Origin of the sequence: Bacillus sp. CHD6a (genome assembly GCF_001293645.1) — a bacterium.
Lineage (GTDB): Bacteria > Bacillota > Bacilli > Bacillales > Bacillaceae_I > Sutcliffiella_A.
In genome coordinates this window covers 1-115,343 of the sequence record NZ_LBMD01000003.1, presented here as the reverse complement: position 1 = coordinate 115,343, position 115,343 = coordinate 1, and the positions used below count along the sequence as shown (strand labels likewise).

Genomic DNA, 115,343 nt, shown 5'->3' with positions numbered 1-115,343 from the left:
ATTGTTTTCCGTCAGGATAAAAGCTTCGATCATGGCATCTAACTTTATCACTTCATTTGGAAAATGGGTCCTCACCTTTAATTCAATAGCTTGTGTTGGCATGTCCGCTTCAATCGCCAACATTTCATCGCTCTGATTATAATAATACCTTGGTTCCATGCCCCTGGGTTGCACGTCACAATTACACGGCACCCTGCAGCCGCAACTTTTTCTCCATTCAAAATATAAGGACATTGAATAATGCCTCCTTTAGACATACTATCCATTCCATAACATATGCTTGTCATCGCTGTTTGGCGAGGGTAGGAGCCTTGAAGAATAAAAATAAAAAGCCCATAAACCTCTTCATTCAGGTTCATGGACTCTACTTGGTCATTCATACAATTCCCTATAAACAATCGCCTTCAATGCCAACTGTTCTTCCTCTGTCAATTTCTCCTCAAATGTTTCCACTAACTCCAGCACTTCCTGTTCCGTCATGCCGTTCGCTGCTTTTGACTGTATCTGCTGCATTTCTTGAAAACTTAGTTTTTGCATGACCATTCTTGTTGCTTCTTCACGGGTTTGGACTGGCAGCTCTTCCAGGTTAGCTTCTGCTCCCTCTGCAATATAGTTCTTCAAGGCAGGCGATCTGTCTACATACTCCCGAGCCATAGCGACATCGTTATTTTTCACCAAGTCTTTTTCCACATAATCGACTGCCTGATCTTCCAAGTATTTATTGATAAAATAATAGCCTGCATATCCAAGGATTCCTAGGATAAGGGCTGTAATAAATATTCCTTTGATAAATTTCACTTTGGACACCTTCTTTCAACTTAACTATATATAACTATAGATGACGAAAGCAAATTTCAAAGAAAGAAGTTTGATTTTAGCATGAAAGGGTATATGATAAAAAACAAAAACCGACGAATATCTAGCAAATTAATAAGATTCTTCTTGTGTTTTTGGTAGAAAGTAGTAGAATTGTAGTATATTTTGTAATTAATTAGGCGGTGAAATTTGGTTGATGAACGACTATAAAAGTATTGAAAGCAAAGAAGAGATTATTAAAGTGCTTCAATATGCCTATCAACAAGGCACAGAGAGAGAGAATATATCCATGATGGAACTTATAGATGAAATGAAAGAAAAGCTGCAGTTGCTTGTAAAATAAATAAGATAGATTACTAGATAACACCTTTCCGTAAATGTTCGGAGGTGTTTTTTGTTTTGGAGAAAGATGACTGGTTAAGTTATCCAGTCATTGATCGGCTACATGAGAGGCATTAAATGTGTTAGAATTAAACTCGTTGTCTGTAAATCTCAAATGAGAACAACTTAGAAAAAACAAAAGGTTTAAGGTGATAGAATGATTGGAAGAAACGAACCGTGTCCTTGTGGCAGTGGAAAGAAATATAAAAAGTGTTGTGAAAAAAAGCAAAACGGCCTGGATAAAGTGTTAGAAACAGAAGTGATGGCTTTACAAATTGACTTGATGCGCTATGCATATCAAAAGTTCTCAAGTGAACTTGAAACGGTAAGCTCCAAGTATCTACATAAATTTTCAATGAATGAGATGAAGAGTGAGGCATATAACGAGCTCCTCCATCTATGGTATATGTTCACGGTAAAGCGTGATAATGGTTTGACGATTGTGGAAGAGTTTGCATCCGTTCAAGCAGGCAAGTTCTCGCGTCCACAGGTAAAAGAATGGGCAGAAAACTGGCAAAATGCATACCCTTCTGTCTATAAAGTGGCAAATGTGCGTGGGGAGACTTACACCATGGAGGACTTTTTCACAAAAGAGAAAGAAAAAGTCACTTACATTGGCAGAGAAGATACTTTAAGTAAAAATGAGCTGGTTATTGGCATGTTTGTCCCTTTCAAGCAGGCAAAAGTTGTGTTCATGTCCACCTTTGAACGTGGGGTACTAGAGACAATTCGTCTGGAAGAGAAGTTTATGGAGGAATTTTCAGAGGTTGCCATTGATTCAGCCTATATACGAGCAGAATTCCCGGACCTTGCCGGTAAAATGGTAGAATTTGAATTAAGTGAAGAGGATGTGCAACAGTTACCTGTCCAAGATAAGGCGCAGGAGCGTGTACTAGGATTGTTTGCAGATGGAGCTAAAAAGCGCGGATATCCGGAAAGATTTTTGGAGTTTGCTTCCATGCTCTGGTCCATCTATTGCATGAAAGAGAGTCCGATGATCCGCAATGAGCAGAATTACGCTGCCGCATTGATTTACTTTTTAGACACACATTTTATGAAAGAACAGCAGGAAACACAGAAAGCGTTAGCAGAAGAGTTTGGAATATCAGCGGGAAGTGTTTCGTCGACTTTCCGTAAGCTGGATGAAGTATTACAGCCAGTTATCCAAACTTTTGAAGAAGATATTGAGGCGGCATTGCAGGGCGCTTCTTAATAGTATGAGCATCTGATTTTCCCCACTAATTTCGGGAGATTTGGGTGCTTTTTTCATTTAATCAAAGGACTATTTTTCTGCATAAATTTTCCGTGCATGCGCATGCTACTAAAAAAGTGTAACGATAAATAGGAGGCATGAAAGATGCAGCGGTTTATGTTGGTTGTTTGTGCGTTTGTAATAGGCTCGACACTATTCTTTTCCCCATTTAATGCGACGGCGGCACCAAAAGAGGAAGAAGTGGATTCCTACTTAGAGGAAATCGGTTGGACGAGGAAGGACCTTGATAAGTATTTGACGTTTTATGAGGTCGGTTTGGAAGATTTCAAGGACATTAAACATCTTCGTGATGAGCTTGGGACTCCAATCAATGAGGAGAACCTTCTTGTTATGCTTGAAACCTATGATTTGACGAAAGAAGAACTAGAGGTCCTTTTGTCTCGTTTTGGGGAAAAGGTGCAGGATTATACGTTCATTGAGGACTTGGAGATTGCAGTTGACTTCTATATGACCCACGAAGAAGAAGTGGCTCGCGCGGAAGACTTTCTAGTGTCCATGGGATTCGAAGCGGAAGAAGCACGGCAAATCTTCCAGCATATTTTAAGCTTACCAAAAGATGTGTTAGCGGAAGAGCTTGAAAGATTGCAAGGCATGTTGAAGGAAGAACCCAATTCCGTTGAAAAAGTGTTTTCCCTTTGGACAGAGTTCATGGAAGTATTTAGAGTGGAGGCGGATCTTCATGTAGAGGATGGTAGCCGGGTAAAGGTGTCACAAGAAGCGCTAATGCAGCCTGGATGGTTGGAAGGGAAGGAAGTTCATTTAGACATTTTTGATGGAGAGGGTGCGCTTCTTGCTTCAGCAGTGATGGATGAGCAAATTGTATCGCCTTCCTATGTGCAGGCTACAGGAAAGGAGCTCATTCATTTAGGTCAGGTTGGAGTAAAAATGAGTGATGAGCTTTATACCAATAGAATGCCTGATACTGCTTCTGTTTATGGACTAGGGATGCTGATAGGATTGTGCTTGGTAGGATTGGCTGGTATGACGCTTGGTGTGAGAAAGTTCCGCAGGGCGTAGGCCATGCGGGAACGTTATTTGGTAGTTGTACTTTGGATGGTGATGGTGACGGGGGCTGCTTTGTTTGTTGGAAGCGGCCTTTTGTATTGGCAGGGAGTTTCGGCGGTGGAAGATCGGGCGAAGTTGGAACGTGGACCGGTTGAAAAATTACCTTTACGTGAGGATTTGACAGAGTTTCAGACAGTTGCTATTGCCGTTGGAGAGCAAATTGGCGAAGTGTATTTTCCTGTTTTAGAGATAAGTATTCCAGTATTTCATGGCGTGTCAGAAAAAGAGCTTGTAAGGGGTGTAGGACATATTCCCGGGACGCTTTTACCTGGGGATGGGGGAAACATCGTGTTTTCAGGTCATAGGGATACGGTTTTTAGGAGGCTTGGGGAACTTAAGATAGGCGATAAGGTTCTGGTTAGATTTGAAGGTAGTTTGTACACTTATAAGATTGGAAGAATTAGGGTGGTAGACAAAGAAGATACATCGGTAGTGGTCCCGAGGCCTCGGGAGGTATTGACGATAACAACTTGCTATCCTTTTACGTTTATAGGTAGTGCGCCTGAGCGATATGTGGTAGAGGCGGAGTTTATTGGTAGGGTAGATGAGGAAGCCGTGGGAGAGCATGCGCCAAGTAGATGAGTCGAGAGGTTGAGCAGCGTTTTCTGTGTGAAATTATGTCTAGATGAGTGACTTTTGGATGACTTTCCGTGCTTTGTATAGTGTTCGGACAATCTTAGGAGGGCTTTGGACAATTTAACACTCTTTTTCCACGAGGTTCGGTCAATCATTTAGCTAGTTCAGTCAAATTCCAGGTGGGGTTCGGCCATTTGAAAAATTCGTTCGGTCAACTATATGAAAACTTCGGTCAACTTCGCAAAATATTCGGTCAACTTTCGGAGAACTTCGGTCAAAATCAGCAAAACTTCGGACATTTGCCTCACAACCACCTAACATGACTCCGGAAACAAAGGCTAAACGCGAAAAGGGTCAGACCCCTCTTTAGTGCATTAACGCACAGCGGGTCAGACCCCTCTTTATCGCTTTATCAAACTAAACCATTAACCATTATCATTTACTCTTCTCAAGCACCGGTTTTTCTTTTACTTTGTTTTTGAACGCATCTACAAGATCGTCACCGGTGTAGCCTTCTCGCACTAGTCGCTCCAGCAGCTTTTCGTGGTAGTTGGAGTTTTTTCGAAAGAGCTCGCCTTCAAACAGGATGCTCATTTTGTCTTCCATCACGGCTACTTGGCGGACGACGACCTCAAAGGAAGCTGGGTCATTTGTGGATTTTGAGATGGTCGCTTGAACATGAAGCATTTCTTCATTATCGCGGAATCCTTCATATTTTTCCGGCTCGCTTTTTGGCAGCAATGCTTCAATCAGCCAATTTTCTTTTCCGTACTCTCTATTGATAATTAATCCGTCTTGTAAATCCAGCTGTTCAACTTCTTCGCCATTTACGAGGGATAGTGCAACAAGTTTGAACGTTTTCATGATTTTCCTCCAACGGGTAAATTTTTGGGGTACCTTGCAACCGCCATGACCTGTACCAATATTTTGTCTTATTATAACATAAGCACAAGGAAAGATACCTTCTCCTAAGACAAGACGAGAAAAAAATCTCTCATAAGCCTAATTTCATTTTTCGACAACTAGCCCACTCACTAAAACAAGATTATTCCCTTAGAGGAAAATCTAATTTTCCTTTAATTTATCGCCTCAAAAACGGAAAACCTTCATTTTACCTACTTTAACTAAGCAGTTATGATAACGGAGCAACACGAAATTTGTAGAAAAAGGAGGGAGAATAGTGATTAACGAAGTGGTGCTGATTGGTCGGATGGTGAAGGACCCTGATCTGCGTTATACGAGTGATGGAACTCCTGTGGCAAGTTTCAGACTTGCTGTAAATCGCAACTTTAAAAATCAGGAAGGTGTTTATGAGGCTGACTTTGTCTCTTGCACGGCGTGGAGAGGTATTGCTGAGACGACTGCAAATTATTGTCGAAAAGGTGCACTTGTGGCAGTCACAGGTAGGATACAGACTAGTCGATATGAATCAAAGGATGGAACGACAGTTTTTGTTACCGATGTGGTGGTGGATAATGTGCGTTTCCTTGAAAAAAAGAAGGAGGAAAAGCCTTCTGTACCACCGATTCCACCGTATCCAGAAAAACAGGATTCGACAACAAATCAAGACCGTATAGAGGTGCAGCGTTGGGAACAGTCCCAGCCTCCACAGGAAAACAGACAAATTGAACATCACCAAAATCAACCGCATGCTAACCACTCGTCTCAGAGAACATCAGAATTCCCAGATTTCGCGACACAACCTTTAACGCCTGAAAAGGTGGGAGTGTAGCTAAAGTCATGTAAGGTCATCCCAATGAACATTCAATTGTATCAAGCAATCTATATTTTACCTATAAAGCAAAGGGCTCCCCTCCCATATTTGCTTTAGCCTTTCTGAAAAAGGCAACTTGCGGAAACAAGCTGCCTTTCTTTTTTTGCTTATCAGCAATTTGCAGAGGATAAGCCCTCTTGGTTCCTCTAGAGAGAAGATTTGCCTCTTTGTTCTCCATTCCTTGGTGCCAGCCTTTACGAGGGTTGGCTTTTTTTGCCCAAATTCACTTATGGACATAGATACCCAAGATGTCTTCCATCACTTTTCTATCTGTAATGCTCATGTGGGTGTACTTATGTAGGATGTCTTTAAAATTGGGGTGTTGCTTCAAATAGTCCACAATGTGCATCAGTTCTTCATCATGTTGATTAATTTGATAGAGTTGGTTAAATTCTTTTACATAATGTTCTTGTTCGTAGTGGTTACCTACCAGGTAATCAATAGAAATCTCAAAAAATTTACTTAGTTCTATGAGTGTTTCTATAGGTGGGACTTCCTTTTCAGTCTCCCATTTACTGATGGTACCGTGCACCCTGTTCAGGCGATCGGCAAGATCTTGTTGCGACCAGTTCTTCTGATTACGAAGGTGTTTAATGTTTCTCGCTAAAAAGGACGTGTTCATCATATCTCCTGCCTCTTTTCCGCATTTCTTTTAACGTAATGGAAAAGAGAGGGAGTGGTTGTTCTCGTCCGGAACAAGGTTACTTAATGTTCTTAAACGGAACAATGTCGAATATTGCAAAATAAAGAGAATGATTGAGAATAGGAAAGAATACCCAGAGAAACACAAAGAATCATCTATTTTCCTATATTTTCTATAAAAAGTAAAATTATCTATAATTAGGAGGAGTGAAAGATGAAAGAGGGAGTGATGGATGTGGCTGATTTTAAGTTAACTACGATAAGTTTCCTTCCTGGTACGGAAGGTCAGAATCAAGATGGGCAAGATTATTTTATTTATATAAAAGAGCCAATGGATGACTATTCATCAGCACCCAGGTCCTCTTTCTTTGATGCATTGGAAATTTCTAAAGAGGAATCGATTAAGAATGGTAATTGGCGCTGCATTTCAACAAGTTCCAACCAATCTGTTGAACTGCACTTTCGCTCTTATGCAGATAAAAGGATTATTTCTGTAACCATCAACCTCCCAAGCTATCAACTTGATATTTCTTCTTACGCCTGGTACAGACAACGTAAAGCCTTCTTAAAGTTAGAATGTCCGGAACAAGTCTGTCAAGATTTAGTAGAAGGGTTATTACAAAGGATTTTTGTGAAATACAAAGGGAAAACCGCCTATCTAAGTTTAAAGCAATCTAGACGAGGAGTGACCAGTAAGAATTTTAGTTGATGGGTATAAGGCATGCCTAGTTAGGACACACCGTAATTAAGTGGAATTTTTTTTGCTTCTAACTCAATTACGGTGGTGGCTCATATGAGAAATAAGAGGATTCTATATTATCTGTTTCTTGCCTTTGGTTGGACTGTCATATTGTTCTATTTGTCTTCCATGTCCTATGCAGAACAGGATATCAGGCCATATTTGCGAATGCTTGTGGCAGAGGAGCATATTGTTGCTGTACTCTCGGGAGTGGAGATTCCTTATGTGAATAACCAATTGAGTGTAGACAATATGGGAGGCTATCAGTTTGTGGAATTCCTTTTTCGAAAAGGAGCGCACCTGTTTTTTTATAGTGTTCTTGGTTATTTGCTTGTCCGGTATTTTGCCAGTTCTTTAGGGAGAAAGTATTGGAGAGTGTTTCTGTTCAGTCTATCTATTCTGCTTGTTATTGCGATGCTGGATGAGTTTTTGCAATTTCACCATCCAAACCGCAGTGGCCAGTGGGCAGATGTTTGGTTGGATGGAATGGGAGGATTAAAAGGTATTATAACGGGTTTCCTGTCCACCTACGTTAAAAAAAATCGTAAAGAGTCAAAACAAAAAAGCGCAGACTCATCTTTGTAGATGGGTGCTGCGCTTCTTCCAATCCCATTACCTCAACGTCAACAAATCCCTCAATTCCTCATTATCAAGCTCCGTAATCCAGCCTTCGCTCGTGATGATTTGATTGTTCAGCGCTTGCTTGGATTCAATCATGGCATCAATTTTTTCCTCCAGCGTACCGGTTGCAATAAACTTATGGACGTGGACAAAACGGCTCTGGCCAATTCGGTATGCTCTGTCGGTTGCCTGATTCTCCACGGCTGGATTCCACCAGCGGTCATAATGGATTACATGATTGGCGGCTGTCAGGTTCAGTCCGGTACCGCCGGCCTTCAATGAAAGGACCAACACATTAAATTCCCCGTTCTGAAAATCTTCAATCAGTTGATCACGTTCCTTTTTGACAACACTACCATTTAGAAATCTTCCTTTTTCTCCGAGTGAAGATTCCAATGCTTCGATAATCATATTCCCCATGGAAATGTACTGGGTGAAAATAAGGCAGCTTTCTCCGCGTAAACGAATCTGCTCGACGAGTTCCACCAGCTTTTCCATTTTACTGGAGCGCATCAAAAGATTATCGGGAGTTTCCTCTTTTAGATAAAGGGCAGGATGATCGCAGACTTGCTTTAACTGCCCAAGCATTTTCAACACAAGGCCACGGCGTTGGATACCGCCTAACTCTTCCACCTTATCCAAAGTTTCTTTTACTAACTGTTCATAGATGGAAGCTTGCTCGATGGTCAGTGGACAGTATTCTTTTTGCTCCTGCTTGGCAGGGAGGTTCAATGCTACCTGTTCATCCTGCTTCGTGCGACGGAGTAAGAACGGTTGAATAAGCATTTGCAATTGCTGAATCTTCTTTTTGTCCTGATCCTTTTCAATCGCCAACACAAATTGCTTATGGAAGGAACCTAAAGACCCTAAGTATCCTGGATTAATAAAATCAAAAATTGCCCATAGTTCTGACAGACGGTTTTCCATAGGGGTACCAGTCAAGGCGATATGATGGCCACCGCTTAAATTCCGAACAGCCTGAGATTGCTTCGTGTCAGCGTTCTTAATGTTTTGTGCTTCATCCAAGCAGATGGTACGCCAGCCGACACTTGCCAATTCCTCTTCATCAAGGTGAGAAATAGCATAGGATGTCAACACCACATCAGAATTCAACACAGCCTCTCGGAATATAGACCCTTTGCCACGATTAGGTCCGTAATGCAACATAACATTCAAACTTGGAGCGAATTTTTCCAGTTCTTTTTGCCAGTTTCCAAGGACAGAAGTAGGGCAAATAATGAGGACAGGCGGACCTTCCGGATCCTTTTCCTTGCATGAAAGGAAATAGGCGATAAGCTGGATGGTTTTTCCGAGTCCCATGTCATCTGCAAGACAAGCCCCGAAGCCATGCTCCCTTAAAAAGGTCAGCCATGCTGCACCTTGCTCTTGGTATGGTCTGAGCTCCCCTTTGAATGTCTCAGGCACCTCAAAAGGCGGGATGTCCTTGCCTTGATAGAGTTGTTCAATCAAGCGCTCGGCAGATCCGGTCAGTTCATAGGAAATATCCTGGATCGAATAGCTTCCCCCCGCATCAACTTCATCGGGAAACTCACCGCCCATTCCAGCTGCATTGCTTTTCAACAGATCCTCCATTCGGATACCGTTCTCTTCTGCATGCTTCATCATCCGTTTAATCTCTTCAATAAACCCTGGATCCAACACGACCCATTCGCCCTTAATCTGTACAAGGCGGCGGTTCTCTTCTACTAATGCAAGGAACTCTTCTTCGGAAAGCTCCGTATTGCGAGTCGAAAAACGCCATTCAAAATTAACTAAGGACTGCAAACCAACAAAAGATTGGGAATGGCCGCCGCCTTTCTTTGAACTGTTCACTCTTGCTTTCACTTTTATCTTAGAATCCTTGATGGCTTGCCACCATGGCGGAAGAAAAATGAAGCTCCCAATCGCCAACAATCTCTCGCTGCCATCTACAAGAAACCGCCATGCGTCTTCTTCTGTCAGATAACTTCTAATCTGTCCATTTGAAAAAAGTGATGGAGTCAGCTGCTGCCACTTCTTAAATCCACGATTCACTTCTTTTTTGTATTTTTTATAAGAAGGAGGGAGGCTGTCTTGTTCCCACACAAATAATTCTTCTGTTTTTTTATCCTTCAGCAGGGTTTCCAACTTCCAGTCTTGTTCCCCTTTTTCAGGCTCTAAAAGGCGGAGGCCAAGCTTGAATGGGGTGGTATCTTTCGTCCATCCAATGTCTCGAAGCCAGTCTTCTTCATCCACATACTCCACCAGTGAACCTTCCGCTGCTAATTGCCTCGGGTCTTTTGTGTAATCCATCCAGTAGGTCTGGAGATACCCATCCTCCTTGCGATCCATCCAATCCTTCATTATCGCGTCCAGCCATTCTTCCATTTTGCCTGCATAGGAAGGGAGGAGGGGATTTTGTGCGATCATCTCCTGTCCTTCTTTTGTTAAAGCAAAGGAAAGTTTGCCTTCCTGCCATGCTGCAAAACTCGGTTGAAAGGCTCTTTCGTTTAACAGGTCAGCAACTGTTGGCGCAATAAGTCGATATTGTTCCGATTGATCGCACCACTCCAACTCAATAAAGGAGTTCTCGGTATTGTTGGCAAACAGTTCAAGCGCGTCACTCGGATTCAAGAAAATTCCTGTAACACCATCATAGGTCGATTCATTTAGGATGGAACCGAAATAGGATCCCTCATGCCATGTAAAGAGAAGGGGGATAAAACGCGACGGTGGCAAAACGGAGGAACGGATTTTTACATGTAAAAAAAATTGATTCCGTTCTTCCATATAAGTTGATTTGGCTAATAACGCCTCATTAATCATAACTGAATCTTCCCTTTTTTAATTCTTCTTGGAAGGAGCGGAGTCGCTTCGTTCCTTCTTTTAGCTGCAATAAATACTGAAGCCAGATGTCTTCAAGTTTCTCTTTTTTATAGAGACTATGTAATGTTTTCAATAACGATGTCGCTTCTTTATAAGCGGTTTTATTTCGCTGCTCCAATGCCTTGTTTATCGCCACATGATAGAGGGGGAAAAGTGCATAGGCATCGGTTTTTTTGATTTCTTTCAGCTTATAAGCTTCCAAACCGCTTAGCTCAAAGCCCATCCAAAGCTGTAACTCCACCCACTGGCGGAAGTTCTTCGTTTCAAACAGGTACCATTCATATTCACCGTAACTATAAGGCATCAATTTTCGCATTGCTTCTTTATAGAGTTTATCTTGCCTAGTTTCCATTGCAAACTCCGTCAATAACTTGAGCAGATGCTTGGTCAGCTGCCTTTTCCGGTCATAGGTAGGTTCTGAATGAATATAGGAGGTCACTATCGGCAACGAGACAGCTAGCCAGCTCTCTAACCTGTCCTTAGCTTTGTTGGAAACCAAGGATTGTAACCAATGGAAAAGATAGGGGGCATACTGACTGCTGTTTTTCTTGACCAACTTCAATGCCTCTTCATCTTTTTTCTGTAAAAATAATAAATGTGTCTTTGCCAACTCGGCCTGAATGGAAGTGTCACCCTCTAGCTCTTTCAGTTCTGAGGACATCCAGTTGCGACGTTGGAAAACATCATTCCAGGTGAATTGATAGACATAAAACATTTCCCTAATAAAAGGCTCCTCTTGTTGCAACAACGTTTCTCGTATCAGTTGTCTGCTTTCTTTCAGCAAAGAGTCTAGTTGAAAGGCGATAGCGCTATGAAACAAGCCTTTTGATTCCTCTTCCACCATATCAACAAAACGATGTAGAATATCTGCGATGTATTGATAAGGCTGTGAGCTATCATAGTTGCTGATCACCTGCTTCATACAATAGAGAGAAGCGTGTAATAAAAATAATGGACGTATTTCCGCTTTCTTAGGAGCCTGTGTGCGCAGTTTAGGAAAGAACGCGTGTGTCAGGCCGGTAAGATAGGTTCGTTTACTAGGAATGGAACTTTTATATTGCTGATGCTGATAGTCTACAAAATCAAGCCAGCTAGAAAGAGAACTGTCTTCATAGCTAGTTGCTTCCTTTTTTATAGTTGCTGATGTTAGGCTTGGAAGGATGTTTTCCGTGCTTTGCTCCTTCCAGCCGTCGATCAGAGAGGCAATGGTTTTGGATTGTGACCAGACGGAAAGAAAGGTGGCTAGCTGATGGGGGCAGAGGGTCGTTGCACCGCATGAGCATCTGCTGAGGTCACCGATTTCTTCGTCAAGCAGGACGTGTTTTTGGCCGTTGTCTTGGACTTTTCCGGTCATGGTGGAGCCTTCTTGGTAGGCGTGTATGACGTTACCTTGGCGGAACAGTTTTAAGCCTTCTTTTAGGATGTTTCTGTTGTTGTCGTTAGTAAGTGGGTATGAATCTATTAGCCATGCTGCGAACTGCTCCATTTTTGTCACCATCCATTATTGTTTGAAAAAGTGTGTCTCTATAACTCCCTACTGCCTTCCGTTCCAGGTGTTCGCTTTCCGCGGGACGGTGCTTGAGCCTCCTCGGCTTCGCCTGTGGGGTCTCAAGCTACCGTTATCCCCCGCAGGAGTCTCACACCTTGCCCTGCAGGCAGCAGGGGGGACCGGTTGTGAAGAAGTGTGTCATTAACTCTTCTGCAACTCTTAGTTTCAAACGTTCTTAGGCGGTCAGGGAGCCTATCTATAACAAAAAACGAAAAGGTCTACTTCATTTCGTAGACCTTTGCCGGGAAAATCTTCTAGTTCTATTATAGGTTTTTTGGAAGGGAGTTACAACCTCATGACAAATGTACACCTTATTCGACTGTGAAGGTTTCTTTTGCTGTCGCATGATGGTTCGAACCAGTGAAGATGAATTGAATACTATATTCTCCTGGTGGGAGGTCTGCAGCTACGTCCTTGTAAGTTGTAGGGTATTCAAGGCTTTCACCAGGTGCCAAGACGAGTTCTTTTATTGCTTGGGTGTACATCATGCCGGTAGAGAGCCTTTTGATTGTTTTTCCTGATGCATCTTGTACGACATAGTCATATTCTTTGCCGGAAGAAAAGTGAATGTCAGCATCTTTCTCGTGATTGTTTGTTACGGTAAAAACAAAGTCTTTATTTTGGCGTTCAATTTGCCCTGCGAGTTCTCCTTCTTTAGATCTTTCGAGGTCCTTTTTCAATTCTTCCTTTGATTCTTCCGTATCATCCGACTCATCATCAGTACCGTCGGAATTATCTTCTCCTCCATCTGTTACCTCACTTCCTGATGAGTTATCATTTGTCTCTGGGCTTCCTTCATTAGAGTTCCCGCCTGTCCCACATGCAGCCAGCATCGTGAAAACTATTAGTAATAGCATCATTTTATACATAGTTCCGCCTCCGTTTTTGTAGAATCGATTAACCATATGAGTTATTTCTCCCTTTTCCACCACTATATATAACCCATACCCACCTTTGTATAGTTAGACGTTAAATAATATAAAAGGTTACAAGGAGGTGGACAGGTTATATGCCTGTTTTTGTAAATCTTTTACAAATCGGACATATGATGATAGTACAAGTGGTCTAAAATTGTAGAAAGAGGTGTAATGTATGAAGATAGTATTAGACGCAGGCCATGGATACAATACTCCAGGAAAGCGTACACCCGATGGAATGAGAGAGTATGAATTTAATAGGGTAGTTGCTCAATATACAAGACAGGAATTGTTGCGTTACCAAGATGTGGAAGTACTCTTCACCCACTCCGATGATAGAGATGTCCCTTTACAAGAACGCACAGACAGAGCAAATGCCTGGGAAGCACGTGCATTTGTCTCCATTCATGCAAATGCTTTTGGTAATGGAGGATGGAATACCGCTCAAGGAATAGAAACATACACTCCAATTGTTCAGTCCCCAAACTCTGATCGCCTCGTCAATATGGTTCACCGCAGACTCATCCAAGCAACAGGTAGAAGAGATAGAGGAATAAAATCAGCAAATTTCCATGTTCTCCGGGAAACAACAATGGCATCCATCTTGTGTGAATGCGGATTTATGACTTACTATCCAGAAGCACAGTTATTGAAAACGGATAGCTACCGTAGAACATGTGCCCTGGCTATTGCAGAAGGGTTAGTAGAATATTTTAATCTAAAACTTAAACCAACACCACCCCCGTCAACAAAAATATATAAAGTGCAAGTAGGGGCATTCCGTGCAAAGAAAAATGCGGATAGTCTTGCAGCAGAACTCAACAAAAAAGGCTTTAACACCTTTGTATTCAGAGAAGATAATCTATACAAAGTACAGACAGGAGCCTTCTCTCAAAAAGAAAATGCAGACCGTTTGGCTGCGACATTAAGGTCCCAAGGCTATACGACCTTTATTGGTATTTAAAGAGACCCTTTCTTAGGGTCTTTTTAAATTCGACAACCTTTTTTTCAGAATTAGGAAAAAAACAGGAAAAATGTACTTTTATATCGAACTAAATAAATAGACAAAAGAATGATGTTTTATAGGGGGACATAGAACGATGAAAAACATAGATTGGAAATCAATATTTAAGCGTACTGCTAATTTTATCTGCTTCACACTTTCACTAATATTCTTAATATACAACATTAGTATCTTGGGATTCTTTTATTTACTTGTAACCTTTGGAGAAACTCAAGGGACTATGATCTATTCTCTAATAAGCGTGGCGGGGATTCTTCTTGTGATTATTCCGCTTGTATTTAAGTTGGCTAGGTTTAAGTTTTATTATTTTGCTTTAATAGGGCTACATTTTATGACTGCTTTTATGCCTATTTTTATGAAAAAAATGGGTGGTGTGTTTGATAAGTTATTGTAAATAGTTAACCATGTAGTTGATGTTTTTCTAAAATTAGGTAAAATGAGTGTGAAAGCAAAATTGTATAAGAGGTGAAAATAAACTTTGAAAAAGGGTATTATAGTGGCTATTCTGTTTATCTTTACAGGTCTTTCCTTTATTGGCTATGGCCTCTTTGAAAAAATTACAATGGATAGAAAAACAGAGGCGGCACTTAAAGATGCTGTCTCTATAACGAAGGAAATGGTAAGCGAAAAGAATACACTAGAAAAAAAAGATCGTCCTAAGAAACCGGATGATTATGCACCTGAGACAGGAGAAGTTGTAGGTTTACTTAAAATCCCTAAACTTGAAGCTGAACTGCCAATAGTAGAAGGAACAGACCCTGCAGAGCTGGAAAAGGGAGTAGGTCATTTTAAGGGCGCATCTTTTCCAGGTGAAGAGGGCCAAATCGTGTTTTCAGGCCATCGAGACACTGTTTTTCTTCGCTTAGGTGAACTGGAAATTGGTGATAAATTCTATGTGAATATGCCATATGGGGAATATATGTATGAAATCTATGATTCCAAGATAGTAGATGAGGATGACAGAACAGTGATTACCCTTCAAAAGGAAAAGGAAGATCTCCTTCTTACCACATGTTATCCCTTTACCCTTACTGGTGCGGCACCTGAAAGATATATTTTATATGCTAAACCTGTTAATTCAAGATAATGACACCTTTAGGGGTGTTTTTCTTTTTTTTCTTATCGACACAACATAAAAATTTTTAATAGTTAAAAAGTAGTTATTTATAAAAAACTTTTATTCCACAAAAAATGCGTAATATAGAATGAATAAAGGATATTTTGTTTTACCGATATAATTAATTTTTGGTTTAGTTGTTTGTTGGAAGTTGAAAGAAGCACTGTATTTACCTAATTCGACAAAATATACCCGTTCTCAAGGATTTTCTTCTATGATAATATAGTACTAATCGATATAAAGAACGATTGATAGTGCAAAAGTACTATTTTTGGAGGGGAAATAATGATCGATGTTCATTGCCATATACTTCCTGGTACGGATGATGGAGCAAGACATATGACGGAGAGCTTAGAGATGGCCAGGGTTGCTGTGAAAGAGGGAATTACTACAATAGTTGCAACACCCCATCATAATAATGGGCAGTACATGAATTCCAAAGATGACATATTAGAGAAGGTCAAGGAGCTTAATAACCGCTTGGAAAAGGAAGGCATTGACATAACAATTCTGCCTGGACAAGAGTGCCGTATTTCAGGTGAACTATTGGAACAGTACGAGAGAAATGAACTACTTACTATAAACAATACAGATAGATATGTATTTATTGAACTCCCTTCTAGCCAAGTTCCCCTCTATGCGGAAAAGATCATCTATGATATTCAGCTGAAAGGTTTGACCCCTGTTATTGTCCATCCTGAACGGAATGCAGAATTGATTGAAAACCCGGAAAAACTATACCAACTAGTTAAAAAAGGTGCATGTACACAAGTAACAGCATCTAGTGTAGCAGGAAAGTTTGGAAAGAAAATCAAAAAGTTTTCCTTAGACCTGATTGATGCCAACCTTACCCATCTTGTTGCATCTGACGCACATAATCTTAAGAATAGAAGCTTTCAAATGGCTGAAGCTTATAAAGTTATTGAAAAAGAATGTGGTACGGAAGCGAAATACCTTCTGATGGAAAATGCAGAGTTGCTTGTGGAAGGTTCTATGATGATGAAGGAAATTCCGGAGAGAATCAAAAAGAGGAAATTGTTTGGGCTATTAGGATAATAAATGGAGGGGCTACCAACTTTGGTAGCCCCTTATTGTTATTAATTTTTACTCGCGACCTCTTCATCCAGCTCTAAATGTTCTCTAAGCTGATTGGATAAGTTGATACGATCTTCCTCTGCAACAATTAAATAGTAGATATTATCGATTTTGGTACCTGAACCTGTTAATTGATGTTGAGACAAATGATGACGGGCAGCTTTATAATTGCTTTGTATATCCACCATTTCATCAAAAGTCAAATTTGTTCGAACATTATCACCTAGAATACCCAATATATCATCAATTTTCGTAACAGAAGAAATGCTGGCTCCTTTATTTATGACACCTTGTATAACATCTCTTTGTCTTTGTTGACGGCCAAAATCACTATCTAAAGAACGCATACGTGAAAAGCTTAATGCTTCTTCCCCATTCAATTCTATGTCACCTAAAGGAAAATAATGGCCGTTTTGACTAAATTCCAATTTATTATCAACCGTCACGCCGCCGACAGCATCCACAATATCTTTAAAGCTCTCCATGTTCACTTGCACAAAGTAATCTATAGGTATATCTAAAAAATTCTCCACTGTTTTAATAGACATTTCTGGTCCCCCAAAGGCATAAGCGTGATTGATTTTATCTTCAAAACCTTTTCCAATAATTTCTGTTCTAGTATCACGTGGGATACTTACCATTTGCATCGTTTTTTCATTTGGGTTTACAGTCAATACAATCATTGAATCTGAACGCCCTTTATCACCAGGTCGCTCATCCACACCCAAAATCAAGAAGGACAAAGGATCCTGTTGTTTAAAATCTACCTGATTTGGTCTTTTGTCAGAATTAGTCCGATCTAATGGAGTGTGCATGGAACTTGCAGCGTTTTCCAGAGATTTATAGACACTAAATGCGAAAATTCCTACACCTATTGTAGATAGGGCAAGTATACTGATTAACACTTTGAACCATTTCTTTTTAAACATGCAATCCTCTTCTTCCTATTGTAGTTATCCACTAAATTATATGTCCTTTGAACTAACAATACAATATAGTAACAGGCAAATCACCTTAGAAAATGTAAAAAAATGTTTCGAGAGTCGCCACTTGTTCATGAATTACATAACTATTGAAAAATATTAAAAAAATAGTATATTTGGTATGAGGTGGTAATTTTGAAAGCGTTTATGACACTAGTTATACTAGTATGTATAGGAACAATTGTATATGGAAACTATCATTGGAATAATAAACTAGGAATAACGGTGGAAGGAGAGGTAAGCTTAATTAATCATTCAACAGCAACCGCTCCAAAAGTAGTAAAAAACAATATTGAGGCAACGGGTAAAAGTTTATCTAATCTTCCTGATGCATTGGTAGAAACTCTTCTGGGAAAATCCAAAAGTGGAGACGTTGTCAATGTAGCGATTATCGGATCGGAAGTGAATGCCTTACACGATACTAGTTGGACCACTATTTTTATAAAGGAAATGGAACGTGTATATGATGGTTTATTTAATATCAGTGTAACTGCAGTACAGGGAGAGGTAACAACAAGTGAGGTTGCGCAAAGGGATCTACATTTAGAAAATTTTAATTCTAAATCAGATATCGTAATTATAGAGCCGTTTTTATTGAATAGCAACGGGCTAATCTTAATCGATCATTCACTGCAGAATATCTCAGAAATAATAGAAGAACTTAAAGTTGAAAATCCAAACATGTTCATATTTCTACAACCTGGACAACCTATTCACAAAGCTATCTATTATCCAATTGATGTTAAAGCACTGGAAAATTGGACAAAGGAAAATGGCTATACTTATATCAACCATTGGACAAGTTGGCCGGACTACCAATCCGATGAGTTGCAAGACTATGTGTATGCTGATAGCCTCAGCCCAAATGAAAAGGGTCATGAAGTATGGGCTAAACATCTGGTCAATTATTTCACAGGAAAAGAATAATATAAAAAGCGCACATTTACTTTTGTGCGCTTTCTGTAATTAAAACTTAATTAAGGTTACCCAAAGTATGCAAGAAACAAAAAGTATGCCTGCGTAGACATAAGAAAAAATTTTACCAAAGCGGGAGTGAGATGTGATGTGCTGGATGAATAGTGTCGGGACAACGAGCCATGGAATAAGTAACAAGCTGGAAAGTAAATATCCAGTTACAGAGAATGTATCATGTGCAAGTTGAAAAGCAAGAGCTGGGAGTATAGTAAGAAAAGGACTTATACAAGAAAGGAAGATCAATCTTATCCCATAGGCATTCATTACTATAGACATTTCGGTCCATTGTACATCTAGCGAGATCTTTTTTGTGTTAAATTTTTTTATTAAAGGGATTATTCTATATGTACTAGTAGCCACCTCATATCGCCCTCACTTTATTTGTTATATTACTTAAAATTATGTCCTCGATTTGCAATATATTCTTAATGTTATTTTATTTATAAACTTACCCTGAAAAGTTGTAATATAAACCTATTATCTTACATGTACAACTAGTGACTCTTGTAAGTTGTGGAAAGTTCACTCTAAATTCCAATTAAAATCTAGTTAGTGGATACAATAAAAATAAGGTTAAAATTATTACGTTTGTGCATGTATACTCACTGTGATAATCTTGGATGTATATTTTAGAAGTAATGCATTAGTTGTAACTATGATTTGAAAGGTGAAGAACTATGACCCCAAAAATAAAAGTAATGACCATTTTCGGTACAAGACCTGAGGCTATAAAAATGGCGCCACTAGTTTTAGAATTAAGAAAACAAGAAGAGCATATTGAATCAATAGTAACTGTTACAGCACAACACAGGGAAATGCTGGATCAAGTGCTTGAACTGTTTTCGATAGAACCCGATTATGACTTGAATATTATGAAGGATCGACAAACATTAACTGGAGTTACGATACGTGCGTTGGAAGGTTTAGAAAGAATAATGCAAGAGGTGAAACCAGACCTCGTACTGGTACATGGAGATACTACTACTACTTTTGTATCTAGTTTAGCTGCATTTTATAATCAAATACCTGTAGGACATGTCGAAGCGGGATTGCGGACATGGAATAAATATTCCCCATACCCTGAGGAAGTAAATCGTCAAATTACAGGAGTAATAGCAGATCTTCACTTTTCACCTACCGACAAGTCACGTAACAACCTAATAAGTGAAAATAAAGATGAAAATTCTATTTTTGTTACTGGGAATACCGCAATAGACGCGTTGAAAACAACAGTGAGAGAAACATATGAACATGAAGTACTAGATAAGATTGGTAAAGATAGACTAATTTTACTTACAGCTCACCGTAGAGAGAACGTCGGTACTCCTATGCGAAATATGTTTAGAGCTATAAAAAGAATAGTAAGTGAACATTCAGATGTGCAAGTAGTATATCCGGTACATTTAAATCCGGCAGTAAGAGAAATCGCAAACGAGATAATTGGTGATGATCCTAGAATACACTTAATTGAGCCATTAGGAGTGTTTGACTTTCATAACTTTGCTGCTAGATCTGCGTTTATTTTAACTGATTCTGGAGGAGTGCAGGAAGAAGCCCCATCACTTGGAGTGCCAGTTCTAGTGTTAAGGGATACTACAGAACGTCCAGAGGGAATAGAAGCAGGAACTTTGAAACTTGCTGGTACAGATGAGAATAAAATCTATGAACTATCTTATCAACTCTTAAATAACAAAGAATTTTATGAACGGATGTCTAAATCCTCAAACCCTTATGGAGATGGAATGGCTTCTAATCGTATAGTTAAATCAATTTTATATCACTTTGGCAGGGGCCCTAAACCAGATACTTTTAAGCCTTGATTCCATTTATACACCAGCTCTATTTTATAGAGGTGGTGTTTTGGGTTATTCAATTGTATTTATTGAAACAAAGAATTATTGAATTGTTTTATATTCCCAATATTGTCACACGTAAAGAGTAAGAGAAATCTTAACTTTCTTTTATTTAGAGATGATTGAGTATATAATGATACAGAATCTAAAAAATTGAGGTAAAGTTAAACATGAAAAAAATTATTGTTTATTATCCCTACGAACTTAAAGAGCAAAAAAGCGGATCTTCAGTAAGACCAATTAAGATGCTTGAGGCTTTCCGTAAGTTTGGTGAAATTATTAATAGAGAAATCATAGAAATACACGGCGATTCTAATAGTCGAAAATTACAATTAGAAAAAGTCTATCAACAAATTAATCCCAAAGAAATTGAATGTTGTTATACAGAAAATGCTACAATACCACTTTGGTTAACGGATAAAGATCATATACCTCGTAATGCATTTGTAGATATAAAATTTTATAAATATCTACAAAAAAACAAGATACCTTTAGGTCTTTTTTATCGAGATATATATTGGAAATTCGATGAACTATATAAGGTAAATGGATTTGTTAAACCTATTATGCAATCGTTGTTCAAATACGAACTTGCAATATATAAGAAATATGTAACATGTTTCTATCTGCCTAGTATCTATATGAATGAGTATCTAGAATTTAAGGGCTTGGAGATACTCCCTCCTGGTGGTGTAGATTTAACTGACTATAGAAATCCACCTCAAGAAAAAGAAGTGGTACAAGCTATATATGTTGGGGGAATACATCCTAGGTACGGTGTTTATGAAATGTTAGAAGCTATCAAAAGTATTAATGATACTAAGATGAATATTTCTTTGACTCTTGTTTGTAGAGAAAATGAACTTAATCAATATAAAGAGCTATTTGAGCCTTATAGAAATGCTGAGTGGTTAAAAATGATCCACGCTCATGGTGATCAATTAGTCCCTTTATATAGGGAAGCAGATTTTGGTATAGTTCCAATTAAAAAAGATTTCTATAATGACTTTGCTGTTGCTGTTAAGCTTTTTGAATATATTTCTTATGGGTTACCGATAGTTGCTACAGACTGTAACGCTCAGAAAGATTTGATTGAGGATGGAAACTTTGGTGTTGTCGTTAAGGATAATGCAGTAGACCTAGAACTAGGTATAAGAGAAATGCTTGACTTCAATAAGAGAGTTCTATATGAAAAAAATGCAGTTGAAAGTTTAAAACAAAAACATTTATGGCTAAATAGGGCAGAGACAGCTTATTCTAGCTTAATGCAATCTAAATAAATTTAGGAGGTGTCAAGTTAGTTCTAATGAAAATTTTAGTACTTGCTCAAGATTACCCTAGTGAAGCAAATAAATATGCGATGAATTTTGTTCATACTAGAAATTTAGAGTATAAAAATAAAAATATAGAAGTTAATGTACTATCATTTAACGCAAAAGTTTGTTATGACTATGATGGAATTACTGTAGTGACTGAAGAAGAGGTAGTTAAGAAAAAGTTATATTCTACCTCTGAGATAGTAATTAGTCACGCGCCTAATATTAGAAATCATATTCGATTCTTAAATAAATATAACGATGAGATAGAACAACTAGTTATGTTTTTTCATGGACATGAAGTAATGAAGATGAATAATTATTATCCTAAACCATTTGCATTCATGCCAACAAAGAAAAAGAATAAATATGTTCAAAACATATATGATCACTATAAACTTTTTGCAATGAAGAAGTTTATTGTAAAGCAAGTTAGAGACCAAAAACTTCACATGGTTTTTGTAAGTAATTGGATGAGGGATGTATTTATTGAGAATACAAATATAGACAAGCAGATAGTAGATAAGAGTTCTGTTATTATTCCTAACTCCATGAATAATGTGTTTTTAGATAAATCGTATATCACAAATGATAGAAAAAAGGGTGATTTTATAACAATAAGACCCTTAGACAACCCTAAATATGGTGTTGATATAGTAGTGGAAATTGCCAAAAAATATCCTCATTTATCATTTGATATATATGGTAAAGGGAGTTTATTCAAATATATAGAGAAGCCAGACAATGTGACCGTATTTGATGATTTCTTAAAGCCGGAGCAATTAGCGGAAAAATTAAATGGCTATAGATGTGCGTTAATGCCCACTAGATTGGATGCACAAGGGGTAATGATGTGTGAAATTGCGTCTTATGGAATGCCTATTATCACCTCTGATCTTCCGATATGTAAAGAAATGCTTCAAGATTTCCATAATGTATGGTTCTTTAACAATGACTCAGCAGAAATATCGTTAGATAAAGTATTGCAAGAAATAGATTTGAAAAAGGTACCTGATCCAATAACAAAAGAGATATTTTCATTAGAGAAAACAACGCTTAAAGAAATCGAATTGTTTAAAACACTAATTTAAACTAACTTAAAATTGTGAGTGATTTATAATGAAACTATGGATATTTAACCATTATGCCATTGCCCCGGGGAAAAGTGGGATAACGAGGGATTATGATTTAAGTAAAAGATTAATTGATGCCGGTCATGAGGTAACTATTTTTGCCTCATCATTTGATCACCGAACACGCAAAGAGAACCATTTTTCTAAAGACTCTAAGGAATATTACAAGGTAGAGGAACTGGAAAGTATTAGGTATGTATGGATAAAAACAACACCATACAGAAAAAACAATCTAAATAGGGTATTTAATATCCTTAGTTATGCATATAGAGGTTGGAAAGCATCAAAAAGAATAGATAGAAAACCCGATACTGTAATGGGAACTATCGTTCATCCATTAGCTGCATTTTTAGGTTATATTGTGTCTGTAAACAAAAAAGCGCTATTTTATTTTGAAGAAAGAGACTTATGGCCTGAAACATTAGTGCACCTTGGAAAATTCTCAGAGAGAAACCCCATAATTAAAGTGTTGGGTCAGTTAGAATTATTTCTATATAAAAAAGCAAAAAGAATTATTGTATTGTTTGATAAAGCACCTGATTATGTTAGGAGCAAAGGAATAGAAGATAGGAAAATCATTTATCTTCCTAATGGGGTCGATATTGATCGTTATAAAAGTATTTACTCCCTTCCTGATACCGTAGAAAAACAATTGAAGCAACTGCATGGTAAATACTTAGCGGTATATACCGGTGCTCATGGTTTAGCAAATAACTTGGATGTGCTTTTAAACACAGCAAAGTTAATAGGAGAGACTAATAATAACGTTCATTTTCTTTTAGTTGGTGATGGGGTAGAAAAAGAAAGATTGATTTCTAGGACTAAAAATGAAAATATTCATAATGTCTCCTTTGTTGACCCAATTCCAAAGGAGCTTATTCCTAGTTTATTGTCACGATGTAATGTAGGGTTAATATCTATGTTAGATGCTGATCTGTATAAGTGGGGAATGAGTTTGAACAAAGTTTATGATTATATGGCTGCTAGTATACCAACAATTATCAGATGTAATATGCCTGAAACAATTGTTAAACGGTCACATGGTGGATTTGAGGTTAAGAGTGAAAAAGAAATGGCAGAAAAGCTTCAATATGCCTTTGAGAACCCTGAAAAAATGAAAGAAATGGGCTGGAATGCCAGGAAATATGTTGAAGAATACCATTCTTGGGAAGAGAACGCAAAAACTTTGATTCATGCTATGAATGAAGATCTAAAAAATGATGTTGTGAGTGGAAAAAGAGGAGGAAATCAATAATGAATGAACCTGTTATCGGTCAAAATGTAGTCATTAAGGATGATGTTAAATTTGGTACAAATGTAACTATTGGAAATAATGTTGTAATCTATGAAGGTACAACAATTGGAGATAATGTAATTATTCAAGACAATGTAGTAATAGGTAAACAACCAACACGGGCTAAAAACTCTATTTTACCAGAGGTGAAAAAATTACCCCCAACAATTATTGGAGCAGGATGTACAATTGGTACCTCTGCAATTATCTATGCAAATGCCGAAATTGCAGAGGAAGTATTTGTAGCGGACTTAGTAACAATTAGAGAAAGAGTTAAAGTGGGCTTTAGAACAATTGTGGGAAGAGGAGTAGCTATTGAAAACGACTGTGTCGTTGGAGAGAAGTGTAAACTTGAGACAAATTGCTATATTACTGCTTACTCTACTATTGAAAACTATGTCTTTATCGCACCAAGCGTTGTTACTACAAATGATAACTATATGGCACGCTCAAAAGAACGTTATGACAAGTTCAAAGGAGTGACCATAAAAGAGGGTGGAAGAATAGGTGCGAATGTAACAGTCCTCCCAGGAAAAGTAATACATGAAGATGGTGCAGTAGCTGCAGGAAGCGTTGTAACTAAAGATGTTCAAAAAGAGGAGCTAGTGTTAGGAAGCCCTGCAAAAGTGGTTCGAAAAGTATCAGAAGAGCAATTGTTAAAAAATCAATAAATAAAAAAGGGTTCGGTGTGATTATTCACACCGAACCTTTTATTTACTTATTAAAATAATTCAACAGACCTTGAACCATGGCATTTGTGACATTTTCTTGATACGAGTTCATTACCACTGTTGCTTCTTCAATTGGATTTGACAAGAATCCTAGTTCAACTAGAGCTGAAGGGCGCTGGTTGTTTCGTAATACACTTACATCTTGATACTTAACGCCACGATCCCTTAAACCGGTATAAGTGATTAGTTGACTTTGTAAGTTCTTAGCAAGAAGCTCATCTCTGCTTTTATTGTAGTAGAGAGTTTCTATACCGTTAGCAGTAGGTACAGGTCCCAGGGCGTTATAGTGTATGCTTATGAATGCGTCCGCATTGTTAGAATTACTTATTCTAGCTCTTTCAAAAAGTTCTATATAAGTATCTACTGTTCTTGTTTGAACAACGATCGCACCATATTCAGTTAACTTCTCTTCAAGAAGTTGTGCAGTCCTTAAATTTAGCGCTTTTTCCTGCATCTTAAGCAAAACCCCAATTGCACCTGGATCTACACCACCGTGTCCCGCGTCCAGTACAATTACTTTACCTAATAGAGAAGTGTTTGGCTTAGAAATAACTTTTACGGACTCTATATTAATCCAGCCTTCTATATTCTCAAAGGAAACAAGGTACCAATTCCCTACCTGCCTTTTAATATAGACAGGTTTCTTAACTAATGAGTGAATAATAGTAGAATACTCAGAACCAGGACCACTTTTTAAAGGAGACGCTGAAATAGCCACTCCAGGTATCATAGTTGGAGGTGGGCTTCCCTCAGTTATGTGTTTAGAGTAAACCCATCCATTAATACTTGAGGATTTGATATAATACCAACCATTGATTTCTTTTTCTATTTCTATTGATGTACCCTTGTTTAAAGTGCCAATTGGACTGATTCTAGTAGTTGGAGAAGAATACACATCAACATAATTACCAACAACAGTAGAGTCAGTTTTTAATAGTTTCTGATATATCCATCCATTTGAATTGTTGTTGAAGACTACCTGATACCAACCATTAATTTCTTGGATGATTTTAACAGGATCATCTTTTGTAAGAGTATTAATGATTGAAGTTCTTAAACTAGCCCCGCTGTGAACGTTGACATTATTTGATAAAACAATTGCTTTCTCTCCAGAAAGGTTGATAGGATAAGGACTTCCCTCATTAAGATATGTAGAATATACCCAGCCGCTTTTTGATGAACTTGTGAAATAGTACCAACCATTAATCTCTTTTGTTACAGAAATTACCTCGTTCTGAAGGTTATAAATTACTTCTGCACGGGTACTAGGTACACCATAAACGTTTACAATCTTATTGGAAGATGTGATGCTAGATTTTAACAAACCGCCATATACCCAAACAATTTTCTGATTAACATTAATTTCAAACCATCCGTTTATTTCCCTGATGATAGAAACAGGTTGATCTTTGTCCAAGTATCCTAAAAGAGTAGTTCTTAGACTCGCACCTGAATAATAGGGTAGTTTATCTGACAATACAATTGCTTTTGAACTATTTCCATTGATAGGGTTCGGGCTACCGTTTTTGACATGTTCATAATAAACCCAACCTTCATATTCACTATTATAAAATTTATACCAGCCATTTATCTCACTGAGTAGTATTAAATTATCACCTTTTGTTAAATTCCCTATCGTATCTACCCTTGTACTTGGAGCACCATAAACGTTAACAAACTCACCTAAAACATCAATATTTGTGTTAAGTAGTCCGCTGTACACCCATCCATTAATTGAAGCGGAATTTATTTCATACCACCCGTTAATTTCTGAAAGGATAATAACTTTTGTATCCTTTGATAAGGTACCAATTTTACTTGTCCTTAAACTGGCGCCACTATATACATCTAGGTTTGTTGGTAATACCATTGCTTCTTCCCTTTCAGATGAGTCACTAATCGGGCTCCCGACTTCTAATTGGGAATGATAAATCCACCCATCTAAACTAGGGGATGATATATAATACCAACCATTAATTTCTTTTAAAATAGTAATGTTTGTTCCATTTATTAAAGAACCCGAAGTTGGAACTCTAGTACTAGGAGAACCGTATACTTCTACTATTCCATTAGTAACTTTAGTGTCAGAGTATAGCAGATTCTGATAAACCCAACCGGTTACGTTTGGGGACACTATCTCATACCATCCACTAACTTCACGTTTAACCATTATTTTTTCATCTTTAACTAAGGTTGCAATTACAGCGGACCTGGGGCTTGCTCCTGATCGCACTTCTAAACCGTTGATAAGGGAAATTGCACCTGGATAAGTTGATTCAGTAGTTATAAGCCAGCCAGCTATCCAGCCAGATTGGGTTGAATTAAGCTTGATATGGTACCAATCATTTTTAAATTCTAGAACTTCGAATTTCTGGCCCTTTGAGACTTTGGTAATACGGGTGAAGCTTGTACTAGGGCCTTCTCTAATATTGACATTATCTTCCGCTACTACTATATGTGAAACAGTATTAGCGTGAGAGTTGGTTTGTGGGTACATTAGGCCAATAAACAATAGTGATAAAAACAATGTTAATCTAAGCTTAAACATCATGTCCTCCTCTTAATTTTTGTCACAAAATACATTATACTTTAGAAAAATGTCTAAATGTGTAATATATTTGAAACTATCTATAAAATATATCGTCTAATTAATATATTAATTGAGTAATAATTTTTCCCATTTACAAGTTATATAGTTAAGATGTAAACTAGTCAGGTAGATTGAATGTAAAATTAGTTGATTATGGAAAAATACCTTTAGAAAGTAAAGGGGACAAAAATAATGTATGTAAATATCATCCTTGCTTTTCTTGCAGCGTTTGCTTCAGCTTTATTGGTTACACCACTAGTTATTAAATTTGCTTTCTTTATAGGGGCAACAGATAAACCTAACGTTAGAAAAGTACATCAAAAAATAATGCCTAGACTAGGTGGATTGGCAATTTTTTTAAGTGTTGCAGTAGGCTATGTTGTAGCTGGATTGTACGATCAAAAGGTTACGGCAATTACGGTGGCGGGTATAATTATTGTTATCACAGGGATACTTGATGATAAATTTGAGTTGTCACCAAAGTCTAAACTAACGGGGCAATTTATAGCTTCTTTATTAATTGTAATGAGTGGGTTGACCATTCAAAATATCTATATACCTTTTATTGGGGATGTGTTACTAGGATATCTATCCATACCAATTACGATTTTATGGATTATCGCTATAACAAATGCAATTAATCTAATTGATGGTTTAGATGGTTTGGCGGCTGGCGTCTCTGCAATTGCAATAGCAACAATTGCTGTTATGGCATTTATGAACGGCAAAATGTTAATCCTGACTTTATCCCTAATTGTTTTAGGTAGTATATTAGGCTTCTTGTTCTACAATTTTAATCCAGCGAAAATTTTTATGGGAGACACGGGTGCATTGTTCTTAGGTTATTGTATTTCCGTTCTTTCCTTATTAGGATTATATAAAAGTGTTACTCTATTCAGCTTCATAGTGCCGATCTTGATTTTGGGATTACCAATTTTTGATACCATATTTGCTATTCTTAGACGCGTTGCAAACAAAAAACCGATTTCTTCTCCGGATAAAGGTCACTTGCATCATCGACTGATTTCACTAGGGATGTCACATAGAAGAGCCGTGTTGTCAATGTATTGCTTAAGTATTTTCTTCAGCTTTGTTGCTCTGATGGTTTCTTCTTCAACAATATGGGGAGCAATTGTGATTACTCTGATATTATTAGTCCTTCTTCAGTTACTTGCTGAGTTAGTAGGTCTAGTAAATCAAAACTATAAGCCGATGATTAATATGTATAAGGTGTTAAGAAAGAAATATCGTTAAAACAAAAAACGTTGACAATGTCAACGTTTTTTGTTTTTGATTCAAGTTTTAATTTTTCTCCAAATCATTGCACATAATATAGATGATTACTGACTCAAGGAGAAAAAAGATGAATATTAGTGAATTAGTTAGTGTTTTTTTAATATGCTTTATGACGGTATTACTTGTAACTCCTTTAGTAATAAAGATAGCTCTGAAATTAGGTGTAACAGATAAACCGGACCAAAGAAAAGTTCATCAAAAATTAATGCCCAGGCTTGGCGGTTTAGCTATTTTTGCTGGATTGACTATTGGCTATCTTATTAGTGACTTGGATGAATATCACATCAGTTCTATAAGCTTCGCTCTTATAATAATTGTTATTACTGGTATATTGGATGATGCTTTTCAAATATCAGCTCTGAAAAAACTGTTTGGGCAAATATTAGCATCTTTAATTATCATTCAAAGTGGGCTATTAATAGAATTTTTATATGTTCCTTTTTTTGGAACGCTACAATTGTTGGACATTTCAAGCTACATAATTACTTTTATTTGGATAATTGTAATTACCAATGCTTTAAATTTAATTGATGGCTTAGATGGGCTGGCTGCAGGTGTCTCTTGTGTAATACTTATTACCATATTAGGATCTGCAATTAGTAATGAAAAAGTATTAATTAGTACATTAGCTGTTATTATACTTGGTAGTACACTAGGTTTTTTACCTTATAATTTTAACCCTGCTAAAATTTTCATGGGAGATACGGGTTCTTTACTCCTGGGTTTTAGTATAGCTGTTATATCTTTGTTAGGAATGTATAAAAGTGTCGCTCTGTTTAATATTACGGTTACCACTTTGATTTTAGGCGTCCCTGTTTTTGACACAGTACTAGCTATTATCAGGCGTCTAATTACAAAAAAACCGATTACTCAGCCCGATAAAAAACACCTACACCACCAAATTCTATCTTTAGGTTTCTCCCATAGGAATACCGTCTTGCTTATTTATTGTATAAGTTCAATTTTCAGTATTTTAGCGTTATTTTTGAATAGAGATTATTTTAGTGTAGTGTTTTTTATTACCATAATTATTGGAATAACCGGAAGTATCTTTACGTTTTATAGTTTAAAGAATTAAGAAAAAGGAATATTATAAATAAAATAAGTGATAATCACTTAATAATATTGTAAAATAAGAGTTGTTTTTGTTAGAATTTGTCGTTAGTATATGTGTTATTATATACAAGTGATAATATTTTTTATTTTAAGGAGACGAATTTACATGAAGGTTTCTATGTTAGATTTATCCGAACAATACTCATCCATTAAAGATGAGGTTATGGTTAAATTAGATGAGGTCATGAGTTCCTCGCAATTCATTTTAGGAAAAAACGTAAAGCAGTTAGAAGAAAGTGTTGCTGCTTATTCAAACGTAAAATATGGAGTAGGTGTAGGAAATGGTAGTGATGCCATACATATCTCTTTACAAGCTTGTGGAGTAAAAGAAGGAGATGAAGTCATTACAACTCCTTTTACTTTTTTTGCTACAGCAGGGGCAATTGCTAGAGTAGGGGCAAAACCAGTTTTTGTTGATATTGATCCAGTTACTTTTAATATTGATCCTGCAAATATAGAAAGTGCTATTACTGATAAAACAAAAGCAATCATCCCGGTGCATCTGTATGGACAAATGGCAGACATGCAACCAATTAGAGAAATTGCAGATAAACACAATTTGTTTGTCATTGAAGATGCCGCTCAAGCAATAGGTTCTAAGTATCAAGGTAAATCTGTCGGAGAATTAGGTGATACGGCAACTTATAGTTTTTTCCCAACTAAGAACTTGGGAGCTTATGGAGATGCAGGAATGATTGTGACAAATAATGAAGATATTGCTGATAAAATGAAGGTAATACGTGTTCACGGAAGTAAGCCTAAATATTACCATCATGTTTTAGGTTACAATAGCCGTTTAGATGAAATGCAAGCGGCCATCTTGAATGTTAAATTTCCTCATCTTGATGATTGGAGCAATAAGCGAAGAGAGCTAGCTGAGAATTACACATCACTAATCAAGGAGTCTGTAGAGTCCATTACCACTCCAATTGAAAAAGAAGGAAATCATCACGTTTTCCACCAGTACACACTTAGAGTAGAAAGACGAGACGAGTTGCAAGCATTTCTAAAAGAAAATGGAGTGGCATCTATGGTTTATTATCCACTTCCACTTCATATCCAACCAGTATTCAGTGAATTAGGTTACAAAAAAGGTGATTTCCCACATTCCGAAAAAGCAGCGGAAGAAGCGTTATCTTTACCTATGTTCCCTGAACTTAAGTTGGAACAACAACAGTATGTTGTTAAAATGATCCGTGAATTCTATAACAAATAACTAATCGTATTTCTCCCTTCTTATAGGGAGAAATTCTTTTGTACATAATGTAGGAGGTACATTCATGGAAGAAACAAAGGAACGCTATGTTCTATTCGAATTTCTAGAATACTTTTGGAAAAAGAAGTGGATTTTCGTCGTGTTGCCATTAACCCTTGCAATCATTGCATTTGGGGTAACGAAGCTGACAGAGGAAAGGCCTTATACTGCTCAGAAGACGGTTTATTTGGGTAGTGATAGTAAACAATATTTCTCTAATAAAGAATTAGTTTTGAATGACTATAAAAAGTTTGTAGATGAGAATTTGCGAAATGGATTCGATATGAACCCTACAAATAATAGCGTTGTTTTTAGTTTAACAAATGGTTCAGAAGAAGGCTTGAAAGGGCAGATAGATAACGCTGTTGATAATTTTTTTCAAGACCTAGTAGACGCAGCTGAAAAAACTAAGAGTTTTAAACAGGCTTATATAGATGAACTTGAAGAAGAAAAAGAATCAAATTATAATCGTTTAGAATTCCTGAATAAAAAACTCGATAGTGAAAATACGAATGCAGTAACTATTAATAAGATCCTCGAGGAAAAATATATTGTTGAAGAACTCAATTTGGAGTATTCAAATTTAGTGACGATGGAGAAACTTGAGTTAGATAATTTCGAAGATCCAAAGGCGCTAGACACTGTCGTAAGTCAACCAGACAGTAAACTTACAACAAATGTAGCCGCTGCCTTCATTTTCGGTTTATTCCTATCCTTACTTCTAGTAACACTTCTTAAGTACATCCAAGATGCAAAAAGGGGGAGAAGGTATGATTAATTTTGCCATAGTAGGAATAGGGCACATATCTAAAAAACATATGGACGCTATTGCTAATATAGAGGGTGCTCAGGTTGTAGCACTATGTGATAATAATGAAACGAGATTACAGGAATTTAAAGGACAATTTGAACTTTATAATGACCTAGAAACAATGTTAATGAAGCAAAAGGATATTGATGTTGTAAATATTTGTGTTCCATCAGGATTACATGCAAATATGACAAAAATCTGTGCCAAGTATAAAAAACATGTTGTAGCAGAGAAGCCAATGGCATTGAAATTAACTGATGCAGAAGAGATGATACAGGCTTGCGAAGAACATGGAGTAAAACTTGCTATTGTGCACCCAAACAGATACAGACCTGCATTTTTAGAATTGAGAAGACTGTTTGATGACAATATATTTGGAAAGATTAGCCATGCGAACGCAACTGTAAGATGGAATAGAAATGATGCTTATTATGCGCAAGCTCCTTGGAGAGGGACGAAAGAATTTGATGGTGGCGTTTTAATGAACCAAGCCATTCATGATTTGGATTTATTGCTTTGGTTTATGGGAGAGGTTGAATCTGTTCAAGCGATGGCTACCACTCGTTTAAGAAATATTGAGGCAGAGGATGTTGCAGCAGCTGTTGTTACATTTAAGAGTGGAGCACTCGGTATTATTGAAGCAGCAACCACTATTTATCCTAAAAACTTGGAAGAATCTCTGGCGATATTTGGTGAGAACGCATCGGTTAAGATTGGTGGGCAAAACGCGATTAACTTTGAAGTGTTAGAAGCTAAAGGGCTTGAAGAGGAAGAGAAAGTAGGAATCATTGAAAGAATTAAAAATGATCCTTTCGGAACGCCAGGACATCAACATATCATCGAAGATATGGTACTTTCGATTAATGAAGGGAAAGTTCCTACAGTAGATGGACAAGCTGGGATAGCTCCTGTAAGGTTAATATTAGCTATATTAGAGTCTGCAGAAACTGGTAAAAGAGTTTACCTATAAAGGAGATAACGATTATGAATTCAAAAGAAACATTGTTAAATAAAATAAATAATAAAGATGCTGTTATTGGAGTAGTAGGGTTAGGTTATGTTGGATTACCACTAGCGGTTGAAAAAGCTAAGGCTGGATATAAAGTTATTGGATTTGATGTGCAAGATAGCAGAGTTGCACAAGTAAACGAAGGTATTAACTACATTGGAGACGTAGTCGATCAGGAATTAAAAGAACTAGTTGATAGTGGTAAATTGGTGGCGACAACTGACTACTCAAAAATCGAAGAAGTCGATGCTGTAGCTATTTGTGTTCCAACACCATTAGATGTATATCAACAACCAGATACATCTTACGTTGAAAGTTCTACTAAAGAGATTGCAAAGTACGCACACGAAGGCATGCTTGTTGTACTAGAATCTACAACTTATCCTGGAACAACAGAAGAAATTGTAGTTCCAGCATTAGAACAAGCTGGATTAACTGTTGGTGAGTCAGTATTTGTTGCCTACTCTCCTGAAAGAGTTGATCCAGGTAATAAGTTTTATAATACTAAAAACACGCCTAAAGTAGTAGGAGGAGTTTCTCCAAACTGTACGGAAATTGCTGCTACACTTTATAGAGCAGTACTTGAAGGGGAAGTACATCAAGTTTCCAGTCCTGCTGTAGCAGAAATGGAGAAAATATACGAAAATACCTTCAGACATATTAATATTGCATTGGCAAACGAAATGGCAATTTTATGTGAAAAGATGGGGATTGATGTTTGGGAAGTAATTGATGCAGCTAAAACCAAGCCTTATGGATTCATGGCATTTTACCCTGGACCAGGATTAGGTGGGCATTGTATTCCTATTGACCCATTCTATTTAACATACAAAGCAAGAGAATTTAACTACCATACAAAGTTAATTGAACTTGCTGGTGAAATCAATAACTCTATGCCAGATTTCGTTGTGGACAGAGTTATGTATGCACTAAATGAAAGATCTAAAGCTTTACGCGGTTCAAACATTCTTGTAATAGGAGTTGCTTATAAAAAGGATATTGATGATGTGAGAGAATCACCTTCATTACCTATTATGTCTAGATTAAGAAAAGAGGGCGCGGACTTAACGATTATTGATCCATTTGTAAGTTCTTTCAAATTGGATGGAGAAGTTATTGAACCTGTAGAATTAAGCGAAGACTTACTTAAAAAAGCAGATATAACGCTTATTTTAACTGATCATACAAACATTAATTATGAGATGATTAGCAAACATAGCAATGTAGTATTTGATACACGAAACGCAATGAAAGATGTAGAAAAGCCAGAAAACTACTTTAAATTGTAGGCAACAATTTTCTACACTTTCTTAGGAGTGTTAATTTCTTGTTAAGTCACCTAAAACGATTAGGAGGGGATTCCCTCCTTTATGCATTAATGAATGTAGGAACAAAGTTAATAGCGTTTTTAATGCTACCAATTTACACAACCTACCTTTCTCCAACAGAAATGGGAGTGTTTGAAAATGTTGATGCTCTCATTTCAATTTTAATATTTGTTGTTATTTTTGGTACTGATAACGCACTGGCTTACTATTTTTATAAGACAGATGATGAGAAAGAAAAGTTAGAGCTGTTCCAATCTGCTCTTTATTTTAGAGCCGCTATCGCAATGGGTATTAACATCCTATTTATCCTTTTCGGTGAAATGATATCTAACTCCTTATTCGGAACACCTGATTATAAATACATCTTTTACCTAGCGGGAACTGTTCTAATAATTGAGTCAATCATTACTCTAATATTGACTTACTATAGGTTTGAATTTAAAAGCAAGAAAGTAGTTATCACCACTGTAATAAAATTAGCACTTGTTGCAATACTATCTTATGTTTTTCTAAAATATTTTGATCTACAGGTAGAATCAATTTATTGGGGAAGACTAATCAGTGTAGTAGTAATTGTATTAATTTTGTTTCCTTCTTTAATAAGAATGTCCACTTTTAAATTAAATAAGGAAATCCTGAAGAAATTATTAATTTATGGTGCCCCTTTAGTTCCGGCATCTATAGCTTTCTGGGTCATAACATTCTCCAACAGGTTTTTCTTAACAATGTTTGAATCTTTAAGTAGCGTAGGAATTTACGGTGTAGCAATAAAATTTGCAACAGTTATTAGTCTTTTAACATCAAGCGTTCAAATGGCTTGGAGACCTTATTCCATGTCTATAAAAGACAATCCGAATGCAAAGCAAATATACTCTACTTTATTTCTTTTAATATTAATTATTGGTATGACAGGTTTAATGGGAATAGCAACAATAATCCCATATGTTATGGATTTTATGATTAAAGATCCTGCTTATGCAGAAGCTAGTAAATATATTGCAGTTCTGAGTTTAGGTTCTTTTTTAAGTTTTTACTATTTGATTATTTCCATAGGCCTCTTCTTTAATAAGAAGACAGGAGTTATATCTGTATATGTAGGGATTTCAGCTGTTATTAGTGTAATATTAAACATATTACTAATACCGCTATTCTCCATATGGGGAGCAGTTACCGCTCTGATCGTATCCTATTTGTTTGTGAATGTTATTATTTTCATAAAAAGTCAAAAAGAATATTATATTCCGGTATCTATCTTGAAAATGATACTCTTGTTCTCAAGTGGTATATTTGGAATTCTAACTATACTATATATTCAAGAAAACAATGGTATAAGTAACTACTATATTGTTTTACCTTGGTTAATAAATCTCAGTATTACATTTTTTTCTATAAAAAATAATTTAGTTAGCATAAGAAAGTGAGGAAATAGCTATGCTTTATATAGTTTTATGGCTAATAACCCTCATTACATCTACATTTTTGTTCTATAAAGTATCCGGTAGTCTGTCTTTATTAAAGCCAAATCTAATAAGTATTACTTACTATTATTCATTATTAGTTTCAAGCTTTATTGGACCTTTACTAATTGTATTGAAGTTAGACAATAATTATATGATACATCGAATGCAGGACGATACTTATAGAATTATTGGGTTTTTGTGGCTATGCTACATTATGATAATAATCCCTCTTACAATGTTGATGTTATCAAGATGGGTTGGTTTTAATGCAAAAAAAGAGCTTGATTCATATTTAAAGGCCCCGATAACGACAGATTTAAGAGAGGGTAAAGATTATTTCTATATCTTTTCAATTCTAATGTTTCTCAGTATTTCAGCAATCATTTATATGATAATGCAACTGAATAATGTTCCATTGATAGCTGCACTTACAGGTGGGACAGATCTTGGGAGACTTAGAATCGAGGCATCCCATGGTTTTCAAGGGAATGTATTGTTTAAAAATATTTTTGCCTTGGGATTAACACCTATTTTATCGCTCATAGCATATGTTTATTATATAAAAACAAAATTGTTTAGATGGAAAATTTCTTTTATGCTAATGTTTGTGTTATCAATTTTTGTATCCATTTATGATTTACAAAAGGCACCGGTCTTTTTCTATATCTTAATGTTTATTTTAATTAAGTTATATATTGGTAAAATCAAACTTTCAATAAAAAAAGTAGCAATACTCGCCTCTGTTGGTATTATTTCCATAATAACCATGTATGTATTTATCCAAGGTGTCACAAATGTAAACCAATTCTTATCTTATAATTCAGGACCTATAGGTAGATTAATTCTGTCACAAATTGCACCTTTCTTCCTTCACTTAGAGCTATTTGGCAATCAAGTGGATTTCTTAAATGGGAGAAGTCTTCCAAATATTCTTCTGCAATTTTATGATTTAGAACACGTACGATCGGCGAGACTTGTTATGGAGCAGTATTTCCCAGATAAAGTACAAGAAGGAACGGCTGGAGTTTTAAATACTGTGTTTGCCGGTGAAGCATATGCGAACTTTGGATACTGGGGAATTCTGTTTGGAGCGATTTACCTTGGTGCATTTATTCAGGTTATGTACATTTTCTTCTTAAGAATGCCTAAAAATCCAGTTTTCATCAGCTTGTTTGCCTTCTTTACAGTCAATATCCCGAGAGTAGTAGTCGGAGGGTTTATGGACTTTATTTTTAATCCATTCTGGTTATTTGTCTTTAGTCTATTTTTATCTACCCTATTTTGTCTAAAAGTAAAACAAGAATTTCAAAGAATTTATTTTAAACAAGCTCATTAATGTCTTTTATGAAAACAAACGTAGTAAAAACCCCATTCGATGAAATGGGGTTTTTACTACGTTTGTTGTATAATTCCTTGGTCTTTTAATTTAAGTCATTAATTGCAGTACCACGATAGTAATGTTTAATAATTTTATCGTAGTTCCATCCATTGCTAGCATAGCCTTGTGCACCAAATTGACTCATCCCAATCCTATGTCCCCATCCTTTACCGGTAATGATAATGGATTGTGGATCTGTTTCTTTAGAGATATTAGCGCTGGGAAGTGCTATGGTGGCGCTTGATGTATTTAGAGTAGTAACACTATTCGCCAGTTGAACTTGTTGATTGTTTATGTTTAACTGATTCTTGGTAGTATTAGCCATTTGTATATTAAAAGGATGATTAATGGTCAGGTCAAACCAGTTACTTTTTAAAATGCCATAGGTATTACCATTACTAGTAGGAAAAAGTTTACGTATAGTCAACTCATTACCTGCTTTTCTAACATCACCATTACCAGTATGAAGTGTAACTGCCGATACTTCTCCATTCGCTCCGGTTTTTTCAATGCTAATGTTATGAATCGGAACATTTGTACTTTGTCCAAAACTAGATAATAATGTACTACTGTTAAATGTTTCTGTCCAACTACTATGAGGAGAGTCTTCAAAGGAATCTTCAACTGTCACAAGATAGGGAAAGCTACTTTGGCTGGTATTCCAGACGTCTCCAACATTTGCTGTTCTTCCTCCACTAGTAGAGAAAAAGAATGTTTCAATAACACTATTATTATATCTGACTACTTTTTTATTGGTTTCGTCTACCGCTTGATTTGTTCTGCTATGTTCAGATGTATATCCACGATAAACTTGGCTCGAGGTTGTATTAGTTAAAGGTCCTCTTGCATTTTTTACGTAAGCATAACTTCTTGCAGCAACAGCTTGTGCTTTTAAAGCTTCTAGGTGAAAAGAAGCAGGCATTTCATTTGGAAGAACACCTTTTAAATAGGATTGCATATCCAGCTTATTAATAAGTTGGCCACCATTTATTACTGCACTGCCCCTATATTTTCTTTCACTATTTGCGATAGTTGTATTAATTGTAGATAGGGAAGGAGCATTAATCAACTGAACATTATTGTTAGCAAGAATTGCCAGATTTTGACCATTTAAACTTTTAACAATATACCATACTCCTTGACTGTTATTGTGAGTGCTAATATATTCTGCTGCTTCTCCGTTTTCAAAGGTTGTTAAAATTTGCCCGGAAAGACTTGCGTCTCTTCGACCTACCGTGGAACCAGTGAATGTAACAATCTGAGAGTTGCCTGTCATCTCAATTATCTCAAAACCATTGCTTGATGTAAGGGTAACTGATCCAAAACTTGCTACCGAATTCCCAGAAGAGTTCGTAATAGTTACTAGTTGATATGGTTTAATAAATCGTTCGGAACTATTCTGTAGGTTTCTTATCTTATAAATTCCAGCCGGATTTATGTTAATTGTATTACTTTTAACTAGCTCCACAGTTACAGGATCAATATATTCTTTCTGTGAGAAATCTGCACTTGAATAGTCAACATTAATAAAGAAGAAAACTAAACATATGAAAAGTAATACCTTTTTTTTCATATTACCTAATCACCTCAGCAAAGTTAGCGCGTACAGCACCTACTTTTCCATCGCTCATTCTAACGATATACCATTTTTCTCCAGATGAAGGATTAACATAAGTACTTTCATATTTTAATGTTGATCCAACCGGTGCAGTTGTATAGATTGCATAAGAATCAGAAGCCCCTCTTCTTACTGGTGCAGGATTATTGAATACTACACTTTTAAATCCAGATTGTATTGGTGTAACAGATACTTGAGTGTTTTTACTTAATACTGCTCCTAATCTATTATCAGATAATCTAACAATATACCATTTTTCCCCATTTGTTGAATTAGTGAAGGTGCTATAGTATGTAACAATAGTGTTTGCAGGCACATCTAATAAACTGGCATACTGTGTACCTGCCCCTCTTCTAATTGCAGTTTGTTTAGTAGTTACAACACTTGAAACGTCTTGAATAGGGTTGCTTGGAGAAGGTGATCCAGAATCAAGTTCATTAACACGTGCTTCAAGCTGGGTAAGTCTCTGTTCGATTGGATTGATCTTACTTAATACCCATTCGACACTTGCTAAAACGACATTGCTGTTTGCATTTGCAGTAGATATAGAAATTGCACCAAATCCAAATCCAACTGAAAATACCAACATCACGATAAAAATTCTCTTTTTCAAAAAATTGACCCCCTAAAATTTTTACATTTTTCAATTACTAATTTTAACATAAAAAAACACTACTAAAATAGGTAATTTAGTAGTGTTTTGAAAAAAATGTTGAAATAAGGCAGAAATTTGTTCTAAGCGAGTCTATTCAATTTCTAAATGGTTTTTTAGTTCAATTTTAAGGTTAGCTAACGAGGTATCATCTGGCATATAATAGTAAATATCATCAATATACTCATCAGTTCCCTCTAAATCAAGACTATTAATGGAGGAAGCGCGGAAAGACGAATATTTTTGCTGAAAAGCTAGCACCTCATTAATTCTCATATTAGTTTCAACATTTTCTCCTACATCTTTTACAATATCGTTAACTTTTAGAAGGGTAGAAGGGGAATTAATTTCATCAATTAAAGCTTTCACAACTTGTTTTTGTCGCTCTGTTCTACCGATATCTCCTCTAGGGTCTTTCTTTCTCATTCTAGCGTAGGTTAATGCCTCATCACTATCTAATCTCATTTCTCCTTCTTCGAAGTAAATCTTTGTATCCCAATCTCCGTGTTTATAGTCCCAAAAATCAAAAGGAACATCAACAGTTACACCACCAACAGTGTCAATAATATTCAAAAAACCATCAAAATCTAATGTGACATAATAATCAATTGGTATTTCTAAAAAATCTTCTACAGTACTTACTGTCATATCTAATCCACCATAGGAATAAGCGTGGTTTATCTTGTCTCTAATGTCTTTTCCTGAAATATCTACAAGTGTATCCCTAGGAATGCTGAGTAAATTCATGGAAGCGTCATCAGGATTAAATGTAGCGACCATTATTGTATCTGATCTTCCACCCTTTCCACCACTTCCGTAATTTTCAATACCTAATATTAGTACGGTAAATGGCTCCTTCTTAATCTCTACAGGTTTTTCTCTGTATTTAGATTTTTCCCTATCTAAAGCCACATAAGAGTTGTTTGCTGCTTTTATTGTTTCATACACTGTATAACCAAAATAAAGGCCCAATAGAAGAAGTGGGATAGAAATAAAGAAAAAGATTTTTTTTATTACTCTCTTTTTCTTAGTTTTTTTATAGTCGGTTCTAGAATGTTTCATTAAAATAATTCTCCTCAAGTTAAATTATGACCAGTTTTTCCATATACGAAAAATCTCCAGGTGTCAATCTACAATCTCCATTTGTCAACTCAATTATCCACTCTTTAAATAGTGCTATCTCTTCTCTGTTTACATAAATTTCCAATTGGACTGAGTCTAAATATTGTGCCTGTTTTATTTCGTATCTAGATGTACGTATTGCATTCTCTATCTTCCCCAGTAATGTGTACTCGACTCTTGTATGCATAATTTGCACTAATTTTCGTTCTACCATTCCTGTTGCAGCAATTCCTTGTGAGGTAGCTTTGCCGTATGCACGAATAAGTCCTCCTGCACCTAGTTTAATGCCGCCGAAGTAGCGGGTAATTACAACTACAGTGTCTTTCAGATCTTTTTTCTTAAGGACTTCTAGGATGGGGACGCCTGCTGTGCCGCTTGGCTCTCCATCGTCATTTGCCTTTTGGATCTGGTTATTTTCTCCGATCATATAAGCAGAGCAGTTGTGGGTTGCAGCCCAGTGCTTCTTTTTTATCTCTTGGATGAAGCTTTGGGCTTCTTCTTCTGTTGTTGCTCGGGCAATGTGGGCGATAAATCTTGATTTTTGGATGTTTATTTCATGCTCTCCATGCCCTTTTACGGTATAGTAGTGAGATAGCAATCTGACAACTCTCCTTTAATGAATGGCACTTTTGTATGATTAGTCATACTTTATCTATTATAAGTGCTGGATGTAAGGACATCAAATAAAATATAGTTCAGAGTTCCTTATAATGGCAAGAATCGACAAAGTTTAATCCGATTGTAATAATAATGTTATACAAGCAAAACTTTAGTCCGATATAATGAAGTGTGGGCAAATTTCGACAGGTACCCCCACAAAGGTTTGGTAGATTTGGAATGATATAGCATATAGTGTCTTCCTTACTTTTGGGTATAATGTACTATAGCGATAAAGGGGTATTCACAATATTCTTTTAAGAATACAGGGTCTTTTGGAGGATGTCCTATGTCTCGGAAAGTTATAAACTCTAAACAATTAGACATGATTATTGAACAGATGGTGAAAACCGTTGAATTAAGCAAGGATGAGATCTTTGAAATTGGGGAAAGTTCCCGTAAAGAATTTGAAAACCTTGGAAAAGAATTAAATGCGGTCAAGCTTGAAGTGGCACAGCTAATCCATAAACAGGACAAACTGGATGTCCAAGTCAGGCATGCAAGAAACCGTCTTTCAGAAGTGAGCAGGCAGTTTAAAAACTATACAGAACATCAAATTAGACAAGCATATGACCATGCACATGAATTGCAGTTGGAGCTTCTTACGATTTCTCAAAAAGAGGCACAGCTCCGAAATCGAAGAAATGAAATAGAACGCAGGTTGTTGAATCTTGAAGAAACCATCACGAAGGCAGATCGCCTTGTAAGTCAGGTGTCCGTGATTTTAAATTATGTCACAGGAGATCTTAAGCAAGTTGGCGAGATGATCGCCGATGCCTCTGAGAAACGTGAGTTTGGTTTTAAAATCATGGAAGCGCAAGAAGAGGAACGCCGACGCCTTTCTCGTGAAATTCATGATGGCCCCGCCCAAATGCTGGCCAATGTCATGATGCGCTCGGATTTGATTGACCGTACTTTCCGGGAGCGAGGTCCAGGAGAGGCGTTATCAGAAATTCGCTCCTTAAAAGTAATGGTGCGCTCCGCTCTATATGAAGTGCGAAGGATTATTTATGATCTTCGTCCGATGGCACTCGACGACCTTGGGTTGGTGCCTACTTTAAAGAAATATATTTCGACTATCGAGGATTATCATAATGGCTATCCACAGATTCAATTTATGAACCTTGGAGTGGAACATCGCATATCCTCCAACCTTGAGGTAGCAGTGTTCCGGCTTGTACAAGAGTCTCTGACAAATGCCATTAAGCATGCTTCGGCAAGCGCCATCTATGTAAAATTGGAAGTAAAACCTACCCATATCATTGTCATCATTAAAGATGACGGAGTAGGATTTGATACGACAGAAAAAAAAGAAAAGTCGTTTGGTTTAATTGGAATGAGAGAAAGAGTAGAACTTATCAGCGGGGAATTGGACATACAGTCCACGTCTGGTAAAGGAACTACAGTTCACATCAAAATTCCGTTAGGCTAAAGATGTATTTGGGAGGATGAGAGGAATGGATACGACAAAAATCGTGATTATTGATGATCATCAGCTTTTTCGTGAAGGAGTTAAACGTATTCTTGATTTTGAAACAAACTTTCACGTGGTGGCAGAAGGTGACGACGGGGAAGAAGCGCTTGACCTGATGGAAAAGCATGCTCCAGACGTCATCATCATGGACATCAACATGCCAAAAGTTAACGGTGTGGAGGCTACAAGACGTCTAGTGGAAGCTAACTCAGAAGCGAAGGTCATCGTATTATCCATTCATGATGACGAAAATTACGTAACACATGCATTGCAAACAGGTGCTCGCGGTTATCTACTAAAGGAAATGGATGCCGATGCTTTGGTGGATGCAGTCAAGGTGGTTGCGAATGGCGGCTCTTATCTTCATCCGAAAGTTACGCACAACCTTGTTAGAGAATATCGTCGTTTAACGGAAAATGGTGTAGGGAGTGGTTCGCGCGGACGTAGTGGAGGCGGATCAACAGCTACAAGCTACCAACAAATCGAGATTCGCCGCCCGCTTCACTTGTTGACACGCCGCGAATGCGAAGTGCTTCAGCTGTTGGCAGACGGAAAGAGCAACAAGGCAATTGGAGAAGCGTTGTTCATCAGTGAAAAAACAGTTAAAAACCATGTAAGTAATATCCTTCAAAAAATGAATGTAAATGACCGTACACAAGCTGTAGTTGTTGCAATCAAGAATGGCTGGGTAGAGGTTAGGTAGCCTTGGGGATTTCGGTCTCCAGGGTTTTTTTGTGGGAGTGGGAACGGTGGCGACAGGGACGACGGGGGAGGCAGGCGAAATTTGTTGGCTTGTGTCGAATGGCCATTATATGGTGTGAATTGGCTAATAAAACAAAAGTTTGGACAATAAAATTAAAGATAAGCTAATAAAACAAAAATTTAGACAATAAATTAAAAATTTGGCAAATAAATTGCAAACTAGGCCTATAAATCGACCCACCACTCACTCTCCCAATAAAAAATAAACAATTGATGAAAGTTAATACCGTTTCATGTACAATCTATAATAGATAACAGAAATACATAGTATAAGGAAGGTCTACAATATGAAAACGGCGATTGTTACAGACAGTACTGCCTACATCCCTACAGAATTACGCGCAAAGCATAATATACATATGATCCCGCTTAATGTTATTTTCGGGAATGAATCGTACCAAGAAGAAGTCGACATCAAAGTAGAGCAATTCTATGAAGAGGTCAAAAACAGCAGAGATCTGCCTTCCACCTCTCAGCCTGCTATTGGCGAATTTGTTTCTCTATTTGAGAAACTCGCAAAGGACTATGACGCCGTTGTGAGTATTCACCTATCAAGCGGCATTAGTGGCACTTATCAAGGGGCTGTGGCTGCAGGTGAAATGGTGGACGGAATCGATGTTTATGCATTTGATTCCGAAATCAGCTGCATGATTCAAGGTTTCTATGCACTAGAAGCAGCAGAAATGGCCGCAGAAGGAAAGTCGCCTGAACAAATTATGGACCGAATGAACATCATGAAAGAATCTGACCGTGCTTACTTCATGGTAGATGACCTTTCTCACTTGCAACGCGGTGGCCGTTTGAGCAGCGCCCAAGCAATTGTTGGAAGCCTATTGCAGGTTAAGCCAGTGTTGCATTTTGTTGATACGAAAATTGTTCCTTTCGAAAAGATTCGTACACGCAAGAAAGCGGTCAAGCGAATTCATGATTTGTTTAATGAGGATGCATCTCTAGGAGTGCCAATGCGAGCATGTGTCATCCATGCAAACCGTGAGGAAGAAGCAGAAGAGATGAAAAGGGAGCTTGAAGAGAAATATCCACATGTGGAGTTTTTCTTGAGCTACTTTGGCCCAGTAATCGGAACGCATTTAGGCGAAGGTGCTTTGGGGCTTGGTTGGTATAAGCGGTAACGTTTCAGGGCTTTGATTGACACAGCATCATCATCATCGAGAGATTGAAAAGACATCAGGAGCAGTGGATTGCTTGGGGTGTCTTTTTTGTGTTTGTTGCGGTTTGAATTGGATATGGATTAGAACGGGCTAAGGGGCTCTGTTACCATTTGAAAGGAAAAGGAAATAGAACGGGCTTAGAGAAGGCATCTCAGTGACCGATTGCAAGAAAAAAGCAACAAAACGGGAGTAGAGAAGGCGTCTCAGTGACCGTTTCAAAAAATAAGCCAACAAAACGGGAGTAGAGAAAGCGTCTCAGTTACCGTTTGCAAGAAAAAAGCAACAAAACGGGAGTAGAGAAGGCGTCTCAATGACCGTTTTAAGTAAAAAGCCAACAAAACGGGAGTAGAGAACGCCTCTCTGTTACCGTTTCAGTAATAAGCCAACAAAATGGGGGTAGAGAAAGCATCTCAGTGACCGTTTCAAATATAAAGCCAATAAAACAGGCAGAGAGAACTCTGTCTTTTGCCATAATTCATCCCCAAAGGAGGAAACCAATGCTTTTCACCAGAACAACAAATAACTTATTAAAAATAGCCAATCAAAAATCCGAACTCACCAAAAGAATCTCTGAATTCCCCTCTATTCCTCACCCCCCCATCCAGGAAACCTTCCCATTCAATCCCAACCTCCAACACTTCCTATCTGGAAAGCGGCTTCTAACAGACGAACTCCCATTTAACCAAGACACTCTCCAAACACATTTTCAAAAAGGATACATAAATCTCGATTATGGAGTCCATTCCACTAAATCAGAAACTAAATGCAATCGATGCGGAAACAAGGATCTAAGCCTGTTTGCTTCGTTTGACTGTGCGCGGTGTCACCAATCGTGCACCTATTGTCGTCATTGCATTATGATGGGACGGGTTAGTGAGTGTACTCCGCTCATCGCCTGGAGTGGACCATTGCCTCGCGCAACTAAACCAAGCGTAAAGCTCTCGTGGGACGGCACCCTCTCCAAAGGTCAGCAACTCGCCTCCAACAAAGTCGTGGAAGCAATCGAAAACAACACATCTCTCTTAGTCTGGGCAGTATGCGGTGCAGGAAAAACCGAGGTTCTTTTTAAAGGAATTGAAACCGCACTAAATAAAGGAGGGCGCGTTTGTATCGCAACTCCGAGAACGGATGTCGTGTTAGAACTATCTCCGAGGTTAAAGCAAGCTTTTCCTGACATTGAAGTCGCCACGCTTTATGGTGGCAGCGAGGATCGAACGAAAAACGCGCAGCTCACCATTGCCACGACACACCAACTACTTCGCTATTACCGCGCTTTTAATACACTCATCATAGACGAGGTCGATGCTTTTCCTTACAACATGGATCCGACGCTTGAGTATGCCGCGAACCAGGCACGAAAAGAAAAAGGAAGCCTGATCTACTTAAGTGCCACTCCCTCGAAAAAAATGCAACGAGAAGTCCGTACAAATAAACTAGAATATGCGGTGATTTCAGCCAGATATCACAAACACCCTCTGCCTGTACCAACCATGGAGTGGTGTGGGAAATGGGAAAAGCGAATGAAAAAAGGCATGCTTCCGATGAATGTCCGAAATTGGGTGAGAAAGTATATGGAGAATGGAAGCCCCATATTTTTGTTTGTTCCTAATATTGCTGTCTTAGAAAAAATTACCGAGATCTTTGCAAAGGAATACGGTGAGTTAGTTGCAAGTGTTCATGCAAAAGACAAGCAACGAAAACGGAAAGTTTCAGCTTTCCGGGAAGGGAATATTAAAATGCTGGTGACTACAACGATTTTGGAAAGGGGAGTGACGGTAGCAGACGTTCAAGTAGGAGTGCTTGGAGCGGAGGATGACGTCTTCACGGAAAGTGCTCTTGTACAAATAGCCGGAAGAGTTGGCCGCAGCAGTCAATATCCAAGCGGAGATGTCCGCTTTTTTCACTATGGCAAGACAAATGATATGATTGCCGCCGTTGATCAGATAAGAAAAATGAATTATCAAGCGCGGAAGGGAGGCTTTTTTCAATGAATAATTGCTTGATTTGTCATGGTGATGTTTCTTCTTCGTTTGGGTGGGGCACATTCTTAGGTTTACAAAAGCCTAATCTTGTTTGTGGAGAATGTGAAAATGCCTTTCAAAAAATTACAGGGGAGGTCTGTAGGATTTGCGGCCGTGAATGGGCAATAGTGGCAACAGAAAACCGTCATGGCGATCTCTGTTCCGACTGTTTCAGGTGGGAACACGATTCAACTACAGCTGGTTTGCTTCAACAGAACAGGTCAGTTTACCATTACAATGATCATATGAAAGATGTGTTAGCCAAATATAAATTCCGCGGTGATGCTGAATTGGCTCAAGTTTTTAGGAGAGTGTTCCGCCAAACATTTGAAGCGAAATGGAATAAAGAGAGTCCAATTCTTGTCCCCATACCCTTAAGTGCAGATAGGGAATATGAGCGCGGCTTCAATCAGTCATTTTTACTGGCAGAGCTTTTGCCGGGCAAACCAGAAGAGTTACTCGCCAAAACCAGCTCAGAAAAGCAATCAAAAAAAGCACGATGGGAGAGGCTAGATCGGGAAAATACGTTCTTTGTCCCAGACCCTAAACCAGTAAAAGGTAAAAGCATCCTCCTCATCGACGACATCTACACGACAGGTACAACCGTACGCATGGCGGCGAAGGTTCTTAAAGAAGCCGGTGCCAACGATATTTCCTCCTACACACTTGTTCGCAGTTAACATTTTCAAAACTCTTACGATATAAAGGATAAGAATTCATTGCTCGAAAGGGAGTTGCGTTATGTCTCAACTAGATAATTGCCCAAGCTGCGGTCAGATTTATGTGAAAAATGCGTTTCGAGAAGTCTGTGAAACGTGCTATAAAGAAGAGGAAGCGAAATATCAGACTGTTTATAAATACATCCGCCAACGTGAAAACAGGACGGCATCAATGGAACAAGTGGTGGAAGGTACGGGAGTAGAGGAATATCTGATTATTAAGTTCATAAGAAAAGGTCGTATACAACTGGTTCATTTTCCGAATTTAGGGTATCCTTGCGACCGTTGTGGTAGGATTATTAGGGAGGACAAGCTCTGTCAGGGCTGTAAGAAAGATATACACGGGCAGCTTTCTCAATTAGAGCGCGAAGAGGAAAGAAAACGGGCTATTCGTGAAGAAGGAAAAACATACCACGTTATAAATAAGAAGTTTTAATAAACATTCTGGCCTTTGTGCCGATAAAAAAGATAGACAAACTGTTCGGAAGGAAGGGATTTTTAATGAAGATTAATAATTTAGGACCTTCAGGGATTAATCCTTATAAAAATCAAATGAAACAGCAACAAGCTGCTAAAACGAACCAAACTAAAAGCGATCAAGTAGAAATTTCGAGTAAAGCAAAAGAACTGCAAGAACGCTCCCAGTTCGCGGAAGCTCGTCAGGAAAAAGTTGCAAAAATGAAAATTTCTGTAGAAAACGGCACCTATCAAGTTGACTCGAAAGCAGTTGCCAATAAGATGATCGATTACTATTCCAAATAAGGAGATATTATGTCCATTCCAACCATCCTAACCATACTTGAAAAGATGCTTACCTTGCATGCCTACCTTTATGAACTCACGGTGCGGAAAGAAGAAATTGTAAAGGCAAACAAGGTAGAAGAACTACAACAGATTACAAGAGAAGAAAAGCAATATACAAGAGCGATTGTCCGGCTAGAGAAGCAACGAGCGGAACTGTCAGAGGGAAAAACGGTAACGGAGCTTGCAGAAATGAGCACCCCGACCGAAAAACAGGCACTGCTTGATCTAAAAGCAGAGCTCACTGAAACGATTGGCAACATTCAAAAGCAAAATGAGCTCAATCAACTTTTACTTGAGCAATCCTTGCAATTTGTCACGATGACCTTGAATACCTTAAATCCGCAGCCTAGTGCGGTAAACTACGAGAAACCTGCGAATACGAAGAAAAGTGTCAGTGCCCCAGCGCGCTCGCTGTTCGATTCAAGAGCTTAGGAGGAACAACCATGCGTTCAACATTTCATAGTCTCGAAGTTGCGAGACGTGGTCTGGTTACCCAGCAAACTGCCCTTCAGACGGTTGGTCATAATATTGCCAATGCCAACACTCCAGGTTACACAAGACAAAGAGTAAATTTTGTCCAAACAGAACCTTACCCACCAGCCTCCATGAACCGCCCCCAAATACCGGGGCAAACGGGGACAGGGGTAGAGGCAGGCAGCATCCAGCGAGTGAGGGAGAGTTTCCTGGATATCCAATATCGAGGGGAGAACACTAAGCTTGGTTATTGGGAAGCAAGGGCTGATTCGTTGGAAAAGATGGAAGAGATCATGAATGAGCCGTCAGAAACCGGTCTTTCAACTACTTTAGACCGCTTTTGGCAGGCCTTTCAAGACTTAGCTGTTAATCCTACTAATGCAGGTGCCCGGTCTGTAGTGAGGCAACGAGGGTTGGCCGTTGCGGAGACGTTCCGTTTTCTATCCGATTCCCTATCATCGGTTAAAGGCGATATCAAAAACGAGATGGACGTTACACTGAAGCAAGTGAACGCTCTTAGCCAGCAAATTAACAACGTGAACAAACAGATAGGTGAGATTGAGCCCCATGGTTATCTCGCAAACGATCTTTATGATGAAAGGGATCGTTTGGTAGACGAGCTCTCCCAGCTTGTTAATATTAAAACATCAAAAGTGGGGGCTGGCGGAAGTCCAAGTGCCCTTGCGGAAGGTAAGCAAACAATTGATTTAGTTGATGAATCGGGTCGCACAATCGGCAATCTTGTCGATGCTTCAAGTTTAAGAGTGAACAGCCTATCCCTTGAGTTCCGAGCTGATACTGGCCTGGTGGACGGCTACAGGCTTGGAGATACAAGCTTCGGAATTGGCAGTATGCAGGCTTCAGGAAAGTTGCGTGGATTGATTGATTCCTACGGGTTCATGGAAGGCAATGCAGAAAAGGGGCTTTACCCTGATATGCTAAACCACCTTGATACAATCTCCTATGAATTTGCACAAGAGATTAACAGGGTTCATGAATCTGGTTGGAGCATTTCGAGCATGGAAACGGGAGAGCATACAACGTTTAAATTTTTCGAGTTTAAAAATACTGATATCACCTCTGATAACAAAAAGAATGCAGCAAAACTCTTCACTGTTTCAACGGATATCGTTAAGTCTCTAGACAATATAGCTGCTTCTGGTTATAACAAGGGAATCATTACGACTGGAGAATTTCATGGTTATAACGGCGTGGAGAATGTCTCAGTTACCGTACAGTCCACTGTTGATGCCGCTGGTGTTCAGCAGTTTACTTATACAGTATATGATGCTGCACAGTCACCGAAACAAGAGCTAAAGACATCGGGGAATTTTGCTAGTTTGAAAGAGCTTGGGGAAAGCTTATCGGAAGAGTTTGTGGATCCAAGCGGAAACCCTTCTGTAAATTTTAATCTAGATAAAGTTCGTTTGGAAGATGTATCAAAAGGTAACTTTATTGCGGTAGACATCCCAAAAGTTGGTCAGGTCGGTGGTCGCGTTGGGGACGGAAGCAATGCGGTAGCCTTGGCAGAGGTAAAAGCACGTTCCCTTCAGCTAAATGGTGTTTCTACTACCTTCCAAAACTATTACGAAAGCGTAATCGGTGGTTTGGCGGTAGATGCTCAGGAAGCAAACCGACTTTCCTACAACAGTGAAACATTGAGACTATCAGTCGACCAGCGTCGTCAATCAGTAAGTGGTGTGTCGCTTGATGAAGAAATGACGAGCATGATTCAGTATCAACATGCATACAATGCTTCAGCTCGAATGATCACGTTAACGGACGAACTCTTAGATAAAATAATAAACGGCATGGGAATAGGCGGAAGGTAGGTTAGATAGATGCGAGTGACACAAAGCATGCTGACACAGAACTCTCTGCGTCAATTGAGTACAAGCTACAGTAAAATGGGCAAGTTTATGGAACAGCTTTCTACAGGTAAAAAGATTTCCAAGCCATCCGATGACCCAGTCGTTGCGATGAAGGGGATGTATTACCGTACAAACCTGACAGAGCTTGAGCAATACAAACGTAACTTAAGTGAATCCTATTCTTGGATGGAGAACTCGGAAGCGGCATTGGATCATGTGCAAAGCGTAATGCATCGAACGAGGGAACTGGTAGTTCAGGGAGCGAATGGCACGTACTCGCCTGAGGACCGTAAAGCTATCGGGAAAGAAATTGAGCAATTGAAACATGATTTTGTACAGGTAGCGAATACTCAAGTCGCAGGGAAATATATCTTTAATGGAACAGCGATTGATAAGCCACGTATTACAGACGCGAATGATCCAACTTCTGTAAGCACAGAAAACGAAGCCTTTGAAATTGAAGTATCTCGTGGTATCAAGCTACAGTCCAATATCAATACAGATAATGTGTTCAGTAAGGATATGATGGAAATCTGGAACGGTTTGCAAACAGCTTTTGAAACAGATGATGTCAATGCCCTAAAAGACTTGATGGGTAAATTTGATGAGAAAGCAGATATCATTTCAGCCGAACGTTCGGAGCTAGGTGCCCGATATAACCGGTTGGAGATGGTGGACAACCGCATCGGGTATCAAGAAGTGGTCGCGACACGTATCTTGTCTGATAATGAGGATGCGGATATTGAGAAAGTTATTACAGAGTTGACGTCGCAGGAAAGTGTGCACCGTGCTTCGCTTGGCGTGGGTGCGCGGGTCATTCAGCCTTCGTTGTTGGATTTTTTAAGGTAGGGTGAGGAACTGTCTTGGAGGGAGCTGTTTGATGGCAGTTGTTTCTGGGACAGTTTTTTGGTATGTGGTGATACGTCGCTATTCATTTCCGAGCGAGACTTGACATTTTGCGGGCGTTGCTTAAAGTTTCTAATTTTTTTAGAATATAAAAAACCTTTAAAGAAATGGGTGATTACATGCTTTTTCCTCAAATTCGGATGCAATCCACTTTTGCACAAACGGAGCTTCAGATTCAGAAACCTGTTCAACAAATCGAGCAACCTAGTGCAGAGTTGAGCATTGAGCAACCGAAGGCGGAGTTAACGATGCAGCGGACGCCTTCAAGGTTGACTATTGATCAGACGCAGGCGAGAGCGGATATGGATTTGAAAAGTGTGGGAAGAAGAATTGAGGAAGCGGCACAGCTTGGACGTCAGGATTGGTTGGAGGGTATTGCACGGGTTGCACAGGATGGCAATGAACTCATGCGAATAGAAGATGGCGACGGAGCAATCGCTCGTCAATCAAAGCGGAATAGTGAAGGCCCGCCAAAAGAATTCAATATCGGCTGGATTCCGTCTCACTTTAGTGTGAAAATTGATTATGAACCTGGCAGGGTGGACATTGATGTGCAAGAACGAAAGCCTGTGATTGATGCGAAAATAAACAAGCCGTTTCAAGAGTACACACCTGGTTCCGCTCAGGTTAGGCTCGCCAACTATCCATCATTAGAGATAGACTTCGAAAACCTGCGCCACGCTGGCACAGGCGGTTACGAACAAAAAATATAAGGTTGTGAAACGATGAAAATAGAAACGAAGTATCACGGTTTGATAGAAGTGCAGGAAAAAGAAGTAGTAAAGTTCCCGAATAGTCTACCGGGATTCCTAGAAGAGAAGGAATTCACGGTTATTCCTTTTTCGGAGGAAGGAACGTTTTTTATATTGCAGTCTACAAAAACACCAGAACTCGGTTTTGTCTTGACCAATCCATTCAAATTCTACCCCGACTATGATTTTAATCTGGAAAACCAGGCGGTGGATGTGCTTGATCTCGATGATGCTGCAGATGTAAATGTCTATACGGTTCTCACGATGGCTAATCAATTCCATGATACAACTGCCAATTTACAGGCGCCTGTTGTGATTAATGTTAAGAAGAAGCTTGGAAAACAAGTAATACTTACAGGAAGCCCTTATCAAACCAAACACAAACTTTTTTCTGAAGCACAAAATAAATAGAGAGGAGGAGACAGCATGCTAGTACTAACCCGTAAAATAGAAGAAGCAATTAAAATTGGAGATGACGTCGAGTTAACCGTTCTAAGCATTAACGGTGACCAGGTAAAGCTAGGCATCCAAGCACCAAAGCATATCGAGATACATAGAAAAGAAATTTACCTTTCCATCCAGGAAGAAAACAACGCTGCATCCCACTCCTCTCTGGATCTGCTGCAAGCTTTAAGCAACGAACTAAAAAAATAAAATAATTTGTAAAAATTTCTCTCCAACCCTATAAAAAGTTGTCGAGACAGGTCGATATAAATTATGTAAGCAGTTAGACGCAAAGGGCGGCCGACTTTTATCCTAGCTGCAAATCCAACACCGATGACACAAGGACGTGAAATCGGCGACAACTCAAGGAGGAAAATTGTAATGAGAATTAATCACAATATTGCTGCGTTAAACACGTACCGTCAGTTGAATAGTGCTTCAACTGCTCAAGGTAAATCAATGGAGAAGTTATCTTCTGGTCTTCGTATCAACAAAGCTGGAGATGACGCTGCTGGTCTAGCAATCTCTGAAAAAATGCGTGCACAAGTACGTGGATTAGACCAAGCTTCTAAAAATGCTCAAGACGGTATTTCAATGATTCAAACAGCTGAAGGTGCATTAAACGAAACGCATGATATTCTTCAACGTATGCGTGAACTTGCAACTCAGGCATCAAATGATACTAATACAGTAGATGACCGTGGAGAAATTCAAAAAGAAATTAACCAATTAACTTCTGAAATTAACCGTATTGGTAACACTACTGAGTTTAATACTAAAACTTTATTAAACGGTGATTTTGAATTTAAAGCAGCAACTGCTGGTTCTACAAAAGCAACGGTAGCACTAGATAACACTACTGTAATTACAAATCAAGAAACTGCTGCTGCAGTAACAAGTGGAACTTTCGGTGGTGGTGGTGTAACAGCTGCTAAAGATACAGCAGCAACAGCTACAGGTACAATTGATGCTGATAATATTGCTATTACTACTAATAATAATGAGTTAACTTTAAAAGTAGATGGTACAGAATTTAACATAGAATTTACAGCAACAGCTGTGAATGCTGATGATGTTATAACAGAAATTAATACTAGATTAGCAACTGCTGGAGCTACTGCAAGCTTCGATAGCACAACTGGTAAACTTTCAATTAAATCTGATACTTTAGGTAGTGGTGGGTCAGTTGAAATTCTTGGTGGTAACTTTGCTACAGAATTCTTAAGTGGGACTGTAGCAGGTATTTCACATACAGAAGGTAAAGATGCTGGAGATGTGTGGGTTCATGGAGATGTTGCGGCTGAAGTAACTGGTGGACTTTCACTTACTGATGGCGCAACTGGAACGCTTAACGGGACTTCAATAGCAGTTGCAAGTGGTAACAACGAACTTACTGTTACAATTGACGGAACACAAAAAACTCTTACATTAAGTGACCAAACTTATAATGGTACTGCTGGTAATGATACAAAAGATTTATTAACAGACTTGAATGCTGCACTTAGTACTGCATTCGGTTCACAAGCGGGTACATTCTCTTTAGATTCTGGAAATAAACTTGTATTAACTTCTGCAACGTCAGGAACTGCTAGTGATGTATCGATTGATGGAGGGAATTTAGCAGATAAATTATTTGATGTATCTGCAAATAGAACTACTCAACAAAGACAAGCTAATAACAGCACACTAACACTAACTTTAGATGGTGCAACATCACCAACTGATATTACTATTGCTCAACAAACATACCAAGATTTAGATGAGTTTATTACTGTTAACCAAAATGCATTTAATACTGCTGGACTAAAGGCAGAGGCTGATGGTGGAAAACTTAAACTTATTTCAACTACTGATGGACAAGAAAAATCAATTTCTGATATTGTTGCTAATGACCTTACTAAGCAAATTGGACTTGTTAATGCTGACGGTACAGCATTGAGTACAGGTAACTTTGTAAATGGTACAGATGGTAACTTTAAGTTGGATTTTAAAATTGATGGAGGTTCTACAACTTATACAGCTTCTATTCAACAAGGAACTTATGCTGATAAGGATGTACTAGCGGCAGCAGTAGCATCTGCTATGAATAAAGCTTTAGAAGATGCTGGAGTTGCTGGAAGCGTATCAGCATCAGTTGATAGCGAAGGTAAGCTTCAGGTTACAAGCAATAAAGAAGGCGCAAGCAGTAAAGTTGAAATTTTATCAAATTCAGATGCTGATGCTGCTGATATCTTAAAGTTAGATGGATCTCATACTGAGGGAACTGGTACTGCTCAAGAGGCTGCGGAACTTTCTTTCCAAATTGGTGCAAACCAAGGACAGTCAATGGCACTAAGTATAAGCGATATGCGTGCTAGTGCTTTAGGTATTACTGGGTCAGGTAATGGTTTCTCAGGATCTGATAATGTAACAAATGGTACAAATAATGTAACAAATGAAAAGGCATTAGATGTAACAACAGCAGAAAATGCATCAAATTCTATTAAAGTATTAGATGAAGCTATTAAAAAAGTTTCTGGTGAGCGTTCTAAGCTTGGGGCGAACCAAAACCGTCTAGAACACACAATCAACAACTTAAACACATCTTCTGAAAACCTAACTGCTGCTGAATCTCGTATCCGTGACGTAGATATGGCGAAAGAAATGATGACTCAAACTAAGAATTCTATTCTTTCTCAAGCAGCACAAGCAATGTTGGCTCAAGCTAACCAACAACCACAAGGAGTTCTACAACTTCTTCGTTAATCTTAATTTGAAGAAGAGTTGGCAATTACGCCAACTCTTTTTTAGCTAATTAAAAATCTTACGTATTGGTTTTGGCTTTTGATATTTAATAAAACCTACGTTTGTAGCTTTTCTCTTGGGCTTACTCGTTTTTAAGCCATCTAAAATTGTTTATACCTTGTGGGCTCTCAATACGAGAACATAGTTCCGGCAAATTCAAAGGCAAACGAGAATCTCCAAATGGGGACGAAGTCGTTTAAGAAGAGCACTCTATTTAGCAATTCGCCCAATGGTTGCCCATAACACTACATTTAAAGCCTTGCACCAGTATTACACCAAGCGAGCAGACCGCCAGATTAAACAGCAACATTCAGTCACTCATTGCATTGTGTTGTAAGTTATTACGAGTGTTGTTTGTGATTCGCAATAAGAAATGTGAATTTGATGGCATCATATTGTAAAGAGAAATACCTCAAATTAATGAACTACAGGCTGCATAAGCCTATAATCTTACTACAGTTTAATCTTGTATATATCTCAGCTACAAACACCACTAGTACAGAGTTGGAGCTTATTTATTCCATCCGGGCAACAGACCCAGCATATATCCAACCTCCAGCTCATGGATACGCAGGACGAAGGAATGTATGGCACTATCCCGAGAGATATGAGAGGGTTAGCGACCGTGACTTTGTGTAGATACCTTAGCACGGTTATATATTCTTTACCAACTAATCCAGTTTGGTTGATAGGATGGCCCTACTCTGTAAATATCAGAAAGATATTCAATTTCTATCCATTCTTGTTGGTGAGTCTACTACTTGGTGTTTTTGATAAACTGAGAATACGTGAGTATTCAGGTAGAGGGAGGAATTAGATGGATATTGCAATGCTTTCGATGGCATTGAGTCAAAGCCAGGTTCAGGATCAAGCTTCAATTTCGGTTATGAAAAAAGCAATAGGAAATACTGAGCAACAAGGCGAGGCTATAAGAACATTATTGAACTCAAGCAATGTTTCACAGGCTCCTCAACAAATACATCCGCATTTGGGTAGATCTGTTGATGTTAAGTTGTAAATGATATTAATCAACTTTGGAAATCCTATTTGTTAATGGGGTTTCCTTTTAATTGAAAAAGATAATCAGGTAACACACTTTGACTATTAATATACCAAGCAAATCCTGAATATATTTCATATCTAATATGTCATTCAGGTCCCAACATGCAAGGGCTTTTGAGTTTAAAGTTCTTTCTAGTAAAGGGAAAAGGTATTTTATGTTCTGGTTCCATGTAGTTGCCTGTTAAATGGGAAACAATTTCTTTTGCAAGTATTGCTAATAAGTTATTAATTACGTCTCACTTTATCCCTCTTTGGTATACTTACACTTTTCTTTATACCCCATAATCTAAAAAAACATATCATTTATATAATTTAACCAATCCCCTTTATTTCTTTTCTTCCTTACCGATAATACTACTAGAGTAACTTTTCACGGAGGGGACCCGTATGCACATTTCGCCAATTGGAGGCGGCAGCTTAGATCTCACAACTAGAACGCAAGCTCAAGGAGCAGTTTCAACAAAGGTAGATGATTCTATCAAGGAAGCAAAGCAATCTCATCCCGAAGAGAACAGACGTCATATGGAGATGATTGTGGAGGGCATGAATGATTTTATGAAGCCCATGAACGTGTCCGTTCGTTTTGAGTTGCATGATGAGTTGAATGAATACTATGTGACGGTGGTGGATGTTGCCACTGATGAGGTTTTACGGGAGATTCCTTCTAAAAAGTTTTTGGATATGTATGCGGCGATGACCGAGTATATGGGGTTGTTTGTCGATAAAAAGATTTAGGTGGTGAAGGATATGCGCTTAACTGGATTTCAGAGTGGGTTGGATATAAATCAGATGGTCAGTGATTTGATGAAGGCCCAGCGTATGCCGATGAATAAACTGACACAGCAGAAACAGCTGTTGGAGTGGAAACGGGATGACTACCGCGAAACGAATAGATTGCTGAATGATTTTAGAAACCTATCTTTTGATATGACTCTGCAGAGAAATTACTCACAGAAGAATGTAACTTCTAGTAATGACAAGGTTACAGCTACTGCCAGTTCTTCTGCTTCGAATGTTTCATATACACTTTCGGATGTAACGATTGCGAAAGTGGCTACAAATTCATTCACTTCTTCAGCGATGAAAGATGCTACAACCAAGCTGGATGTAACAACAAGCTTGTGGGAGCAACGGGATAAGTTTGGGAACTTCCAGACAAAAACTGTCTCAGACGCTACTGTAGCTAATGGAGAATCCACTTTTTCTTTAGGAGGAAAAGTAGATGCGAACGGTCTAAATTTAATTACTGTTCGAATGGCAGATGGTTCCACGCTGGTTGATTATGAGGTCATTACCAGCTCTGCAAGTGACATTGTCGGGAACCAAGTCTATCTAAATCAAGAAACAGGGGAATTTACTTTTGCATCCGCATTTACCGAGGATGTGACAGTAGAGCCGATAAATGTTGCAGCCTATGACTTTGGATTTAAGATAACAACTTATAACCAGGCAGGAGAAGCGGTACCACAAACTTTCTCCTTTAATGGCAATCAATCAATGGATGATGTTGTGAAAGAAATCAATAATTCCACCCTCGGCCTTACTGCTTTTTATGATGAATTTAAAGGTGGATTGGTTATTGCAAAAAGAGAAGCCGGATCCTTTAATCCCTCTGCTGCTGGGAAAGAAATCGAATTCGAAGGGGATTTTTTAACGGGTGTCATGAACCTTGATCAAGCGGCAGAAACGGGAGGGACACCTGCTATTGTAACCATCAATGGAGTAGTGACAGAAAGGAATTCCAACACATTTTCCATTAATGGCGTCACTTTCACGTTGAAAGAAGATATGCCTGGACAAACTGCCGTCATTAACGTTGCAAATGACACAGACAAAACCTTTGATGCGATAAAAAACTATATCACTAAATATAATGAACTACTAGAAAAAATTAATGAAAAAACAGGCGAGCCAGTTTATCGTGATTATAAGCCGCTATCTGAAGAGGAAAAGGAATCCTTGTCAGAAAAACAGATCGAACAATGGGAAGAGAAAGCGAAAAGCGGGTTACTGCGGAATGATTCCATCCTCTCATCCGGTTTAGGGAAAATGAGATTTGCTTTGTATCAGTCTGTATCTGGTTTAACAGGACAATATGACCAGCTTGCTCAGCTTGGTATAACAACAAGCTCGAATTACCGTGATAAAGGAAAACTAATCATTGATGAAGATAAGTTAAAAGCGGCAATTTCAACAGACCCAAATTCTGTTATGCAAATGTTTACCTCCAACGGGGAAAACGGAACCGGACTTGGGATTGCCCGTAAACTACGTGATGCAGCGGAATCCACCATAACCGGCATTGAAGCTCGCGCTGGTAACGGAACACGAACCGCTCAACAATATACCATCGGCCGAGAGCTACTAAACGTAGATCAACGTATTTCAGCATTTGAACGCCGTATGCAAACAGTAGAAGATCGCTACTGGCGCCAATTTACTGCTATGGAAAAAGCGATAGGACAATCAAACCAACAATCCATGCAATTAATGAGCCAATTTTTTAGTGGCTGATAACAAGGAGTGAACAACTATGGCAATGAAGAACCCCTACCAAGCCTACCAGCAAAACTCCGTCAACACCGCAACGCCCGGTGAGCTGACGTTAATGCTTTACAATGGGGCTATTAAGTTTATGAAGCTAGCCAAAAAGGGAATGGAAGACAAGAATATCGAAATGAAAAACACGAACCTGATCAAGGCGCAGAAAATTGTTCAGGAACTGATGGTTACATTGGATTCGAGTCATGATGTCGGGAAGTCGATGATGACGATGTATGATTATATGAACCGCCGTCTGATTGATGCGAATCTGAAGAATGATTCATCCATTGTGGACGAAGTGGAAGGTCTTATGATGGAGTTCCGTGATGCTTGGAAACAAGTTATTCAATCAAGTCGACAGCAAGCATTTACCCAAGGTGGACAGGCGTAATGAACTTCGTTGAAAGCCTCGATAAAGTCACAACGCATCTTTTGACGTTACTGGATGGACCTTTACCAGCCGAAGAGAGCCGTGACGCTTTCTTGGAAGAGATTGATAAAGTGTTGCAAATCAGAGATTCTTTGCTTCAACAGCTAGCTCCACCTTTTTCAGAGGCAGAAATGGTACTCGGTCAAAAGGTGGCCGTTGCCAGTCAACAGGTAACCCCAAAGCTTGAAATATTTCATAAACAGTTAAAGCAAGAGTGGGCCCAAATCCAGCAATCCAAAAAGACTGCTAAGGCATATGGGCAAGCATACAGCTCTCCGACAGCAGACGGCATGTATTATGACAAAAGAAACTAGGTGTACAGGATGGCGGATTTGAAGGAAGGTGAATTTTACTTATTAAAGACATATAATACTCTACTTGAAACGGTGGAGGAAGCCTTCGACTATTTAAGCGATGAAAAACGTAATACCTCTACATCTGTCACGCGCCAAATGGTGCTGGACAGTTACGAGGCAATCGGTAAAATTGCAGAAGCGCACGTGAATCTGGTACTTCTTTTTGAAAAAAATGAAGATGCTCTTCAGGTTATCGCCCAATTTGGTGAACTTGTGGATGAACTAGAACAAATCGGCCATTTCGAACAAAACACTGCACCTGAAAAAGAAGCATTACAAACCTTTATCAAACCAGCATACGAAACCTGGAAAAACCAAATTCAACACCATATCCTCCCCCACATCGCCCACTAACCCTCCAAAATTTTGGAGGGTTTTTATTATCTACTTTAGTGAAAGGGATAAATAAGTACATTTAAACACCCCCTGTTTCCTGAAGTGCAGGGTGTTCGACTCCAGCGGGAGAGCAAAGGTTGGTTGAGACCCCGCAACGAAGTGAGGAGGCTCAAGCACCTTCCCGCGGAAAGCGAACACCCGGAACGAAAGGAAACAGAAGTTAAAGAGAATTCTTCATTTTTTCATGAAAGTTTTTTTATCCCCGCGCATATACTTGTTTCACCCCACTAAAACAAGCCAAACTAACCCCCTTTCACAAATTCTTAATAAATCTTTTACGTTTAAGCAGGAATTCTGTTGGGTATTGTAGAAATATGTTTACATAAGCTTCACGCAAGCTTAACCTTTCTTTTCTAAGAAAGGAAATGTAGGCAGATTGTTTGGATGCATGATAAATCCAAACAGGAACAAAAGGAGGAGTTCGATTTATGAAGTACAACGTACGTGGTGAAAACATTGAGGTAACTCCAGCAATCCGAGATTATGTAGAAAATAAGATCGGAAAGATTGAACGCTATTTTGATTCCACAGACAATGCAGAATGCAAAGTAAATCTGAAAGTCTACAACAACCAACAAAAAATTGAAGTGACCATTCCTATGACAGGCCTAGTGTTACGTGCTGAAGAAAGTCACGATGATCTCTATGCAGCGATAGACCTTGTCGTAGATAAACTAGAGCGACAAATAAGAAAACATAAGACAAAGGTCAACCGTAAGCTTCGCGATACTGGTTCACCTAAATACTTATTTAACGAAGTGATTGATAACGGAGCACCAACTCATGTGGCAGTAGCAGATGAAGAGGACGAAGCAGATTTGGTTCGTACAAAGCGTTACAACTTGAAACCTATGGACAGTGAAGAAGCAATCCTGCAGATGAATTTGCTGGGCCACAGCTTCTTCGTATTCTTAAACGCTGCGACAAATGAAACGAATGTCGTGTATAAGCGAAATGATGGAAAATATGGATTGATTGAATCTTATTAATAAATTTGAGGCCCTCACTGGAGGGTCTCTTTTGTTTAGAATTAATATAGTAAACGCTGTCGTAATTTCTCGGGAAATGTTGAAAGTAATGTATTTCATAATTTTTTTCATGTAATACATTACAAATTTCATAGAAATGTTGCTCCATCTAAGGTATATATTGTAATGCATTTCTTGTACCCACCCCCAATAAGTGTTAAAATTTATATATTATTTAGGCTATAAGACTATAGTTACAGAGGAGCGTTTGTATGCTTGGTTTATTGAATAAAGTGTTTGATATGAATAAGCGTCAATTAAAGCGTCTGGAGAAGATGGCAGATCAGATAGATTCCCTAAGTGCCGATGTGGCAAGGCTTACGGATGACCAGTTAAAAGATAAAACGGCTGAATTCCAAAGTCGTTATCAAAAAGGTGAGAAGCTCGAGGACATGCTGGTAGAAGCCTTCGCGATTGTTCGTGAGGCGTCCAAGCGCGTACTCGGACTTTATCCTTATAAAGTGCAGCTAATGGGTGGTGTTTCCTTGCATGAAGGAAACATTTCCGAGATGAAAACAGGGGAAGGTAAAACGTTAACGGCAACCATGCCTGTTTACCTGAACGCAATTACTGGAAAAGGTGTGCACGTTGTAACAGTCAATGAATACTTGGCAAGTCGTGACGCGACGGAAATGGGTCAGCTGTATGAGTTCCTAGGTCTTACTGTCGGATTGAACCTGAACGGACTGTCCCGTGATGAAAAAATCGAAGCGTACAAAGCGGATATCACATACGGTACAAACAATGAGTTCGGATTTGATTATTTGCGTGACAACATGGTGTTGTATAAAGAGCAAATGGTACAGCGTCCTCTTCATTTTGCCGTAATCGATGAGGTTGACTCCATTTTAATCGATGAAGCGCGTACGCCATTGATTATTTCTGGTAGTGCTCAAAAGTCTGCAGCATTGTACATTCAAGCAAACGCGTTTGCGCGTACATTGGTGAAAGATGTCGATTACACATATGATGTGAAAACAAAGGGCGTTCAGTTAACAGAGGACGGAATTACAAAGGCAGAGAAAGCGTTCGGGATCGAGAATCTCTTTGATATCGCTAATGTTACCTTGAACCATCATATCAATCAGGCATTGAAGGCACATGTAACGATGCATCATGATGTGGATTATGTGGTGCAAGAGGGCGAAGTTGTCATCGTTGACCAATTCACTGGTCGTTTGATGAAAGGCCGCCGCTATTCAGATGGACTTCACCAAGCTATTGAGGCAAAAGAGGGCTTGGATATCCAAAACGAAAGCATGACACTTGCGACAGTTACATTCCAGAACTACTTCCGTATGTACGAAAAGCTTGCCGGTATGACTGGTACAGCGAAAACAGAGGAAGAGGAGTTCCGAAATATCTATAATATGAGCGTTATTGCGATTCCGACGAACAAGGACATTGTACGTGATGACCGTGCCGACCTTATTTTCAAATCGATTGAAGGCAAGTTCAATGCGGTGGCAGATGATATCGCAGAGCGTCATAGAAATGGACAACCTGTGCTAGTTGGTACGGTTGCCATAGAAACGTCTGAAGTTATTTCTAAACTTTTAACGAAGCGCGGAATCAAGCATGATGTATTGAATGCGAAAAATCATGCCCGTGAGGCGGATATCATCCTTGGTGCTGGTCAAAAAGGCTCCGTTACGATCGCAACGAACATGGCCGGTCGTGGTACGGACATCAAACTAGGCGAAGGTGTGAAAGAGGTTGGCGGTCTTGCTGTTATCGGTACAGAGCGCCATGAATCCCGTCGTATTGATAACCAGCTTCGTGGACGTTCTGGGCGTCAAGGAGACCCTGGTGTGACGCAATTCTACCTTTCCATGGAAGATGAATTGATGCGCCGCTTTGGTTCTGACAACATGAAAACGATGATGGAGCGTTTGGGTATGGATGATACGCAGCCAATCCAAAGTAAAATGGTATCCCGTGCAGTGGAATCTGCTCAAAAACGTGTAGAAGGTAACAACTTTGATGCTCGTAAACAGCTTCTGCAATATGATGATGTTCTTCGTCAGCAGCGTGAAGTAATATACAAACAGCGTTTTGAAGTGTTGGATTCTGAGAATTTACGAGAAGTGGTAGAAAGAATGCTTGTTTCTGCGATTGAGCGTCAAGTAGGCCTTTATACGCCAAAAGAAGAAGTTCCAGAGGATTGGAACCTGCAAGGAATCGTGGACTATGTAGATGCAAACCTTTTAGAGGAAGGTGCAGTTACATTAAACGATCTTCGTGGTAAAGAGCCGGAAGAAATGTCTGAGCTAATCATCGAGAAAGTGAAAGCTCGCTATGATGAAAAAGAGCAGGAGCTTACTGCAGAACAAATGCGTGAGTTTGAGAAAGTTATCGTTCTTCGTGCGGTGGACAGCAAGTGGATGGATCACATTGATGCGATGGATCAATTGCGTCAAGGTATTCACCTACGTGCATACGGTCAGATTGATCCGCTTCGTGAGTATCAGTTCGAAGGATTTGCTATGTTTGAAAACATGATTGCTTCCATTGAAGAAGATGTAGCCAAGTATGTCATGAAGGCGCAAATCCGTAACAACCTGCAACGTGAAGAAGTGGCAAAAGGCCAGGCAGTTGTTCCAAAAGAGGGCGGCGGAGAGCCTCCAAAGAAAAAACCAGTAAAAAAAGTAATGGACGTTGGCCGCAATGATGCTTGCATCTGCGGAAGCGGAAAGAAATATAAAAACTGCTGCGGGAAGTAATGGCAGTATTGGACAGAGTGGGGCTTATTGAGCCTCACTTTTTCCATGTTTTAAGCGCACCTGGATTTCTTGTGAAATAGCTATTTTTAAACCAACGTTTGAATAAGTAAAAATGGAAATGCAGGAATCCCAGCGGGTCCAGCTGTTTGATTAGGAATTAACTATTGAAATTACTATTGCAGAATAGGGTACAATATGGAAACATTTTTAGTGTTTTACTACTCTAAAATAGCTATTTTTAAACCAACGTTTGAATAATCAAATTTAGGTAATGAGGGATCCCAATGGGTCTAGCGGTCCTGGTTCAGATTAACTTTTGAAAAAACTATTTTGGCAAAGGAAATATTTGCGTTAGCCGGCTTTCATCGCTCCATCTTTTGCACACATTTGCTCAGGTACTTTTTTATTTGAGTGAAATACGATAATATAGACTATTAGTTGCCCTGTTCGTTTAATAAGGGTTAAAATCCGTGTTAGTGAAAATTTTATGAGGTGAAATAAATGGAATTAGTAGAGATTCGTCAAGAGTTAGAAAAAATGGCTAAGCGATTAGTTGAGTTTAGGGGGTCTCTTTGACTTAGAGGCCAAAGAACGTCGTATTGCCGAACTTGATAACGAGATGTCCAACCCGGAATTCTGGAACAACCAGAGTGCGGCGCAGGTCGTCATCAACGAAGCAAATGCATTAAAAGAACCTGTTGGGCAATTTCATGAGCTGAGTGAGAACTATGAAAACCTGCAACTGACATATGAATTGGTGAAAGAAGAGCCGGATGCGGAGCTGCAAGCCGAGCTAGGCAGTGAAGTGAAAGCTGTAGCTGAAGATTTTAATAAATTTGAACTTCAATTATTGTTGAGCGGTGAGCATGACAAGAACAATGCCATTCTGGAACTTCACCCAGGTGCTGGTGGTACCGAGTCACAGGACTGGGGCTCCCTGCTCTTACGTATGTACACGCGTTGGGCAGAGCGTAAAGGCTTTAAGGTGGAGACACTTGATTACCTGCCAGGAGACGAAGCGGGAATTAAGAGTGTGACACTACTTATTAAAGGTCACAATGCGTATGGATATTTGAAAGCAGAAAAAGGGGTACACCGTCTGGTAAGAATCTCACCGTTCGATTCTTCTGGTCGCCGTCACACAAGCTTTGTTTCTTGTGAGGTTATGCCGGAGTTTGATGATAACATTGAGATTGATATTCGTACAGAAGATTTGAAGATTGATACGTACCGTGCAAGTGGAGCGGGAGGACAGCATATCAATACGACAGACTCTGCGGTTCGTATTACCCATATCCCAACCAATGTGGTTGTAACGTGTCAAACTGAGCGTTCTCAGATCAAAAACCGTGAGCGTGCGATGAAAATGTTGCAAGCTAAGCTTTATCAGAAAAAGTTGGATGAGCAACAGGCGGAACTGGATGAAATCCGTGGCGAGCAGAAGGATATCGGCTGGGGTTCCCAGATTCGTTCTTATGTGTTCCATCCATACTCCATGGTAAAAGACCACCGTACAAACACGGAGGTCGGCAATACACAGGCGGTCATGGACGGAGATCTAGATCCGTTTATTGATGCTTACTTGAGATCGAAACTTTAAAAGATTATGGTAGCACCTCTGGCCTCTCATGGCTGGGGGTGTTTTTATGTGCCTCTAAAATAGCCGGAAAGTATAGTGTGAAAACTTAAGGTTAATCTAAAGGAAATGTATGCAGTTTGGAAATGCAACCCTATTAACGCTTTACCACGTTATACCAATGCCATTTACACCCTTATAATCGCGTGCTATACTCTTGCTCGTTGTGTGTATTTTAGAAAGATTTGGGGGGCTTAACGTTGAGTCGTAAAAATAGAAATGGGTATCAAGTGAATCCCGTGTATCAGCGGGTGAAAGAATATACATATGTGGTGTTGGGGTCTGCGATTGTGGCATTGGCGTTCAACTTGTTCTTGCTGCCAAATCAGGTTGCTTCCGGCGGAGTAAGTGGAATCAGTACCATATTAAAAGCGCTCTTGGACTGGGAACCGGGAATTGTGCAGCTTTGCTTTAACATCCCGCTCTTTTTAGCAGGCGTGCTTCTTCTTGGAAAGCAATTTGGTCTTAAAACATTAGTGGGAACCATTACACTGCCGTTGATTGTACTTTGGACCAGTAATGTTGCTCCTGCCACACAAGATCCGTTACTTGGATCATTGTTTGGAGGGATAGGTGTCGGACTTGGGCTTGGGCTAGTTTTCCGTGGTCGTGCTTCCACCGGTGGAACAGACCTTGCCGCACAGATCATCCATAAATATACGGGACTGACACTTGGTGCTTGTGTAGCAATGATTGACGGCCTTATTGTTATTTCAGCAGCAATAGTATTCGATTTAGAGCTTGGGATGTATGCTCTTATTGGGCTTTTCGTTACTTCTAAAACCATTGACTTCGTTCAAGTGGGCTTAGGGTATTCCAAAATGGCCATCATTATCACTAAGAAGGAAGAGGAAGTCAAGGGTGCCATTCTTACAAAAATAGACCGTGGTGTGACAAAGCTTGCAGCTTATGGGGGATACACGGAAACCGAGTTGCCTGTATTAATGTGTGTGGTAGACCAGACGGAATTCACAAAATTGAAACAAGTGGTACGAACCATTGATCCTTCTGCCTTTGTGGTCGTAACCAATGCTTCTGAAGTGTTAGGTGAGGGTTTTAAAAGAGAGTAAATAGGTTATAATAAAAGCAATCCTGGTAATTATTACATCTCAAAATTGGGGGACCTACCTATGAAAAAGTATTTTATGGCATTTGTTCTGGGATCTTCACTTTTAACGCTTGCTGCATGTGGCGGCGGTGACGAGGAGCAAGAAACATCCGGTGGTGGAGAATTCACGATGGTGGAAAATGAAGAGGCGCAGCAATTGTATCAAAGCTGTATCGGCTGTCATGGAAACAACATGGAAGGGAAGAGCGGTCCGAACCTCCAAAAAGTAGGAAGCAAGTACAGTCAAGAAGAAATTGAAAGCATCATTAATAACGGACAAGGAAACATGCCTGCAGGTCTTGTACCAGAAGAGGATGCAACTGTCTTAGCTGAATGGTTAGCGCAGCACAAATAAGAACGAACAGAACTCTCCTGGAAATGGGGGGTTCTTTTTTATGTAGCGTTGTTCCTAATAAAGAAATAATTTGTTCTTAATATTGAAATAGACAAAATTACAATCTATAATAAAGATTGTGTAGTGTGTGAATGGACAAGTTGCGAGGAGGGGATTGGTCAAAAATAACTGAAATTTCTTAAAATAAAACTTAGGGGAGAGATTTTATTTTGATAAGAAACTGGCGTTCATTATGTATGGTTTTCGCAGCGGTAGTCCTAATTCTAAGTACGTTTACTTTTAGTGCGCAAGCAAATGGTAACCAACCTACTCAAGAAGTTCAGCAGCTTGCTAAATATTTTGGAGATGTTAAGGAAATCAAGTCTAGCAAGGTTACGACTGTCATCGTTGAGCTTGAAGAGCCTTCTATGTTAGAAGCAAAAGAAAAAGGGAAAAATCAAACGAAAAACAAATTAAAGAAAGCTCGAAATGCTGTTAAAGCAGAAGTAGGGAAAAAAGCGAAATCTGGTAAGGTTAACCAAGAATACGATCATGTATTTTCTGGTTTCTCTTTAGAGGTAAAAGGTTCAGAGATTCCAAATCTATTAACGATTCCGGGTGTTAAAGCTGTGTATCCAAATGTGGAATATACCGCTACGACATTAGAAGAAATCATTATAGAAAAAGATGCATATTCTCCACAAATGATGCATTCGGCTCCGTTTATCGGTTCTGATACTGCATGGGAGATGGGGTACACTGGAGAAGGTGTGACAGTTGCTATCATTGACACCGGTGTAGACTATACTCATCCGGATCTTGTACACGCATTTGGCGACTACAAAGGATGGGACTTTGTTGATAACGATAATGACCCACAAGAAACTCCTGAAGGTGACCCGCGTGGTGAATCCACTGCTCACGGTACACACGTAGCTGGTACGGTAGCTGCTAACGGTTTAATTAAGGGAGTTGCACCTGATGCGACATTGCTTGGATATCGTGTATTAGGCCCTGGTGGTAGCGGTTCTACAGAGAACGTAGTTGCTGCAATTGAGCGCGCTGTTCTCGATGGAGCAGACGTTATGAACCTATCACTCGGAAACTCTTTAAATAGTGCCGATTGGGCTACTTCGATTGCATTAGACCATGCAATGGCTGATGGTGTGGTAGCTGTTACTTCTAACGGAAATGCTGGTCCTAAAAACTGGACAGTAGGTTCTCCGGGAACTTCTCGTGAAGCGATTTCTGTAGGTGCGACGATGCTTCCTTACAATGTATACACTGCAGAAACTACTTCATCTGATGGTGTTTCTTACAGCTCTTCACAAGTTCAAGGTTTCCCTTCCGATGATGCTTTATTAGCATTAAACGGAAATGAATATGAACTAGTTGACGTTGGGTTCGGTGCTCCAGCTGATTTTGCAGGAAAAGATTTAACTGGTAAGATTGCATTAATTAGTCGTGGAGCGGGAATTCCTTTTGTGGATAAAGCTACAGAAGCTGCTAAAGCTGGAGCAGTAGGAGCTATTATCTACAATAACACAACAGGAGTTATGCCTTTAATTCCTGGTATGGCTGTACCAACTATTATGCTTACACAAGCGGATGGACAAGCGCTTTTAGCAAAAGCGAATGATGTGAAAGTAAGCTTTAACATCGAGTTTGCAGGAGTAGTAGGAGAAACGATAGCTGACTTCTCTTCCAGAGGTCCAGTTATAGATACTTGGATGATTAAACCTGACGTGTCTGCACCAGGTGTGAACATTACTAGTACAATTCCTACTCATAATCCAGAGGAACCTCATGGATATGCAGCATATCAAGGGACTAGCATGGCATCTCCACACGTAGCAGGAGCAGCAGCGGTTCTACTTCAAGCTAATCCAGACTGGGGTGTATATGATGTGAAAGCAGCATTAATGAACACTTCTGAAAAACTAATCGACCCTAAAACAGGTAAGGTATATCCTCATAATACACAGGGGACAGGAAGCATTAGAGTAGTAGACGCACTTGAGGCTAAATCACTTGTGACACCAGGAACCTATTCTTTTGGATTTTTTGAGAAGAAAGCTGGACAGCAAGTAGAACGCCAGCAGTTCTCTATTAAGAACATTGCTAATAAAGCCCAAAAATACTCTGTAAAATTTGAATTGAATAAAGAGGTATCAAGTGATCTTCGTGTCGTAACAAGTTCTAGTGTTAAAGTTAACCCTGGAGCTACTCAAGCAGTGAATGTAAGTGTGGCCATTAATACAAAAGATATGGCTGCTGGTTATTATGAAGGTAACCTCGTGATTACTTCTGATAGTGGAGATGTGACAAATGTTCCTACTATCCTGTTCGTAGATGAGCCGGATTATCCGCCTATGACGGACTTAGGGGTAACGGCATTAGGAAATAATCAGTTCGAAGCATATGCATACTTGCCGGGTGGAGCTGACGAATTCTGGATGCAAATTTATGTATCTGATGCTAATGGAACGTTCCCAGGAAGTTTTGTTGGTGTTGCTTTGTATGAAACTAATTTAACAAAAAAAGGCTATATATATCGAGACTTTGATGGTAATGTTTTAACAAAAGGTTACTATCGAGTAGTAATGGTTGCAAAAAAAGGTGACAGAACTTCTGCATATCTAGCTTCAGAGTTAGTAGAAATCAAATAATAAGTCATTTGAATCAAACCCATCTATACTCCTAGGAGATTAGATGGGTTTTTCTTTAGGGATATATTGTAAAAAACATAGTAATAAATAACTAAATTGTCGAAATTGTTCGTTTAATATAACAAATTATATTGAAAATTAAGATTTTTAAAAATATAATGTGGATTGTAAGGATTTTGGACAAACGTAAGTAATTGGTACTTAAGTATTTGTCTTGAATCTTTTACATAAGTCGAAAGATATAACAAAAGGGGAGTGGGATGATTTGAAGCAGAAGTTATTTTCAGCATTTATGCCTTTGTTGGTTCTCGTACTTGTTTTTAGTACATTTGCCACAAATGGTGTTTCTGCTAACACAGGGAAAGAAAACCTGGAGTTAGCAACCTTACAAGGAGAATTTGATTTATCGTCTTCCAAAGCAGTTAAGGTTATTGTTGAGTTAAAAGAAGAATCAATTATTGAAGCGAAGCACAAAGGTAAGAAACAGTCAAAGCAGAATTTGAAAAGTGCTCGTGATAAAGTAAAAAAAGAAGTGGCAGATCGCACTTCTAAAAGTAAAGTGGAACGTGAGTATGACTATGTATTCTCTGGGTTCTCTCTAGAGATTAAAGCAAACGAGATTCCTAGCTTACTAGCTACTCCGGGTGTAAAAGCGGTATATCCTAACGTGGAGTATACTACAACCGAAGAATTAGTTCCTGCAGAAGCTTATAGTCCGGCAATGGCTGATTCTGCACCATATATTGGATCAAATGAAGCTTGGGATCTCGGTTACACAGGCGAAGGTGTAACGGTGGCTGTTATTGATACGGGAGTGGATTACACTCATCCTGATCTAGCACCTAACTTTGATGAGTACCTTGGTTGGGACTTTGTAGATAACGATGCTGATCCACAAGAAACACCAAAGGGTGACCCTCGTGGAGCGGAAACAACTCACGGTACTCACGTTGCAGGAACAGTTGCAGCGAACGGAACTATTAAAGGTGTAGCTCCTGACGCTACATTACTTGCATACCGTGTGCTTGGTCCTGGTGGAAGCGGGTCCACTGAAAACGTAGTAGCAGCTATTGAACGCGCAGTTCAAGATGGTGCAGATGTTATGAACCTATCTTTAGGTAACTCTTTGAACGCGCCTGACTGGGCGACTTCCATAGCATTAGATCAAGCGATGGCTGACGGAGTAGTAGCAGTAACATCAAATGGGAACGCTGGACCAAACAACTGGACAGTTGGTTCTCCGGGAACTTCCCGTGAAGCAATTTCTGTAGGAGCTACTCAGCTTCCTTACAATGTTTACAACAGTTCTATTTTTACAAGTGAAGGTGTTACTTATCCAACATCTAAAGTGATGGGCTTCTCATCTGATGAAGCATTAACTGCTTTAAATGGACAAACTTTGGAATTTGTAGATGCTGGATTGGGTACACCAGCTGACTTTGAAAATATTGATGTGGAAGGAAAGATTGCTCTTATTAGTCGTGGAGCTATAGCTTTTGTAGAAAAAGCAAATGCAGCAAAAGCAGCAGGTGCTGTAGGGGCAATTATCTACAATAATGTAGCAGGGGAAATCCCTTTCTACATTCCTGGAATGGCTGTACCAACAATAAAGCTAGATAATGTTGATGGTGCGAAAATACTTCAAGAATTAGCAAATGGAAACAATGAAGTGACGTTAGGAATTGAATTTGCAGAAACAATTGGTGAAACAATGGCTGGCTTCTCATCACGTGGTCCTGTAGTAGATACATGGATGATTAAGCCGGATGTATCTGCACCAGGTGTGGACATTGTAAGTACGGTACCAACACATAATCCTGAAGACCCACATGGATATGGTTCCAAGCAAGGTACGAGTATGGCATCTCCTCACGTAGCAGGTGCGGCTGCAGTCATTTTAGAAGCGAACCCTGAGTGGGGCGTGTATGAAGTGAAATCTGCTTTAATGAACACGGCAGAGAAGTTGATCGACCCAGCGACAGGTGAAGAATATGCACACAACTCACAAGGTGCAGGAAGCATTCGTGTGGTTGATGCTCTTCAAACAGAAACTTTAGTGAATCCAGGTAGCTACTCTTTTGGAGTATTCGACAAGAAGAAAGGCAAGCAAGTAGAACGCCAACAATTTAAGATTCAAAACCTTTCTAAAAAAGCGAAGAAATACAAGATGGAATTCTTATTCAAAAATGAAGTAGGCAAACACGTAAAAGTGAAAACAAGCAAAAATCTTCGTGTAAACCCTGGTAAGACCCAAAAGGTGAATTTAAATGTGAAGGTAAATGCTTCTAAACTTGAACCAGGCTACTACGAAGGACATTTAGTAGTTTCTGAAGGAAACACCGAAATTAAAGTGCCTACTATTTTATTTGTAGGTGAACCGGACTACCCTCGTATTACTCACTTTGGTGTTACACCATTAGGAAACAATGAATTTGAATTCTATTCCTATCTACCAGGTGGAGCGGAAGAATACCAAGTTTGGGTTTACTCTGCTGACCTAAGCACATATCTTGGTGACGCTCTCTTCGATGCAGATTTAGGAAAAGGATACAACTATCATAATTGGAATGGAACATTAGCGGATGGCACCGTTCTAGAACCAGGAAACTACACTGTAGTGGGCTATGCAGCCAAAAAAGGCGAATCCAACTACGTCATCAGTGAAGACCTCCTAACAATCGAATAACAAGAATAACAATAAGGTGTTCCGTGTAACCATATTGAATTCGACAGAACTTTAAAAACACCTTCGGGGGTCTGACCCCCGAAGGTGTTTTTTTCTCTTTTTCCATATAAAACGACAAATATCGTTCGACATATTTCTGTATCAAGGGAATTTATTCCTATATTACCAAGGTTGACTTTAATTTGAAAAGAAACTGTAATAATAAAAACTCTTATTTTGTCGAAATAGATGTTATAATAATAAAGTGAATTTATGCGGGAATTTTAGATAAATATACATATTGCAATTTTGTATACTAGGATTATCGACTGTTCCGCAATTGCTTAAAGAAATATTTCTCTACTATTTAGGGAAATGCAATGTGATTCAAATCTTTGACCCAATAGGTGATTAAATGATTGAAATGCAAGACGTCTTTAAAAAATACCCAAACGGCGTACAAGCTGTGGATGGTATTAATATAAAAATAAAAGCAGGCGAATTTGTCTATGTAGTAGGACCTAGTGGTGCTGGTAAATCCACGTTCATCAAAATGATGTATCGGGAAGAAAAGCCTACAAGCGGTGATATTGTAATAGACGGAGTGAACCTTTCTAAGCTGAAGGAAAGCAAGGTTCCTCTACTTAGGAGAAGCATAGGGGTAGTATTCCAAGACTTCAAACTTTTACCTCAGCTGACTGTATACGAAAATGTAGCATTTGCCTTAGAAGTTATCGAAGAAAGTCCTAAAAACATAAAAAAACGTGTCATGGAAGTACTCGATCTTGTTAAATTGAAGCATAAGGCACGCCACTTACCAAATGAACTTTCAGGTGGAGAGCAACAGCGCATATCCATTGCTCGTTCGATAGTTAATAATCCTAAAGTGATGATTGCCGATGAGCCGACAGGTAACCTTGATCCTGATACATCATGGGAGATTATGAACATCTTTGAAGAAATCAACGAAAAAGGCACGACGATAGTAATGGCAACGCACAACCGTGAGATTGTAAACACCATCAAAAAACGTGTAATTGCAATTGAAAACGGAAAGATAGTGCGTGACCAAGCAGAGGGGGACTACGGTTATGAAGCCTAGAACTCTAATGCGACATTATAAGGAAAGTTTTAAAAGTTTAGCGCGTAACGGTTGGATGACATTTGCTTCTGTTAGTGCCGTGACGGTCACCCTCCTTTTAGTTGGAGTATTCCTGGTATTAATGATGAACTTGAACAATGTAGCATCGGAGATTGAAAGTGATGTAGAAATCAGAGTTCATATCGACCTAACAGCCACCAAAGAAGACCAGGACGTTCTGAGACAACAGATACAGAACTTACGGGAAGTGGAAACAGTCGATTTTTCATCTAAAGAGGAAGAATTGAAAGGTCTGGTAGATAGTTTTGGTGAGGACGGCGGAGCTTTTGAGCTGTTCGAACAAAATAATCCATTATATGATGTATTCATCATTAAGACAGCTACACCACAAGAAACCATTTCAGCAGCCAAGAAAATTGATGAGTTTGAGTTTACACATAAAGTAATTTATGGTGCGGAAACGGTGGAAAGATTATTTAAAGTGTTTGAGATTGCGAGAAACGTTGGACTTGCACTAATCCTTGGATTAGTATTTACAGCAATGTTCCTCATTTCCAACACAATAAAAATCACTATTTTCGCCAGAAGAAAAGAAATCGAAATTATGAAATTGGTTGGAGCAACAAACGGTTTCATCCGTTGGCCATTTTTCCTAGAAGGATTATGGTTAGGAGTCCTCGGTTCCATCGCACCGATTGGCATTCTCCTGACATCCTACTATTATTTAATAGATCTTGTTCAACCAAGAATTCAAGGTACATTTATTCAACTGCTTCCGTTTTACCCATTTGCCTTCCAAGTTATTGGAATCTTAGTAGCGATTGGAGCGTTTATCGGTATGTGGGGAAGCATGATGTCCGTTCGAAAATTCCTACGAGTTTAAGAAATTAGTATAGTATTAATACCCGCTTAGAAAATACAGAAAACCTGATGGGAACAACCAATTTCTTCCTGTCAGGATACATAAGAGTTTAGGGGGAAGTAAGGGATGAGAAGAAAGATTGGTACAATCGCTATTGCTGCAGTCATTGGCTTTTCCGGATTTTTCGCTTCGGGTCTATCCGAAAAAGCATTTGCGAATGAGATGCAACAAAGGCTGAATGATGTAAAAGATCAACAATCGTCAAATGAATCTACAAGAAATGAAAAACAAAGTGAAGTAAATCAGCTTCAGGCGGAGCAGGCTGAAATTAGAGCAGAAGTTGAACGCCTTGATAAAGCAGTAGCAGAAACAAAAAATAAAATCAGTACGAAAAAAGAAGAAATAGATACTACTCGAAAAGAGATTGAAAAACTTAAAGAAGAAATTGAAGTATTAAAAGAACGTATTGCCAAAAGAAATGAGCTTCTAGAAGATCGCGCTCGTTCCTTCCAACAAGGTGGAGGAGCTGTGAACTACTTAGATGTATTATTAGGTGCACAAAGCTTTGGAGATTTTCTTGACCGCGTAGGTGCGGTAGCAACAATTGTTCAAGCCGATCGTGATATTCTACAAGCTCATCAAAAGGATATGCAAGACCTTGAAGCAAAGGAACTGGAAATGCGTGAAAAGCTAGCTTCTTTAGAGCAGCAATTAGTGGATCTGGAAAAAATGGAAGTAGAGTTAAAGGGTCAAATTGCTGAGAAGGACGAGCTACTTGCTGAATTAAAGAAGAAAGAACAAGAAACAATGCATGAAATTCATGAACTTGAAAACGAAGCAGAAGTTCTAGCTTCACAAGAAAAAGCAATCCGTGCTGAAATTAAAGCTGCAGAAGAGCGTGCTAAACGCGAAGCAGAGGAACGTGCAAAACAAGAAGCGGAAAGAAAACGTCTAGAAGAGCAACGTAAGAGAGAACATGAAGCAGCAGTTGCAGCAGCTAAGGCGGCAGGAAAACCTGAGCCAAAGCCTGAGCATGTTTCTTCACCACCGCCACCAGTTTCATCTGGATCTTGGACAAGACCGACAACTGGTAGTGTAACATCCGGCTTCGGGACACGTTGGGGCTCCCAGCATTACGGAATTGATGTTGGTAAAAACGGAAGAAGCGGAAATGTACCTGTCGTAGCAGCAGGAAGCGGCACCGTATTCCAAGCTTACTACTCCAGCTCTTACGGTAATGTAGTTTTCATCACCCACTACATTGATGGTCAAACTTGGACAACTGTCTATGCTCACTTAGAAAGCTTGGGAGTAAGTGCAGGACAATCTGTATCTAAAGGTCAATTCATTGGTAACATGGGGAACACTGGATTCTCAACTGGTCCTCACTTACACTTTGAATTGCACAAAGGATCTTGGAATGGTTCTAAATCCAATGCTGTAAATCCAGCGACTTATATTAATTTTTAATTCCTAACCAACACAATCTCGCTGATTTGTATAAACGGCGAGGTTGTGTTTTTTTCTGCCATCCTTTACTTTTACAGTTTCCTTCACATAATATGCCCATACAACACATATACTTACACTATAAAAGGCATTACACTTCCTGTGTGATGCCTTTTGCTTCAGGAACGAAGGAATTTGGCAAGTGGGACAGGCTTTCAATAAATTGATACACACTCCATGGCCACTTACATAAGTTTTAATAATTTTCAACCAACGCCGGCTATGGTACAATTGCGTCATATCTATCGTACGGTACGGGGTATAGGATGAGGAGGAGCTTTCATGAATCGCAAAATTGTTACAGTATTAATGTTTGTATCAGTTCTAGTTGGAGCGGCAGGAATGTATGCAGGTTTACAATGGTTCGGCCATGGACCGGCTGCAGCGGTACCTTCCGTGCAAAATCCTCTTACTGATAACACAGAACAAGCTGCACCACAAGAATCGCCGAAAAAAACGGCGGCACAGATGGAAAAGATTCAACAGGCATACGAAATTATTTCTTCGCGGTATGTGGAGGAAACAGATACTGAAAAACTGATTGAAGGTGCCATACAAGGAATGGTCGATACACTAGAGGATCCATACTCGGTGTATATGGATAAAGATACAGCAGAGCAATTTACACAGTCGCTTGAATCTTCTTTTGAGGGAATTGGAGCAGAAGTAGGTATGCAAAACGGTAAAGTGACCATTGTGTCTCCATTCCGTGGTTCACCGGCTGAAAAGGCAGGGTTGCAACCGAATGACCAAATCCTCAAAGTAGATGACCAAGACATAGAAGGCTTGGATTTATATGAAGCAGTACTTAAAATCCGCGGTAAAAAAGGGACAGTTGTGACACTCGAAATTCAACGTCCCGGAGTGCAAGAACCGTTCAAAGTAGAAGTTACACGTGATACAATTCCGATTGAAACGGTGTATTCTGAAACAATCGAACAAGAGGGGAAAAAGGTGGGTTACATCCAGATTACTTCCTTCTCCCAAGATACAGGCAAAGACTTTCAAGAGCAATTAGCAGCACTTGAGGAGCAAAACATTGAGGGCTTAGTTGTGGATGTACGCGGTAATCCTGGTGGTCTTTTAGATCAGGTGCAGATTATTGCAGCTGAGCTTGTAACGAAGGAAAAACCATATGTTCAAATTGAACAACGTAATGGAGAAAAACAACGTTTCTTTTCTTCCTTAACGGAGAAAAAGCCTTATGGAATCGTGACATTAATTGATAAAGGAAGTGCTTCTGCGTCAGAAATTCTTGCCGGAGCATTAAAAGAAGCAGGTAACTATGAAGTAATTGGAGATGCTTCATTCGGAAAGGGAACTGTTCAGCAAGCTTTAGAACTTGGCGATGGCAGTAACCTTAAGCTGACACTTTACAAGTGGTTGACGCCTGACGGAAACTGGATACACAATGATGGCGTTGAGCCGACAGTACCTGTCAAACAGCCTGACTACTTCTACGCCAATCCAATTAGCATGGAAGAGAATGAAGAGCTGGCACTTGATACTAATAGTGAAAAAGTTAAGAATGTCCAAGTGATGCTAAAAGGACTTGGCTTTGATCCGGGACGTGAAGATGGTTACTTTAGCAAGGAAACGGAAGATGCTGTGAAATCCTTCCAAGCTGAAAATGACCTATCTACATCAGGAAAAGTTGACAGTCAAACAGCAGAACAGCTGCAAGCACAACTCCTTGAAGCGGTACGCGCAAAAGAGAACGACGTACAACTGAAAGAGGCAATCAAAACATTATTCAAATAAATGAACACAGTCAGCTTCCGCTATGGTGGGAGCTGACTTTTTTGTGGTAAAATAAAAGAAAAGTTTGTATGTTTAGGCGGTGAACGGGTGATGGAAACTTGGTTTTGGGAATTGCTGATAGGAGTGGGACGCCTTTTCATCCACCCTGTCCTATATGTGACCTTAGCTGTTGCAGTAGTATTAGGATATTTTCGCGTTAAAAGAGAGCGGCATGACTTTCATATACGAGTGGAATACGGCCTGACGGAGTTTCAAAAGGCTGCCAAGAGTCTTTTAGTTGGACTTGTTTTATCTGTGTTTACCATTGGTTTGGGTGTAATCATTCCTTTTGGAACGCTAGTACTTCTCAGTCTCTTTAGCATCATTTTTACCCTTTTCATTAAGCCAAGATGGCTTTCAACTGCTTACATATTCGGCTTTGCTATTTTGGCAGTGGTACTTCTCCCGAAATTGGAAACAGGTGTCACCATCTTTCAACGTTTGTTTGCATCTATCGAAGCGACGCATTTACCGACACTTGCCATTTTGATGGGGATTCTCATGGTGGCTGAAGGGCTTTTCGTCTGGAAGCAGGCACCTCTGCAAACCTCTCCTCAGCTTCAAAAAAGCAAGCGGGGGTTGCCGGTGGGGTCACATGTTGTCCAGAGAGTTTGGATTCTTCCATTATTCTTATTTGTCCCTGTTGGTTCTGGAGGGATTGAAACAAGCTTTGAGTGGTGGCCTGTCCTTGAAATGGGAGAACACACGCTTTCTTTATGGCTGGTTCCATTCAGCATGGGTTATTATCAACGACTAAAAGCAAGTTTACCGCTTGATGCTATACCGATCGTTGGTAGACAATTGGTTCTGTTGGCCATCGTAGTAATATTGTCTGGAGTTGGCGGCCTATGGTGGGAAAATGCCTCCATCCTGGCAGCAGTGTTTGCTGTAGTAGGCAGGGAATGGCTGAATTACAGAGCGAAAACAGAGGACGAAAAACATCAACCGATTTTTGTTCAACGGGATAAAGGGCTTGTCATCCTTGGGGTGATCCCGGATAGTCCTGCGGAAAAAATGAACCTTCAAATTGGAGAAATAATTACAAAAGTAAACAATATACCGGTTAATTCCGTGTCAAACTTCTATGAAGCACTTCAGCAGAACAGAGCTTTTTGCAAATTGCAAGTGATCGATGCAAACGGTGAAACTCGTTTTGCTCAATCTGCTTTATACGAAGGCGATCACCATGAACTGGGGCTGCTGTTCGTTCAAGTCGGCAGAAAGTGGAAGCAGACGGAAGCGGTGTAATGAAAAGAGAATATGTCTACCATTTTCGGTTAAAGCCTGATGGATTTATCCGAAAAAGCAAAGGCAATTAATATGATACGAAAACACGTTAGAGAAACGGATAATCCGTTTCTCTAATTTTTATTCATGGTTAAGTAGAATACGTGGCTTAGTGGGGGTAAATACCATCAAAAGAGTTGTTGACCATTTAAAAACCGATATGCTAGAATTTTATATGCAATTGATTATTATTATCAATAAATGTCACGTTAATATAAGATTTCACACAGTTGGAAAGGGTGTAAATGAATGAAAAATATAGAGAAATATAAAAATGCATTTATCGATGCGCTGGACATAGAGGAAGATGATATAAATGAAGATTTAGCACTTGGAGCAGTAAGAGAGTGGGATTCTATCGGACATATGGCACTCATTTCTGAGATGGAGGATGTTTTTGAAGTATCCATAGATTCAGAATGGATTACAGAGTTCAATTCTTACCTATCAGGAATCGAGCTTTTGAAACGCTTGGGAGTGGACTTTATTAATGAATAGATTCCAAAAAATGGAGGAGTTTGGAAACCTCACCGCGGTATATGCTGAACGAACATATTCTTACTCTGAAATGTTAAAAATTGCTGATGCTATCTGTGGAGAAGTAGGGGAAAGAACGCTCGTTTTTTGCTTATGTTCCAATAATAAAGAATCTTTATTTGGCTATGTAGGCTTTATTAGAGGTGGTGTGGTACCTGTACTTTTGGATGCTTCCATTCATATGGATCAATTGCGCCGATTGATTAATCTCTATAAGCCTGCATACATTTGGGCGAGCAGCGAAAATCAAGACCTATTAAATGAAATGGAAAGTACATTTGTATACGGAGATTACACATTGTTTCAATGTCCGTCATTTTTCCAACATAACCTTCATGAAAGTCTTGCGCTCCTTTTAACAACCTCTGGAAGTACTGGAAGTCCCAAATTTGTTCGGTTAAGTTATGAAAATCTTTTTAGTAATGCTGAATCAATAGCAAAGTACCTTGACATTCATTCAGAGGATAAACCTATCACAACACTACCAATGAATTACTCCTATGGCCTCTCTATCATCAATAGTCATTTCATATGCGGGGCGACGATTGTTGTTACGGATGCGTCTATTATGAAAAAAGAGTTTTGGGACTTATGTAGAGAGCAAGAAGTAACAACTTTTGGGGGAGTTCCTTTTGTGTATGAGATGCTCGATAGGCTAAAATTTGAAGCTTTTCATCTTCCGAGTTTACAAAAACTAACTCAAGCAGGTGGGAAATTAAGCTCCACTCTATCGTCAAAATTTGCTAACGTATGCAATCAAAAAGGGATTCAATTCTTTTCCATGTATGGTCAAACGGAAGCAACGGCGCGCATGGCCTATTTACCATGGGAAAAAAATCTTGAAAAAGTCGGAAGCATTGGCATTGCCATTCCTGGTGGAGAGCTGATTCTGCAAGACGAGAATGGTAACAAAATTACGGAGCCTAACGTGAAGGGCGAATTGATATACAAAGGACCAAATGTTTCTTTGGGGTATGCGGAGTCGGTATTTGATCTTTCGAAAGAAGATGAAAATAACGGTATTTTGCATACGGGTGATTTGGCTTACTTTGATCAGGATGGGTATTTTTATATAAGTGGCCGAATCAAAAGAATGATTAAGCTCTATGGGAACCGGGTCAGTCTTGATGAGGTAGAAGGATTTCTATCTGAGCATGGGCATGATTGTATCAGCGCTGGGACGGATGACCAAATGTATATATACACATTAAAAGATGATGGTGTTCCAATAAAAAAAATTATTAAGGAAAAATTAAACTTAAAAGGCATGAAGATTATCAGGATTGAGGAAATCCCACGTAATCAGTATGGAAAGATCCTCTATTCCGAGTTACCTAAACATGGATAAGTTATAGAAACATCTTAAGTTTATTTTTTGACAGGTGGTTGGATGGGTTTTATATCTATTGAGTTTCTCCTATTTTTTGCAATAATTGTTTTTACTTATTATTTAATCCCACATCGTTTCAGGTGGATTCTCTTATTAGTTGCAAGTTACGCTTTTTACGCCATTTTAAGTATCCAATTTATACCGTTACTGCTTGCAAGCACAGTTTCTACTTATTTTTCTGGTATTTTTATAGAAAAACAGGAAACAAAAAGACAGAAGAAAAAGGTCATGCTCGTTGGAATTTCCGTGCTATTGTTTTTTCTCGGTTGGTTTAAATATGTTAGTTTTGTCAATGAATCTCTTCGAGCGGTTGCAAGTTACTTTCATTTAAATTATTCGATACCATATCAAGAAATTGTACTGCCATTAGCGATTTCATTTTATACTTTACAGGCAGTAGGTTACCTTGTGGATATCTACCATGGAAAACAAAAAGCGGAAAGACATTACGGCTATTTTTCCATATTCTTTGCTTTTTTCCCACAGTTGGTTGCTGGGCCGATTGAACGTGCCAAGAAATTGCTTCCACAATTGAAAGCGGAACAACGTTTAAATTATGATAATGTAAGCTATGGGATGAAGCGGATTGCATGGGGATTTTTTAAAAAGACATTAATCGCAGATCGACTAGCTCCCATTGTATCTAGCGTTTTCGATAATCCAAACCCGACTGGTTCAGAAATCGTACTAGCTACTATTCTATTCTCGATACAATTGTTCGCGGATTTTTCAGCGTTGAGTGACATTGCCATCGGTTGTGCTAGAATACTAGGGATAAAGTTGACAGAAAATTTTAAGCAACCGCATTTTGCAGTTTCAATATCGGATTTTTGGAATAGATGGCATATAACTTTCTCTACATGGCTTAGGGATTATATCTTCTTCCCGTTATGTAAGGGGAAAAAGAAAAGAAGTGACATATATAAAGCTATTGTAATTACTTTTTTAATCAGCGGAATTTGGCACGGAGCAGCTTGGACTTTTGTTATATGGGGTCTTATTCATGGGTTTTATCGAGTGTTTGGAGATTATACAAAACATTATCGTGAGAAAGTAGCTTCCTTTACTCACTTGGATAGAAATCCGGTGTTCCATAAATGGGTGAAAATTGCCATCACCTTCCTGCTAGTTTGCTTTTCTAGAGTTTTTTATCGATCAGATTCCGTCTCACAAGCTTTTGAAAATGCAAAACTTTTCTTATCCATTAGCTCCTGGAATCCATTAGGGATTGTTAAAGCGTTTGAACTATTTACACTGCTGGATTTGGTGATTTTTGTATTTTTCTTTGTTGTTTTTCAATTATTTCAGTATATGGAAAGAAAAAATGTTTCCACTTGGAAACTGCTGTCACAACGCCCGACACTTGTTAGATTTGCATTTTATGTTTTTATCATTCTTTCCATTATTGTTTTCGGTGTTTCGGGTGAAGGGTTTATTTATGGGAGATTTTAATACACATTCCATGGGTAAGAAACAATGTTTTGAAAGGAATTGCGATGTGATATGGGACGTTTACTCATTAAGTTAACAATCATCATGACTGTTGTTATATTACTGTTTATGCCAGTAAATAAATTCGTAAAGGATTCTTACGATTATAACATCAGCCATGCAATACTGGCTTTCAAGAATGATCCATATCCAGTTGATATCATCAATCTTGGTGCCTCTCATTCCATGTACGGCTATTATTTTAAGCCTACTGGTTTGTCGCATCTGGATTTAGCACTTCCTGCTCAAACCATTGAATACGATTTAAAATTGTTAAAAGAGTATGGCAAGTATCTTAAACCTGGTGGCGTAGTGATCGTTTCTATTTCTCAGATTACATTCGCAAATTCTGAGACCAAGAATGTAGGAAACTATTATAAAATTTTGGATCGTAAAGATATTGAACCGTTTAATGTCATTGATTATTACAGTTATTTGTACTTACCAGGGGCAAATAGCGGGAGTTTTCACTCTGCGCTCTCTGGGAAATTGAAAGAATTTAGATGGGATGCTCATCAGCCTTGGGCCAATAACGGTAAGAACTATTCGGAAAGAAAGTATGAGGATGTAGAAGACCAATACAATGAAGCAGTTCAAAGCAATGTTATTGAACAAAATGTCAAGCAGTTAAAAGAGATTGTGGATTATTGTAAAGAGAAAGGCTACCAAGTAGTACTAACCATGGAGCCGGTACATCAGTCTTATCAAGAACATTTAAGTGAGGAAGTTATGAATAGACTGGTCTTTCAGTACCTTGAGCCCCTTGAATTAGATGTCCCGTTTTTAAATTATATGAATGATCAAAGATTTGCCAACAACAAAGAATATTTTATCGATTCCAATCATCTAAACAGTAAGGGAAGAAAAATGTATTCTTGGATAGTATACAGAGATCTCGAGAAATTGGGCTATTTATAAGCTTTTGAGACTGATTAATAAAAGTAATAGTAAGGAGACAGGAGCTTTGTTGGTTCCTGTCTCTTCTTTTTTTATGCAGGCATGTTTGTCCAATAATCGCATATACATGAACCGTTATCTAAAGTATTTCTGAAGACAACGGGAGTGTGAAAAATGGATTTCGGATTGATTTCGATTTTTCTGGTCGTCTTATTAGGACCTTTACTTTTCAAGAAAATAGAAGAAAATATGGAAGTTTTCCTGCTAAGTATGGGGGTACTTGCCAGTATGGTAAGTGGAGTTTACAATGAACAGCTTTTCTTCATCGCGGCAACCGATCCCATCTTCATTTCACTCGCGGTCTTAATGGCGGGACTAGTTTTCAGATGGTTGCAGCGACCTTTTAGTAGAATTCTTCACTTTTTGAAAAATAGAGTACCATTTAAGTTATTTATTTTTCTGCTTGTTGTGTTTCTTGGTTTAATCTCAAGTGTCATTACCGCAATTATTGCAGCGCTCCTTTTGGTTTTTATAGTGGTTGGGCTGGATCTTGAAAAAAAAGAGCAGATCAGGCTTACTGTCCTGGCTTGCTTTTCTATTGGGTTAGGTGCAGCCTTGACTCCGATTGGAGAGCCATTATCCATCGTGACAATCAGCAAGTTGAACGGGGATTTCTTTTACCTGTTTAGGCTGATTGGCAAGGATGTTCTATTCGCTTTGTTGTTATTCGGATTACTTGCAGCCTTTATGGTAAAAGCAACTGGCACTAACGAATTGGAGCGGAGTATGAAGGACAAGGAAAGCTACGAGGAAATTTTTATTCGAGGCTTGAAAATTTACTTTTTTGTGATGGGACTGACTTTTCTTGGTGCAGGTTTTGAACCATTTGTCTCCGCCTACTTTTTAGGCATGGACCCTACTGTTTTGTACTGGTTCAATATGTCCTCCGCCATTTTGGATAACGCGACATTGGCGGCTGCAGAAATTAGTGCGGAACTGGATCCGTCAGTCATCCGGGTGATTTTGCTTGGGCTTATGATCAGCGGAGGAATGTTGGTGCCTGGTAACATTCCCAATATCATAGCGGCAGGAAAGCTAGGCATTACAAGTAAAGAGTGGGCTCGGCATGGGGTACCTGTTGGACTGTGTGCGATGGTGATTTATTATTTTGTGGTGTTGTAGGAATGAAGACAATTATGAGTCATAAAAAGGGCTGAGATTGTCTTCATCATGTGAATGAAGACAATTTTGCAAGGAAAATAGCGTTGAAACTGTCTTTATCACCCAAATAACCGAATGAATAAAACAAAGCTGGCTAGTTTGTCGTGTTTCCCGACTTCTAGCCAGCTTTATTTATACCCGCTTGACCGATATCGCTGAACGAACCTTCTGCAGTGCTGCCTTCCCTTCATCCTTCTTCGCCATGAGAACATTCACATAAATGGCATCAATCATCGCAAGTTGGGCAATGCGTGACGCCAATGCCTCAGAGCGATAATCCGTTTCCTCTGACATCGTATAGAGTGCCATGTCCACACCTTGGCTTAAAGGAGACTTGGCAAAGTTAGTGATACCGATTGTCTTCACTCCATTTGCTCTTACGACTTCAAGAATGTGCATCATGTCCTTTGATGCTCCGGTATGTGAAATGATGATGGCGACGTCTTCCTCCGTCAGTTGGCTTGCAGACATAAGTTGCATGTGTGTGTCAGACTGGACGTTCACCGAAACACCTGTACGGATAAGTTTATGGTAAGCGTCCATTGCAATGACATTAGAACCGCCACTCCCGAACAATTCAACCTTGCGAGCCCCAAGAATGGCGCTGATTACTTGGTGAAACGCCTGTTCATCAAGGATCTTCAGCGTATCTTCAAGCGTTTTTATATTAGATCGGAAAACTTTTTCCGCAATCGTTTTTTCGCTGTCGTGTTCCATGATATTTTCATGAATATCTTGGATTGGTTCCACAATTTGCGTTGCGAGTGCAATCTTCATTGCCTGGTAGCCTTTAAAGCCGATTCGTTGGCAGAAACGGAATACGGTGGAGTCCGCTACACCTAGATCATCGGCAATTTGGTTGATGGTGCTGTGGACAATTTTCTGTGGATTATTTAGGATATAGTCCGCGATGACTTGCTCCTTCCCCTTGAACTGTGGATAGTGGGAACGTATGCGCATCATGCAGTATTGCGTTTCCTGCTTGTTCATGGTGCGACCCTCCAGAAATAGTAATCTAATCTCTATCATAAAGAGGTTTGAAAAAAAAAGAAACTATTTTTTGATAACGCTTGCATTTTGAGGAATTTTTTTTCATAATGGGAACAAGACAAAAAATATTTTTCTGTATATATATATTTTTACAAGAAGGGAGTTTCAACTTTTATGAAACTAGCAATGATAGGATTAGGCAAGATGGGGTATAACCTAACATTAAATTTAATAGATAACAAGCATGAGGTCGTCGCATTTGATGTGGATAATGAAAACGTTATTAAAAGCGAAAAGGCAGGTGCTATCGGAGCATTCTCCATTGAGGAAGCACTAGATAAACTGGACTCTCCAAAAGTGATTTGGATGATGGTGCCGGCTGGTGAAACTACAGAAAATGTTCTTTCAGAGATTAGTAGTTTCGTAACAGAAGGAGACATCATCATTGATGGCGGCAACTCCAACTACAAAGATACATTAAAGCGTGCAGAACAACTTGCTGCAAAAGGTGTCCACTACTTGGATGTCGGAACAAGCGGTGGTATGGAAGGTGCTCGCAACGGTGCTTGCACCATGGTCGGAGGAAATGAAGAAGCGTTTAAACACGTGGAGGCGCTTTTCCAAGATATTTGTGTAGAAAACGGCTACTTATATGCAGGAAAATCCGGTAGCGGTCACTTCCTGAAAATGGTCCACAATGGTGTGGAATACGGTATGATGCAAGCAATTGCTGAAGGATTCGACATCCTTGAAAAAAGTGATTTCGACTTTGACTATGAAAAGGTAGCGAGAGTATGGAACAATGGATCCGTCGTACGATCTTGGCTCATGGAACTCACGGAGAATGCATTCAGTAAAGACGCGAGATTAGAAGGCATCAAAGGCGTTATGCATTCTTCGGGTGAAGGTAAATGGACAGTAGAGACAGCCCTTGACCTACAAGCAGCAGCACCAGTCATCGCTTTGTCTTTAATGATGCGTTACCGCTCCTTAGAGCCCGACACCTTCTCCGGAAAAGTAGTCGCAGCACTCCGCAACGAATTCGGCGGACACGCGGTCGAGAAGAACTGATTTTAGTAGATAACGAGGAACGATAAATAATTCCCCAGCTGACTGAAGTGGAAGATAGGAGACTCCTGCGGAAGGTAGCGGTAGCTTGAGACCCCGCAACGAAGTGAGGAGGCTCAAGCACCGCCCCGCGGAAAACGAATATCTGCAACGGAAGTCAGCTGGAGTAAACGTAAATAAACATAAATTTTCTAATAGAGGTACTCAAAAAGGAGGAACAACACATGTCAGGATCCATGCTAATCCTAATCGCAGCAGCTGCAATATTCGTCCTACTATTCCTAGTCATCCGCACGAAACTACACGCATTCGTAGCCTTGCTGCTAGTCAGCTTACTAGTAGGTATCGCCGCAGGCATGCCACTAAATGAAGTCATCGCATCCGTCCAAAACGGAATGGGAGGTACCTTAGGCTTCGTTGCAGTCGTAGTCGGACTTGGTGCGATGTTCGGAAAAATGCTTGAAGTATCAGGTGGAGCAGAAAGACTTGCGCAAACGTTAATGAAAAAATTCGGTGAAGAAAAGTCCCAATGGGCGTTAGGTATTACAGGATTCTTAGTAGCAATCCCCGTATTCTTTGATGTTGGTTTCATCATTTTAGTGCCAATCGTGTATGGCTTGGCGAAGAGAACAGGGAAGTCCCTTTTACACTATGGAATTCCGTTGCTAGCAGGACTTGCAGTAACCCACAGCTTCATCCCACCAACACCGGGACCAATTGCAGTAGCTGATTTAATCGGTGCAGACCTTGGATGGGTGATCCTGTTTGGTGTTATCGCTGGTATCCCAGCTATGATTTTAGCTGGTCCGGTCTTCGGTAAATATATTGGCAAAAAAATTCACGTAGTTGTACCAAAGTATATGGAACTCGATGAAGACAAGGTATATGACAAGGATCTTCCAAGCTTCGGTCTGATTGCATCTATTATTCTAGTGCCATTAGTGTTGATTTTAGTGAATACGTTTTCAACGGTTATTTTTGATGAAGGGCATATTGTTCGAGAGATTACAACCTTTGTCGGTCACCCGTTCGTAGCATTGACGATAGCAACGTTATTAACGTTCTATTTTCTTGGAACAAAGCGCGGTTATACGAAACAAGATGTACAAGATATTGCAACTAAAGCACTTGAGCCGGCAGGTATCATCATCCTTGTTACTGGTGCCGGTGGGGTATTCAAGCAAGTACTAATCGACTCTGGTGTGGGTGATGTATTAGGTGAAATGATGGCGGGCTCTGCATTGCCTCCAATTGTTCTGGCGTTCTTGATTGCAGCAGCAGTCCGGGTGGCACAAGGTTCCGCAACCGTATCAATGGTTACAGCAGCAGGACTTATCACACCGTTAATTGGTATCATGGGTCTTGAAGGACCTGTACTTGGTTTAATTGTTATTTCGATTGCTTCCGGTGCAACAGTTCTGTCTCACGTAAACGACTCCGGATTCTGGTTAGTAAACAGATACTTCGGTCTAGATGTAAAAGATACGTTAAAATCTTGGACGGTCATGGAAACGATTATTGGACTTGTAGGTTTTGCAGTAGCAGTAATTCTTGGTATATTTATAGGATAAGATCAGTTATTGCTATTGTTGAACTCTGAGGGTCATATAGCTGTTGATGGAGAAAATGTTGAAACCACGCAACGAAGGAAGCCACTGAAAAACTGCTAACGTAAAGTTTTTATTGATTCCTAGCTGTTGATTGGAGCAAAAGGCGAAGACTCCTGAGGGAGATAGAGCTAGGTGGAGACCCCACAGGCGAAGCCGAGGAGGCTCCAGCAGCGACCCTAGGAAAGCGAAGCCATTTGCGGAAATCAACAGCGGTTGTTTATAAAAATACTAAAATCAAGACTTTTTCGTTACGGAAATCAACAGGGGTTGTATATGTTAGTCTTAAGATAAAAGAAAGTAGGGTCAAGGAGCTATCTCCTTGGCCCGTTGTGATTTTGAATAAAGGAGGACATCACCATGACAACATACATGCTAGGCGTTGATATAGGAACAACAAGCACAAAGGCAGTGCTTTTTACGAAGGACGGAAAAGTAAAAACTCAACATGCAGTGGAATATCCTTTATACACTCCTGAAATGGGAGCGGCTGAACAGGACTCTGATGAAATACTGGAAGCGGTGGCGGTGTCTATCAGGGAAACAATATCAAAGGGTGGCATCGATACCACAGACCTTTCCCATATTAGCTTCAGTGCGGCGATGCACAGTCTGATTGCTGTGGATGAAGCAGGAATTCCATTGACGAAAAGCATCACATGGGCCGACCAACGAAGTGAGAAATGGGCAAAGAAAATTAAGAATGAATGGGACGGTCACGAAGTTTATCTGAGAACTGGAACACCTATTCACCCGATGTCTCCTTTGGCAAAGCTTGTTTGGTTGAGAAACGAACACCATGAAATTTTTGAAAGAGCAGCTAAATTTATCTCTATAAAAGAGTATGTCTTTCATAAGTTGTTTGGTGAGTACGTTGTGGACCACTCCATTGCTTCGGCAACAGGTTTGTTGAATTTGGAGAAATTAGATTGGGACGAGGGAGCACTTGGGATTGCAGGTGTGACGCCTGATAAACTCTCTCGCCTTGTGCCGACAACAGAAGTCATCTCAGGAATAAAATCGGAATGGGCTGTAAAATTAGGTTTGCACACTGATGTGAAATTTGTGATCGGTGCAAACGATGGTGTTCTTTCCAACCTTGGGGTAAACGCAGTCCAGCCAGGCGTGGTGGCTTTGACAATTGGGACAAGCGGGGCCATCCGTACCGTTGCGGACAAGCCAGTAACCGATCCGAAGGGCAGAACATTTTGCTATGCGCTGACAGAAGATCACTGGGTTATTGGCGGTCCGGTCAACAATGGTGGCATGATTATGCGCTGGCTTCGTGATGAATTTTGCCAAACGGAAGTAGAAGAGGCGAAAGCAATCGTAGTTGACCCATATGATGTGATGACAGCAAAGATTGCTCAAGTGAAACCCGGTGCAGAGGGTGTTATTTTCCATCCCTATCTGACAGGTGAACGTGCACCATTGTGGAACGGAAATGCACGTGGATCCTTCTATGGCCTTGGTATCCATCATAAAAGAGAACATTTGATGCGAGCTGTATTAGAAGGAATTAACCTTAACCTTTATACGGTGTTGTTAGCATTGGAAGAGATTATCGGCATTCCGGAAAAAATCCATGCAACAGGCGGTTTTGCCCGCTCAGCAGTTTGGTGCCAGATGCTTTCTAACATTTTCAATCAGGAAGTAAGCATCCCTGAAAGTGTGGAAAGTTCCTGCCTCGGTGCTGCAGTTCTTGGCTTGTATGCGCTTGGTGAAATAGATTCGTTTGATGTGATGAATGAGATGGTGGGAACGACAAATGGGTATGTTCCGGATCAGACGGAAGTGGAAGTGTATAAAGAGCTGACGCCTTTATTCATTAGATTGAGCAGATTGTACGAGCAGGAATTTGATGAAGTGGTGGCGTTTCAGCAGAGGAAATGATAGTCAGATTCTAAAGCTGTTGATTGGAGCGAAAGGTGAAGACTCCGACGGGAGGTAGCGGTAGCTTGAGACCCCTCAAGCGTTGCGAGGAGGTTCAAGCACACGCCCCGCGGAAAGCGAAGCCTGGCGCGGAAATCAACAGCGGCGCTAATGGATTACAAAAATAAAGAACGACATTCTCCCGGGCACCACCATAGCGAGATTGTCGTTCTTTTTTGTATAGTTGATTTAGTTTTTCTTTTTTCGTCTTCGTCATTTTCGTAGTGAGGTTTGCAAGTGCATAGGTGCCTCGGCCGTTTTCGGGATTGCGTTTGCCTTCTCGGACTTGTTTTTCACGCAGCTTTTTTGCTTTACTTTTTGCCAAAATGATCACTCCTAACATATATTTACAAAGAGTATAACCGAGAATAGGAATATTGGAAATAGGTTTTCGTTGGATTGCTATATTTTTCTCAAGCTGATTTCTGTTATAATAGCACTATTGTGTAATTTTTGAGAGGTAGGTACGGAAACTGTGAAAAATGAACTTTTAAATAAAGAGATAGACCGCCGCAGAACCTTTGCGATTATATCCCACCCGGATGCGGGGAAAACGACCTTGACGGAGAAACTTCTTTTATTCGGTAACGTTATTCGTTCAGCAGGTACGGTAAAAGGGAAGAAGTCTGGTAAATTTGCAACATCTGACTGGATGGAAATTGAAAAGAAACGTGGAATCTCCGTAACATCGAGTGTTATGAGTTTTGAGTATATGAATAAGCATATCAACATTCTTGATACCCCTGGACACGAAGATTTCAGTGAAGATACGTATCGTACGTTGACGGCCGTGGACAGCGCCGTGATGATCATTGACTGCACGAAAGGGGTAGAGCCGCAAACTATCAAGCTTTTCAAGGTTTGTCGTATGCGCGGTATCCCAATTTTCACGTTCATCAATAAGTTGGACCGTGAAGGAAAAGAGCCTCTTGCGCTTTTAGAAGAGATTGAAGAAGTGCTTGGTATCGAGTCTTATGCGATGAACTGGCCTGTTGGAATGGGAAAACGCTTCTTGGGTGTTTACGACCGTTACAACGAAGTGTTCATTCGTTATCAAGGAAAAGATGAAGAGGATCGCATTCCGTTCAAGGAATTGGATGGTGTGGAGGAGATTTCTACTCATCCTACTTTTATCCAAGCTAAAGAAGACTTTGAACTGTTGGAAGAGGCCGGGAACGACTTTGATATTAATAAAGTGAAGAATGGCTTGCAGACGCCAGTATTCTTCGGAAGTGCAATCTCCAACTTTGGTGTGGAAATGTTTTTCCGTACATTCTTGGACCTTGCGAGTGAACCGCAGCCACGTCAGACAGAAGAGGGGAAAGTAGAGCCAAAATCAACGGATTTCTCTGGCTTCATTTTCAAAATCCAGGCGAACATGAACCCCGCTCACCGTGACCGTTTGGCATTCTTGCGCATTTGTTCCGGTGTATTTGAACGTGGAATGACGGTACAGGTTAGCAGAACAGGTAAATCGATTAAATTGACGCAGTCCCAACAATTCTTGGCGTCTGACCGTGAGACAGTAGATCACGCATATCCTGGTGATATTATTGGTATCTATGATCCAGGTGTGTATCAAATTGGAGATTCTCTGTTCAGCGGTGGCAATCAAAAGGTCGAGTTCGATGAGATCCCGACGTTTGCGCCTGAGCTTTTCGTAAAAGTAGAAGCGAAAAACGTCATGAAAGGGAAGCAATTCGGAAAAGGTATCACGCAGCTTGTACAGGAAGGTGCTATCCAACTGTTCCGTCAATACGGCACAGAAGCTTACATCCTTGGAGCGGTTGGTCAGCTTCAATTGGATGTATTCGAGTACCGTATGAAAGGCGAATACAATGTGGAAGTCGTTTACAATATGATTGGCTCGAAAATACCACGTTGGTTGGAAAGTCAGGACGTAGATACGTCGTTGTTTGATTCCCGTAATATCTTGGTGAAAGACCGAAACAACCAGTATGTTGCATTGTTTGATAATGACTTCTCGTTACGTTGGTTCCAAGATAAGAATCCGAAAGTCGGCTTGATTGATATTATGGCGGAAGAGGACTAAGGTTTATTTTATAGGAAGCTCAAAATACCCTTTTAGGCAGGGTGTTTTGGGCTTTTTTGTTGGATGAAGACACTTTCGAGGGAGTTTTGTAGTTGAAAATGTCTTCATAAGTATGTTGAAGACAATCCGACGGAAGTTTTTTGGTTGAGAGTGTCTTCATTACCTGCATGAAGACCATTTCGAGTAAGTTTTTGGGTTAAGACTGTCTTCATCACTTGGCTGGTTAAATTAATGAATACAAATTAGAAGAAACTCTAAAAGAACTCGGCTCCCAGGACGATATAATAACGAGAAAGCACGGGATTAGGGGGCAGATTTGTGGGTGATGAAAAGAATAGGTTAATGTGGCTAGGGCTATATAGAACTAGACATTTTGTAGTCGGTGGGATGACAATTTTACAAGTGAACGGCCGTGAGGTGGCAACGGGCAGTACGAAAGTGTACATGGAAGAGCTAAATATGGAGAAATTGCGCTTTATCAGCAGAGTGCAAATTCCTGAAGATAGTAAAGTTCTATTAGGATTATCATTCATGGTTGCCGATCAATTACTCCAATTTAAAGCCAATATCCTTGGGGTTCAGGCCAATGTAAAAAAGAGAAGGTACACATATTTGGTAGAATTTATTATTGAAAATGATAGCGACAGACAGTCACTTCTTACTTTTGTAAATAAAATTCAGTTGGCGAATAAACAAAAGAAATTGAGAAGTGTGACACAGATTGCTGTGGAAGTGGAATAAATATTGTAGAGAAAGCCACCAGAAATTGGTGGTTTTCTTTTGGATTTTTCAGGAAAAATGAAACCTATTATTCTTATGAAACGTCAAACAGAAAAAAACAAAAAAGGAGGGGATATATTGACTAGGGAGAATGAGTTGTCGCAGGTAAAACGGGAAGAAATGGTTGTGTGGGCTATGGATCACTATGGCGAAGAGATTAAGCGTTTAATCTACACATATGTCCGAAATTATGCCGTAGTTGACGATTTGTCGCAGGAAGTGTTTGTGAAAGTCTATAAAAATTTACATCTATTCCGAGGGGATAGCGAGTTCAAAACGTGGATCTATAGGATCGCCATAAATATCTCCAAGGATTATTTGAGAAGTTTCAAGCATAAGGTCAAGGAATTGGTCCAGCCGTTTCTGGCAGGAGGTGAACTGACGGATGAGAAGGTTCTGATATCGGAGAAAAGGCAAGAGCTTGCTGCTGTGGTAATGAGATTGCCCCTGAAATATAGGGAAGTTATTATTTTACACTATTATCGAGACTTTTCAGTGGAAGAGATTTCAGAGCTTTTAGAAGTGAACAAGAATACTGTAAAAACGAGACTCAAACGTGGAAGAGACAAGGTAAGAATATACATAATGGAAGGAGGCGATGAACATGAGCAAGAATCCACGACTAGAAAGCGATCACTTTAAACAGGAAATGGACCATTTCATTTCCCCGAATTCTTTATTTACTAGTGTAGACCAGGAACGAGTGTTAGAGAGAATTAGGGGAGCAAAAAAGAGAAAAAGCTGGTGGGGACATCCGAGGATTGTGTTGAGTGTGTTACTCTTGTTCATTGTTTCCGGTACACTTTATGGGGTAATGCAAACAACAACGGACAACGAGACCATATCTGCGGATTTTGTTTTGAGTAATGTATCCACAGGAATGAGCAAGCAGGAGGTCCGTAACATACTTGGTACCAATTATGTAAAGGTTGAACAGTCGATGGACAGTGGTCCCATCTTTACTTTAAATCGCTACGACTTTCCAGTAGAGGAAGGCTATGTTTTTGAATCGCAAATGGATTTCTTGGATATAGAAGGTGTACGAAGTGGAAGGATGAGAATGCAAGTTATCGTTCAATACGATGGTGAATTAGTAGAAGGTTATTCTATAATTTTTAACGAGGAAAATGGAAAAACAGTGATTCATAGGGTCTTTGGTGATGAAATTAAGGTGATACCAGTAGATTGATTCTTCTTATATAGAAACAAAAAACCTGCTATACTAACATTAGAAGATTTTCGGTGAGATAGAAAAGAGGTTTTCAGATTGTTGGTAAAGCTGGTTTTAGCATTGATGATTCCTGCGCTCCTCGTGGTCCTTTTTACAAGAGTGACTTATAATCTGTATGTGGGGACAGGTTTGGCGGTAGCACTCCTGATAGTTTCCATTTTTAAAGGTTATGGGAACGAATGGTTTGTTATTGTAGTGGACGTCCTTTCTTTAGTGATTGGATTTTTGTATGCGAGAAAAATGGTAGGGAAATTCAAATAAAAAAGAGGGAGCAGCTTTTTTCGGTTTACGGAAGATCTGCTCCCTCTTTTGCTTGTTGGACTGCTTGTTGATAGGTAACTAATGCTTCTTGTTCTTTAGCGGTTGTCGACTCGAGTCTGGCAGGTCTCACCACCCAAAGCGGGTCTTTGCCGAATGTTTCTCCATAGCCTGTTAGTACGCCTTTAAATGTCAGAACGTCCCCAACTTTTGCTGGAGGATTTAAATCATCTGCAAAAGTTACAAGAATGGCCGGAAGTAGCGGTTCCTGCAGCTCATAGGTAGAATTATTTTCTACGGGTCACCGTTGCAGTCCACCTAACAGACTTGTCTTTATGAGCTTTGATGAAATCATGGACAAACACCCCACCTACTTCACTGTAAGTCAGTTCTTCCTCGGGATTTTCCAGTGCCCGTTCATCTATATAAGGTAAATCTAGCGTTTCTTCGGGAATATCGTGGGACGAACAGCCCGTTATTAATAAAATCAAGAAAGCTACGCAAATCCTACTGCTGGTACTGCCAAAAAACTTTTTCATCATAAATCTCCCAAAATTAAGTTTCCGATTCCCAATACATGATAATGATAAGAATATAGAAAACACTCTTTAAACGCAACATAGACGGGTATAGAGATAAAAGGTAAATTTTATAAAAACACGAATATCAGTTCGTATTTTTGTTGTTTTAGGCCAATGTTGTGTTAGAATATTGGTAAAGGTTAGATGAACGGAAATGGAGGCTTTTTGTGGATGGAACAGTTTGAGTTAGTTTCTGGATATAAGCCGGATGGAGATCAGCCAACCGCGATCGAAGAGATTGTAGAAGGCATCAAAAACGGAAAAAAGCATCAGACACTTCTTGGCGCAACAGGTACAGGTAAGACATTTACTGTTTCTAATGTGATACAGGCAGTAAACAAACCAACATTAATTATCGCCCACAATAAAACGTTGGCAGGGCAATTATATAGTGAGTTCAAAGAATTTTTCCCAAACAACGCAGTCGAATATTTTGTTAGTTATTATGATTACTATCAACCAGAAGCGTATGTACCTTCTACCGATACTTTTATAGAAAAAGACGCAAGCATCAATGATGAAATCGATAAGCTCCGCCACTCGGCAACGGCTTCCCTTTTTGAACGGAACGACGTTATCATCATTGCCAGTGTGTCATGTATTTATGGCTTAGGGTCACCGGAAGAATATCGTGATCTAGTTGTCAGCTTAAGAACAGGAATGGAAAAAGAACGAAATGTCTTACTGCGCGACTTAGTAGACATCCAATACAGTAGGAATGACATTGACTTCAAGCGCGGGACATTCCGGGTTCGCGGTGATGTGGTCGAGATTTTCCCTGCATCCCGTGACGAACACTGCATTCGTGTGGAGTTTTTCGGTGACGAAATAGACCGCATACGAGAAGTGGATGCATTAACAGGTGAAATTCTTGGAGATCGTAACCATGTTTCCATTTTCCCGGCGTCCCACTTCGTAACCCGCGAAGAGAAAATGAAAAAAGCCATCGTCAATATCCAGGCTGAATTAGAAGAGCGTCTGGAAGAGCTACGCGAGGCAGGTAAACTGTTAGAAGCTCAGCGACTGGAACAGCGGACAAGGTATGACCTCGAAATGATGGCAGAGATGGGTTTTTGTTCTGGAATCGAGAACTACTCCCGTCACTTAACCCTGCGTCCAGCTGGCTCGACTCCATACACCCTGATGGATTTCTTCCCTGAAGATTTTCTATTGGTAATTGACGAGTCCCACGTAACGCTTCCTCAAATTAGAGGGATGTTTAATGGGGACCAGGCAAGAAAGCAAGTCCTGGTAGACCATGGGTTCCGTCTGCCGTCTGCTAAGGATAACCGTCCTTTGAGATTTGAGGAATTTGAAAAGAAAACCGCTCAACTTGTCTATGTTTCTGCAACACCAGGACCTTACGAGCTGGAGCATACACCTAAAATGGTAGAGCAGATAATCCGACCGACCGGACTGCTTGATCCGATTATTGAAGTGAGACCGATTAAAGGGCAGATTGACGACCTGATTGGCGAGATCCATCAACGTGTGGAAAAGGATGAAAGAGTCCTTGTCACTACCTTGACGAAGAAAATGTCCGAGGATCTTACTGCGTATCTGAAAGAGCTCGGTATTAAAGTTGCGTACCTGCATTCTGAAATCAAGACCCTTGAGCGAATTGAAATTATTAGAGAACTGAGAATGGGTAAACATGATGTCTTGGTTGGGATTAACCTCTTAAGAGAAGGTCTCGACATCCCGGAAGTTTCCCTTGTCACCATTCTTGATGCAGACAAAGAAGGTTTCCTTCGTTCTGAACGCTCCTTGATTCAGACAATTGGGCGTGCGGCACGTAACTCGAACGGTAGAGTTATCATGTATGCAGATAAAATAACAAAATCAATGGATATTGCAATAAATGAAACAAAGCGTCGCCGGGAAACCCAGGAGGCTTATAATCTAGAGCATGGAATCACGCCGACCACCATCAAGAAAAAGGTTCCGGAACTTATCCGTGCCACATTCGTAGCTGAAGAAGATGGTAATTACGAAGGTGCAGTACCAACACTCAGACCAAAGAACAAGAAAGAAAGAGAAAAGCTTATAGAAAGCATGGAGCAGGAAATGAAAGATGCGGCAAAAGCGCTGGATTTCGAACGTGCAGCCGAGCTTCGTGACCTTATCTTGGAGCTGAAAGCGGAAGGATGACAGAAGGATGGCAATGGATAAAATAGTAGTAAAAGGGGCCAGAGCCCATAATCTAAAAAACATTGATGTAACGATTCCCCGCGATAAATTAGTGGTGTTGACGGGGCTTTCAGGATCGGGGAAATCCTCTCTAGCCTTTGACACCATCTATGCAGAAGGACAACGCCGTTATGTAGAGTCCCTTTCTGCCTATGCGCGCCAATTCCTTGGACAGATGGACAAACCGGATGTGGATGCTATAGAAGGGCTGTCCCCTGCCATCTCCATCGACCAGAAGACGACAAGCCGTAACCCTCGTTCAACCGTGGGAACGGTTACGGAAATCTATGATTATCTTCGTCTTCTTTTTGCAAGGGTAGGTAGGCCAACGTGTCCAAAACACGGTATTGAGATATCTTCACAAACCATAGAGCAAATGGTAGACAGGATTATGGAATATCCAGAACGGACAAAACTTCAAATCCTTGCTCCTGTCATCCAAGGCCGTAAAGGGACGCATGTGAAAACACTTGAGGACATTAAGAAACAAGGATATGTCCGCGTACGTGTGAACGGTGAAATGATGGAAGTATCCGACGATATTGAATTGGAAAAAAACAAAAAGCATTCCATTGAAGTAGTAATAGACCGTATCGTTGTAAAAGAAGGCGTGGAGACCCGTCTGTCTGATTCATTGGAATCTGCTATCAGGCTTGGGGAAGGAAAAGTGATTGTGGACGTAATCGGGGAAGAGGAACTGCTCTTCAGCGAGCATCATGCTTGTCCACAATGTGGATTCTCTATAGGTGAATTAGAGCCAAGAATGTTCTCCTTTAACAGCCCTTATGGAGCATGCCAAAAATGTGATGGTTTAGGCACAAAGCTGGAAGTAGACATTGATTTGGTGCTCCCAAATAAGAACCTCAGTCTCAAAGAACATGCGCTTGCGCCTTGGGAGCCAACAAGTTCACAATACTATCCACAAATGCTGCAAGCTGTGTGCAATCACTACGGAATTGACATGGAGGTACCAGTAAAAGATATCCCCAAAAATCTTTTAGATAAGGTGCTTTACGGTAGTGGGAAGGAAGAAATTTACTTCCGTTATGAGAATGACTTTGGTCAAGTACGCGAAAGCTATATCATCTTTGAGGGAGTCATCCCCAATGTGGAAAGACGCTACAAGGAGACGAGTTCAGACTACATCCGTGAACAGATGGAAAAGTATATGGCTCAGCAACCTTGTCCTACTTGTAAAGGGAATCGTTTGAAGTTAGAAAGTTTATCCGTGCTTATCAACAATAGGCATATCGGGAATGTGACAAACTTTTCTATCGTAGAAGCATTGGATTTCTTTGAGGGCCTCGAGCTGACGGAAAAAGAAAGAAAGATTGCCCATATGATTTTGCGAGAAATTGAGGAACGTCTTGGTTTCTTGAACAATGTCGGATTGGACTATTTGACGATGAGCCGTTCTGCCGGAACGCTTTCTGGTGGAGAAGCACAGCGGATTCGTCTGGCAACTCAAATTGGTTCAAGACTTACCGGGGTTCTTTACATTTTAGATGAGCCATCTATCGGACTTCATCAGCGAGACAATGATCGATTGATTCAAACGCTCAAAAACATGCGTGATATTGGTAATACATTAATTGTCGTTGAACATGATGAAGACACCATGATGGCAGCCGATTACTTGCTTGATATTGGTCCTGGAGCAGGTGTTCATGGAGGTCAGGTTATTTCAGCTGGTACACCTGAGGAAGTAATGAATGACAAGAACTCTTTGACCGGTCAATATTTGTCTGGAAAGAAGTTCATTCCGCTTCCGACAGAAAGAAAAGTGGTTAAAGACCGTTTCATTGAAGTAATCGGGGCGAATGAAAACAACTTAAGCAATGTGGATGTGAAAATACCGCTTGGCTGTTTTGTGGCAGTGACAGGGGTATCAGGTTCAGGGAAAAGTACATTAATTAATGAAATTTTGCATAAGGCTCTTGCGCAGCGTTTGCATAATGCAAAGACCAAACCTGGCCAACATAAAGAGATCCGAGGAATTGACCATCTTGATAAAGTCATTGACATCGATCAGTCTCCGATCGGAAGAACTCCGCGTTCTAACCCTGCCACCTACACTGGGGTATTTGATGATATCCGTGATGTATTTGCTTCTACCAATGAAGCGAAAGTTCGTGGTTATAAGAAAGGTCGTTTTTCGTTCAATGTGAAAGGTGGCCGCTGTGAGGCATGTCGCGGGGATGGAATTATCAAAATCGAAATGCATTTCCTTCCCGATGTGTATGTGCCATGTGAAGTGTGTCACGGAAAACGTTATAATCGCGAAACGCTTGAAGTACAGTATAAAGGGAAAAACATAGATGATATTTTGAAAATGACCGTTGAGGATGCGGTGAGTTTCTTTGAAAACATACCGAAGATCAAACGGAAACTGCAGACTATTTACGATGTCGGCTTGGGTTATATTACACTCGGTCAGCCTGCTACCACTCTGTCTGGGGGAGAAGCGCAACGTGTCAAACTTGCATCAGAGTTGCACCGTAGGTCTACTGGCCGCTCTCTCTATATCTTAGATGAACCGACAACAGGCTTGCATGTAGATGACATTTCGAGATTGTTGAAGGTTTTACAGCGGTTAGTGGAGAATGGAGATACCGTGCTTGTGATTGAGCATAACTTAGACGTTATCAAAGCGGTAGACTACATGATTGATCTTGGTCCTGAGGGTGGAGACAAAGGCGGCAGTATCATTGCCACTGGAACACCAGAAGAGGTCATTGAAGTAGAAGCTTCGTATACAGGGCAATACCTCCGACCGGTATTACTGCGTGACCGCGATCGCATGGATCAGAAAGTAAAGAAAGTCGAAGCAGTCAGTAAAGGGTGACTACTTTGAGAATTAGTTGAAAAAAAAGAGGATGGTTACGCCCAAATCGGCAACCATCCTTCTTTTTTGTATTGTTACTGGTTTGTCTCTTGTTCTTTAACTTTCTTTTCAATAATATCCTGTAAGAATCGTACATTCATTTCATAAGTTTTGTCTTTGAAACGAATTTCACCAGTATTTTCGTTTAGTTTTCCTTTCAGGTGAAAAGAGGCGCTTTGAATCTTGTACTCTTTAGTTACCTCATCATAATGAAAGTCTGCTTTATCTATTTCATTCGTCACCACTGGACGAATGGTATTCTCCACATAATTAGAGGAAGACTCAGTGAAATCAGGACCCAGTACGCCAAAGAAAATCAAACCGGCAAGTATTAGTCCAATCATAACAAGTTTAGATAAAATGCTTTTCAAGAAAGGAATCACCACAAATAAAATGACAAGAACAATGATGATTGTCAACAAATGATCCATAATAAAATCCATATCCGTTTCACTCCTTCCACACAATCTATACCCAGAAACTAGAACCATTATACCATTTGGAGGAATGGAGACTCAAAGAATCCAAATTCAATCATAATGGGCAACTAACTAATAAGACTTGAGGCGTACGACATGGATATCAAAAATCCTGCCGGGGTCTGACCCCTTTTCGCAAATTTTATGCGAAACTAAGGGTAGAAGTAAAAAGTGAAACTTTTGGTGAGGTCAGTCGTAGAGTTATTGTAGAGGTTGTTTGGGAATGTTTGATAAAGTTTATAGATAGGGAGGATGTTATGTATGGAAGAGCGTAAGCGTATTTTGAAGTTGGTGGAGGAAGGGAAGTTGACGGCGGAAGAAGCGATTATTTTATTGGAGAGTTTGGAGAAGAATAGTAAAGAGAAAAGTTTGCGGCAGGATGAAATTGTTTCGGAGCTTGCTAGGGATGCAAAAGGTTCTCAGGAAGCAGAGGAGAATATTTTTAAAGCACTGTCTTCCAAGGTTTTTTCCAATTCCAGCAATAAAAACGGATCAACTGGCTCAAGTTCTTTCGATAAATCAAAATTTGATTCTTACAGTAAGCAGGCATCCTCTTTTAAAAATAATATCCTAGATTTTGTTGGAAGTGCGTTGCAAAAGATTAAAGATTTGGACTTGGATTTCAACTTTGGACCTTCTATCTCGATTCAACATATTTTTCAACAATCAGATGTGCATTTGCAGCATATCGACCTTGATGTCGCGAATGGCGCGGTTAAGGTGGTTCCTTGGAAAGAGAATGATGTGAAGATAGAGTGTGAGGCAAAGGTTTATGAGGAGAACTCACAAGATGATGCGCGGAAAGCTTTTCTGAGTGAAGTGCTATTTTCCATTGAAGCTGGTAAACTCCGTTTTTCTGTCCAGAAGAAGCATATGAAAGTGAACGCAACGGTTTATGTGCCAGAAGAGAAATACGACTGCTTGAATATTCGCATGTTTAATGGGCCTATTTCAGGGGAAGGTCTACATGTAAAGTCGATGAACATGAAGTCGGCGAATGGTTCGTTAACATGGGAGAACTTAAGAAGCGAATACATTGAAGCGGAGACGGCAAACGGTCATATTAAATTGACAGATTGTGACGCGAAAGAAGTTGAGGCGGAAACCATTAACGGAATGTTAAAGGTTCGCGGAGATATTGAAAAATTGGATGTGCAGAGCTTTAATGGAAATGTGGTTGGGGAGTTGACGGGGTCTACTGCACGTTCGATTATGGCGAAAACAAAAACAGGAAGTGTGGATCTGTTCATTTCAACTGAGAACGCATTGGAAGCTGAGTTGAAAACGAATCTTGGAAGCTTTACATGCGAGGTTCCAGGGATGGATGTGGTGGAGGAGAAAAATGAGGTGGTGCAAAAGGCCCTTCATTTTAAAGCGAAAAAAGAAGGTGCTCCACTCACGTACATTCTGGCGGAAACGACGACAGGTTCCATTTTAATTAAACCATATGAGGTGAAGTAATATGAGACGTCTTATTCGTTCCAAAAACGACCGCAAGCTTGCGGGTGTGCTTGGAGGTCTAGGGAAATATTTAGGGGTAGATTCCAATCTATTGCGCGTTATCTTTGTCATTCTATTGTTCCCAACAGGAGTAATGCCTCTGATTGTTACGTACTTTGTTCTAACATTTCTACTTCCGAATGAAGAGTCAGAGATATACTGATGAGATGGGCTGTCAGTATTCTCGTTAATGCATTGATATTAATTGTGGTTGCTGGCTATATTGACTCGTTCCAATTGAGCAGTGTGGGAGCAGCAATCATTGCAAGTTTGATTTTGGCAGTGTTGAATACCATTGTAAAACCAATCTTGGTTATTTTGACTTTGCCTGTTACATTGCTTAGTTTAGGGTTGTTCTTGTTTGTGATCAATGCGATCACGCTTATGTTGACTGCTTTCTTGATGGGGGATGCATTTAATATTGATGGTTTTGGTACAGCGATTTTAGCAGCAATAGTCATTTCGATATTAAATCTGCTAATCCAGAAGGCGATTGTCGAGCCTTTGCAAAAAAAGAATTAATGTGACACGCGAACCTGATATATCCGGGTTCGCGTTTTTTAACTTCGTTTACTACCGCTGTTGATTTCAGCAAAAGGCTTCCCTCTCCTCGGGATCTCCATCTAGCACTATCTCCCTCATCAGTCTCGTCCTTTTGCTCCAATCACCAACTCAAAGTTTCCATATCCTCAATTAAATCCCCTCTCCCAAACCTCCCACTTAATAAAAAAGTCAAATAGTGCTAAAATGAGGAAAGGTTGATTTACATAGAAAGTGTAACACTCATTTTGACAAATACATCAGGGTGTTTCCATACTGAAGGAGGTTTTGGCTGTGCCAAAGGTTCGGACAAAGGATCTGATTGAGAAGTTTAATTTTGAATTGATTGGTGGGGAAGAAGGTGTGAATCGTCCGATTGCGACGAGTGATATTTCCCGACCTGGTATAGAGATGGCCGGTTATTTTACCTACTATCCGGCAGAGAGAATTCAATTGCTTGGAAAAACGGAGCTGTCTTTTTTTGAAAGGCTTACGCCAAAGGAAAAAAGAGAGCGTATGAGTCAGCTATGCACGGACATCACGCCAGGCATCATTGTGTCAAGGGACATGGAAGTTCCGCCTGAACTTGTGGAAGCGGCAGAGTACGAAAGTGTGCCACTAATGCGTTCACCGATGAAAACGACCAGGCTGTCCTCCCACCTGACCAATTATTTAGAAGGGAAGCTTGCACCGACAACTGCAGTACACGGTGTGCTAGTCGACATATACGGGGTAGGTGTGCTGATCACCGGAAAAAGTGGCGTTGGTAAAAGTGAAACGGCACTTGAACTTGTAAAAAGAGGACATCGTTTGGTGGCGGATGATTGCGTCGAGATCAGACAGGAAGATACGGATACACTTATCGGGAACTCGCCGGAACTAATTGAACACCTTCTTGAGATCAGGGGTCTTGGTATCATTAACGTGATGACCCTTTTCGGAGCGGGAGCAGTGCGCAGTTACAAACGGATCACGCTTGTCATTAATCTTGAACTTTGGGATAAAAACAAGCAATATGATCGTGTTGGGTTGGATGAAGAAAAGATGAAGATCATTGATTCGGAAGTGACCCGCTTGACGGTGCCTGTTCGTCCTGGGCGAAACTTGGCTGTTATCATTGAAGTGGCAGCGATGAATTTCCGCTTAAAGAGAATGGGCATGAATGCTGCCGAACAGTTCTCCAACCGTTTATCAGGTGTTATAAATAATGAAAATGAGCATGAAGACATTTAAAAATAATGGAGTGTGGAGAACATGTTGTTAGGAAACATTGAGCCGTTAAATCCGGTCATGATCAGTTGGCCGATTACGGTTTACTGGTATGGGGCCATTATTGGAACAGGAGCCCTGCTTGGATTATGGATTGCCACAAGAGAGTCCGAAAGACGCGGACTTAACAAAGATGTATTTGTCGATCTTGTCTTGTTTGCGATTCCGATTGCAATTCTTTGTGCAAGACTATATTATGTAGCGTTTCAGTGGGATCATTATTCGCAAAACCTAGGCGATATTCTGAAAATCTGGGAAGGTGGACTTGCCATCCATGGCGGTCTGATTGGCGCCATCACCACTGGAGTTATTTTTGCAAGAATACGAGGAATTTCGTTCTGGAAGCTTGCTGATATTGGTGCACCAAGTATCATCCTTGGTCAGGCAATTGGCCGCTGGGGGAACTTCATGAACCAGGAAGCCCATGGTGGGGAAGTGACAAGAGGATTCTTGGAGGGGCTTTACTTACCGGATTTCATCGTTGACCAAATGTACATAAACGGGGCGTACTATCACCCAACTTTCCTTTATGAATCTATTTGGAATTTGGTTGGTTTCGGATTGCTTCTTTTACTGAGAAAAGTGAATTTAAGACGTGGAGAACTCTTCTTGAGTTATGTGATTTGGTATTCGATTGGACGCTTTTTTATAGAAGCAATGCGTACGGACAGCTTGATGTTGACAGAGTCTCTTAGAATCGCACAAGTTATTTCCATCGGACTGATCGTCCTTGCTATCGCGCTGATCGTTGTACGTCGAGTGCTTGGCATGGCTAACAGACGTTACTTGGATCCAGAAAATAAAGAACGTTACATGGACTCAAAGAAAAATACACCTGAAGCGACTAAATAAGCAATCCTCCAGAAAAAAATGGAGCGGCTACTTCAAAGGGGGAGGAGCTTCATGATGCAAACTTTTAAACGCGGGCTGATGGTGGGGCTGGGAACGACGTGGACACTTGGAAAAGTCATTTTTCCAGTCACACTTCTTGTCGGTATTCTTCAGCATACACCCGTCCTGCAATATCTTATAAAAGCAATCGCACCCATCATGGGGATTTTCGGCCTGTCAGGTGAAGCAGCCATCCCGCTTGTAATCGGGAATTTTCTAAACCTGTACGCAGGAATAGGTGCCATCCTTACCTTGGATCTTACCGTAAAAGAAGTCTTTATCTTGGCGGTCATGCTCTCGTTTTCCCATAATCTTTTAGTAGAGTCAACCGTAGCGGCAAAAGTAGGTTTGAAAATATGGGTAATTTTAGCGGTCCGACTCGGCCTGGCTTTTTCTGCGGGAATTCTCATTAACCTGATATGGAAAGGTGGAGGCGAACTTGCCCAGTACGGCATGCTCGCAAAATCTGAAGAGGCTGTAACAGGCTTTTTCCCTATTATCCTTGATGCGACACAACGCGGTCTGATGGGAATCCTGCAGCTAGCAATAATCGTCATTCCGCTTATGATCCTTGTACAATATATGAAAGAGCTCGGCTGGTTGGCGGTATTCTCCAAGTGGATGGGGCCGTTTACCCGTGTGCTCGGAATGAAAGAGAATACGTCTACTACCATGGCGGCCGGGTTGGTAATCGGCCTTGCCTATGGAGCAGGAGTTATGATTCAGGCGGTAAAAGAGGATAATGTAAGTAAGAAGGATTTGACTCTTGCCTTTATTTTTCTCGTTGCCTGTCACGCGGTGGTAGAGGATACGCTTATCTTCATTCCGCTCGGCATCCCTGTATGGCCGCTCCTTGCCATCCGAATTACAACTGCCATTCTCCTTACGATCGCCGTTTCGTTCGTTTGGAAACGGTTAGAACTTGCAAAAAGAAAGGAAGCCTCTTATGACCATTAATACCGTGCTTTTTGATTTAGATGGAACACTTATAGATACAAACGACCTTATTATTGAGTCGTTCCTTCACACATTAAATCATTATTATCCGGAACAATACGGCCGTGATGATGTACTGACTTTCCTCGGCCCACCTCTATACGATACGTTTGTAAAAATGGATGAGTCGAAAGTGGACGAAATGATTGCCCATTATCGCGACTTCAATATGACCAAACATGATGAGTATGTAACAGAGTTTGAAGGGGTATTGGAAACAGTAAAGCTTTTACATGAAAAAGGTCTAAAGCTTGGAATTGTGACGACAAAAATGCGTCAGACTGTGGTGATGGGACTTAAATTGACAGGACTCGACCAGTTCTTTGATGTGGTCGTCTGCCTGGATGATGTCACAAATGCCAAACCAGATCCGGAACCGATCCACCTTGCCCTGCAGCAGCTAGGTTCAACGCCTGAAGAGGCCATCATGGTAGGCGATAACTTTCACGACATCTTAGCTGGAAAAAATGCCGGAACGAAAACGGCAGCGGTAAGCTGGACGATTAAAGGAGTCGAATATCTTCAATCCTTTGAACCAGATTACATGCTCACACATATGAAAGACTTGTTGCCACTTGTAGGAGTGACAGAGGGTGAGTAGAAGGACGACTCGTTACCCGGTAGAGGGCGCCAATTCCCTATGGCACGTCTACAAAACCGTCCCTTTTCTAAAAGTCGTGAAAAACTTTGCTGTCATTCAGATCGCCAGGTACACTCCATTTTTAGGCATGAAAAACTGGCTATACCGCACATTCTTACGCATGAAGGTGGGCGAGCAGACTTCCTTTGCTTTAATGGTAATGCTTGATGTCATGTTTCCAGAAAAAATAAGCGTCGGCCGCAACACGGTCATTGGCTATAATACCACCATCCTGGCCCACGAATACTTGGTCAAAGAATATCGTCTCGGCGATGTGGAGATTGGAAGCGAAGTTATGATCGGCGCCAACACGACGATCCTTCCCGGCGTCATTATCGGAGACGGCGCCATTGTCTCCGCCGGCACCCTCGTACATAAAGACGTCCCAGAAGGCGCCTTCGTCGGTGGAAACCCCATGCGCGTCATCTATACAAAAGAGGAAATGCAGGAGCGGATGAGGTTTTAGCAGGCAGGCTGTAAGGCTGGATTTAAGTTAAAAGTATATGAGGCCTTTTTTAACAAGCCAGCGAAGTCTTTATACCCGTTATAAAGACCTGTCTAGCTAAAACTTTGAGCCAGCGAAGTCTTCATACCCGTTATGAATACATTACAACCGTCAAAATTACACTAGTGAGGTCCCAACAAAAATCCTACCAAGATGTCCAACATAACAAGCACTTTGTCTCCAAGGATAAAGTGCCTTTTTTTACCCAAAATAGAGAAAGACACAACCCAGACCGTTAATGCTTGACCAAAAAGCTTCACTTTGTTAGTATGTTACCATATTAGCGAACTAAAGGAATTCAGATTATTATAAAAGGTGGGTATCCACATGTCAAAACCATTCATGTTTGAAAAACCACTAGGAATGCGGGACACGCTTCCTTCTTTATATGAAGCAAAACATAACGTCAGAAACACGATGACAGCAGAAATCAGTCAGTGGGGCTATCAATTTATGGAGACCCCGACACTTGAATACTACGAAACGGTCGGGGAAGCATCCGCTATTCTCGATCAGCAACTGTTCAAGTTACTTGATCAGCAAGGACATACGCTAGTCTTAAGGCCGGACATGACGGCACCGATTGCTAGGGTCGCGGCTTCGAGGCTTTTAAATGAAGGTTATCCGCAACGTCTTGCCTACTCGGCCAATGTTTTCCGCGCTCAACAAAATGAAGCGGGTCGGCCAGCAGAATTTGAGCAAATTGGTGTGGAGTGCATTGGTGACCGATCTATCAGTGCCGACGCCGAGATGATTGCCTTGCTTGTAGCACTTCTCAAAAACACAGGATTATCAACTTTTACTGTCGCAATAGGACATATCGGATTTTTGCAGGAGATCTTCCTCGACATAGTCGGTAATGAAGAACGAGCGGCAATCTTAAGAAGATACTTATATGAAAAAAATTACGTAGGGTATCGGGAGCATGTAAAAAATCTGCCGCTATCCTCTATTGATAAAAAACGACTCTTAAACTTATTAAAGTTAAGAGGAGATTCCTCCAACATCGAACTTGCAAAAGAAGTACTGGATGGAGATGCGGGTAAAAAAGCGATACAAGAACTGGAACAGTTATGGACAATGTTAGAAGCTTATGGTGTCGCGGAGTTTGTGAAACTTGATCTAAACATTGTCAGTCATATGAGTTATTACACGGGCATTGTGTTTGAAGCGTATGCAGGAAACATAGGCTTTCCGATTGGAAATGGCGGAAGATATGATAAGCTGTTCCAAAAGTTCAACCGTGAAAAGTCAGCAACAGGTTTCGGAATCCATTTAGATCGTCTTTTAGAAGCAAAAGGTGTGAAGAAAGCAGAAGTGAAGATACATGGAGTACTGTTCAGTCAAGAAAGAAGAGAAGAAGCGATCGCATTTGCCACTTCCAAAAGAGAAGCAGGAGAAAAAGTAATCCTTCAGGATATTGCAGGTGTGGAAAATGTGGATGCATGCACGGCGTCCTTCAGCGATGTAACCTTTTTTCTTGGAAAAGCCAGAAAGGAGAACGAAGCATGAGCGTACTAACAATCGCGATGCCAAAAGGGCGAATTTTTGAAGAGGCGGCACAGTTGCTTGTTCAAGCCGGTTATAACATTCCTCCCGATTTGGAGGATTCTAGAAAGTTGATTATTGATGTACCCAATGAAAACATGCGTTTTATTTTAGCAAAGCCGATGGATGTGACCACTTACGTGGAACATGGAGTGGCAGATGTCGGAATTGCGGGCAAGGACGTGATGCTAGAAGAAGAGCGTGATGTTTATGAAGTGCTTGATCTTAAAATTAGTGAATGTTATTTGGCAGTGGCAGGATTACCTGGAACGGAAATGAAGGATGTTGCACCTAAAATTGCAACGAAATATCCTGGAATTGCTTCAAGCTATTACCGCGAGCAAGGGGAGCAAGTGGAAATTGTAAAGCTGAACGGTTCTATTGAACTGGCACCGTTAATCGGATTATCAGACCGAATTGTGGATATCGTATCCACTGGACGAACACTTAAAGAGAACGGATTAGTGGAATTTGAGAGAATTGTGGATATCACGTCGCGTTTGATTGTCAATCCAGTAAGTTACCGGTTAAAAGACAAGCAAATTGATGAACTTGTGGATAGATTAGCAGAGGTAGTTGGAGAGGTGTAAAAAATGATGAAAATAGAAAAAGTGAGCGGATCGGTTTCTTTGCGCCGTTCCATTGATCAGGGTACAGAAGAACAACGTGATGCAGTCCTGCAGATCCTGCAAACGGTCAAAGAACAAGGGGATAAAGCTCTACATTTATACACAGAAAAATGGGACGGAGCAAAGCTGTCCACATTAAAAGTCACAAAAGAAGAAATTCAAGCTGCTTATCAACAACTTAATCCACAAGTTATTAACATTATCCACAACGCGGCAGATAACATCCGGGATTTTCATCAAAAACAGGTAAAACAGTCGTGGTTATCCACAAAACCAGACGGCACGATTTTGGGACAACAAGTAACAGCACTCGATGCAGTCGGTGTCTACGTACCAGGTGGAAAAGCGGCCTATCCTTCTTCCGTATTGATGAATGTGATACCTGCACAAGCGGCAGGAGTGGAAAGAATTGCAATGGTGAGTCCTCCTTCAGCCGATGGCACATTGCCTGCAGGTGTGCTAGTGGCAGCAGACATTCTCGGTGTGGATGAAATCTATAAAGTGGGGGGAGCCCAAGCGGTCGGCGCTCTTGCTTACGGAACGGAAACCATACAGGCTGTGGATAAAATTGTTGGACCTGGCAACATTTTTGTGGCACTTGCGAAAAAAGAAGTATATGGACTTGTGGATATTGATAGCATTGCCGGCCCAAGCGAAATTGTCGTGTTGGCGGATGAGACGGCAAAGGCTAACGAGATTGCGGCGGATCTATTGTCTCAGGCAGAGCATGATGAGCTCGCATCAAGCGTTCTTGTGACCACTTCAGAAACTCTTGCGAAGGAAGTCTCCCTGGAAGTTGAACGGCAGCTTTCCAGCCTCCCGCGTGAAGCAATTGCGCGAGCTTCAATTGAAACATACGGCACTATTTTTGTAACGGATACAATAAAAGAAGCTCTCCGTGTGGTCAATGAGCTGGCACCTGAGCACTTGGAAGTGATGACAGCGGAAGCGATAAATCTTTTACCATATATCAAACATGCAGGAGCTATTTTCCTAGGAAGGTATAGCTCAGAGCCTGTGGGGGATTATTTTGCAGGACCGAATCATGTGCTACCTACTAATGGGACAGCACGTTTTTCCAGTGGCTTGTCTGTGGATGAATTTGTGAAAAAATCCAGTGTGATTATGTATAGCGAACAGGCTTTAAAAGAGAATGTGGATAAGATTGCGGCTTTCGCTCGCCTAGAGGGTTTAGAAGCGCATGCACGTGCGGTGGAATCCAGATTTACTAACAAGGAAAAGTGAGGAGACAGACTGATGACACGAACAGCTAGCTTGGAGAGAAACACGAAAGAAACGCAAATACAGCTTGCTTTTACGATAGATGGAGAAGGGGTGGCAAAGCTCGAGACGCCGGTTCCTTTTATGACACATATGCTAGATCTTTTTACAAAGCACGGCCAGTTCAATCTGGATTTGCAGGCAAACGGGGATATAGATATTGATGATCACCACACAACGGAGGATATTGGCATTTGTCTTGGTCAGGCGTTAAAAGATGCTCTTGGGGATAAAGTGGGGATAAAACGATACGGAAACGCGTTTGTTCCAATGGATGAGGCGCTTGCACAAGTGGTCGTAGATTTGAGCAATCGTCCACATCTGGAAATGAGAGCGGAATTCCCGAGCCAAAAGGTCGGCACATTTGATACCGAGCTTGTCCACGAATTTTTATGGAAGCTTGCTTTAGAGGCTCGCATGAATCTTCACGTGATTGTGCATTATGGAACGAACACTCATCACATTATCGAGGCAATATTCAAAGCACTTGGCCGTGCACTGGACGAAGCGACGACGATTGATCCGCGAGTTAAAGGGGTACCATCGACGAAGGGAATGTTATAGAAGATGATTGGCATCATTGATTACGGAATGGGGAATTTGTATAGCGTGAGCAAGGCTTTAGAGCGGATGGATGTCAAGTTTGTCATTTCTAATGACCGGGATGTCTTACTTGAAACGGAAGGCCTTATCCTGCCAGGTGTCGGCTCGTTCCGTGACGCCATGTCTATTTTACAAGAAACAGGTCTTGATTCTTTTATAAAAGAAGAGGTAGCACGGGGGAAAAAGTTACTAGGGATCTGCCTTGGCATGCAACTTTTGTATGAGGAAAGTAAAGAGAATGGCATAACAGAGGGATTGTCTCTGTTAAAGGGTAAGGTGGAACGCTTTCCTGGAGTTACAGCGGAGGGTACATCTTATAAGGTACCACATATGGGATGGAACAAGCTTGAGTTCCAACAGGGATCCCCGCTTTTAGAGGGTGTGCCAGAGGATTTTGTTTATTTTGTTCATTCCTACTATGTAAAAGATTTTGCTGAAGCGGAACTATTGGCAAGCAGTACATATGATGTGCAGGTACCGGCCGTGGCGGGAAGTGGAAATGTGTTTGGAACACAGTTTCACCCGGAAAAAAGCAGTAATGTCGGCTTGGCGATATTGAAAAATTTTGTGAGCCTTGTCCAGGAAGAGGAGCGATAATATGAGCTTTACCATTTATCCAGCTATTGATATGCGCGGTGGAAAATGCGTGCGTTTATTGCAAGGAGATTATAGTAAAGAAACGGTCTATGGTGATTCGCCGTTTGATATGGCAAAAACGTTTGTGGAGCAAGGGGCAGAGTGGATTCATATGGTGGACCTTGACGGTGCGAAGGCAGGTTCGCCAGTTAATGACCGTTTTGTACTGCAAGTGGCAAGTGAGCTGCCTGCGAAAGTGCAGATTGGTGGAGGAATTCGTACTGCAGAGGATGTGGAGCGCTATTTGGAAAATGGTGTAGACCGGGTTATTTTAGGCAGTGCGGCAATTAATGACCCAGATTTCGTGAAAGCAATGCTTGCCAAATACGGTGCAAAGATTGCAATCGGCCTTGATGCAAAGGATGGGTTTGTGGCAACAGAAGGTTGGGTCGAAACGTCGACTGTGAAAGCGACCGTGCTTGGGAAAGAGCTGGCGGATGCGGGAGCAGAAACATTCATTTTCACAGACATCGCAACCGATGGCATGTTATCTGGACCAAATGTCAATGCGACGGTAGAACTAGCACGTGTTACAGGAGTTTCTGTCATTGCTTCCGGGGGAGTTAGTTCAGTTGGTGATTTGTTGGCACTTCAAAAATATGCAGGCGATGGCGTGTCAGGGTCTATTGTTGGAAAAGCGATCTACACGGAGAAAATCAATCTCGCCCGTGCATTGGAAGAGGTGAAATAGATGCTAACGAAACGAATCATCCCTTGTCTGGATGTAAAAGAAGGACGAGTCGTAAAGGGAATTCAGTTTGTCGAGCTCCGAGATGCAGGGGATCCTGTCGAGCTTGCTGCCTTTTACGATGAAGAAGGTGCAGATGAACTGGTGTTCCTTGATATATCTGCCTCCCATGAAGGACGTGAAACGATGGTGGATGTGGTCGAGCAGGTGGCTGCAAAATTGGCGATTCCGTTCACAGTCGGAGGTGGCATCAACTCTATTGATGACATGAAGCGGCTGTTGCGTGCCGGTGCGGATAAAGTGTCATTAAATACCGCTGCTTTGCTTAATCCAAACTTAATTCAGGCCGGTGCGGATTACTTTGGCTCCCAATGTATCGTGGTCGCAATTGACGCTAAGTATGACGAGAGCCTCGGTTCGTGGAGAGTATATACCCATGGCGGACGCAAGGAAACGGACTGGGAAGTGGTAAAATGGGCACAGGAAGCGGTGAAATTGGGAGCCGGTGAGATTTTACTGACGAGCATGGACAGTGACGGAGAGAAAAAAGGCTTTAATTTAGCGTTGACGAAAGCGGTTAGCGAGGCTGTCTCTGTTCCTGTCATCGCTTCAGGTGGAGCAGGTGAAGCGTCTCACTTCTTGGATGCTTTTGAAAAAGGAGCGGCAGATGCAGCACTGGCAGCCTCCATTTTCCACTACAAAGAAACGAGTGTAAAAGAAGTGAAAGGTTACTTAAAGGAGAAAGGAGTGCAGGTTCGATGATCAATTTAGAAGCAGTGAAGTTTGATGAAAAAGGACTTGTCCCGGCGATTGTACAAAATGCTTCTACGAAGGAAGTGCTAACACTGGCATATATGAACGGGGAGTCGCTGGTGAAAACGGTGGAGTCTCGGGAGACTTGGTTTTGGAGTCGTTCTCGCGGTGAACTTTGGCACAAAGGGGCAACTTCCGGTAACACGCAGCGTGTGATAGAGATGCGGTACGATTGTGATCAGGACGCGGTGCTTGTGTTGGTGGAACCAAATGGTCCGGCATGTCATAAGGGCGAGGAGACTTGTTTTCATGAGGTGGTGTTAGGTGGTGAATCAGATGCGGCAGGAGAACTTGGCGTATCGGATACAGGGACGACATCCATTTTATCGCGCTTAGAGTCTGTCATTGCATCCCGAGCTGTGGATAAGCCTGAGGGGTCTTATACTACCTATCTTTTTGAAGAGGGTGTGGATAAGATTCTCAAGAAAGTTGGCGAGGAAGCCGCAGAAGTAATCATCGCTGCTAAAAACCGTGACCGCGGAGAGCTTACCTGGGAGGTTGCAGATTTGTTCTTCCATGTAATGGTGTTGTTGCGTGAGCAGGATGTGAGCTTGGAGGAAGTGTTGACAGTGTTGGAGGAGCGGCATGTTGGCGCGCAATCTGGTAATACAGAATGATGATAGAGACGAGAGGTTTTAAAGACCTCTTTTACAAGATGATGTAGTGAATAAGGTCTTTAGAAAGGTTCTAAAGACCTTTGACGCGTTTAAAGGAAGCAAAGGAGGTCTTTAAAGGGGCTCTAAAGACTTCTGTCACGAAAAAACGAAGTAGTGTAGGTCTTTCTGAAGGTAAAAAACTGTTCTTTTCCAGTAAACCGCCCCACATGTAGTAATCCCTCTCTGAAAAAACACACCTCAAAATTTCCCACCTATTCTTTCCAACCCCTCTTATGTTATACTACGAACGGTAAGTAAGTTTGTATGGAGGCTATAATGGGAAAAAATCCGAATGTGAAACAAGTTGCGAAGATCATCCCATTTGCGCAGAATGGCGATTATTTTTTTCAAAAAGGGATCCGCGCTTATCGGAAGCGGGATTTATATAAGGCAAGAAAATGGCTCCAACGAGCGGAGGCGATGAAACCTAGTGATGCATCTATCATGTGTCAGCTGGCGATTGTCCTTACAGAGCTTGGAGACTATCAGCGTTCTAATGAACTTTTAGAAGATATTATAGAAGATTTGGCACCGGACATGCATGATTGTCATTATTTTTTGGCAAACAACTATGCTTACTTGGGATTGTTTCAAGAGGCAAGAAAGCATGCTGAGGAATATTTAACAATGGAACCAGACGGTGAATTTGTCGAGGATACCGAAGATTTGATTGATCTTTTGGAAATTGAGGTAGATGAAGCGGAAGATTATGTTGATGGTCAGGATCACCTAATAGTCATGCAGGAAAATGCAAGAGGCTTGCTCGAAAAAGGGGAACTGGATCAAGCATTAGAGCTGCTCGAACAGATTATTGAAGAATATCCTCAATTCTGGTCGGCGTATAATAATCTGGCTTTAGCCTACTTCTACAAAGGGAATTTAGCAGAAGCTCGGGAAGTCCTAGAGGAAGTGCTGGAAAAGAACCCAGGAAACTTGCATGCGCTTTGTAACCTGCTTGTCTTTTTCCATTACGAAAACAATGTGAAGGAGATGAACAAGCTAGCAAACTCACTAGAGAAAGTGACACCAATTTTGGTGGAACACCGTTATAAACTTGGAGCGACTTTCGGGTTGATTGGTCGACACGAGTTGTCCTACAAGTGGTTGCGTTCTTTGCAGAAAAACGGATTTCAAGGAGATGCAACGTTTTATTTCTGGCTTGCCAATGCAGCATATCAAACAGAACGGTATACAGTCGCGGAACAGGCGTGGTCAAAAGTGCTTGAATTGAATCCTGAAAAAGCCGGAACGGAGCCTTGGAATCAAATGGAGGATAAAACGGTGGAGGAAGAAGAAGCGGAACAGCTTTTTCATATTTTCCAATCAAGTTCTTCCAGCAACACTACAGTCAAAAATGTACTTGAACAATCCTTTGTCACGTCGACGGTCCGTGAATTTGCCATGTTTGCTTTATTGAAACGAAGAGATGTGCCAATTAATGTCGTGAATGGGTATGAAATTGCATCATTATTAAATACAAAACAAGCTGATATGATTGTAAAAGAATGGTTTGATTTATATGCTCGAGCATTAAAACAAGCTGTCACGTTTACGAACGCACCAGCTTGGGCAGCAGCATTCGCCTACGTCTGGAGCAAAGGCAATGGCCATGCTGTGACACAGAAAGAGCTGGTGGAAGCATATGGAGTTTCCGCAAGCACGCTAAGAAAATATATTAAAAAGGTAGAAGGTCTACTTTCTTAAAAACCGGGCTGGGATGATGCTCGGTTTTTTTGTGTGGTTAGACTTAGTTATGGAAGAAATGGTGTTTTTGAAGAATAATAAGGGGAAAACAGAACGTTTTGAAGCCTTGAGCATGTGAAAAAGAAGAAACATT

The 115,343-nt window shown here is 40.1% G+C and carries 106 protein-coding genes and 1 pseudogene (1 of these 107 running past the window's edge); 90 read left to right on the top strand and 17 right to left on the bottom strand.

Going from position 1 to position 115,343, the window contains the following annotated elements:
* Positions 1-234, bottom strand: partial view of a hypothetical protein gene (locus AAV98_RS05180; RefSeq protein WP_060664506.1) — the beginning only. It extends 297 nt beyond the left edge of the window; only the first 234 of its 531 coding nucleotides appear in the window; the start codon lies at positions 232-234; its stop codon lies beyond the left edge, outside the window.
* Positions 235-372: 138 nt separating this feature from the next.
* Positions 373-798, bottom strand: a complete 426-nt coding sequence (locus AAV98_RS05175) for a hypothetical protein (RefSeq protein ID WP_060664505.1) — start codon at positions 796-798, stop codon at positions 373-375.
* 211 nt (positions 799-1,009) lie between these two features.
* Between AAV98_RS05175 and AAV98_RS20180 the strand changes: the two genes are divergently transcribed.
* The 4 genes from AAV98_RS20180 to AAV98_RS05160 all read left to right on the top strand — a co-directional run bounded on the left by AAV98_RS20180 (position 1,010) and on the right by AAV98_RS05160 (position 4,117).
* The gene (locus tag AAV98_RS20180; protein ID WP_197284232.1) at positions 1,010-1,159 is read left to right on the top strand and encodes a hypothetical protein; all 150 of its coding nucleotides are present in this window, start codon (positions 1,010-1,012) and stop codon (positions 1,157-1,159) included.
* Between the two features lie 195 nt (positions 1,160-1,354).
* Positions 1,355-2,410 carry a YecA family protein gene (locus AAV98_RS05170; protein ID WP_060664504.1) on the top strand — a complete coding sequence of 352 codons (1,056 nt, stop codon included), beginning with the start codon at positions 1,355-1,357 and terminating at the stop codon, positions 2,408-2,410.
* Positions 2,411-2,554: 144 nt separating this feature from the next.
* Complete coding sequence (locus tag AAV98_RS05165) at positions 2,555-3,487, top strand: processed acidic surface protein (RefSeq protein WP_060664503.1); 933 nt, start codon at positions 2,555-2,557, stop codon at positions 3,485-3,487.
* 3 nt (positions 3,488-3,490) lie between these two features.
* Positions 3,491-4,117: a class D sortase gene (locus AAV98_RS05160; RefSeq protein WP_060664502.1), complete on the top strand. Its 627-nt coding sequence runs from the start codon at positions 3,491-3,493 to the stop codon at positions 4,115-4,117.
* 429 nt (positions 4,118-4,546) lie between these two features.
* Here the strand turns inward: AAV98_RS05160 and AAV98_RS05155 are convergent, their stop codons facing one another.
* Positions 4,547-4,975, bottom strand: coding sequence for a YwpF family protein (locus AAV98_RS05155; protein WP_060664501.1), 429 nt, complete (start codon positions 4,973-4,975; stop codon positions 4,547-4,549).
* A gap of 316 nt (positions 4,976-5,291) precedes the next feature.
* On the opposite strand from AAV98_RS05155, the gene AAV98_RS19855 reads away from it, so the two are divergent.
* Positions 5,292-5,843 (top strand): single-stranded DNA-binding protein, encoded by a 552-nt coding sequence (locus tag AAV98_RS19855; protein ID WP_082380775.1) that lies wholly within the window; start codon positions 5,292-5,294, stop codon positions 5,841-5,843.
* 265 nt (positions 5,844-6,108) lie between these two features.
* Here the strand turns inward: AAV98_RS19855 and AAV98_RS05145 are convergent, their stop codons facing one another.
* Positions 6,109-6,510 (bottom strand): helix-turn-helix domain-containing protein, encoded by a 402-nt coding sequence (locus AAV98_RS05145; protein ID WP_060664500.1) that lies wholly within the window; start codon positions 6,508-6,510, stop codon positions 6,109-6,111.
* A gap of 231 nt (positions 6,511-6,741) precedes the next feature.
* On the opposite strand from AAV98_RS05145, the gene AAV98_RS05140 reads away from it, so the two are divergent.
* Positions 6,742-7,236, top strand: a complete 495-nt coding sequence (locus tag AAV98_RS05140) for a hypothetical protein (protein ID WP_060664499.1) — start codon at positions 6,742-6,744, stop codon at positions 7,234-7,236.
* Positions 7,237-7,320: 84 nt separating this feature from the next.
* Complete coding sequence (locus tag AAV98_RS05135) at positions 7,321-7,851, top strand: VanZ family protein (RefSeq protein WP_060664498.1); 531 nt, start codon at positions 7,321-7,323, stop codon at positions 7,849-7,851.
* A 27-nt stretch (positions 7,852-7,878) separates the two neighbouring features.
* On the opposite strand, the gene AAV98_RS05130 is transcribed toward AAV98_RS05135, so the two are convergent.
* From AAV98_RS05130 to AAV98_RS05120, 3 genes are all read right to left on the bottom strand, one after another.
* Positions 7,879-10,692, bottom strand: coding sequence for a DEAD/DEAH box helicase (locus AAV98_RS05130; RefSeq protein ID WP_060664497.1), 2,814 nt, complete (start codon positions 10,690-10,692; stop codon positions 7,879-7,881).
* The gene (locus tag AAV98_RS05125) at positions 10,685-12,238 is read right to left on the bottom strand and encodes a hypothetical protein (protein WP_156317637.1); all 1,554 of its coding nucleotides are present in this window, start codon (positions 12,236-12,238) and stop codon (positions 10,685-10,687) included. The genes AAV98_RS05130 and AAV98_RS05125 overlap by 8 nt, the downstream gene beginning before the upstream one ends.
* A 374-nt stretch (positions 12,239-12,612) precedes the next feature.
* Positions 12,613-13,170, bottom strand: coding sequence for a BsuPI-related putative proteinase inhibitor (locus AAV98_RS05120; protein WP_060664495.1), 558 nt, complete (start codon positions 13,168-13,170; stop codon positions 12,613-12,615).
* Positions 13,171-13,393: 223 nt separating this feature from the next.
* Between AAV98_RS05120 and AAV98_RS05115 the strand changes: the two genes are divergently transcribed.
* From AAV98_RS05115 to AAV98_RS05100, 4 genes are all read left to right on the top strand, one after another.
* The gene (locus AAV98_RS05115) at positions 13,394-14,182 is read left to right on the top strand and encodes an N-acetylmuramoyl-L-alanine amidase (protein ID WP_060664494.1); all 789 of its coding nucleotides are present in this window, start codon (positions 13,394-13,396) and stop codon (positions 14,180-14,182) included.
* Between the two features lie 136 nt (positions 14,183-14,318).
* Positions 14,319-14,636, top strand: a complete 318-nt coding sequence (locus tag AAV98_RS05110) for a hypothetical protein (protein WP_060664493.1) — start codon at positions 14,319-14,321, stop codon at positions 14,634-14,636.
* Between the two features lie 84 nt (positions 14,637-14,720).
* Positions 14,721-15,329, top strand: coding sequence for a class D sortase (locus AAV98_RS05105; protein ID WP_060664492.1), 609 nt, complete (start codon positions 14,721-14,723; stop codon positions 15,327-15,329).
* Positions 15,330-15,644: 315 nt separating this feature from the next.
* Positions 15,645-16,415: a tyrosine-protein phosphatase gene (locus AAV98_RS05100; protein WP_060664491.1), complete on the top strand. Its 771-nt coding sequence runs from the start codon at positions 15,645-15,647 to the stop codon at positions 16,413-16,415.
* Between the two features lie 41 nt (positions 16,416-16,456).
* Here AAV98_RS05100 and tagU read toward each other — a convergent pair whose 3' ends face one another.
* A complete protein-coding gene (gene tagU, locus AAV98_RS05095) occupies positions 16,457-17,383 on the bottom strand; it encodes a polyisoprenyl-teichoic acid--peptidoglycan teichoic acid transferase TagU (RefSeq protein WP_060664490.1) in 927 nt (308 codons plus the stop codon).
* Between the two features lie 189 nt (positions 17,384-17,572).
* On the opposite strand from tagU, the gene AAV98_RS05090 reads away from it, so the two are divergent.
* The 6 genes from AAV98_RS05090 (at position 17,573) to AAV98_RS05065 (ending at position 24,679) form a co-directional block, all read left to right on the top strand.
* Entirely contained in the window at positions 17,573-18,364 is a 792-nt protein-coding gene (locus tag AAV98_RS05090) for an SGNH/GDSL hydrolase family protein (RefSeq protein ID WP_060664489.1), read from the top strand.
* A 725-nt stretch (positions 18,365-19,089) separates the two neighbouring features.
* Complete coding sequence (wecB, locus tag AAV98_RS05085) at positions 19,090-20,232, top strand: non-hydrolyzing UDP-N-acetylglucosamine 2-epimerase (RefSeq protein ID WP_060664488.1); 1,143 nt, start codon at positions 19,090-19,092, stop codon at positions 20,230-20,232.
* Between the two features lie 203 nt (positions 20,233-20,435).
* Positions 20,436-21,545 (top strand): glycosyltransferase, encoded by a 1,110-nt coding sequence (locus AAV98_RS05080; RefSeq protein WP_060664487.1) that lies wholly within the window; start codon positions 20,436-20,438, stop codon positions 21,543-21,545.
* 26 nt (positions 21,546-21,571) lie between these two features.
* Positions 21,572-22,672 (top strand): glycosyltransferase, encoded by a 1,101-nt coding sequence (locus AAV98_RS05075; protein WP_060664486.1) that lies wholly within the window; start codon positions 21,572-21,574, stop codon positions 22,670-22,672.
* 28 nt (positions 22,673-22,700) lie between these two features.
* On the top strand, positions 22,701-23,969 hold the full coding sequence (locus AAV98_RS05070; RefSeq protein WP_060664485.1) for a glycosyltransferase family 4 protein: 1,269 nt from the start codon (positions 22,701-22,703) through the stop codon (positions 23,967-23,969).
* Entirely contained in the window at positions 23,969-24,679 is a 711-nt protein-coding gene (locus AAV98_RS05065; RefSeq protein WP_060664484.1) for a DapH/DapD/GlmU-related protein, read from the top strand. The genes AAV98_RS05070 and AAV98_RS05065 overlap by 1 nt, the downstream gene beginning before the upstream one ends.
* A gap of 43 nt (positions 24,680-24,722) precedes the next feature.
* On the opposite strand, the gene AAV98_RS05060 is transcribed toward AAV98_RS05065, so the two are convergent.
* The gene (locus tag AAV98_RS05060; RefSeq protein ID WP_082380773.1) at positions 24,723-27,290 is read right to left on the bottom strand and encodes an SH3 domain-containing protein; all 2,568 of its coding nucleotides are present in this window, start codon (positions 27,288-27,290) and stop codon (positions 24,723-24,725) included.
* Positions 27,291-27,521: 231 nt separating this feature from the next.
* On the opposite strand from AAV98_RS05060, the gene AAV98_RS05055 reads away from it, so the two are divergent.
* From AAV98_RS05055 to AAV98_RS05020, 8 genes are all read left to right on the top strand, one after another.
* Positions 27,522-28,583, top strand: a complete 1,062-nt coding sequence (locus AAV98_RS05055) for an MraY family glycosyltransferase (protein WP_060664482.1) — start codon at positions 27,522-27,524, stop codon at positions 28,581-28,583.
* Positions 28,584-28,692: 109 nt separating this feature from the next.
* Positions 28,693-29,703, top strand: a complete 1,011-nt coding sequence (locus AAV98_RS05050; RefSeq protein ID WP_060664481.1) for a glycosyltransferase family 4 protein — start codon at positions 28,693-28,695, stop codon at positions 29,701-29,703.
* Positions 29,704-29,847: 144 nt separating this feature from the next.
* On the top strand, positions 29,848-30,957 hold the full coding sequence (locus AAV98_RS05045; RefSeq protein ID WP_060664480.1) for a DegT/DnrJ/EryC1/StrS family aminotransferase: 1,110 nt from the start codon (positions 29,848-29,850) through the stop codon (positions 30,955-30,957).
* A gap of 64 nt (positions 30,958-31,021) precedes the next feature.
* Positions 31,022-31,774 carry a hypothetical protein gene (locus AAV98_RS05040; RefSeq protein WP_060664479.1) on the top strand — a complete coding sequence of 251 codons (753 nt, stop codon included), beginning with the start codon at positions 31,022-31,024 and terminating at the stop codon, positions 31,772-31,774.
* Positions 31,767-32,777 carry a Gfo/Idh/MocA family protein gene (locus tag AAV98_RS05035; RefSeq protein WP_060664478.1) on the top strand — a complete coding sequence of 337 codons (1,011 nt, stop codon included), beginning with the start codon at positions 31,767-31,769 and terminating at the stop codon, positions 32,775-32,777. Before AAV98_RS05040 ends, AAV98_RS05035 begins: the two co-directional genes overlap by 8 nt.
* A gap of 14 nt (positions 32,778-32,791) precedes the next feature.
* Positions 32,792-34,105 carry a nucleotide sugar dehydrogenase gene (locus tag AAV98_RS05030; RefSeq protein WP_060664477.1) on the top strand — a complete coding sequence of 438 codons (1,314 nt, stop codon included), beginning with the start codon at positions 32,792-32,794 and terminating at the stop codon, positions 34,103-34,105.
* A 38-nt stretch (positions 34,106-34,143) separates the two neighbouring features.
* Positions 34,144-35,565 carry a lipopolysaccharide biosynthesis protein gene (locus tag AAV98_RS05025; protein ID WP_060664476.1) on the top strand — a complete coding sequence of 474 codons (1,422 nt, stop codon included), beginning with the start codon at positions 34,144-34,146 and terminating at the stop codon, positions 35,563-35,565.
* A 10-nt stretch (positions 35,566-35,575) separates the two neighbouring features.
* Complete coding sequence (locus tag AAV98_RS05020) at positions 35,576-36,940, top strand: O-antigen polymerase (protein ID WP_060664475.1); 1,365 nt, start codon at positions 35,576-35,578, stop codon at positions 36,938-36,940.
* Positions 36,941-37,025: 85 nt separating this feature from the next.
* Here AAV98_RS05020 and AAV98_RS05015 read toward each other — a convergent pair whose 3' ends face one another.
* From AAV98_RS05015 to AAV98_RS05000, 4 genes are all read right to left on the bottom strand, one after another.
* On the bottom strand, positions 37,026-38,555 hold the full coding sequence (locus AAV98_RS05015) for a SpoIID/LytB domain-containing protein (protein WP_060664474.1): 1,530 nt from the start codon (positions 38,553-38,555) through the stop codon (positions 37,026-37,028).
* Between the two features lies 1 nt (position 38,556).
* Positions 38,557-39,213, bottom strand: coding sequence for a hypothetical protein (locus tag AAV98_RS20525; RefSeq protein WP_060664473.1), 657 nt, complete (start codon positions 39,211-39,213; stop codon positions 38,557-38,559).
* 132 nt (positions 39,214-39,345) lie between these two features.
* Positions 39,346-40,314, bottom strand: a complete 969-nt coding sequence (locus AAV98_RS05005) for an LCP family protein (protein WP_060664472.1) — start codon at positions 40,312-40,314, stop codon at positions 39,346-39,348.
* 19 nt (positions 40,315-40,333) lie between these two features.
* The gene (locus AAV98_RS05000) at positions 40,334-40,972 is read right to left on the bottom strand and encodes a YigZ family protein (RefSeq protein WP_060664471.1); all 639 of its coding nucleotides are present in this window, start codon (positions 40,970-40,972) and stop codon (positions 40,334-40,336) included.
* 348 nt (positions 40,973-41,320) lie between these two features.
* On the opposite strand from AAV98_RS05000, the gene AAV98_RS04995 reads away from it, so the two are divergent.
* From AAV98_RS04995 to AAV98_RS04815, 38 genes and pseudogenes are all read left to right on the top strand, one after another.
* Positions 41,321-42,463, top strand: coding sequence for a sensor histidine kinase (locus AAV98_RS04995; protein ID WP_060664470.1), 1,143 nt, complete (start codon positions 41,321-41,323; stop codon positions 42,461-42,463).
* A gap of 25 nt (positions 42,464-42,488) precedes the next feature.
* Positions 42,489-43,208 carry a response regulator gene (locus AAV98_RS04990; RefSeq protein WP_060664469.1) on the top strand — a complete coding sequence of 240 codons (720 nt, stop codon included), beginning with the start codon at positions 42,489-42,491 and terminating at the stop codon, positions 43,206-43,208.
* Between the two features lie 346 nt (positions 43,209-43,554).
* The gene (locus AAV98_RS04985; protein ID WP_060664468.1) at positions 43,555-44,397 is read left to right on the top strand and encodes a DegV family protein; all 843 of its coding nucleotides are present in this window, start codon (positions 43,555-43,557) and stop codon (positions 44,395-44,397) included.
* Positions 44,398-44,933: 536 nt separating this feature from the next.
* Positions 44,934-46,427: a DEAD/DEAH box helicase gene (locus AAV98_RS04980; protein ID WP_060664467.1), complete on the top strand. Its 1,494-nt coding sequence runs from the start codon at positions 44,934-44,936 to the stop codon at positions 46,425-46,427.
* The gene (locus AAV98_RS04975; protein WP_060664466.1) at positions 46,424-47,137 is read left to right on the top strand and encodes a ComF family protein; all 714 of its coding nucleotides are present in this window, start codon (positions 46,424-46,426) and stop codon (positions 47,135-47,137) included. Before AAV98_RS04980 ends, AAV98_RS04975 begins: the two co-directional genes overlap by 4 nt.
* A gap of 61 nt (positions 47,138-47,198) precedes the next feature.
* Entirely contained in the window at positions 47,199-47,612 is a 414-nt protein-coding gene (locus AAV98_RS04970; RefSeq protein ID WP_060664465.1) for a TIGR03826 family flagellar region protein, read from the top strand.
* A 65-nt stretch (positions 47,613-47,677) separates the two neighbouring features.
* A complete protein-coding gene (flgM, locus tag AAV98_RS04965) occupies positions 47,678-47,938 on the top strand; it encodes a flagellar biosynthesis anti-sigma factor FlgM (protein ID WP_060664464.1) in 261 nt (86 codons plus the stop codon).
* 9 nt (positions 47,939-47,947) lie between these two features.
* On the top strand, positions 47,948-48,412 hold the full coding sequence (locus tag AAV98_RS04960) for a flagellar protein FlgN (protein WP_060664463.1): 465 nt from the start codon (positions 47,948-47,950) through the stop codon (positions 48,410-48,412).
* A gap of 11 nt (positions 48,413-48,423) precedes the next feature.
* Positions 48,424-50,286: a flagellar hook-associated protein FlgK gene (flgK, locus tag AAV98_RS04955; protein WP_060664462.1), complete on the top strand. Its 1,863-nt coding sequence runs from the start codon at positions 48,424-48,426 to the stop codon at positions 50,284-50,286.
* Between the two features lie 9 nt (positions 50,287-50,295).
* Entirely contained in the window at positions 50,296-51,174 is an 879-nt protein-coding gene (flgL, locus tag AAV98_RS04950) for a flagellar hook-associated protein FlgL (protein WP_060664461.1), read from the top strand.
* 176 nt (positions 51,175-51,350) lie between these two features.
* On the top strand, positions 51,351-51,944 hold the full coding sequence (locus AAV98_RS04945; RefSeq protein ID WP_060664460.1) for a DUF6470 family protein: 594 nt from the start codon (positions 51,351-51,353) through the stop codon (positions 51,942-51,944).
* Between the two features lie 12 nt (positions 51,945-51,956).
* On the top strand, positions 51,957-52,394 hold the full coding sequence (gene fliW, locus AAV98_RS04940; RefSeq protein WP_060664459.1) for a flagellar assembly protein FliW: 438 nt from the start codon (positions 51,957-51,959) through the stop codon (positions 52,392-52,394).
* A 15-nt stretch (positions 52,395-52,409) separates the two neighbouring features.
* The gene (gene csrA / locus AAV98_RS04935) at positions 52,410-52,637 is read left to right on the top strand and encodes a carbon storage regulator CsrA (RefSeq protein ID WP_060664458.1); all 228 of its coding nucleotides are present in this window, start codon (positions 52,410-52,412) and stop codon (positions 52,635-52,637) included.
* Between the two features lie 171 nt (positions 52,638-52,808).
* On the top strand, positions 52,809-55,172 hold the full coding sequence (locus AAV98_RS20790; RefSeq protein ID WP_060664457.1) for a flagellin N-terminal helical domain-containing protein: 2,364 nt from the start codon (positions 52,809-52,811) through the stop codon (positions 55,170-55,172).
* A 161-nt stretch (positions 55,173-55,333) separates the two neighbouring features.
* Positions 55,334-55,612: pseudogene (locus tag AAV98_RS19845) on the top strand (transposase); the annotation flags it as partial.
* A 416-nt stretch (positions 55,613-56,028) separates the two neighbouring features.
* Positions 56,029-56,229 carry a YjfB family protein gene (locus tag AAV98_RS04925; RefSeq protein ID WP_060664456.1) on the top strand — a complete coding sequence of 67 codons (201 nt, stop codon included), beginning with the start codon at positions 56,029-56,031 and terminating at the stop codon, positions 56,227-56,229.
* Between the two features lie 431 nt (positions 56,230-56,660).
* Positions 56,661-57,008: a flagellar protein FlaG gene (gene flaG / locus AAV98_RS04920; protein WP_060664455.1), complete on the top strand. Its 348-nt coding sequence runs from the start codon at positions 56,661-56,663 to the stop codon at positions 57,006-57,008.
* A gap of 12 nt (positions 57,009-57,020) precedes the next feature.
* Positions 57,021-58,787 (top strand): flagellar filament capping protein FliD, encoded by a 1,767-nt coding sequence (gene fliD / locus AAV98_RS04915; RefSeq protein WP_060664454.1) that lies wholly within the window; start codon positions 57,021-57,023, stop codon positions 58,785-58,787.
* A 19-nt stretch (positions 58,788-58,806) separates the two neighbouring features.
* On the top strand, positions 58,807-59,208 hold the full coding sequence (fliS, locus tag AAV98_RS04910; protein WP_060664453.1) for a flagellar export chaperone FliS: 402 nt from the start codon (positions 58,807-58,809) through the stop codon (positions 59,206-59,208).
* The gene (locus AAV98_RS04905) at positions 59,208-59,561 is read left to right on the top strand and encodes a hypothetical protein (protein WP_060664452.1); all 354 of its coding nucleotides are present in this window, start codon (positions 59,208-59,210) and stop codon (positions 59,559-59,561) included. Before fliS ends, AAV98_RS04905 begins: the two co-directional genes overlap by 1 nt.
* A 9-nt stretch (positions 59,562-59,570) precedes the next feature.
* Complete coding sequence (locus tag AAV98_RS04900) at positions 59,571-59,957, top strand: hypothetical protein (protein WP_060664451.1); 387 nt, start codon at positions 59,571-59,573, stop codon at positions 59,955-59,957.
* Positions 59,958-60,427: 470 nt separating this feature from the next.
* Complete coding sequence (gene hpf / locus AAV98_RS04895) at positions 60,428-60,988, top strand: ribosome hibernation-promoting factor, HPF/YfiA family (protein ID WP_060664450.1); 561 nt, start codon at positions 60,428-60,430, stop codon at positions 60,986-60,988.
* Between the two features lie 251 nt (positions 60,989-61,239).
* Positions 61,240-63,750: a preprotein translocase subunit SecA gene (gene secA, locus AAV98_RS04890; RefSeq protein WP_060664449.1), complete on the top strand. Its 2,511-nt coding sequence runs from the start codon at positions 61,240-61,242 to the stop codon at positions 63,748-63,750.
* A 501-nt stretch (positions 63,751-64,251) separates the two neighbouring features.
* Positions 64,252-65,350 (top strand): peptide chain release factor 2 gene (prfB, locus tag AAV98_RS04885; protein WP_148987459.1). Its coding sequence is split into 2 segments (ribosomal slippage): positions 64,252-64,323 and positions 64,325-65,350, totalling 1,098 coding nucleotides; the frame shifts between segments, so codons are not numbered across the junction.
* A 236-nt stretch (positions 65,351-65,586) separates the two neighbouring features.
* Entirely contained in the window at positions 65,587-66,456 is an 870-nt protein-coding gene (locus tag AAV98_RS04880) for a YitT family protein (protein ID WP_060664448.1), read from the top strand.
* A gap of 60 nt (positions 66,457-66,516) precedes the next feature.
* Positions 66,517-66,849 carry a cytochrome c551 gene (cccB, locus tag AAV98_RS04875; RefSeq protein ID WP_060664447.1) on the top strand — a complete coding sequence of 111 codons (333 nt, stop codon included), beginning with the start codon at positions 66,517-66,519 and terminating at the stop codon, positions 66,847-66,849.
* Positions 66,850-67,085: 236 nt separating this feature from the next.
* Complete coding sequence (locus AAV98_RS04870) at positions 67,086-69,497, top strand: S8 family serine peptidase (protein WP_082380792.1); 2,412 nt, start codon at positions 67,086-67,088, stop codon at positions 69,495-69,497.
* A gap of 265 nt (positions 69,498-69,762) precedes the next feature.
* Positions 69,763-72,183, top strand: a complete 2,421-nt coding sequence (locus AAV98_RS04865; protein WP_442853672.1) for a S8 family serine peptidase — start codon at positions 69,763-69,765, stop codon at positions 72,181-72,183.
* 394 nt (positions 72,184-72,577) lie between these two features.
* Entirely contained in the window at positions 72,578-73,264 is a 687-nt protein-coding gene (gene ftsE / locus AAV98_RS04860; RefSeq protein WP_060664445.1) for a cell division ATP-binding protein FtsE, read from the top strand.
* Positions 73,254-74,147 carry a permease-like cell division protein FtsX gene (gene ftsX / locus AAV98_RS04855; RefSeq protein WP_060664444.1) on the top strand — a complete coding sequence of 298 codons (894 nt, stop codon included), beginning with the start codon at positions 73,254-73,256 and terminating at the stop codon, positions 74,145-74,147. Before ftsE ends, ftsX begins: the two co-directional genes overlap by 11 nt.
* A 105-nt stretch (positions 74,148-74,252) precedes the next feature.
* Complete coding sequence (locus AAV98_RS04850) at positions 74,253-75,596, top strand: murein hydrolase activator EnvC family protein (RefSeq protein WP_060664443.1); 1,344 nt, start codon at positions 74,253-74,255, stop codon at positions 75,594-75,596.
* A 321-nt stretch (positions 75,597-75,917) separates the two neighbouring features.
* Positions 75,918-77,396, top strand: coding sequence for a S41 family peptidase (locus tag AAV98_RS04845; protein WP_060664442.1), 1,479 nt, complete (start codon positions 75,918-75,920; stop codon positions 77,394-77,396).
* Positions 77,397-77,486: 90 nt separating this feature from the next.
* Positions 77,487-78,683, top strand: a complete 1,197-nt coding sequence (locus AAV98_RS04840) for a PDZ domain-containing protein (protein WP_060664441.1) — start codon at positions 77,487-77,489, stop codon at positions 78,681-78,683.
* A 288-nt stretch (positions 78,684-78,971) separates the two neighbouring features.
* Complete coding sequence (locus AAV98_RS04835) at positions 78,972-79,220, top strand: acyl carrier protein (RefSeq protein WP_060664440.1); 249 nt, start codon at positions 78,972-78,974, stop codon at positions 79,218-79,220.
* The gene (locus tag AAV98_RS04830) at positions 79,213-80,607 is read left to right on the top strand and encodes an AMP-binding protein (RefSeq protein WP_060664439.1); all 1,395 of its coding nucleotides are present in this window, start codon (positions 79,213-79,215) and stop codon (positions 80,605-80,607) included. Before AAV98_RS04835 ends, AAV98_RS04830 begins: the two co-directional genes overlap by 8 nt.
* A gap of 42 nt (positions 80,608-80,649) precedes the next feature.
* On the top strand, positions 80,650-82,101 hold the full coding sequence (locus AAV98_RS04825; RefSeq protein WP_197284231.1) for an MBOAT family O-acyltransferase: 1,452 nt from the start codon (positions 80,650-80,652) through the stop codon (positions 82,099-82,101).
* Between the two features lie 51 nt (positions 82,102-82,152).
* Positions 82,153-83,058 carry a hypothetical protein gene (locus tag AAV98_RS04820; RefSeq protein ID WP_060664438.1) on the top strand — a complete coding sequence of 302 codons (906 nt, stop codon included), beginning with the start codon at positions 82,153-82,155 and terminating at the stop codon, positions 83,056-83,058.
* 153 nt (positions 83,059-83,211) lie between these two features.
* Positions 83,212-84,219 (top strand): DUF1646 family protein, encoded by a 1,008-nt coding sequence (locus AAV98_RS04815; RefSeq protein WP_060664437.1) that lies wholly within the window; start codon positions 83,212-83,214, stop codon positions 84,217-84,219.
* A 171-nt stretch (positions 84,220-84,390) separates the two neighbouring features.
* Here the strand turns inward: AAV98_RS04815 and AAV98_RS04810 are convergent, their stop codons facing one another.
* Positions 84,391-85,248, bottom strand: coding sequence for a MurR/RpiR family transcriptional regulator (locus tag AAV98_RS04810; RefSeq protein WP_060664436.1), 858 nt, complete (start codon positions 85,246-85,248; stop codon positions 84,391-84,393).
* A gap of 174 nt (positions 85,249-85,422) precedes the next feature.
* On the opposite strand from AAV98_RS04810, the gene gnd reads away from it, so the two are divergent.
* The 3 genes from gnd to gntK all read left to right on the top strand — a co-directional run bounded on the left by gnd (position 85,423) and on the right by gntK (position 89,816).
* A complete protein-coding gene (gnd, locus tag AAV98_RS04805) occupies positions 85,423-86,319 on the top strand; it encodes a phosphogluconate dehydrogenase (NAD(+)-dependent, decarboxylating) (protein ID WP_060664435.1) in 897 nt (298 codons plus the stop codon).
* Positions 86,320-86,540: 221 nt separating this feature from the next.
* Positions 86,541-87,887: a GntP family permease gene (locus AAV98_RS04800; protein ID WP_060664434.1), complete on the top strand. Its 1,347-nt coding sequence runs from the start codon at positions 86,541-86,543 to the stop codon at positions 87,885-87,887.
* A 396-nt stretch (positions 87,888-88,283) separates the two neighbouring features.
* A complete protein-coding gene (gntK, locus tag AAV98_RS04795) occupies positions 88,284-89,816 on the top strand; it encodes a gluconokinase (protein ID WP_060664433.1) in 1,533 nt (510 codons plus the stop codon).
* Positions 89,817-89,910: 94 nt separating this feature from the next.
* On the opposite strand, the gene AAV98_RS04790 is transcribed toward gntK, so the two are convergent.
* The gene (locus AAV98_RS04790) at positions 89,911-90,180 is read right to left on the bottom strand and encodes a hypothetical protein (RefSeq protein ID WP_060664432.1); all 270 of its coding nucleotides are present in this window, start codon (positions 90,178-90,180) and stop codon (positions 89,911-89,913) included.
* A gap of 150 nt (positions 90,181-90,330) precedes the next feature.
* On the opposite strand from AAV98_RS04790, the gene AAV98_RS04785 reads away from it, so the two are divergent.
* From AAV98_RS04785 to AAV98_RS04765, 5 genes are all read left to right on the top strand, one after another.
* On the top strand, positions 90,331-91,908 hold the full coding sequence (locus AAV98_RS04785; RefSeq protein WP_060664431.1) for a peptide chain release factor 3: 1,578 nt from the start codon (positions 90,331-90,333) through the stop codon (positions 91,906-91,908).
* A gap of 318 nt (positions 91,909-92,226) precedes the next feature.
* A complete protein-coding gene (locus AAV98_RS04780) occupies positions 92,227-92,649 on the top strand; it encodes a hypothetical protein (protein WP_060664430.1) in 423 nt (140 codons plus the stop codon).
* 117 nt (positions 92,650-92,766) lie between these two features.
* Positions 92,767-93,330, top strand: coding sequence for a sigma-70 family RNA polymerase sigma factor (locus AAV98_RS04775; RefSeq protein WP_197284229.1), 564 nt, complete (start codon positions 92,767-92,769; stop codon positions 93,328-93,330).
* Positions 93,293-93,877 carry a hypothetical protein gene (locus tag AAV98_RS04770; RefSeq protein WP_060664428.1) on the top strand — a complete coding sequence of 195 codons (585 nt, stop codon included), beginning with the start codon at positions 93,293-93,295 and terminating at the stop codon, positions 93,875-93,877. Before AAV98_RS04775 ends, AAV98_RS04770 begins: the two co-directional genes overlap by 38 nt.
* A 78-nt stretch (positions 93,878-93,955) precedes the next feature.
* The gene (locus tag AAV98_RS04765) at positions 93,956-94,180 is read left to right on the top strand and encodes a DUF2198 family protein (protein WP_082380771.1); all 225 of its coding nucleotides are present in this window, start codon (positions 93,956-93,958) and stop codon (positions 94,178-94,180) included.
* Between the two features lie 284 nt (positions 94,181-94,464).
* Here the strand turns inward: AAV98_RS04765 and AAV98_RS04760 are convergent, their stop codons facing one another.
* Complete coding sequence (locus AAV98_RS04760) at positions 94,465-94,668, bottom strand: hypothetical protein (RefSeq protein WP_156317633.1); 204 nt, start codon at positions 94,666-94,668, stop codon at positions 94,465-94,467.
* A gap of 261 nt (positions 94,669-94,929) precedes the next feature.
* On the opposite strand from AAV98_RS04760, the gene uvrB reads away from it, so the two are divergent.
* Positions 94,930-96,909: an excinuclease ABC subunit UvrB gene (uvrB, locus tag AAV98_RS04755; RefSeq protein ID WP_060664426.1), complete on the top strand. Its 1,980-nt coding sequence runs from the start codon at positions 94,930-94,932 to the stop codon at positions 96,907-96,909.
* A gap of 7 nt (positions 96,910-96,916) precedes the next feature.
* Positions 96,917-99,793 carry an excinuclease ABC subunit UvrA gene (uvrA, locus tag AAV98_RS04750; protein ID WP_060664425.1) on the top strand — a complete coding sequence of 959 codons (2,877 nt, stop codon included), beginning with the start codon at positions 96,917-96,919 and terminating at the stop codon, positions 99,791-99,793.
* A 74-nt stretch (positions 99,794-99,867) separates the two neighbouring features.
* Here the strand turns inward: uvrA and AAV98_RS04745 are convergent, their stop codons facing one another.
* Positions 99,868-100,275 (bottom strand): hypothetical protein, encoded by a 408-nt coding sequence (locus AAV98_RS04745; RefSeq protein WP_060664424.1) that lies wholly within the window; start codon positions 100,273-100,275, stop codon positions 99,868-99,870.
* A gap of 297 nt (positions 100,276-100,572) precedes the next feature.
* Between AAV98_RS04745 and AAV98_RS04740 the strand changes: the two genes are divergently transcribed.
* The 17 genes from AAV98_RS04740 to AAV98_RS04660 all read left to right on the top strand — a co-directional run bounded on the left by AAV98_RS04740 (position 100,573) and on the right by AAV98_RS04660 (position 115,210).
* Positions 100,573-101,772, top strand: coding sequence for a DUF4097 family beta strand repeat-containing protein (locus AAV98_RS04740; protein ID WP_060664423.1), 1,200 nt, complete (start codon positions 100,573-100,575; stop codon positions 101,770-101,772).
* A gap of 1 nt (position 101,773) precedes the next feature.
* Positions 101,774-101,974: a PspC domain-containing protein gene (locus tag AAV98_RS04735; protein ID WP_060664422.1), complete on the top strand. Its 201-nt coding sequence runs from the start codon at positions 101,774-101,776 to the stop codon at positions 101,972-101,974.
* Positions 101,971-102,333: a phage holin family protein gene (locus tag AAV98_RS04730; protein WP_060664421.1), complete on the top strand. Its 363-nt coding sequence runs from the start codon at positions 101,971-101,973 to the stop codon at positions 102,331-102,333. The genes AAV98_RS04735 and AAV98_RS04730 overlap by 4 nt, the downstream gene beginning before the upstream one ends.
* Positions 102,334-102,645: 312 nt before the next feature.
* Positions 102,646-103,584, top strand: a complete 939-nt coding sequence (gene hprK / locus AAV98_RS04725) for an HPr(Ser) kinase/phosphatase (RefSeq protein ID WP_060664420.1) — start codon at positions 102,646-102,648, stop codon at positions 103,582-103,584.
* A gap of 21 nt (positions 103,585-103,605) precedes the next feature.
* A complete protein-coding gene (gene lgt / locus AAV98_RS04720; protein ID WP_060664419.1) occupies positions 103,606-104,472 on the top strand; it encodes a prolipoprotein diacylglyceryl transferase in 867 nt (288 codons plus the stop codon).
* Positions 104,473-104,523: 51 nt separating this feature from the next.
* Positions 104,524-105,468 carry a nucleoside recognition domain-containing protein gene (locus tag AAV98_RS04715; protein ID WP_060664418.1) on the top strand — a complete coding sequence of 315 codons (945 nt, stop codon included), beginning with the start codon at positions 104,524-104,526 and terminating at the stop codon, positions 105,466-105,468.
* On the top strand, positions 105,458-106,108 hold the full coding sequence (gene ppaX, locus AAV98_RS04710; protein WP_060664417.1) for a pyrophosphatase PpaX: 651 nt from the start codon (positions 105,458-105,460) through the stop codon (positions 106,106-106,108). The genes AAV98_RS04715 and ppaX overlap by 11 nt, the downstream gene beginning before the upstream one ends.
* Positions 106,101-106,613 (top strand): acyltransferase, encoded by a 513-nt coding sequence (locus AAV98_RS04705; RefSeq protein WP_060664416.1) that lies wholly within the window; start codon positions 106,101-106,103, stop codon positions 106,611-106,613. The genes ppaX and AAV98_RS04705 overlap by 8 nt, the downstream gene beginning before the upstream one ends.
* Positions 106,614-106,979: 366 nt before the next feature.
* Positions 106,980-108,164: an ATP phosphoribosyltransferase regulatory subunit gene (locus AAV98_RS04700; RefSeq protein WP_060664415.1), complete on the top strand. Its 1,185-nt coding sequence runs from the start codon at positions 106,980-106,982 to the stop codon at positions 108,162-108,164.
* The gene (gene hisG, locus AAV98_RS20510) at positions 108,161-108,790 is read left to right on the top strand and encodes an ATP phosphoribosyltransferase (RefSeq protein WP_060664414.1); all 630 of its coding nucleotides are present in this window, start codon (positions 108,161-108,163) and stop codon (positions 108,788-108,790) included. Before AAV98_RS04700 ends, hisG begins: the two co-directional genes overlap by 4 nt.
* 6 nt (positions 108,791-108,796) lie before the next feature.
* Positions 108,797-110,074, top strand: a complete 1,278-nt coding sequence (gene hisD, locus AAV98_RS04690) for a histidinol dehydrogenase (RefSeq protein ID WP_060664653.1) — start codon at positions 108,797-108,799, stop codon at positions 110,072-110,074.
* Between the two features lie 12 nt (positions 110,075-110,086).
* Positions 110,087-110,674, top strand: a complete 588-nt coding sequence (gene hisB / locus AAV98_RS04685) for an imidazoleglycerol-phosphate dehydratase HisB (RefSeq protein ID WP_060664413.1) — start codon at positions 110,087-110,089, stop codon at positions 110,672-110,674.
* Between the two features lie 3 nt (positions 110,675-110,677).
* The gene (gene hisH, locus AAV98_RS04680) at positions 110,678-111,310 is read left to right on the top strand and encodes an imidazole glycerol phosphate synthase subunit HisH (protein WP_060664412.1); all 633 of its coding nucleotides are present in this window, start codon (positions 110,678-110,680) and stop codon (positions 111,308-111,310) included.
* Position 111,311: 1 nt separating this feature from the next.
* Positions 111,312-112,040, top strand: coding sequence for a 1-(5-phosphoribosyl)-5-[(5-phosphoribosylamino)methylideneamino]imidazole-4-carboxamide isomerase (hisA, locus tag AAV98_RS04675; RefSeq protein ID WP_060664411.1), 729 nt, complete (start codon positions 111,312-111,314; stop codon positions 112,038-112,040).
* Positions 112,041-112,799, top strand: a complete 759-nt coding sequence (hisF, locus tag AAV98_RS04670; protein ID WP_060664410.1) for an imidazole glycerol phosphate synthase subunit HisF — start codon at positions 112,041-112,043, stop codon at positions 112,797-112,799.
* Positions 112,796-113,467, top strand: coding sequence for a bifunctional phosphoribosyl-AMP cyclohydrolase/phosphoribosyl-ATP diphosphatase HisIE (gene hisIE / locus AAV98_RS04665; protein WP_442853671.1), 672 nt, complete (start codon positions 112,796-112,798; stop codon positions 113,465-113,467). Before hisF ends, hisIE begins: the two co-directional genes overlap by 4 nt.
* A 315-nt stretch (positions 113,468-113,782) precedes the next feature.
* Complete coding sequence (locus AAV98_RS04660; RefSeq protein WP_060664409.1) at positions 113,783-115,210, top strand: tetratricopeptide repeat protein; 1,428 nt, start codon at positions 113,783-113,785, stop codon at positions 115,208-115,210.
* The last annotated feature ends 133 nt before the right edge of the window (positions 115,211-115,343 follow it).

Excerpts from the sequence above, each read along its gene's own strand:
- AAV98_RS04740 (WP_060664423.1), top strand. The coding sequence starts at position 100,573 with ATGGAAGAGCGTAAGCGTATTTTGAAGTTGGTGGAGGAAGGGAAGTTG.
- flgL (WP_060664461.1), top strand. The coding sequence starts at position 50,296 with ATGCGAGTGACACAAAGCATGCTGACACAGAACTCTCTGCGTCAATTG.
- AAV98_RS04925 (WP_060664456.1), top strand. The coding sequence starts at position 56,029 with ATGGATATTGCAATGCTTTCGATGGCATTGAGTCAAAGCCAGGTTCAG.
- wecB (WP_060664488.1), top strand. The coding sequence starts at position 19,090 with ATGACCCCAAAAATAAAAGTAATGACCATTTTCGGTACAAGACCTGAG.
- AAV98_RS05065 (WP_060664484.1), top strand. The coding sequence starts at position 23,969 with ATGAATGAACCTGTTATCGGTCAAAATGTAGTCATTAAGGATGATGTT.
- ppaX (WP_060664417.1), top strand. The coding sequence starts at position 105,458 with ATGACCATTAATACCGTGCTTTTTGATTTAGATGGAACACTTATAGAT.
- AAV98_RS05135 (WP_060664498.1), top strand. The coding sequence starts at position 7,321 with ATGAGAAATAAGAGGATTCTATATTATCTGTTTCTTGCCTTTGGTTGG.
- gnd (WP_060664435.1), top strand. The coding sequence starts at position 85,423 with ATGAAACTAGCAATGATAGGATTAGGCAAGATGGGGTATAACCTAACA.
- flaG (WP_060664455.1), top strand. The coding sequence starts at position 56,661 with ATGCACATTTCGCCAATTGGAGGCGGCAGCTTAGATCTCACAACTAGA.
- AAV98_RS04715 (WP_060664418.1), top strand. The coding sequence starts at position 104,524 with ATGATGCAAACTTTTAAACGCGGGCTGATGGTGGGGCTGGGAACGACG.
- AAV98_RS04830 (WP_060664439.1), top strand. The coding sequence starts at position 79,213 with ATGAATAGATTCCAAAAAATGGAGGAGTTTGGAAACCTCACCGCGGTA.
- uvrB (WP_060664426.1), top strand. The coding sequence starts at position 94,930 with ATGGAACAGTTTGAGTTAGTTTCTGGATATAAGCCGGATGGAGATCAG.
- AAV98_RS05100 (WP_060664491.1), top strand. The coding sequence starts at position 15,645 with ATGATCGATGTTCATTGCCATATACTTCCTGGTACGGATGATGGAGCA.
- AAV98_RS04975 (WP_060664466.1), top strand. The coding sequence starts at position 46,424 with ATGAATAATTGCTTGATTTGTCATGGTGATGTTTCTTCTTCGTTTGGG.
- AAV98_RS04745 (WP_060664424.1), bottom strand. The coding sequence starts at position 100,275 with ATGGATTTTATTATGGATCATTTGTTGACAATCATCATTGTTCTTGTC.
- AAV98_RS04945 (WP_060664460.1), top strand. The coding sequence starts at position 51,351 with ATGCTTTTTCCTCAAATTCGGATGCAATCCACTTTTGCACAAACGGAG.
- hisIE (WP_442853671.1), top strand. The coding sequence starts at position 112,796 with ATGATCAATTTAGAAGCAGTGAAGTTTGATGAAAAAGGACTTGTCCCG.
- csrA (WP_060664458.1), top strand. The coding sequence starts at position 52,410 with ATGCTAGTACTAACCCGTAAAATAGAAGAAGCAATTAAAATTGGAGAT.
- AAV98_RS04905 (WP_060664452.1), top strand. The coding sequence starts at position 59,208 with ATGAACTTCGTTGAAAGCCTCGATAAAGTCACAACGCATCTTTTGACG.
- AAV98_RS05030 (WP_060664477.1), top strand. The coding sequence starts at position 32,792 with ATGAATTCAAAAGAAACATTGTTAAATAAAATAAATAATAAAGATGCT.
- hisA (WP_060664411.1), top strand. The coding sequence starts at position 111,312 with ATGAGCTTTACCATTTATCCAGCTATTGATATGCGCGGTGGAAAATGC.
- AAV98_RS04970 (WP_060664465.1), top strand. The coding sequence starts at position 47,199 with ATGTCTCAACTAGATAATTGCCCAAGCTGCGGTCAGATTTATGTGAAA.
- AAV98_RS05005 (WP_060664472.1), bottom strand. The coding sequence starts at position 40,314 with ATGAAACATTCTAGAACCGACTATAAAAAAACTAAGAAAAAGAGAGTA.
- AAV98_RS04770 (WP_060664428.1), top strand. The coding sequence starts at position 93,293 with ATGAGCAAGAATCCACGACTAGAAAGCGATCACTTTAAACAGGAAATG.
- AAV98_RS04800 (WP_060664434.1), top strand. The coding sequence starts at position 86,541 with ATGTCAGGATCCATGCTAATCCTAATCGCAGCAGCTGCAATATTCGTC.
- flgK (WP_060664462.1), top strand. The coding sequence starts at position 48,424 with ATGCGTTCAACATTTCATAGTCTCGAAGTTGCGAGACGTGGTCTGGTT.
- AAV98_RS04735 (WP_060664422.1), top strand. The coding sequence starts at position 101,774 with ATGAGACGTCTTATTCGTTCCAAAAACGACCGCAAGCTTGCGGGTGTG.
- AAV98_RS04840 (WP_060664441.1), top strand. The coding sequence starts at position 77,487 with ATGGAAACTTGGTTTTGGGAATTGCTGATAGGAGTGGGACGCCTTTTC.
- AAV98_RS05020 (WP_060664475.1), top strand. The coding sequence starts at position 35,576 with ATGCTTTATATAGTTTTATGGCTAATAACCCTCATTACATCTACATTT.
- AAV98_RS05060 (WP_082380773.1), bottom strand. The coding sequence starts at position 27,290 with ATGATGTTTAAGCTTAGATTAACATTGTTTTTATCACTATTGTTTATT.
- AAV98_RS05170 (WP_060664504.1), top strand. The coding sequence starts at position 1,355 with ATGATTGGAAGAAACGAACCGTGTCCTTGTGGCAGTGGAAAGAAATAT.
- AAV98_RS04960 (WP_060664463.1), top strand. The coding sequence starts at position 47,948 with ATGTCCATTCCAACCATCCTAACCATACTTGAAAAGATGCTTACCTTG.
- secA (WP_060664449.1), top strand. The coding sequence starts at position 61,240 with ATGCTTGGTTTATTGAATAAAGTGTTTGATATGAATAAGCGTCAATTA.
- AAV98_RS04980 (WP_060664467.1), top strand. The coding sequence starts at position 44,934 with ATGCTTTTCACCAGAACAACAAATAACTTATTAAAAATAGCCAATCAA.
- AAV98_RS04700 (WP_060664415.1), top strand. The coding sequence starts at position 106,980 with ATGTCAAAACCATTCATGTTTGAAAAACCACTAGGAATGCGGGACACG.
- cccB (WP_060664447.1), top strand. The coding sequence starts at position 66,517 with ATGAAAAAGTATTTTATGGCATTTGTTCTGGGATCTTCACTTTTAACG.
- tagU (WP_060664490.1), bottom strand. The coding sequence starts at position 17,383 with ATGTTTAAAAAGAAATGGTTCAAAGTGTTAATCAGTATACTTGCCCTA.
- AAV98_RS05160 (WP_060664502.1), top strand. The coding sequence starts at position 3,491 with ATGCGGGAACGTTATTTGGTAGTTGTACTTTGGATGGTGATGGTGACG.
- AAV98_RS04815 (WP_060664437.1), top strand. The coding sequence starts at position 83,212 with ATGGATTTCGGATTGATTTCGATTTTTCTGGTCGTCTTATTAGGACCT.
- AAV98_RS05055 (WP_060664482.1), top strand. The coding sequence starts at position 27,522 with ATGTATGTAAATATCATCCTTGCTTTTCTTGCAGCGTTTGCTTCAGCT.
- ftsE (WP_060664445.1), top strand. The coding sequence starts at position 72,578 with ATGATTGAAATGCAAGACGTCTTTAAAAAATACCCAAACGGCGTACAA.
- AAV98_RS05045 (WP_060664480.1), top strand. The coding sequence starts at position 29,848 with ATGAAGGTTTCTATGTTAGATTTATCCGAACAATACTCATCCATTAAA.
- AAV98_RS04825 (WP_197284231.1), top strand. The coding sequence starts at position 80,650 with ATGGGTTTTATATCTATTGAGTTTCTCCTATTTTTTGCAATAATTGTT.
- AAV98_RS05140 (WP_060664499.1), top strand. The coding sequence starts at position 6,742 with ATGAAAGAGGGAGTGATGGATGTGGCTGATTTTAAGTTAACTACGATA.
- lgt (WP_060664419.1), top strand. The coding sequence starts at position 103,606 with ATGTTGTTAGGAAACATTGAGCCGTTAAATCCGGTCATGATCAGTTGG.
- AAV98_RS05075 (WP_060664486.1), top strand. The coding sequence starts at position 21,572 with ATGAAAATTTTAGTACTTGCTCAAGATTACCCTAGTGAAGCAAATAAA.
- AAV98_RS05035 (WP_060664478.1), top strand. The coding sequence starts at position 31,767 with ATGATTAATTTTGCCATAGTAGGAATAGGGCACATATCTAAAAAACAT.
- hisF (WP_060664410.1), top strand. The coding sequence starts at position 112,041 with ATGCTAACGAAACGAATCATCCCTTGTCTGGATGTAAAAGAAGGACGA.
- AAV98_RS04990 (WP_060664469.1), top strand. The coding sequence starts at position 42,489 with ATGGATACGACAAAAATCGTGATTATTGATGATCATCAGCTTTTTCGT.
- AAV98_RS04850 (WP_060664443.1), top strand. The coding sequence starts at position 74,253 with ATGAGAAGAAAGATTGGTACAATCGCTATTGCTGCAGTCATTGGCTTT.
- AAV98_RS05110 (WP_060664493.1), top strand. The coding sequence starts at position 14,319 with ATGAAAAACATAGATTGGAAATCAATATTTAAGCGTACTGCTAATTTT.
- fliD (WP_060664454.1), top strand. The coding sequence starts at position 57,021 with ATGCGCTTAACTGGATTTCAGAGTGGGTTGGATATAAATCAGATGGTC.
- AAV98_RS05115 (WP_060664494.1), top strand. The coding sequence starts at position 13,394 with ATGAAGATAGTATTAGACGCAGGCCATGGATACAATACTCCAGGAAAG.
- AAV98_RS05165 (WP_060664503.1), top strand. The coding sequence starts at position 2,555 with ATGCAGCGGTTTATGTTGGTTGTTTGTGCGTTTGTAATAGGCTCGACA.
- hpf (WP_060664450.1), top strand. The coding sequence starts at position 60,428 with ATGAAGTACAACGTACGTGGTGAAAACATTGAGGTAACTCCAGCAATC.
- AAV98_RS04985 (WP_060664468.1), top strand. The coding sequence starts at position 43,555 with ATGAAAACGGCGATTGTTACAGACAGTACTGCCTACATCCCTACAGAA.
- AAV98_RS20790 (WP_060664457.1), top strand. The coding sequence starts at position 52,809 with ATGAGAATTAATCACAATATTGCTGCGTTAAACACGTACCGTCAGTTG.
- hisH (WP_060664412.1), top strand. The coding sequence starts at position 110,678 with ATGATTGGCATCATTGATTACGGAATGGGGAATTTGTATAGCGTGAGC.
- fliS (WP_060664453.1), top strand. The coding sequence starts at position 58,807 with ATGGCAATGAAGAACCCCTACCAAGCCTACCAGCAAAACTCCGTCAAC.
- ftsX (WP_060664444.1), top strand. The coding sequence starts at position 73,254 with ATGAAGCCTAGAACTCTAATGCGACATTATAAGGAAAGTTTTAAAAGT.
- AAV98_RS05015 (WP_060664474.1), bottom strand. The coding sequence starts at position 38,555 with ATGAAAAAAAAGGTATTACTTTTCATATGTTTAGTTTTCTTCTTTATT.
- AAV98_RS04820 (WP_060664438.1), top strand. The coding sequence starts at position 82,153 with ATGGGACGTTTACTCATTAAGTTAACAATCATCATGACTGTTGTTATA.
- AAV98_RS05040 (WP_060664479.1), top strand. The coding sequence starts at position 31,022 with ATGGAAGAAACAAAGGAACGCTATGTTCTATTCGAATTTCTAGAATAC.
- AAV98_RS04845 (WP_060664442.1), top strand. The coding sequence starts at position 75,918 with ATGAATCGCAAAATTGTTACAGTATTAATGTTTGTATCAGTTCTAGTT.
- AAV98_RS04810 (WP_060664436.1), bottom strand. The coding sequence starts at position 85,248 with ATGAACAAGCAGGAAACGCAATACTGCATGATGCGCATACGTTCCCAC.
- hisB (WP_060664413.1), top strand. The coding sequence starts at position 110,087 with ATGACACGAACAGCTAGCTTGGAGAGAAACACGAAAGAAACGCAAATA.
- AAV98_RS05050 (WP_060664481.1), top strand. The coding sequence starts at position 28,693 with ATGAATATTAGTGAATTAGTTAGTGTTTTTTTAATATGCTTTATGACG.
- hisD (WP_060664653.1), top strand. The coding sequence starts at position 108,797 with ATGAAAATAGAAAAAGTGAGCGGATCGGTTTCTTTGCGCCGTTCCATT.
- flgM (WP_060664464.1), top strand. The coding sequence starts at position 47,678 with ATGAAGATTAATAATTTAGGACCTTCAGGGATTAATCCTTATAAAAAT.
- AAV98_RS04835 (WP_060664440.1), top strand. The coding sequence starts at position 78,972 with ATGAAAAATATAGAGAAATATAAAAATGCATTTATCGATGCGCTGGAC.
- AAV98_RS05130 (WP_060664497.1), bottom strand. The coding sequence starts at position 10,692 with ATGATTAATGAGGCGTTATTAGCCAAATCAACTTATATGGAAGAACGG.
- AAV98_RS04995 (WP_060664470.1), top strand. The coding sequence starts at position 41,321 with ATGTCTCGGAAAGTTATAAACTCTAAACAATTAGACATGATTATTGAA.
- gntK (WP_060664433.1), top strand. The coding sequence starts at position 88,284 with ATGACAACATACATGCTAGGCGTTGATATAGGAACAACAAGCACAAAG.
- AAV98_RS05080 (WP_060664487.1), top strand. The coding sequence starts at position 20,436 with ATGAAAAAAATTATTGTTTATTATCCCTACGAACTTAAAGAGCAAAAA.
- AAV98_RS05155 (WP_060664501.1), bottom strand. The coding sequence starts at position 4,975 with ATGAAAACGTTCAAACTTGTTGCACTATCCCTCGTAAATGGCGAAGAA.
- hisG (WP_060664414.1), top strand. The coding sequence starts at position 108,161 with ATGAGCGTACTAACAATCGCGATGCCAAAAGGGCGAATTTTTGAAGAG.
- AAV98_RS05070 (WP_060664485.1), top strand. The coding sequence starts at position 22,701 with ATGAAACTATGGATATTTAACCATTATGCCATTGCCCCGGGGAAAAGT.
- AAV98_RS05120 (WP_060664495.1), bottom strand. The coding sequence starts at position 13,170 with ATGTATAAAATGATGCTATTACTAATAGTTTTCACGATGCTGGCTGCA.
- AAV98_RS05125 (WP_156317637.1), bottom strand. The coding sequence starts at position 12,238 with ATGGAGCAGTTCGCAGCATGGCTAATAGATTCATACCCACTTACTAAC.
- AAV98_RS05145 (WP_060664500.1), bottom strand. The coding sequence starts at position 6,510 with ATGATGAACACGTCCTTTTTAGCGAGAAACATTAAACACCTTCGTAAT.
- uvrA (WP_060664425.1), top strand. The coding sequence starts at position 96,917 with ATGGCAATGGATAAAATAGTAGTAAAAGGGGCCAGAGCCCATAATCTA.
- AAV98_RS04900 (WP_060664451.1), top strand. The coding sequence starts at position 59,571 with ATGGCGGATTTGAAGGAAGGTGAATTTTACTTATTAAAGACATATAAT.
- AAV98_RS04870 (WP_082380792.1), top strand. The coding sequence starts at position 67,086 with ATGGTTTTCGCAGCGGTAGTCCTAATTCTAAGTACGTTTACTTTTAGT.
- fliW (WP_060664459.1), top strand. The coding sequence starts at position 51,957 with ATGAAAATAGAAACGAAGTATCACGGTTTGATAGAAGTGCAGGAAAAA.
- AAV98_RS04660 (WP_060664409.1), top strand. The coding sequence starts at position 113,783 with ATGGGAAAAAATCCGAATGTGAAACAAGTTGCGAAGATCATCCCATTT.